At 64.6% G+C, this 111934-nt stretch carries 109 protein-coding genes, 2 tRNA genes and 1 pseudogene (2 of these 112 only partly in view); 57 read left to right on the top strand and 55 right to left on the bottom strand.

What is annotated here, in order from left to right; genetic code table 11:
* A protein-coding gene (locus ASD45_RS23915; RefSeq protein WP_056913102.1) for a hypothetical protein crosses the window boundary here: on the bottom strand, positions 1-28 show its 5' portion. Its footprint begins 191 nt before the window's first position; only the first 28 of its 219 coding nucleotides appear in the window; it begins with the start codon at positions 26-28; its stop codon lies off the left edge, out of view.
* A gap of 149 nt (positions 29-177) precedes the next feature.
* Positions 178-978: a molybdopterin-synthase adenylyltransferase MoeB gene (moeB, locus tag ASD45_RS18230; RefSeq protein ID WP_056913101.1), complete on the bottom strand. Its 801-nt coding sequence runs from the start codon at positions 976-978 to the stop codon at positions 178-180.
* Positions 979-1077: 99 nt separating this feature from the next.
* Between moeB and ASD45_RS18225 the strand changes: the two genes are divergently transcribed.
* On the top strand, positions 1078-2796 hold the full coding sequence (locus ASD45_RS18225; RefSeq protein WP_156380970.1) for a serine protease: 1719 nt from the start codon (positions 1078-1080) through the stop codon (positions 2794-2796).
* Positions 2797-2815: 19 nt separating this feature from the next.
* Here the strand turns inward: ASD45_RS18225 and ASD45_RS18220 are convergent, their stop codons facing one another.
* Positions 2816-3589, bottom strand: coding sequence for an enoyl-CoA hydratase (locus tag ASD45_RS18220; RefSeq protein ID WP_056913099.1), 774 nt, complete (start codon positions 3587-3589; stop codon positions 2816-2818).
* A 201-nt stretch (positions 3590-3790) separates the two neighbouring features.
* On the opposite strand from ASD45_RS18220, the gene ASD45_RS18215 reads away from it, so the two are divergent.
* The 3 genes from ASD45_RS18215 to ASD45_RS18205 all read left to right on the top strand — a co-directional run bounded on the left by ASD45_RS18215 (position 3791) and on the right by ASD45_RS18205 (position 6502).
* Positions 3791-4237 carry a DUF2141 domain-containing protein gene (locus ASD45_RS18215; RefSeq protein ID WP_056913098.1) on the top strand — a complete coding sequence of 149 codons (447 nt, stop codon included), beginning with the start codon at positions 3791-3793 and terminating at the stop codon, positions 4235-4237.
* Between the two features lie 29 nt (positions 4238-4266).
* Positions 4267-5688 (top strand): carotenoid oxygenase family protein, encoded by a 1422-nt coding sequence (locus ASD45_RS18210; protein WP_056913595.1) that lies wholly within the window; start codon positions 4267-4269, stop codon positions 5686-5688.
* 85 nt (positions 5689-5773) lie between these two features.
* Positions 5774-6502, top strand: a complete 729-nt coding sequence (locus tag ASD45_RS18205) for an outer membrane protein (RefSeq protein WP_056913097.1) — start codon at positions 5774-5776, stop codon at positions 6500-6502.
* A gap of 12 nt (positions 6503-6514) precedes the next feature.
* Here the strand turns inward: ASD45_RS18205 and mutM are convergent, their stop codons facing one another.
* The gene (mutM, locus tag ASD45_RS18200; RefSeq protein ID WP_056913096.1) at positions 6515-7378 is read right to left on the bottom strand and encodes a bifunctional DNA-formamidopyrimidine glycosylase/DNA-(apurinic or apyrimidinic site) lyase; all 864 of its coding nucleotides are present in this window, start codon (positions 7376-7378) and stop codon (positions 6515-6517) included.
* Between the two features lie 79 nt (positions 7379-7457).
* On the opposite strand from mutM, the gene ubiE reads away from it, so the two are divergent.
* Both ubiE and ubiB read left to right on the top strand, forming a co-directional pair.
* A complete protein-coding gene (gene ubiE / locus ASD45_RS18195) occupies positions 7458-8216 on the top strand; it encodes a bifunctional demethylmenaquinone methyltransferase/2-methoxy-6-polyprenyl-1,4-benzoquinol methylase UbiE (protein ID WP_056913594.1) in 759 nt (252 codons plus the stop codon).
* Positions 8213-9787 (top strand): 2-polyprenylphenol 6-hydroxylase, encoded by a 1575-nt coding sequence (ubiB, locus tag ASD45_RS18190; protein WP_056913095.1) that lies wholly within the window; start codon positions 8213-8215, stop codon positions 9785-9787. The genes ubiE and ubiB overlap by 4 nt, the downstream gene beginning before the upstream one ends.
* On the opposite strand, the gene ASD45_RS18185 is transcribed toward ubiB, so the two are convergent.
* From ASD45_RS18185 to ASD45_RS18160, 6 genes are all read right to left on the bottom strand, one after another.
* Positions 9788-10327 carry an SRPBCC family protein gene (locus ASD45_RS18185; RefSeq protein ID WP_056913094.1) on the bottom strand — a complete coding sequence of 180 codons (540 nt, stop codon included), beginning with the start codon at positions 10325-10327 and terminating at the stop codon, positions 9788-9790.
* A complete protein-coding gene (locus ASD45_RS18180; RefSeq protein ID WP_056913093.1) occupies positions 10321-10686 on the bottom strand; it encodes a DUF1428 domain-containing protein in 366 nt (121 codons plus the stop codon). Before ASD45_RS18180 ends, ASD45_RS18185 begins: the two co-directional genes overlap by 7 nt.
* A 28-nt stretch (positions 10687-10714) precedes the next feature.
* Positions 10715-11212 carry a VOC family protein gene (locus tag ASD45_RS18175; protein ID WP_056913593.1) on the bottom strand — a complete coding sequence of 166 codons (498 nt, stop codon included), beginning with the start codon at positions 11210-11212 and terminating at the stop codon, positions 10715-10717.
* 63 nt (positions 11213-11275) lie between these two features.
* Positions 11276-11920 carry a glutathione S-transferase family protein gene (locus tag ASD45_RS18170; protein WP_056913092.1) on the bottom strand — a complete coding sequence of 215 codons (645 nt, stop codon included), beginning with the start codon at positions 11918-11920 and terminating at the stop codon, positions 11276-11278.
* 70 nt (positions 11921-11990) lie between these two features.
* Positions 11991-12701 (bottom strand): DUF899 family protein, encoded by a 711-nt coding sequence (locus tag ASD45_RS18165; RefSeq protein ID WP_056913091.1) that lies wholly within the window; start codon positions 12699-12701, stop codon positions 11991-11993.
* A 57-nt stretch (positions 12702-12758) separates the two neighbouring features.
* Positions 12759-13184: a VOC family protein gene (locus ASD45_RS18160; protein ID WP_056913090.1), complete on the bottom strand. Its 426-nt coding sequence runs from the start codon at positions 13182-13184 to the stop codon at positions 12759-12761.
* A gap of 121 nt (positions 13185-13305) precedes the next feature.
* Here ASD45_RS18160 and ASD45_RS18155 point away from each other — a divergent pair, with 121 nt between their 5' ends.
* Positions 13306-13788 (top strand): MarR family winged helix-turn-helix transcriptional regulator, encoded by a 483-nt coding sequence (locus tag ASD45_RS18155; protein WP_244485525.1) that lies wholly within the window; start codon positions 13306-13308, stop codon positions 13786-13788.
* A gap of 2 nt (positions 13789-13790) precedes the next feature.
* Here the strand turns inward: ASD45_RS18155 and ASD45_RS18150 are convergent, their stop codons facing one another.
* Genes ASD45_RS18150 through ASD45_RS18140 form a run of 3 tightly spaced genes read right to left on the bottom strand, consistent with a single transcriptional unit; the run spans position 13791 to position 15348 of the window.
* A complete protein-coding gene (locus ASD45_RS18150) occupies positions 13791-14477 on the bottom strand; it encodes a glutathione S-transferase family protein (RefSeq protein ID WP_056913089.1) in 687 nt (228 codons plus the stop codon).
* A gap of 3 nt (positions 14478-14480) precedes the next feature.
* Positions 14481-14966, bottom strand: coding sequence for an SRPBCC family protein (locus ASD45_RS18145; protein ID WP_056913088.1), 486 nt, complete (start codon positions 14964-14966; stop codon positions 14481-14483).
* Positions 14950-15348: a metalloregulator ArsR/SmtB family transcription factor gene (locus ASD45_RS18140; protein WP_056913087.1), complete on the bottom strand. Its 399-nt coding sequence runs from the start codon at positions 15346-15348 to the stop codon at positions 14950-14952. The genes ASD45_RS18145 and ASD45_RS18140 overlap by 17 nt, the downstream gene beginning before the upstream one ends.
* A 145-nt stretch (positions 15349-15493) precedes the next feature.
* Here ASD45_RS18140 and coaBC point away from each other — a divergent pair, with 145 nt between their 5' ends.
* From coaBC to ASD45_RS18120, 4 genes are all read left to right on the top strand, one after another.
* Complete coding sequence (gene coaBC / locus ASD45_RS18135) at positions 15494-16894, top strand: bifunctional phosphopantothenoylcysteine decarboxylase/phosphopantothenate--cysteine ligase CoaBC (RefSeq protein ID WP_056913086.1); 1401 nt, start codon at positions 15494-15496, stop codon at positions 16892-16894.
* Positions 16894-17346: a dUTP diphosphatase gene (gene dut, locus ASD45_RS18130; RefSeq protein ID WP_056913591.1), complete on the top strand. Its 453-nt coding sequence runs from the start codon at positions 16894-16896 to the stop codon at positions 17344-17346. The genes coaBC and dut overlap by 1 nt, the downstream gene beginning before the upstream one ends.
* A gap of 80 nt (positions 17347-17426) precedes the next feature.
* Positions 17427-17837 (top strand): Rrf2 family transcriptional regulator, encoded by a 411-nt coding sequence (locus ASD45_RS18125; protein WP_056913085.1) that lies wholly within the window; start codon positions 17427-17429, stop codon positions 17835-17837.
* A gap of 197 nt (positions 17838-18034) precedes the next feature.
* Complete coding sequence (locus tag ASD45_RS18120; RefSeq protein ID WP_162249461.1) at positions 18035-20533, top strand: PAS-domain containing protein; 2499 nt, start codon at positions 18035-18037, stop codon at positions 20531-20533.
* Between the two features lie 201 nt (positions 20534-20734).
* Here the strand turns inward: ASD45_RS18120 and ASD45_RS18115 are convergent, their stop codons facing one another.
* Positions 20735-21136: a hypothetical protein gene (locus ASD45_RS18115; protein WP_156380968.1), complete on the bottom strand. Its 402-nt coding sequence runs from the start codon at positions 21134-21136 to the stop codon at positions 20735-20737.
* 230 nt (positions 21137-21366) lie between these two features.
* On the opposite strand from ASD45_RS18115, the gene tsaE reads away from it, so the two are divergent.
* The 6 genes from tsaE to ASD45_RS18085 all read left to right on the top strand — a co-directional run bounded on the left by tsaE (position 21367) and on the right by ASD45_RS18085 (position 31917).
* Complete coding sequence (gene tsaE, locus ASD45_RS18110; protein WP_056913082.1) at positions 21367-22908, top strand: tRNA (adenosine(37)-N6)-threonylcarbamoyltransferase complex ATPase subunit type 1 TsaE; 1542 nt, start codon at positions 21367-21369, stop codon at positions 22906-22908.
* Positions 22905-23630: a nucleotidyltransferase family protein gene (locus ASD45_RS18105; protein WP_056913081.1), complete on the top strand. Its 726-nt coding sequence runs from the start codon at positions 22905-22907 to the stop codon at positions 23628-23630. The genes tsaE and ASD45_RS18105 overlap by 4 nt, the downstream gene beginning before the upstream one ends.
* Before the next feature lie 179 nt (positions 23631-23809).
* Positions 23810-26917 (top strand): double-strand break repair protein AddB, encoded by a 3108-nt coding sequence (gene addB, locus ASD45_RS18100; protein WP_056913080.1) that lies wholly within the window; start codon positions 23810-23812, stop codon positions 26915-26917.
* Complete coding sequence (addA, locus tag ASD45_RS18095) at positions 26914-30351, top strand: double-strand break repair helicase AddA (protein ID WP_056913079.1); 3438 nt, start codon at positions 26914-26916, stop codon at positions 30349-30351. Before addB ends, addA begins: the two co-directional genes overlap by 4 nt.
* An 86-nt stretch (positions 30352-30437) precedes the next feature.
* A complete protein-coding gene (trxA, locus tag ASD45_RS18090) occupies positions 30438-30758 on the top strand; it encodes a thioredoxin (RefSeq protein ID WP_056913078.1) in 321 nt (106 codons plus the stop codon).
* A gap of 124 nt (positions 30759-30882) precedes the next feature.
* A complete protein-coding gene (locus tag ASD45_RS18085) occupies positions 30883-31917 on the top strand; it encodes an ATP-dependent DNA ligase (protein ID WP_082541017.1) in 1035 nt (344 codons plus the stop codon).
* A 63-nt stretch (positions 31918-31980) separates the two neighbouring features.
* Here ASD45_RS18085 and ASD45_RS18080 read toward each other — a convergent pair whose 3' ends face one another.
* The 9 genes from ASD45_RS18080 to rpsA form a co-directional block, all read right to left on the bottom strand.
* Positions 31981-33318, bottom strand: a complete 1338-nt coding sequence (locus ASD45_RS18080) for a folylpolyglutamate synthase/dihydrofolate synthase family protein (RefSeq protein ID WP_056913076.1) — start codon at positions 33316-33318, stop codon at positions 31981-31983.
* A 157-nt stretch (positions 33319-33475) separates the two neighbouring features.
* Entirely contained in the window at positions 33476-34357 is an 882-nt protein-coding gene (gene accD, locus ASD45_RS18075) for an acetyl-CoA carboxylase, carboxyltransferase subunit beta (protein ID WP_056913075.1), read from the bottom strand.
* A gap of 155 nt (positions 34358-34512) precedes the next feature.
* On the bottom strand, positions 34513-35352 hold the full coding sequence (trpA, locus tag ASD45_RS18070) for a tryptophan synthase subunit alpha (protein WP_056913074.1): 840 nt from the start codon (positions 35350-35352) through the stop codon (positions 34513-34515).
* Complete coding sequence (gene trpB / locus ASD45_RS18065) at positions 35352-36569, bottom strand: tryptophan synthase subunit beta (RefSeq protein ID WP_056913073.1); 1218 nt, start codon at positions 36567-36569, stop codon at positions 35352-35354. The genes trpA and trpB overlap by 1 nt, the downstream gene beginning before the upstream one ends.
* On the bottom strand, positions 36566-37237 hold the full coding sequence (locus ASD45_RS18060; protein WP_056913072.1) for a phosphoribosylanthranilate isomerase: 672 nt from the start codon (positions 37235-37237) through the stop codon (positions 36566-36568). The genes trpB and ASD45_RS18060 overlap by 4 nt, the downstream gene beginning before the upstream one ends.
* 123 nt (positions 37238-37360) lie before the next feature.
* On the bottom strand, positions 37361-37774 hold the full coding sequence (locus ASD45_RS18055) for a lipopolysaccharide assembly protein LapA domain-containing protein (RefSeq protein WP_056913071.1): 414 nt from the start codon (positions 37772-37774) through the stop codon (positions 37361-37363).
* Between the two features lie 133 nt (positions 37775-37907).
* Positions 37908-38234, bottom strand: coding sequence for an integration host factor subunit beta (locus ASD45_RS18050; protein ID WP_056913070.1), 327 nt, complete (start codon positions 38232-38234; stop codon positions 37908-37910).
* Positions 38235-38259: 25 nt separating this feature from the next.
* A complete protein-coding gene (gene sppA / locus ASD45_RS18045) occupies positions 38260-39234 on the bottom strand; it encodes a signal peptide peptidase SppA (RefSeq protein WP_056913069.1) in 975 nt (324 codons plus the stop codon).
* A 144-nt stretch (positions 39235-39378) separates the two neighbouring features.
* Positions 39379-41100: a 30S ribosomal protein S1 gene (rpsA, locus tag ASD45_RS18040; RefSeq protein WP_056913068.1), complete on the bottom strand. Its 1722-nt coding sequence runs from the start codon at positions 41098-41100 to the stop codon at positions 39379-39381.
* A 524-nt stretch (positions 41101-41624) separates the two neighbouring features.
* Here rpsA and ASD45_RS18035 point away from each other — a divergent pair.
* Genes ASD45_RS18035 through ASD45_RS18025 form a run of 3 tightly spaced genes read left to right on the top strand, consistent with a single transcriptional unit; the run spans position 41625 to position 44946 of the window.
* Positions 41625-42425, top strand: coding sequence for a phosphoadenylyl-sulfate reductase (locus ASD45_RS18035; protein ID WP_082541015.1), 801 nt, complete (start codon positions 41625-41627; stop codon positions 42423-42425).
* On the top strand, positions 42422-43351 hold the full coding sequence (cysD, locus tag ASD45_RS18030) for a sulfate adenylyltransferase subunit CysD (RefSeq protein ID WP_056913067.1): 930 nt from the start codon (positions 42422-42424) through the stop codon (positions 43349-43351). The genes ASD45_RS18035 and cysD overlap by 4 nt, the downstream gene beginning before the upstream one ends.
* A complete protein-coding gene (locus ASD45_RS18025; protein WP_056913066.1) occupies positions 43351-44946 on the top strand; it encodes a GTP-binding protein in 1596 nt (531 codons plus the stop codon). The genes cysD and ASD45_RS18025 overlap by 1 nt, the downstream gene beginning before the upstream one ends.
* 103 nt (positions 44947-45049) lie before the next feature.
* Here ASD45_RS18025 and cmk read toward each other — a convergent pair whose 3' ends face one another.
* Both cmk and aroA read right to left on the bottom strand, forming a co-directional pair.
* A complete protein-coding gene (gene cmk, locus ASD45_RS18020; protein WP_056913065.1) occupies positions 45050-45676 on the bottom strand; it encodes a (d)CMP kinase in 627 nt (208 codons plus the stop codon).
* The gene (gene aroA, locus ASD45_RS18015; protein WP_056913064.1) at positions 45673-46977 is read right to left on the bottom strand and encodes a 3-phosphoshikimate 1-carboxyvinyltransferase; all 1305 of its coding nucleotides are present in this window, start codon (positions 46975-46977) and stop codon (positions 45673-45675) included. Before aroA ends, cmk begins: the two co-directional genes overlap by 4 nt.
* Before the next feature lie 252 nt (positions 46978-47229).
* Here aroA and ASD45_RS18010 point away from each other — a divergent pair, with 252 nt between their 5' ends.
* The 7 genes from ASD45_RS18010 to ASD45_RS17980 all read left to right on the top strand — a co-directional run bounded on the left by ASD45_RS18010 (position 47230) and on the right by ASD45_RS17980 (position 53530).
* Positions 47230-47637: a TIGR02300 family protein gene (locus ASD45_RS18010; protein WP_056913063.1), complete on the top strand. Its 408-nt coding sequence runs from the start codon at positions 47230-47232 to the stop codon at positions 47635-47637.
* 81 nt (positions 47638-47718) lie between these two features.
* Positions 47719-47794: transfer RNA gene (locus ASD45_RS18005), tRNA-Ala, on the top strand.
* Between the two features lie 186 nt (positions 47795-47980).
* Complete coding sequence (locus tag ASD45_RS18000; protein ID WP_056913062.1) at positions 47981-49573, top strand: ABC transporter substrate-binding protein; 1593 nt, start codon at positions 47981-47983, stop codon at positions 49571-49573.
* A 48-nt stretch (positions 49574-49621) separates the two neighbouring features.
* The gene (locus ASD45_RS17995; RefSeq protein WP_056913061.1) at positions 49622-50632 is read left to right on the top strand and encodes an ABC transporter permease subunit; all 1011 of its coding nucleotides are present in this window, start codon (positions 49622-49624) and stop codon (positions 50630-50632) included.
* Positions 50629-51540: an ABC transporter permease subunit gene (locus ASD45_RS17990; protein WP_056913060.1), complete on the top strand. Its 912-nt coding sequence runs from the start codon at positions 50629-50631 to the stop codon at positions 51538-51540. Before ASD45_RS17995 ends, ASD45_RS17990 begins: the two co-directional genes overlap by 4 nt.
* A gap of 5 nt (positions 51541-51545) precedes the next feature.
* Positions 51546-52562 (top strand): ABC transporter ATP-binding protein, encoded by a 1017-nt coding sequence (locus tag ASD45_RS17985; RefSeq protein ID WP_056913589.1) that lies wholly within the window; start codon positions 51546-51548, stop codon positions 52560-52562.
* Positions 52559-53530 carry a dipeptide ABC transporter ATP-binding protein gene (locus ASD45_RS17980; RefSeq protein WP_056913059.1) on the top strand — a complete coding sequence of 324 codons (972 nt, stop codon included), beginning with the start codon at positions 52559-52561 and terminating at the stop codon, positions 53528-53530. Before ASD45_RS17985 ends, ASD45_RS17980 begins: the two co-directional genes overlap by 4 nt.
* 12 nt (positions 53531-53542) lie before the next feature.
* Here the strand turns inward: ASD45_RS17980 and ASD45_RS24090 are convergent, their stop codons facing one another.
* Positions 53543-54874, bottom strand: a complete 1332-nt coding sequence (locus ASD45_RS24090; protein WP_056913058.1) for a cell wall hydrolase — start codon at positions 54872-54874, stop codon at positions 53543-53545.
* Positions 54875-55573: 699 nt separating this feature from the next.
* Between ASD45_RS24090 and ASD45_RS17970 the strand changes: the two genes are divergently transcribed.
* On the top strand, positions 55574-55999 hold the full coding sequence (locus ASD45_RS17970; RefSeq protein ID WP_056913057.1) for an Hsp20 family protein: 426 nt from the start codon (positions 55574-55576) through the stop codon (positions 55997-55999).
* A 94-nt stretch (positions 56000-56093) separates the two neighbouring features.
* Complete coding sequence (locus tag ASD45_RS17965; protein WP_056913056.1) at positions 56094-56372, top strand: DUF1150 domain-containing protein; 279 nt, start codon at positions 56094-56096, stop codon at positions 56370-56372.
* Positions 56373-56467: 95 nt separating this feature from the next.
* Here ASD45_RS17965 and ASD45_RS17960 read toward each other — a convergent pair whose 3' ends face one another.
* From ASD45_RS17960 to ASD45_RS17920, 9 genes and pseudogenes are all read right to left on the bottom strand, one after another.
* Complete coding sequence (locus tag ASD45_RS17960) at positions 56468-56743, bottom strand: DUF559 domain-containing protein (protein WP_348271240.1); 276 nt, start codon at positions 56741-56743, stop codon at positions 56468-56470.
* 141 nt (positions 56744-56884) lie between these two features.
* Positions 56885-57346 (bottom strand): PTS IIA-like nitrogen regulatory protein PtsN, encoded by a 462-nt coding sequence (gene ptsN / locus ASD45_RS17955; RefSeq protein ID WP_056913054.1) that lies wholly within the window; start codon positions 57344-57346, stop codon positions 56885-56887.
* A 147-nt stretch (positions 57347-57493) separates the two neighbouring features.
* Positions 57494-57796, bottom strand: a pseudogene (gene raiA, locus ASD45_RS17950) (ribosome-associated translation inhibitor RaiA); the annotation flags it as partial.
* 169 nt (positions 57797-57965) lie between these two features.
* Entirely contained in the window at positions 57966-59510 is a 1545-nt protein-coding gene (gene rpoN, locus ASD45_RS17945) for an RNA polymerase factor sigma-54 (protein WP_056913052.1), read from the bottom strand.
* 171 nt (positions 59511-59681) lie between these two features.
* Positions 59682-60608, bottom strand: coding sequence for an LPS export ABC transporter ATP-binding protein (gene lptB / locus ASD45_RS17940; RefSeq protein ID WP_244485523.1), 927 nt, complete (start codon positions 60606-60608; stop codon positions 59682-59684).
* A 130-nt stretch (positions 60609-60738) separates the two neighbouring features.
* A complete protein-coding gene (locus ASD45_RS17935; RefSeq protein WP_244485521.1) occupies positions 60739-61392 on the bottom strand; it encodes an LptA/OstA family protein in 654 nt (217 codons plus the stop codon).
* 35 nt (positions 61393-61427) lie between these two features.
* On the bottom strand, positions 61428-61940 hold the full coding sequence (gene lptC, locus ASD45_RS17930) for an LPS export ABC transporter periplasmic protein LptC (RefSeq protein WP_162249460.1): 513 nt from the start codon (positions 61938-61940) through the stop codon (positions 61428-61430).
* A gap of 340 nt (positions 61941-62280) precedes the next feature.
* Positions 62281-62907 (bottom strand): ribonuclease D, encoded by a 627-nt coding sequence (locus tag ASD45_RS17925; protein ID WP_056913048.1) that lies wholly within the window; start codon positions 62905-62907, stop codon positions 62281-62283.
* Positions 62908-63063: 156 nt separating this feature from the next.
* Positions 63064-63150 (bottom strand) — tRNA-Leu (locus ASD45_RS17920).
* A gap of 175 nt (positions 63151-63325) precedes the next feature.
* On the opposite strand from ASD45_RS17920, the gene ASD45_RS17915 reads away from it, so the two are divergent.
* The gene (locus tag ASD45_RS17915) at positions 63326-64300 is read left to right on the top strand and encodes a complex I NDUFA9 subunit family protein (protein ID WP_056913047.1); all 975 of its coding nucleotides are present in this window, start codon (positions 63326-63328) and stop codon (positions 64298-64300) included.
* Between the two features lie 76 nt (positions 64301-64376).
* The gene (locus ASD45_RS17910; RefSeq protein WP_056913046.1) at positions 64377-65540 is read left to right on the top strand and encodes an alpha-hydroxy acid oxidase; all 1164 of its coding nucleotides are present in this window, start codon (positions 64377-64379) and stop codon (positions 65538-65540) included.
* A 3-nt stretch (positions 65541-65543) separates the two neighbouring features.
* On the opposite strand, the gene ASD45_RS17905 is transcribed toward ASD45_RS17910, so the two are convergent.
* On the bottom strand, positions 65544-66383 hold the full coding sequence (locus ASD45_RS17905; RefSeq protein ID WP_056913045.1) for an undecaprenyl-diphosphate phosphatase: 840 nt from the start codon (positions 66381-66383) through the stop codon (positions 65544-65546).
* A 228-nt stretch (positions 66384-66611) separates the two neighbouring features.
* Here ASD45_RS17905 and ASD45_RS17900 point away from each other — a divergent pair, with 228 nt between their 5' ends.
* Both ASD45_RS17900 and queG read left to right on the top strand, forming a co-directional pair.
* On the top strand, positions 66612-67304 hold the full coding sequence (locus ASD45_RS17900; protein ID WP_056913044.1) for a glutathione S-transferase family protein: 693 nt from the start codon (positions 66612-66614) through the stop codon (positions 67302-67304).
* A gap of 14 nt (positions 67305-67318) precedes the next feature.
* Complete coding sequence (queG, locus tag ASD45_RS17895) at positions 67319-68416, top strand: tRNA epoxyqueuosine(34) reductase QueG (protein ID WP_056913588.1); 1098 nt, start codon at positions 67319-67321, stop codon at positions 68414-68416.
* 10 nt (positions 68417-68426) lie between these two features.
* Here queG and ASD45_RS17890 read toward each other — a convergent pair whose 3' ends face one another.
* Positions 68427-69221, bottom strand: coding sequence for an alpha/beta hydrolase (locus ASD45_RS17890; protein ID WP_056913043.1), 795 nt, complete (start codon positions 69219-69221; stop codon positions 68427-68429).
* A 114-nt stretch (positions 69222-69335) separates the two neighbouring features.
* Between ASD45_RS17890 and ASD45_RS17885 the strand changes: the two genes are divergently transcribed.
* The 3 genes from ASD45_RS17885 to infC all read left to right on the top strand — a co-directional run bounded on the left by ASD45_RS17885 (position 69336) and on the right by infC (position 72574).
* Positions 69336-70538: a glycosyltransferase gene (locus ASD45_RS17885; protein ID WP_156380967.1), complete on the top strand. Its 1203-nt coding sequence runs from the start codon at positions 69336-69338 to the stop codon at positions 70536-70538.
* Between the two features lie 15 nt (positions 70539-70553).
* The gene (locus ASD45_RS17880) at positions 70554-71831 is read left to right on the top strand and encodes a glycosyltransferase (RefSeq protein ID WP_244485519.1); all 1278 of its coding nucleotides are present in this window, start codon (positions 70554-70556) and stop codon (positions 71829-71831) included.
* Positions 71832-72034: 203 nt separating this feature from the next.
* Positions 72035-72574, top strand: coding sequence for a translation initiation factor IF-3 (gene infC / locus ASD45_RS17875; protein ID WP_200949753.1), 540 nt, complete (start codon positions 72035-72037; stop codon positions 72572-72574).
* Between the two features lie 101 nt (positions 72575-72675).
* Here the strand turns inward: infC and ASD45_RS17870 are convergent, their stop codons facing one another.
* Positions 72676-73638: a class I SAM-dependent methyltransferase gene (locus ASD45_RS17870; protein ID WP_162249459.1), complete on the bottom strand. Its 963-nt coding sequence runs from the start codon at positions 73636-73638 to the stop codon at positions 72676-72678.
* 396 nt (positions 73639-74034) lie between these two features.
* Here ASD45_RS17870 and rpmI point away from each other — a divergent pair, with 396 nt between their 5' ends.
* From rpmI to pheT, 4 genes are all read left to right on the top strand, one after another.
* Positions 74035-74235, top strand: coding sequence for a 50S ribosomal protein L35 (gene rpmI / locus ASD45_RS17865; protein ID WP_056913039.1), 201 nt, complete (start codon positions 74035-74037; stop codon positions 74233-74235).
* Positions 74236-74293: 58 nt separating this feature from the next.
* On the top strand, positions 74294-74674 hold the full coding sequence (rplT, locus tag ASD45_RS17860) for a 50S ribosomal protein L20 (protein ID WP_056913038.1): 381 nt from the start codon (positions 74294-74296) through the stop codon (positions 74672-74674).
* A gap of 162 nt (positions 74675-74836) precedes the next feature.
* Positions 74837-75919, top strand: coding sequence for a phenylalanine--tRNA ligase subunit alpha (gene pheS / locus ASD45_RS17855; protein ID WP_056913037.1), 1083 nt, complete (start codon positions 74837-74839; stop codon positions 75917-75919).
* Positions 75916-78324, top strand: coding sequence for a phenylalanine--tRNA ligase subunit beta (gene pheT, locus ASD45_RS17850; protein ID WP_056913036.1), 2409 nt, complete (start codon positions 75916-75918; stop codon positions 78322-78324). The genes pheS and pheT overlap by 4 nt, the downstream gene beginning before the upstream one ends.
* Positions 78325-78429: 105 nt before the next feature.
* Here the strand turns inward: pheT and ASD45_RS17845 are convergent, their stop codons facing one another.
* Positions 78430-79113 (bottom strand): ATP-binding protein, encoded by a 684-nt coding sequence (locus tag ASD45_RS17845; RefSeq protein WP_056913035.1) that lies wholly within the window; start codon positions 79111-79113, stop codon positions 78430-78432.
* Positions 79114-79361: 248 nt separating this feature from the next.
* On the opposite strand from ASD45_RS17845, the gene ASD45_RS17840 reads away from it, so the two are divergent.
* Together ASD45_RS17840 and ASD45_RS17835 are read left to right on the top strand one after the other, a co-directional pair.
* Complete coding sequence (locus tag ASD45_RS17840) at positions 79362-80162, top strand: YiiX/YebB-like N1pC/P60 family cysteine hydrolase (protein WP_056913034.1); 801 nt, start codon at positions 79362-79364, stop codon at positions 80160-80162.
* 47 nt (positions 80163-80209) lie between these two features.
* On the top strand, positions 80210-80941 hold the full coding sequence (locus ASD45_RS17835) for a sulfate transporter family protein (protein ID WP_056913033.1): 732 nt from the start codon (positions 80210-80212) through the stop codon (positions 80939-80941).
* Positions 80942-80966: 25 nt separating this feature from the next.
* Here the strand turns inward: ASD45_RS17835 and nth are convergent, their stop codons facing one another.
* Positions 80967-81797, bottom strand: a complete 831-nt coding sequence (nth, locus tag ASD45_RS17830) for an endonuclease III (protein ID WP_200949752.1) — start codon at positions 81795-81797, stop codon at positions 80967-80969.
* Here nth and ASD45_RS17825 point away from each other — a divergent pair.
* From ASD45_RS17825 to ASD45_RS17815, 3 genes are all read left to right on the top strand, one after another.
* The gene (locus ASD45_RS17825) at positions 81796-82299 is read left to right on the top strand and encodes a DUF2244 domain-containing protein (RefSeq protein ID WP_056913031.1); all 504 of its coding nucleotides are present in this window, start codon (positions 81796-81798) and stop codon (positions 82297-82299) included. The two genes, nth and ASD45_RS17825, sit on opposite strands and share 2 nt — an antisense overlap.
* Positions 82300-82348: 49 nt before the next feature.
* Complete coding sequence (locus tag ASD45_RS17820) at positions 82349-83263, top strand: bifunctional helix-turn-helix domain-containing protein/methylated-DNA--[protein]-cysteine S-methyltransferase (RefSeq protein WP_082541013.1); 915 nt, start codon at positions 82349-82351, stop codon at positions 83261-83263.
* Positions 83264-83416: 153 nt separating this feature from the next.
* Positions 83417-83806: a DUF1236 domain-containing protein gene (locus ASD45_RS17815; RefSeq protein WP_056913030.1), complete on the top strand. Its 390-nt coding sequence runs from the start codon at positions 83417-83419 to the stop codon at positions 83804-83806.
* Between the two features lie 65 nt (positions 83807-83871).
* On the opposite strand, the gene ASD45_RS17810 is transcribed toward ASD45_RS17815, so the two are convergent.
* Entirely contained in the window at positions 83872-85260 is a 1389-nt protein-coding gene (locus ASD45_RS17810) for a CoA transferase (protein ID WP_056913029.1), read from the bottom strand.
* A 113-nt stretch (positions 85261-85373) separates the two neighbouring features.
* On the opposite strand from ASD45_RS17810, the gene gpmI reads away from it, so the two are divergent.
* On the top strand, positions 85374-86897 hold the full coding sequence (gpmI, locus tag ASD45_RS17805; protein WP_056913028.1) for a 2,3-bisphosphoglycerate-independent phosphoglycerate mutase: 1524 nt from the start codon (positions 85374-85376) through the stop codon (positions 86895-86897).
* A 77-nt stretch (positions 86898-86974) separates the two neighbouring features.
* Here the strand turns inward: gpmI and dapB are convergent, their stop codons facing one another.
* The 7 genes from dapB to dnaK all read right to left on the bottom strand — a co-directional run bounded on the left by dapB (position 86975) and on the right by dnaK (position 93456).
* Entirely contained in the window at positions 86975-87793 is an 819-nt protein-coding gene (dapB, locus tag ASD45_RS17800) for a 4-hydroxy-tetrahydrodipicolinate reductase (protein WP_056913027.1), read from the bottom strand.
* Positions 87794-87852: 59 nt separating this feature from the next.
* Positions 87853-88155 (bottom strand): DUF1330 domain-containing protein, encoded by a 303-nt coding sequence (locus tag ASD45_RS17795; protein ID WP_056913026.1) that lies wholly within the window; start codon positions 88153-88155, stop codon positions 87853-87855.
* Between the two features lie 20 nt (positions 88156-88175).
* Positions 88176-88904, bottom strand: coding sequence for an orotidine-5'-phosphate decarboxylase (gene pyrF, locus ASD45_RS17790; RefSeq protein ID WP_200949751.1), 729 nt, complete (start codon positions 88902-88904; stop codon positions 88176-88178).
* A gap of 20 nt (positions 88905-88924) precedes the next feature.
* A complete protein-coding gene (locus ASD45_RS17785) occupies positions 88925-89506 on the bottom strand; it encodes an NAD(P)H-dependent oxidoreductase (protein WP_056913025.1) in 582 nt (193 codons plus the stop codon).
* A gap of 97 nt (positions 89507-89603) precedes the next feature.
* On the bottom strand, positions 89604-90206 hold the full coding sequence (locus ASD45_RS17780; protein WP_056913024.1) for an rRNA adenine N-6-methyltransferase family protein: 603 nt from the start codon (positions 90204-90206) through the stop codon (positions 89604-89606).
* A 93-nt stretch (positions 90207-90299) separates the two neighbouring features.
* Entirely contained in the window at positions 90300-91451 is a 1152-nt protein-coding gene (gene dnaJ / locus ASD45_RS17775) for a molecular chaperone DnaJ (protein WP_082541081.1), read from the bottom strand.
* A gap of 97 nt (positions 91452-91548) precedes the next feature.
* Positions 91549-93456: a molecular chaperone DnaK gene (dnaK, locus tag ASD45_RS17770; protein ID WP_056913584.1), complete on the bottom strand. Its 1908-nt coding sequence runs from the start codon at positions 93454-93456 to the stop codon at positions 91549-91551.
* A gap of 330 nt (positions 93457-93786) precedes the next feature.
* Between dnaK and ASD45_RS17765 the strand changes: the two genes are divergently transcribed.
* Entirely contained in the window at positions 93787-94731 is a 945-nt protein-coding gene (locus ASD45_RS17765; RefSeq protein ID WP_156380966.1) for a hypothetical protein, read from the top strand.
* 115 nt (positions 94732-94846) lie between these two features.
* Here ASD45_RS17765 and ASD45_RS17760 read toward each other — a convergent pair whose 3' ends face one another.
* From ASD45_RS17760 to hrcA, 5 genes are all read right to left on the bottom strand, one after another.
* A complete protein-coding gene (locus ASD45_RS17760) occupies positions 94847-96205 on the bottom strand; it encodes a carbohydrate porin (protein ID WP_244485517.1) in 1359 nt (452 codons plus the stop codon).
* 116 nt (positions 96206-96321) lie between these two features.
* Positions 96322-97689 carry a cytochrome c peroxidase gene (locus tag ASD45_RS17755; RefSeq protein ID WP_056913020.1) on the bottom strand — a complete coding sequence of 456 codons (1368 nt, stop codon included), beginning with the start codon at positions 97687-97689 and terminating at the stop codon, positions 96322-96324.
* Between the two features lie 68 nt (positions 97690-97757).
* Positions 97758-98606, bottom strand: coding sequence for an EfeM/EfeO family lipoprotein (locus ASD45_RS17750; RefSeq protein ID WP_056913019.1), 849 nt, complete (start codon positions 98604-98606; stop codon positions 97758-97760).
* A 272-nt stretch (positions 98607-98878) separates the two neighbouring features.
* On the bottom strand, positions 98879-99508 hold the full coding sequence (grpE, locus tag ASD45_RS17745; RefSeq protein ID WP_056913018.1) for a nucleotide exchange factor GrpE: 630 nt from the start codon (positions 99506-99508) through the stop codon (positions 98879-98881).
* Between the two features lie 113 nt (positions 99509-99621).
* Positions 99622-100716 carry a heat-inducible transcriptional repressor HrcA gene (gene hrcA, locus ASD45_RS17740; protein WP_056913017.1) on the bottom strand — a complete coding sequence of 365 codons (1095 nt, stop codon included), beginning with the start codon at positions 100714-100716 and terminating at the stop codon, positions 99622-99624.
* 133 nt (positions 100717-100849) lie between these two features.
* On the opposite strand from hrcA, the gene ASD45_RS17735 reads away from it, so the two are divergent.
* The 8 genes from ASD45_RS17735 (at position 100850) to hemW (ending at position 107677) form a co-directional block, all read left to right on the top strand.
* Entirely contained in the window at positions 100850-101251 is a 402-nt protein-coding gene (locus tag ASD45_RS17735; RefSeq protein ID WP_056913016.1) for a hypothetical protein, read from the top strand.
* A 203-nt stretch (positions 101252-101454) separates the two neighbouring features.
* Positions 101455-102792 (top strand): TolC family protein, encoded by a 1338-nt coding sequence (locus ASD45_RS17730; protein ID WP_162249458.1) that lies wholly within the window; start codon positions 101455-101457, stop codon positions 102790-102792.
* A 13-nt stretch (positions 102793-102805) separates the two neighbouring features.
* Complete coding sequence (locus ASD45_RS17725; protein ID WP_056913015.1) at positions 102806-104185, top strand: copper oxidase; 1380 nt, start codon at positions 102806-102808, stop codon at positions 104183-104185.
* A 21-nt stretch (positions 104186-104206) separates the two neighbouring features.
* A complete protein-coding gene (locus ASD45_RS17720) occupies positions 104207-104659 on the top strand; it encodes a cupredoxin family protein (RefSeq protein WP_056913014.1) in 453 nt (150 codons plus the stop codon).
* Between the two features lie 22 nt (positions 104660-104681).
* Complete coding sequence (locus tag ASD45_RS17715; RefSeq protein WP_056913013.1) at positions 104682-104984, top strand: copper-binding protein; 303 nt, start codon at positions 104682-104684, stop codon at positions 104982-104984.
* Positions 104985-105065: 81 nt separating this feature from the next.
* Positions 105066-105785, top strand: coding sequence for a ribonuclease PH (gene rph, locus ASD45_RS17710; protein WP_056913012.1), 720 nt, complete (start codon positions 105066-105068; stop codon positions 105783-105785).
* 3 nt (positions 105786-105788) lie between these two features.
* Positions 105789-106424 carry an RdgB/HAM1 family non-canonical purine NTP pyrophosphatase gene (gene rdgB, locus ASD45_RS17705; RefSeq protein WP_056913011.1) on the top strand — a complete coding sequence of 212 codons (636 nt, stop codon included), beginning with the start codon at positions 105789-105791 and terminating at the stop codon, positions 106422-106424.
* 83 nt (positions 106425-106507) lie between these two features.
* On the top strand, positions 106508-107677 hold the full coding sequence (gene hemW / locus ASD45_RS17700; protein ID WP_056913010.1) for a radical SAM family heme chaperone HemW: 1170 nt from the start codon (positions 106508-106510) through the stop codon (positions 107675-107677).
* On the opposite strand, the gene ASD45_RS17695 is transcribed toward hemW, so the two are convergent.
* The gene (locus ASD45_RS17695; RefSeq protein ID WP_156381005.1) at positions 107678-108874 is read right to left on the bottom strand and encodes a penicillin-binding protein activator; all 1197 of its coding nucleotides are present in this window, start codon (positions 108872-108874) and stop codon (positions 107678-107680) included.
* Between the two features lie 255 nt (positions 108875-109129).
* On the opposite strand from ASD45_RS17695, the gene rsmI reads away from it, so the two are divergent.
* Positions 109130-109996 carry a 16S rRNA (cytidine(1402)-2'-O)-methyltransferase gene (gene rsmI, locus ASD45_RS17690; protein ID WP_244485564.1) on the top strand — a complete coding sequence of 289 codons (867 nt, stop codon included), beginning with the start codon at positions 109130-109132 and terminating at the stop codon, positions 109994-109996.
* A gap of 2 nt (positions 109997-109998) precedes the next feature.
* Positions 109999-110442 carry a YraN family protein gene (locus ASD45_RS17685; protein ID WP_082541010.1) on the top strand — a complete coding sequence of 148 codons (444 nt, stop codon included), beginning with the start codon at positions 109999-110001 and terminating at the stop codon, positions 110440-110442.
* A gap of 12 nt (positions 110443-110454) precedes the next feature.
* Here the strand turns inward: ASD45_RS17685 and ASD45_RS17680 are convergent, their stop codons facing one another.
* Positions 110455-111934 carry the 3' portion of a methyl-accepting chemotaxis protein gene (locus ASD45_RS17680; RefSeq protein ID WP_162249457.1) on the bottom strand. The gene runs 191 nt beyond the window's last position, so only the last 1480 of its 1671 coding nucleotides appear in the window; its start codon lies beyond the right edge, outside the window; its stop codon occupies positions 110455-110457.

Here is a 111934-nt window from a genome sequence, read left to right as displayed (position 1 = left end):
CACTCTGGCCAAACTGCGCTGCCGACATGGCAATATCCAATCGAACTCTGTCTCACGTTTGAGTCCATTTTGACCAAAAAAAACTGTGGTGCTGTTAAGGACATCGCAAGCAAGACGTAAACGCGTATTAGCCCTAAAGCTTATCAAGCCGATGACGGCGAGCCGCGTTAAATCACGTCAATAATTGCCGGAGAGATCGACAATGGTCGCACTCTCGCCGCTCAATGGATTGTCGCTGTCCCAAGCGTAATCGAGCGTTTCGAACCGCATCGACCGTGCGTCGATCATGAGCAGGCGGCCGATCAGGCCTTCGCCGAAACCGACGATCTCGCGGATCACTTCCAGCGCCATCATCGATCCGAGTATACCGGGCAGCGCGCCGAGAATGCCGGCTTCCGAACAGGCGGGCACCGTGCCTGCCGGCGGCGGCTCTGGAAACAAACAACGATAGGTCGGATTGGGCGTGCCGTCGGCCCGTTTTTCGTGCGCGCGAATGGTGGTGAGCGATCCGTCGAAGACGCCGAGCGCGGCGGTCACCAGCGGCTTCTTCGCCAAGTAGCAGGCATCCGCCACCAGATAGCGCGTTGCGAAATTGTCGGAGCCATCGGCGACAACATCATAGCTTCCGATCAGCGGCATCGCATTGCCGGCATTGAGACGCTCATTGTGCACCTCGAACTTCACGTGCGGGTTCAGCCGCGCGATCGCCTGCGCCGCGCGTTCCGCTTTCGAGGCGCCGACATCCTCGGTGCTGAAGATGACCTGGCGCTGCAGGTTGGAGAGCGCGACCTGGTCGTCATCGACGACGCCGATCGTGCCGACCCCGGCCGCGGCGAGGTACAGGAGGAGCGGCGCGCCGAGGCCGCCGGCGCCGATCACCAGAACCCGCGCTGCCTTGAGCTTGCCCTGGCCCGGGCCACCCACCTCGCGCATGACGATGTGGCGGGCATAGCGTTCGAGTTCTTCCGGCGTCAGCATTTGCGGCCAATCTAACACCCGGACGCGACAAAACGAGGCGGTTAATGCAATTTCGCAAGGCCGGTTGCACGCTCTCTTCGTTCGGCTAAGGTGCCGGCCATGGTTAGCGTAGGGTTAACGGCAAGGCGTTTCGGCCGCTTTTTCGCGGTTTCGGCAGCCATCCTGGCCTTGGGCGCCGTTCCGGCGTTGGCCCAGGCGCCCGGCGCTGCCGCCGATGCTGCCCCGTATCCGATGGATGCCGCAGAGACGCCGCCCAGCGCCGCCAAGCCTGCGCCTCATGTGCCCGCCCACGCCGCACCGGCCAACACCGGAGCAGCGAAGCCGGCCGACAGAGCGACGGCGCCTCAGCCCAAGGCCGCGATGCCGCTGCCGGCGGCACGGCCCGACGCGCTGAAGAAGCTCGACACCTCGGCGGCAGCACAGATCGCCAAATCAGCGCCCGCGCCGGCGATCGCCAACTCCCCCGACAAAGCATCCAAGGAAACCGTCAAGGAGGCCGCGAAAGAACCGCCGAAGGAAGCGACCAAGGAAGCCGCAAAAGACACTCCGAAGGACGCGCCGAAGCCCGATCCGCTCAATACGCCGCTGACCGCCACCAAGGAAGGCGACACGCTTTATGGTAGCGCCGCTGACGAGCGCCTGCTGCTGCAGGCGGCGTTGCTTTGGGCCGGCGATTACACCGGTGCCGCCGAGGATGGCGACGATCCGCTTTCGACCGCGGTGAAAAATTTCCAGAAGCGTAAAAATTACAAAGTCACTGGCGCGCTCAGCGACAATGAGCGCAAGGAGCTGCTCACCGCCGCGCGCAATTATCAGGATGAGTTCGGTTGGAACGTCGTTGTCGATCCGGCGACCGGCATCCGCATCGGCTTGCCGGCGAAGATGGTGCCGATCGCGCATGATGCGCCACGCGGCACGCGCTGGTCGTCGCGCCACGGCGACGTTCAGGTCGAAACCTTCCGCTATGCCGATCCGAGCCTGAAGCTGGCTGCCTTGTTCGAGCGCGAAAAGCAGGAGCCATCGACCCGCCGCGTCGAATACAGCGTGCTGCGCGACGACAGTTTTTTCGTCAGCGGCATTCAGGGCCTGCGCAAGTTCGCGGTGCGGGCCTCGATCCGCAACGGCGAGATCCGCGGCTTCACCATGACCTTCGACCAGATGATGGAAGGCATTGTCGCGCCGGTGATGGTGGCGATGGCGTCGGCCTTCTCGCCGTTCCCGGCGCGTGCCGCGCCCTTCGCCGCGCTGTCGAAATCGGTCGAGTACGGCAACGGGCTGGTCGTATCGGCGAAGGGCTACCTCGTCACCGATGCGCGGCTGGCGCGCGGCTGTCAGGTGCTGGTGGCTGCAGGGCTCGGCGATGCCGAGCGCGTTGCTGATGATGCGGACAAGGGCTTGGCGTTGCTGCGCGTCTATGGGGCGCGTCAGTTGTCGCCGGTGGCGCTGCCGCGCGGCGCGGCAACTGCGAAAGGCGACGTAACGCTGGCCGGCATTCCGGATCCGAAGGAACGCGACGGCGCCGCCCGGCTTATGGAGATCAAGGCGCGACTGACATCCGGCAGCGCCATCGAATTGCGCGATCCGGTGCCGATGGCCGGCTTCACCGGCGCCGCCGCGATCGATGGAGAAGGCCGTTTCATCGGCATGACCGCAATGGGGCCCGCGGTGCTGGCGAGCCTTCAGCTCGCGGCGCCGCCAGTTCGCCTGGTACGCGCGGACAGCATCCGCGCTTTCCTCGACGCGCACCACCTGCAGCCGGCGGCAGCGGCCGGCAACCCGCGCGACGCCGTGGTGCGAATCATTTGTGTGAGGAAGTAGCTAGTGTCGTCCCCGCGAGCTATCTGTTCTTCCACTGCGGCTTGCGCTTTTCGATGAAGGCTTTCATGCCTTCCTTCTGATCCTCGGTGGCGAACAACGCGTGGAAGACGCGGCGCTCAAAGCGCAGGCCTTCGTTCAGCGTCGACTCGAAAGCGACATCGACCGACTCCTTGGCCGCCAGCACCGATGGCAACGACAGGCCGGCGATGGTTTCGGCCGCTTTCATCGCCTCTTCCATCAATTGCGCTGCCGGAACAACGCGGGCGACGAGACCAGAGCGTTCGGCCTCCGCGGCATCCATCATCCGCCCGGTGAGCACGAGGTCCATGGCCTTGGCCTTGCCGATCGCCCGAGTCAGGCGCTGCGTGCCGCCGAGACCGGGAATGACACCGAGCTTGATTTCGGGCTGGCCGAACTTCGCCGTATCGGCGGCGATGATGAAATCGCACTGCATGGCGAGTTCGCAGCCGCCGCCCAGCGCAAAGCCCGCCACCGCGGCGATGACCGGCTTGCGCGTCCGGTGCGCCACGGTCCAGTCGGCGGTGAAGTTGCCGAGATAGGCCTCGATGAAGGTTTTGTCCGCCATCTCCTTGATGTCGGCGCCGGCGGCGAAGGCCTTGTCACTGCCGGTGATGAGCAGGCAGCCAATGGCATCGTTGTTCTGGAAATCGGTCACCGCTTGCGACAAATCGGCGATCAGTGCGCGGTTGAGCGCGTTGAGCGCGTTCGGCCGGTTCAGCGTGATGACGCCGACGCGACCCTTGGTGTCGACGATGATGTTTTCGTAGGTCATGGGGTGACTCGCATTGGCCGGATAAGGCGCGGATAACAGATAGATAGGGAAACTAGACCAGTTTGACGGAAATACGTTGTTTTCATTGTAGCCCGCGAAAGGCAAGACCTAGCTCGCCCAGCGCGCAAATATTAACGGAACACGGCTAGGTTTTTCAGGTCCGGCTCGAAGCAAGTCACGGCATCACCTGGAGAAGCGACCATGCGAAGCATTCTCTTTTGCGCCGCGCTTTTTGCCTGCACCATGTCGCTCGCCAATGCGCAGACCGCCGGCCGGCCGGCTTCCGGCAAATTGAGCGTATCCGTGTCCGGCATGCGCAGCGACAGCGGCGTTGTGCGTTGCGGCCTGTACGCATCGGCCGACGGCTTCCGTCAGCCCGGGCGCGAGCAGAGTGGCGTAACGGCGAAGCCGAACGGCGGACAAGCCACCTGCGTCTTCAGCGGTCTCGCCGCGGGCACTTATGCAATTGCGGTATTCCACGCGGAGCAGAACGAAACCCAGATCGAATACGGCATGTTCGGCAAGCCCAAGCAGGGCTTCGGCTTCTCGCGCAATCCTGCGACGACTTTCGGGCCGCCTAGCTTCGAGGCGGCATCGTTCAGCTATTCCGGCGGCAACGAGACCGTGCGGGTGACGCTGCACTACTGACGGCCCTGACCGGGTATATGGCGAACGCCATGCACGACCTGTCGGATTCCAGCATTCAGCCATGGAGCGCGGGCTTTGCGTCGCTTGAACAGGAATTCGACTACCGGGTCGCCGACATTGACGGACAAGTGCCTCCATCGTTGCGCGGCACGCTGTTTCGCAACGGTGCAGGCCGCAACGACCTGAACGGAAAGTGGTTTCCGCACTGGTTCGACGGCGACGGCATGATCTCGGCCATCGCCTTTGACGACGGCGGCATTCGCTATCTCAACCGCTTTGTTCGCACCGACAATTACATCAACGAAACGCGCGAAGGCCGCGTGCTTTATCGCGGCTTCGGCAAGTCGCGGCCGGGCGGCATTCTCGCCAACGCTTTCCGCATGTCGGGCAACGTCTCGAATACGTCGGTCGTTATGCAAGGCGAACGGCTTTTGTCGCTGTGGGAAGGCGGCGCGCCTTACGCACTCAACCCCAAAACGCTCGAGACCCTGGGCATCGACGATTTCGGCGGCCGCGTGCGCGCCTTCTCGGCGCATCCCAAGGTCGATCCGGTCAGCGGCGAACTCTATAACTTCGGCATCGACTACGGCGCGAAGACGACACTGACGCCGTACCGGATCGACAGCGACGGCGCGCTGACCGCGTATCCGGCGATACCGCTGCCTTATCCGGTCATGAACCACGACTTCGTGCTGACCGAGAACTATCTGGTCTTCTGTCTCGGCCCCATTCTGGTCCATCCGATTAAATTCATCCTGGGGCTTTCGAGCTTCGACGGCGCGTTGCACTGGGACGGCACAAGGCCGACACTCATCCTGCTGCTGCGGCGTGACGGAACGGCGCCGCCACGCTGGATCGAGGCCGACGCATTCTTCCAGTTTCATTTCGCCAATGGCTTCGAGCGCGACGGCGCACTGTTCCTCGACCTGACGCGCTATCCGGATTATCTCGCCATTGGCCGGTCGCTGCGGACCTATGAGCATTCCGAATGGGCCGCCGACGGGATGGCGTCGCTGACACGGCTTCAAATCGATCTCGCCAGCGGCGCGGTCGGCGTGAGGAGTTTCGATACGGGCCGCAGCAACGAATTTCCGCGCATCAATCCGGCCCGTACCGGACGGCCCTACCGCTATGCCTACATCGCCAATAACCCCAACGGCGATGATATCGGGTTGCAGCATTGCGTGACCCGCATCGACACGGAGACGGGCCGCGTCCAGTCGCACGATGTCGGCAACGGCCGTTATGCCGGCGAGCCCGTGTTTATTCCGACCGGCGCCGGCGAGGATGACGGTGTCGTCGTGACGCTGGTGTACGACGCGGCCGCGAATCGCACCGACATCCTCGGCCTTGACGCGCGGGATCTGGCGGCCCGGCCGCTGTTCACGGCCCGGCTGCGGCATCATGTGCCCTATTCGCTGCACGGTTATTTCACGCCGCGGCTGTTCTGATGGGCTTTGTCATCGGCAAAGTAACAGATCCTTAGGCGAGACTTTCTAAGATTCTCGATCCGATCAAGGCACGAGGACTGCCTCCATGCGCGCGATCGTTGCTCTTCCGTTCATCCTGATCGCTTCGGCCGCCGCGGCGGCGGATTTCCCGCGGCAGCCCGCCTATGTCGCACCGCTGACGGTGCAGACAACTCCAGTCTGGTCCGGCTTCTATCTCGGCGGCAATGTCGGCGGCGGATGGGCCAAAGCCAGCTCGGAATTCTCGACCACGGGTCCGGTGTTCGGCACGGCCAACAATCCCATGAGCGGCGTGACCGGCGGCGTGACGCTGGGCTACAACTGGCAAAGCGGGCCTTTCGTATTCGGCGGCGAGACCGACTTCCAGTATTCCGGCATCAACGGCAGTCTCTCGACCAGTTGCCCTGCGGCGACCTGCCTTGTGCCAGTGTCGGCAAGCTATGACCAGAAGGTGCACTGGTTCGGTACCGTGCGCGGCCGCGCCGGCTACGCGCAGGATGGCTGGCTAATCTATGCGACCGGCGGCTATGCCTATGCGCGGCTTGAGACGACAGCGACAGCGAGCGCCGGCGGCGCCTCGGCAAGTCTGAGCCAGAATGACAATCGCAACGGCTGGACCGTGGGCGGCGGCATCGAAGTCGCGCTGACGTCGCACTGGAGCGCCAAGGCCGAGTATCTTTACATGAACTTCGGTAGCCATACGACGACGTGGCCCGTGCCCGGACTGCCAAGCTTGACCGACAACACCAAGCTCGACATGAACGTCGTGCGCGCGGGCGTCAATTACCGCTTCTGATCCACGCGCGGGTTATTTCTGACACGCCGGGCAATAGAACGTCGAGCGGCCGTTCTGCACGATGCGTTTGACCGTGCCCTTGCAGTCGGGGCACTTTTGTCCTTCCCGGTCGTAGACGCTGAAGTTGTGCTGGAAATAGCCGAGCGAACCATCGGCTTGGCGGTGATCGCGTAAGGACGAGCCGCCGGCTTTGATGGCGTCATTCAATACCGCCTTGATGGCGGCGACCAGCGCGCGGGCGCGGTCGTTGGGCTGACCCTTGCGATCAGCGATGGTGGACGCGAGCCTCTTGGGTGACAGACGTGCCCGGTACAGCGCCTCGCAGACATAGATGTTGCCGAGGCCGGCAACGACCCGCTGGTCGAGCAGCGCAGCCTTGAGAGACGTCTTCTTTCCGGCGCAGGCCGCGGCCAGCATCGCCGCATCGAACTGGTTGCCCAGCGGCTCAGGACCGATGGACTTCAACAGCGGCTCCTCGTCGAGCCTGGCCCGCGCCACGATCTTCATCGAGCCAAAGCGGCGCGGATCGTTGAAGGTCACGGTGCGGCCGTTGTCCATGTGGAACACCACATGGTCGTGAGCGGCATCCTTGGATCGCTCGTGGTGAAAATCGCCGGGCATATCCTTGTCGATGCGGAACGAGCCGGACATACCGAGATGCATGACCAGCACGTCACCGGACGACAGGTCGGCGAGGATGTATTTGGCGCGGCGGCCGAGGCCATCGATGGTCTGGCCGTGGAGGCGCTTCTCGAAGTCCTTGGCGATCGGCCAGCGCAGGCCGCGATGTCGCACCTCGACTTTGGCAATGCGCGCGCCCTCCATCGCGGGGGCGAGGCCGCGGCGCACGGTTTCGACTTCGGGTAGCTCGGGCATGGTTTACCGCTCCGGGCGTGATAGATAGCGTCCCGCGGGCCGGCGCGCTATGGTCCTGCCCGCAAAGGATTATTGGCCGATGAGCAGCTCGCAAGAGACCCATTTTGGATACCGTGACGTGCCCCTCGAGGAAAAGCAGGGGCTGGTCGACGACGTGTTCCACTCCGTGGCCAAGCGCTACGACCTGATGAACGACCTGATGTCCGGCGGCCTGCACCGGCCGTGGAAAAACGCCCTCGTCACGGCGGTCAATCCGCCCAAGAACGATCATCCCTTCGCGCTGCTCGATCTCGCCGGCGGCACCGGTGACGTCGCCTTTCGCGTGGCGGAAGCCGGCGGCATCGGAACGCATGTCACCGTCTGCGACATCAATGCCGAGATGCTGGCGGTCGGCCGCGAGCGCGCCGAAAAGCGCGGCCTGGACGCCCAGGTGACATTCGAGCAGGGCAACGCCGAGGAGCTGCCTTACGCCGACCGCAGCTTCGACTGCGTCACCATCGCCTTCGGCATCCGCAACGTGCCGCGCATCGACAAGGCGCTGGCCGAAGCACATCGCGTGCTGAAATTCGGCGGCCGCTTTCTGTGCCTCGAATTCTCGTCGGTCGATGTGCCGGGCCTCGACAAGCTCTATGAACTCTACTCGTTCCAGGTGATCCCGCGCGTCGGCGAGCGCGTCACCGGCGATCGCGAGGCCTATCAGTATCTGGTCGAGTCGATCCGCAAATTCCCCAAGCCGAAGGCCTTCGCGGCGATGATCGAACGCGCGGGCTTCCGCCGCGTTTCCTTCACGCCCATGACCGGCGGCGTTGTAGCGATGCATTCGGGCTGGAAATTGTGATCTCCGGCATTTCTCACCTCATCCGTCTCTCGCGTGCGGGCTATGTGTTCGCACGTGAAGGCGTGTTCGCGCTGGTCGATACGCGGCCGCTGCCGATGCCGGCGCGCACGGCCATTGCGCTGGCGCGGCTGATCGAGCGGCGTTCCTCGCGCAACGGCGAGAGCCGGCTGGGCGCGGCACTGACGCGGCTGGGGCCGACCTACGTCAAGCTCGGCCAGTTCCTGGCGACGCGTCCCGACGTCGTCGGCACGGCGATCGCGCGCGACCTGGAAGCGCTGCAGGACAAGATGCCGGCTTTCGACCAGAAGGAAGCCGAGGCCGTGGTTGCGGCCGCGCTGGAGCGGCCGCTGAGTGATGTCTATGCCAGCTTCGGGCCGTCGATGGCGGCGGCCTCGATCGCCCAGGTCCACAAGGCTGAGATCGAAAAGAACGGTGAGCGCACGCCGGTCGCGGTCAAGATCATCCGCCCCGGCATCGAGCGGCGTTTCCGCGCCGATCTCGACGCCTTCTATTTCGCCGCGCGCCGCGCCGAGGCGATGTCGCCCGAGGCGCAGCGCCTGCGCTTCGTCGAGGTTGTGAATACGCTCGATCGTTCGGTGCGGCTGGAGATGGATTTCCGTCTCGAGGCCGCCGCGCTCTCCGAGATGGCGGAGAACACCAAAGACGATCCCGACTTCCGCGTGCCGGGCGTCGATTGGGACCGCACTGCCCGCGAAGTGCTGACGATGGAGTGGATCGACGGCACGCCGCTCAACAACCGCGCCGTATTGGAAGCCAAGGGCTACGACCTGCCGGCGCTCGGCCGCACGGTGATTCAGAGCTTCCTGCGCCACGCGCTGCGCGACGGCTTCTTCCATGCCGACATGCATCCGGGCAACCTGTTCGTCGATACCAGCGGCAAGTTGGTCGCAGTCGATTTCGGCATCATGGGACGCCTCGGACCGAAGGAGCGCCGCTTCCTCGCCGAGATCCTGTTCGGCTTCATCACCCGCGACTACATGCGCGTCGCGCAGGTGCATTTCGACGCCGGCTATGTGCCGCGGCATCATTCGGTCGAGGCTTTCGCGCAGGCGATCCGCGCCATCGGCGAGCCGATCCACAACCGCACTGCCGAAGATATCTCGATGGCGAAGCTCCTGACGCTTTTGTTCGAAGTCACTGGCATCTTCGAAATGCGCACGCGGCCGGAATTGATCCTGTTGCAGAAGACCATGGTCGTGGTCGAGGGCGTGGCGCGCTCGTTCGATCCAAGGCTCGACATGTGGAAGACGGCCGACCCCGTGGTGCGCGAGTGGATCGCGCGCAACCTCGGACCGATCGGCAAGATCGAGGACGCGGTCGCCGGCGCCGGCAAGCTCGGCAATTTCGCCGCGCAGGTGCCGTCGCTGCTGTTGCGCACCGGCACGTTGCTCGATCAGATCGACGACATCACACGCAACGGTCTGGTGCTGGCGCCGGAGACCGTCGAGGCCATCGGCAGGGCGGAAGCGCGACGCAGCCGCGCCACCGCCGCGGCGCTGTGGGCCATCGTCGCGCTGCTCACGGCGATGACATGGATGCTGTTGCGGTAGCTACTTCTCGGCCACCGATTTGAGCTTCGCCAGGCCCGTTTCGAAGTCGCCGCCGACCATCTTGTCCATATTGATAAAGACCTGCATGACTTTGCTGATGAAGGGCGCTGGGCCCTGCATGGCCCAGGTCAACTGCGTGGCGGGCCCCTGCGGCGCCAGGGCGAAAATCACGTCGTTGCTGGCCGAAATCGGCTTCACCATATTCAGCCTGATGGCTACACGCGAAGACGGCGTGCTTTCGGTGATGGTCATGTCCCCGGCGCCGACCTGGCCGTTGCCGTCCCACGCATAGGTGGCACCACGCCCTTTCGTCGTGGCGCCAAAAGTCCGCGTCATGGCGGGATCCTTGTCCTCATAAGGCGACCACCGTGACCACTGATGAAAATCATCGATCAATGGAAAGATTTTGTCGGCACCGGCATTGATGACGATGGTGCGCTGGACACGAAAGGTATCGGGCTTAGTCAACGCGAGGACGGCGATAACAACAATTGCGCCCACGATTACCGTAGCGCCGGTGAGCAGTATCATCTTCATGATCGCTTCTCGATCATCGTCTTGAAGCCGCCGTAGATCATACGCTTGCCGTCGAACGGCATCGCCTTGGCATTCATGTACTTGGCGAGCCGCTTGTCCTGCATCACCTTGCCCAGGATGGTGTCGCGCGACTTGCGTGACTTGTAGGTGATCCAGGAAAAGATCACGACCTCATCCTTCTTGAGCTTCACGCTCTGCGGGAAGGAGGTCCACTTGCCCGGCTTGACGTCGTCAGCGACGCACTCGGCGTAACTGAGCGCGCCGTGCTCCATCCACACCTTGCTGGCGAGACGCGCCATCTTCTTGTAGGTGCCCAAATTCTTCTTCGGCACCGGAACGATGAAACCGTCGACGTAAGTCATTTCGTCACCCCTTGCTTGCTCGAAAATCCTAGCCTCGCCTGGCCTTCTCGATCGTGGCGATATCGAACTTCTTCATCTTCATGAAGGCGTTCATGACCCGTGCGGCGACGGCGCGGTCCGAACCAGCGAGAATATCGCCCATGAAATCGGGGAACACCTGCCACGACAGGCCGTACTTGTCCTTGAGCCAACCGCACTGGCTTTCCGCGCCGCCGTCGGCCGTCAGCGCGCTCCAGTAGTAGTCGATTTCCTCCTGCGTCTTGCAGGGCACCTGGAGCGAGATCGCTTCGTTGAACTTGAACATCGGCCCGCCATTCAGCGCCGTGAACGGCATGCCCGCGAGTTCGAACTCGACCGTCAGCACCGAATTCTTCGGCTTGCCGTGGATGTCCTGTCCGGCGTCCGGGTAATAGGCCGTGCGCCCGATCTTCGAGTCCTTGAAGACCGAGCAGTAGAACCTGGCAGCCTCTTCGGCCTGATTCTCGAACCACAGGCAGGTCGTCAGTTTTGGTTTGGAAAGAGCCACTTCAGTCTCCATTCGGTTTGCTGTGAAACGATGCGGACGGGCGCCGCATGAAAGCTGGGCCGCTTACGCCGCGGCGCGGAAGTCGCCGAGCTGGGCGTCGAGCGCGCGCTTGAACGCCGGGCGCGCGAGGCAGCGCTCGAGATAGGCGGACAGGCGCGCATCGCTTTTGATGATGTCGGTGTAGTGCAGGATACGGAGCACCGCCGACATCATCAGATCGCCGGCGGTGAAACGCTCGCCGTCGAGATAGGGCTTGTCGCCGAGGTTCTTCGACAGTGCGGCGAGCCGGCGCCGCACGAAGGCCTCGGCGCCGGGGCGCCGCAGCTTGGCCCATTCCTCGTTGGTGTAGAAGAAATCGATGAGCGCGAGGTTCATGATGAACGGCTCGATCGAATTGAGCGCGGCTACAACCCACTGTGTCGCGCGGGCCCGGGCTTTCGGATCTTCCGGCAGCAGCGCTGTGCTACGTTCGCCGATGTGCAGGACGATGGCGCCGCTCTCGAACAGAGTAAATCCGTCTTCCTCGAAGATCGGCACCTGTCCGAATGGCTGCAGCGCGCGATAGTCATCCTTGTCCTGATCGCCCTGTTCAAGCAGGCGCGCTTGGTAGGGCAAGCCGGCCTCCTCAAGGGCCCAGCGGACGCGAAGGTCGCGGACCTGACCGCGGGCCAGGTCGGGAACCCAATGGAATGCGGATATGGTGATCATCGGCGTGCTCCTCCGGTGACGTAGCCGCCTGACGCGGCTCGTTCGATCAGCGCTTGAGTCTCGGACCGTTTCAGCGGCCGTAGTCGAGCTTGGGATACCAGTCGGGCTTGCGGCCTTCCGGCGTGCAATCGAGCACGGTCCAGATCGGCATCAGGTCCGGCGCGCCGCGCGGATCCTGGCCCGGATCGGCGGTCGAGAAATCCATCTCGCCACTCCAGAAGTGGCGGAGCGCGCCGTCACGGCGGGTGAAAACATGCAGACCGGCGTCGTCGCCGCCGTTTGCGCCGACAGCGTGGAAGTCGCGGCTGAATTCCTCGCTCGGATCCGAATAGAGCTTGAGCGCGCGCCAGCCGCGCTGCTGCTTGAAGGCGACGAGGCGCTCGATCGGCGAGCGCGCCGTCACCGCCAGCGCGACATTCTGCATGATGTCATTGGCCTCGCCGTCCCATGACGACAGCAGCGATGTGCACATCGGGCACGGCTTTTCGCGCTGCGGCCCGTACATGTAGGTGTAGATGACCAGCGTCTGCTTGTCGCCGAACATGGCCGCGAGGTCGGTCGGACCGTCCTCGCCGACGAAGCGATAATTTTTCACCTCGGCGCCGGGCGGCAATGCCCGGCGCATTTCGGCCACGCGCTCGATCTGGCGGCGAAGCTCGATTTCCTCAGCGAGCAGCGCGGTGCGTGCCTTGCGGTACGCCGCGCTCTCGCCGGGAATGCGAACCTTGCAGTTGCCGGCCAGCGCTTGGGCGGACGGCAGCGCTTTGTTGGTATCGAGCATCTTGGTCCTCCTGTTCGCTCCCAGTCGCGTCATCGTGCAGCGGCGAATTCCACCGCGCTAAGCCGCAGTGACCACCATCCAGTTGACGCCGAACTTATCGGCGACCATGCCGAAGCTGGACGCGAAGAAGGTCTTCATCAGCGGCTGGAGTACCGCGCCGCCCTCGCTCAGCGCCTTGAACTTCGTCTGCGCTTCGGCATCGTCCTTGGTGGTGAGCGCCAGCGAGATGCCTTTGAAATCCGGCTTGCCGCTCGCCATCCCGTCTGTCGCCATGATGACGGAGTCGCCGAGCCTGACGCTCGAATGCATGATCTTGTCGGCCGACGGCATCGGACCGGCGCAACCGTCACCGGACATGCCGGCATCGGCTGGCGCGTCCTTGAAACGCATCATCACGTCGACCTGGGCGCCGATCGCCTTCTTGTAGAATTCCAGCGCTTCTTCGCAGCGGCCTTCGAAACTCAGATACGGCTGGACTTGCATGATTTTCTCCCGTTCGAGGCCGGAATGGCCGTTTTCCCTGTGATTTCGCGACCCCACCGTAGCGGCCGCCCTTGACAATTACGTTGATATCAACATATTATTCGGTATGTCAATACGTCAGGTGGCAGAATTTTCGGACGCGTCGCAGGCGCTGCCTGAGGCGGCCGGCGAGGCGCTGCCCTTCGACAAGACGATCGAAGTGCGCGATGCGTGTTTGTGCCTGCATGTGCAGCGCGCGGCGCGGGCCCTGGCGCGGCGCTTCGACGTTGTTCTGAAGCCGCTCGATCTCACCAGCGGTCAATTCTCGCTACTGACATCGCTGAACCGCCCGGCGCCGCCGACCATCGGCAGCGTCGCCGACCTGCTGGCGATGGATCGCACCACGCTGACCGCAAATCTCAAGCCGCTGGAGCGGCGCGGCCTCATCGAGGTGGCGATCGACAAGGACGACAAACGCAGCCGGCGACTCATCATCACGCCGGCCGGCCGCGCCCTGCTCGCCAAGGCCTTTCCGATCTGGCGCGATGCCCATACCGCGCTCGAATTCAAGATCTCGCACGGCAGCGCCGACGACCTGCGGCGCATGCTCGGCGCGCTGCTGTAACATCAGCTCGCGCCTCGCGCTTCTTCCGGAAGCGTCGGCTTGGTGTCGAGCGGCACCCAGCTGAAAAACGGCTCCGCTTCCTTCAGCGCGCGCGCATAGGACGGACGTTTCACCAGGCGCTGGTAATAGGCCTTGAGGTTCGGCGTCGTATCGCTGAACGGCACCGCGAGGCTGGCGTAGAACAAGGCCGGCGAGGCCGCGCAATCGACCAGGCTGTAGTCATCGCCGAGCGCCCATGTCTTGCCGCCGAGCGTGGCATCGAAAATCGCGTAGGACTTCGCGAGCTTCGCCTTCGCCTCCGCAACGCCATGGGCATCGCCCGATCCTTCGGGCCGCAGGCGGTCGCCGACAATCTTCTGGATGTGATCGTGAATGTACAAGTCGAAGAAGCGATCCCACATGCGCGCCTGCCAGGCCGCGTCCGGGGACGCCGGCACCAGGCGTCGCGGCGCGTGGAAGCTCTCGAGATAGTCGATGATCACCGTTGCTTCGGCGACGGTCTGGCCGCGTTCTTCATCCCGCAACACCGGGAATTTGCCGACCGGCCACAGCGCATGAAGCGCGGCGGCGGCCGCTTCGTCGCCGAAATTCACGACGACCGGCTCGAACGTCACGTCGTGCTCATAGAGCGCGATCAGCGCCTTGTGGCAGTACGACGACAGCGGGTGATAGTAGAACTTCAGGGTCATGATTCAGCTCCGCATCATTGTGGTGACATAGCCGGCCAGTCGCGCCGTGGTCTCCTGAAGCCCCTCGGCAGCGCCGTGTTCGCGGATCACGAAATCGCGCGCCTCGGCGTTCGGGAACACACCGTGCCAGACGATGCGGGTGCGGCCCTGTCCAAGATCTTCGAACGTCACGGTCTGCGAGAATTTGATCGGCTCGCCGTTGCCGCCGCCGTGGTGATAGGCGATGCGCCGGTTCGGCACGATCTCGTCGAAGGTGATGCGGTTCTCGTAATCGCGGCCGTCCGGCCCGTGCATGACGAAGCGCCAGACGCCGCCGGGCTTGAACTCGAAATGCGAGGTCGTCGTGGTGAAGCCGTTCGGCCCCCACCATTGCGACAGATGTTTCACATCGGTGAAAGCGGTGAACACCAGATCGACCGGCGCATCGAACTCGCGCGTGCCTTTGATGGAAACGGGGTCGCCGAGATCGAGACTAGTCTTTGCGGGCATTGCCTTCTCCTTGACGCTTCACCGAACGGGATTTCTTTTTCGGCGCCGGGCGAACTGCCTGCTGCGCCTTCATGACTTCGAGATGGCTCTCGAGCTTGTCCATGCTCTGGCCCCAGAGCTTGCGATATTCCTCGAGCCAGTGCTCGACGCCGATAAAGCCTGCCGCGTCGATCTTGCAGGGCCGCATTTGCGCGTCGCGGCCGCGGGTGATCAGGCCAGCGTGCTCGAGCACCTTCAGGTGCTTCGAGATCGCCGGCAGGCTGATAGCGAACGGTTCGGCGAGTTTCTGCACCGAGGTCTCGCCAAGCGCGAGGCGCGCGAGAATCGCACGCCTCGTCGGATCGGCGAGCGCGGCGAAGGTGGTGCTGAGGCGATCGGACATCTATTTAGCCATCCGGTTAATTAACTCATGGGTTAAATACATCAGCGGCGTTTACTGTCAACCCGGCAGGGGGTAATTTTCGAATGATTGCATTGGCATCATTGCAATCATTCTTATTAAGCTTCTGTGATGGTGAGGTTTTTCGATGGCTTCCCTGACTGTCCGGCAGCTCGACGAGGCGCTGAAACAGCAGTTGCGGCTGCGTGCGGCGCGGAACGGCCGCTCCGTTGAAGATGAAGTGCGCGGCATCTTGCGCGAGGCGGCCGGAGAGACCGAAACACCGGCCCGACCGGCGGCACCGGACACGCCCGCCGGCGCGGCTTCCGCGGCCCACCCCCGGGTGCTGCTGATCATCGGCGGCGGCATCGCCGCCTACAAATCGCTCGACCTCATCCGCCGGCTGAAGGAGCGCGGCTTCGCCGTGCGCTGCGTTCTCACGCAGGCGGCGACGCAGTTCGTGACCCAGCTCGCCGCCGGCGCGCTGGTCGGCGGCCGCGTCTACACCGACCTGTTCAATCCCGAGCACGAGTTCGATATCGGCCATATCCGCCTGGCGCGCGAAGCCGATCTCGTCGTCGTCGCGCCGGCGACCGCCGATCTGATGGCGAAGATGGCGCAAGGCCACGCCAACGATCTCGCCACTGCCGTGCTACTGGCGACAACGGCTAAGATCTTGCTGGCGCCGGCAATGAACCCGGCGATGTGGGCGCACAAGGCGACGCAGCGCAATCTCAAGCAGCTCAAGGCCGACGGTGTCGCCTTGATCGGCCCGAATGCAGGCGAGATGGCGGAGCGCGGCGAACGCGGCCTTGGCCGCATGGCCGAGCCGCTGGAGATCGCCGGCGCCGTCGAGCGTTTGCTGAAAGCCGATGGCGCCGCGCTGCCGCTCAAGGGCAAACGCATCCTCATCACCGCCGGCCCGACGCATGAGCCGATCGATCCGGTGCGCTACATCGCCAACCGCTCCTCGGGCAAGCAGGGCTACGCCATCGCCGCCGCCGCCGCCGAAGCGGGCGCCGACGTCGTTCTGGTCAGCGGCCCGGTCAATCTGCCGAAGCCGGATAATGTCGAAGTCATCGACGTCGAAAGCGCACGCGACATGCTGGCCGCCGTCGAAAAAGCCCTGCCCGCCGACGTCGCAATCTTCGCTGCAGCGGTGGCCGACTGGCGCGTCGCCAATGCCGGCGATCAAAAGATCAAGAAGCAGCCGGGCGCGGCCACCCCGCAACTGGCGCTCGCCGAGAATCCCGACATTCTCTCGACCATTGCCCACCGCACCGCCGGCCGGCCGAGGCTGGTGATCGGCTTCGCCGCCGAGACCGAGCACGTCATCGCCAATGCCAAGGCCAAGCTCGCCCGCAAAGGCTGCGACTGGATTTTGGCCAACGACGTGTCACCATCGACCGGTATCATGGGCGGTGACAGCAACACCATTCACCTGGTGACAGCCGCCGGTGTCGATGACTGGCCGCCGCAAAGCAAAGAGGAGGCCGCAGCGATGCTGATCCAAAGGATCGCCGCGACTCTGACGGGAGACAAGAATTGATCAGTACCGAGATTCGGATCACGCGCCTGACGCACGCGCAGGATCTGCCGCTGCCGGCCTATCAGAGCGCGCTCGCCGCCGGCTTCGACTTCACCGCCGCGCTGCCCGCCGATGAGCCGTTGACCATCAAACCCGGCGCGCGCGCGCTGGTGCCGACCGGTCTGGCGATGGCATTGCCCGAGGGCTTCGAGGCGCAGGTACGTCCACGTTCGGGCCTGGCGATGAAGCAGGGACTGACCGTGCTCAACGCGCCGGGCACCATCGATGCCGATTATCGCGGCGAGGTGCAGGTGCTGCTGGTCAACCTCGGTAGCGAACCCGTTGTCGTCAGCCGGGGTATGCGAATCGCGCAATGCGTCATTGCAACCGTTGCGCGCGCCGTTTTTACCGAGGTAAATGTTCTCGATCAGACAACCCGCGGCACGGGCGGTTTCGGTTCCACCGGAAGTTGAGAAGCGCCGGCGTCTTTTGCGCTAGACGTTTTATCAACTGTAATCTATTACCTTTGCATTAGTTGCATGTGGTGCCGATTATGCCGCTCGTTTCCCGCAAGGGCGTCCTCGCCATTGCCGCCGTGATCGATGTCGCCGTGAACGCCAGTAATCGGCCGGTTTCGGCCAAGGCGTTGGCGGCGCGCCACCAGTTGCCGCCGCGCCATCTGGAGCCCGTGCTGCAAGCGCTGGTGCGCGACGGCATCCTGCGCGGCATTCGCGGCCCGCACGGCGGCTACGAACTGGCGCGCGAACATCACCAGATCACCGCCGAAGATATCCTGCGCGCCGCATCCAGCACCGAAGAGGCCGAAGATCCGCCGCTGCCGCCGTCCGGGCTGGTCAGCGATGTGGTGCGTCCGGCGCTGGCGGAAGCGGAGCGCAGCTTCTCGACCGCGCTCGCCGCGATCAGCGTCGAAGCCATGACGAAGCAGGTCCTCGATCAGGGCTAGCGCCCGCCGAATTGCCGGCGCCGCTGGAATGATTGCTGTGCCTTGCTCCGTTCCCCTTATGGACTCTATCGGCGGGAGTCGCCTGAGGGGTAAAGTCCAATGATTCGCGAGCGGTACGGCGGTGAGCGACCGCACTCCTTGACGCGTCCCGTGGGGCAATCTGAATGCCGGAAGGATTCCGGACGGCGAACGAGGCATTGCGTTCTCGTCCGATACGAGGCGGATTCTTCGCCGCCGTCATCCTGACAGGTCTGACCGTCGCGCAAGATGCGGCGGCGGCCGATGGATCGGCGCTCGATCGCGCGGTGGCCTCGTTCGGCCGCCAGGAAATTGCGACCTTCACGCTGCTCGCCGGCCTCGTTTGCTTCGCCGTGCTCGCCACCGCCGTGCTGATTCGCAGCCGCGGCGGCCGTCGCGATCACGTGTCGCGTGACGACGCCATGGCGATGCAGGCGGAGATCGACCGGCTCCGGCAACTGTTGCTGTCGCAGCCCCAGGTCATCATCACCTGGCCGGCGGCGGCGGACGAACCGGAAATTCTAGGCGATACCGCCATTGTCGCGCCCGGCGGCGCGCCGCAGCGCGTGCTCGCTTTCGGTGCCTGGCTCGAACCGGCGGCGGCGCAGCGCATGGAAGATGCGGTGACGCGGCTGCGGGGCGAAGGTCGCGGCTTCGTCATGACGCTGACCACCCAGGCCGGTCGGCCGCTCGAAGCCGAAGGGCGGGCGCTCGGCGGCCGCGCCGTGCTCCGCTTGCGTGATGTCAGTGGCATCGAAAGCGAACTGGTGGCGGTCTCGACCAAGCACGACCGTCTCGCCGGCGATCTCGAAACCCTGAAGACGATGCTCGAGGCGCTGCCGGCGCCGGTCTGGGCGCGCGATGCCGCCGGCCGTCTCATCTTCGTCAACTCCGCCTATGCCCACGCCGTCGAGGCGGACGACGCAACCGGCGCGGTCGAACGCAATCTCGAGCTGCTGGAAGGGACCGCCCGCGCCGAGATCATGCGGTTGCGCGCTGACGGTCAGTCGTTTGCCAAGCGCCTGCCCGCCGTGGTCGCCGGTGAACGGCGCATTTTCGACGTGCTCGACACCCCGACGGTGTTCGGTGCCGCAGGCATCGCCATCGATCGCACCGAGGCGGAAACCATGCGCACCGAATTGCGGCGCATGACCGAGGCGCATCGGCGCCTCCTCGACCAGCTCGCCACCGGCGTCGCCATCTTCAACGCCGACCGCAAGCTCACATTCTACAACACTGCATTTCGCGCGCTGTTCGATCTCGATCCCGTCATGCTCGACCAGACGCCGACCGACACCAGCGTTCTCGATACGCTGCGCAGCGCGCGCAAGCTGCCCGAGGAGCAGGACTTCCGGCAGTGGAAGCAGCAGCTCTATGAAGCTTACCGCGCCGTCGAGCCGAAGGAGCACATGTGGCATCTGCCGGACGGCCGCACCTTGCGCGTCGTCACCACGCCCAATCCCGAAGGCGGCGTGACGTACCTGTACGACGATGTTACCGAGCGGCTCGCGATGCGCCGCAACTACGAAGCGCTCAACAAGGTGCAGAGCGAGACGCTCGATAATCTCGCCGAAGCGGTTGCCGTGTTCGGCTCGGACGGGCGCGTCCGCCTGCACAATCCGGCGTTCCAGCGTCTGTGGAAGCTGACGCCCGAGGCGCTGAACACGCATCCGCACGTCGAGGCCGTCACCGCCTGGTCGCAGGCGCTGCACGACGACAGCGCACTGTGGCGAGGCCTGCGCGCCGGGGTGACCGGCATCGACAACCGCACGCCGCTCACCGCGCGCATCGAGCGCCGCGACGGCATGATGATCGACATGGCCACCATGCCGCTGCCGGATGGCGCGACGCTGGTCACGTTCCAGGACGTCACCGACACCGTCAATGTCGAGCGCGCGCTGCGCGAGCGCAACGAAGCGCTCGTCGCCGCCGACTCGATCAAGATCGAGTTCGTGCATCACGTCTCTTATGAATTGCGCTCGCCGCTGACGAACATCATCGGTTTCGCCAACCTGCTGGCCGATCCGGTGTTCGGCCCGCTGACGCCGAAGCAGCACGAATATCTCGGCTACATCACCACCTCGACCAACGCGCTGCTGGCGATCATCAACAACATCCTGGACCTCGCGACCATCGATGCCGGCGCGATGACGCTGAATCTGACGCAGGTGGATATTCGTTCGTCGATGGCGGAAGCCGCAGAGGGCGTGCAGGACCGGCTGATCAAGAACAATCTGCGGCTCGACATCGTCGCGGCTTCGGACATCGGCAGCTTTGCCGCCGACGCCAAGCGGCTGCGGCAGATCCTCTTCAATCTCTTGTCGAATGCGATCGGCTTCTCGCCGGCCAACGCGACAGTCACGCTCGCTGCCGAGCGCCGCAATGGCGACGTGATCTTCTCGGTGACCGACCACGGCCCCGGCATCGAGCCGGCACGGCAGGAGAAGGTTTTCGACATGTTCGAGACCGACTCCAAGGGTTCGCAGCATCGCGGCACGGGGCTTGGCCTGTCGCTTGTGCGCTCCTTCGTCGAACTGCACGGCGGCTCGGTGTCGATCGATTCCACCGTCGGCCGCGGAACTACCTTCACCTGCGTCTTCCCGGCCGAGCAGCATCGCCAGCCGGCTGAAACCGAGCCGGCCCGGATCGCCGCGCCGGCCAAGCGCAGCGCGGCTTAAACCGCCCTCGACAATCTCCGCTCGTCCCCGCGAAAGCGGGGACCCAGTTCTTCACTTCTGGATTCCCGCTTTCGCGGGAATGAACGGAGTTTTTTACTCCGCCGCCACCCCCAAAAGAAAACCCCCGCGGCGAACCGCGGGGGCCTTGGCTTACGCATCTACGCGCACAAGACGCTACGCTACACTTACCCCGGGAGAGGCTTAGCGATAGTAGCGCTGAGCACGCGGCGCGTAGCCGACGTACTGACCGTCGACGCAGGCTTCACGATTGGCGCCGAACAGCGCATGGAAGCCGCGGCACGGCTGCACAACGCCGTCGATCAGCGCGACAGTGCCGATACCGGCAACGCCGCCGACAGCGGCCGCACCGGCGGCGGTGGTGGGAAGCGCGGTGCCGGCAATGGCAGGCGCGGCGCCGTACCAGCCGTTAGCAAGACCGACGCCTACGGCCGTGCCGACAGCGGCACCAGCCAGCGGCGCGCCATAGCTGACGTACGGGCCTTCGCTGCGGCCGTAAGCCGGCTCGGCGCTCGCCAGGGTCGGCATCGCAATGGCAGCCGCGACGACTGCAGCGGCGGAAAGTCCGGTGATAAATCTACGCATGAGAATTCTCCATTTTCTTCGTTCGTCAAACCCCTCGGCACCGTCAACGTGCCCCCGACGGGAAGCGTTCCGAAAACAGGGGAAAATCGCGATGTTTCCTCAACCAAGGCGACGATGTGATGAAGCGCGGTCAAAACAAGGCACGATCGCGGCAGTTTGGAAGCCAACGCTCACTAGCGGCTCGCGCCACGTCTTGCTTATAAAGAAGCGTCTCAATTCAGGATGATTCGATGTCGGCCCCAAGTTCCGGCGCTTTCAGTTTCTCGACCGCGCTCGGCGACGAAGCGGCGACGCGTCGGCTCGCGGCCGACATCGCCAACCTGATCGAGCCCGGCGACGTCATCGCGCTGTCGGGCGATCTCGGCGCCGGCAAGTCGGCTTTCGCCCGCGCCTTCATCCGTCACCTCGCCGGCGACGATGAACTCGAAGTACCGAGCCCGACCTTCACGCTGATGCAGACTTACGATCTGCCGCGCTTTCATCTGGTCCATGCCGATCTCTACCGGTTGTCGGGCCCCGACGAACTCAGCGAACTGGGCTTCGATGACGAAGCCGCCTCGACCGTGATGCTGATCGAATGGCCGGACCGCGCCGCAGGGTATCTGCCGCCCGACCGCATCGATGTCGCGCTCGCGCTCGATGCCGCGCAGAGCGACAGCTATCGCCACTGCGAGGTTACCGGCCATGGCAGACTCGCCTCGCGCGTCGAACGCATTCAGGTCGTTCGCCGCTTCCTCAGCGACATGAGTTTTAGCGCCGCGCGCCGCACGCGCATGCAGGGCGACGCCTCGACCCGCATGTATGAGCGACTCGAGCGCGACGGCGCCAGCTACATTCTGATGAACGCGCCGCGCCGTCCCGATGGACCGCCGGTCGAGGACGGCAAGCCCTACAGCGCCATCGCCCATCTCGCCGAGGACGTGACGCCGTTCATCGCCATGGCGCGCGCGCTACGCGATGGCGGCTTCTCCGCGCCCGAACTGATCGCCAGCGATCGGGCCGCAGGTTTGATCGTTCTCGAAGACCTCGGCAGCGAAGCGGTCGTGGCCGGCGATCCGCCGGCGCCGCTCGAAGAGCGTTATGTCGCCGCGGTCGATCTGCTCGCGGCCTTGCACAGCGTGCCGAAGCCAGACGTGCTGCGGGTCGATGCCAGCACGATGTACCGGGTGCCGCGCTACGACATCGGCGCCATGCTGATCGAAGTATCGCTGCTGATCGACTGGTTCCTGCCGTTCCGCGACGTGACGCCGGGCGATGCCTTGCGCGCCGATTATCGCATGCTGTGGCGCGACGCGCTGCAGCCGGCGCTCGCGGCGCCCCCGACTTGGGTGCTGCGCGATTATCATTCGCCGAACCTGATCTGGCTGCCGCACCGCGATGGTATCAAGCGCGTCGGCGTTCTCGACTTCCAGGACGCGGTCATGGGCCCGGCGGCCTACGACGTCGCCTCGCTGCTGCAGGATGCGCGCGTCGATGTGCCGGAAGCACTCGAGATCGGCTTGCTTACGCGTTACACGCGGGCGCGGCTCAACGAGCCCGACTTTGACGCCAAGAGGTTCACACACCTCTATGCACTGATGGCGGCGCAGCGCGCGTCGAAAATTCTCGGCATCTTCGCCCGCCTCGACAAGCGCGACGGCAAGCCGCAATATTTGCGTCATCTGCCGCGCGTATGGACCTATCTGCAGCGTGCGCTGGCGCATCCCGCCTTGGCGCCGCTTTCCGCCTGGTACCGCGACAACATTCCCGCACCGGACACGAAAAATCCATGAGCATCGAAACGCCGCGCCGCGCCATGGTGCTTGCCGCCGGCTTCGGCCAGCGCATGCGGCCGCTGACCGATACGATGCCGAAGCCGCTGGTCAAGGTCGCCGGAAAGGCACTGCTCGATCATGTGCTCGACCGGCTCGCCAATGCCGGCGTTCAGAAGGCGATCGTGAACGTGCATTATCTCGGCGCGCAGATCATCGCGCATGTCGCGCAGCGCCGCCGGCCCGCGGTCGTCATATCGGACGAGCGCGACGCGCTGCTCGACACCGGGGGCGGCGTTGTCAAGGCGCTGCCGCTGATCGGCCCGGCGCCGTTCTATCACATCAATTCCGACACGATCTGGATCGACGGCGTGCAGCCGAACCTGACGCGGCTCGCCGAACGCTTCGACGCGGCGACGATGGATGCGCTGCTTCTATTGGCGCCGACGGCCGGCAGCATCGGCTATGCCGGGCGCGGCGATTTTCTGATGGCCGCGGACGGCCGCCTTCATCCGCGCGCTGAGCGCGACGTCGCGCCCTTCGTCTATGCCGGCGCCGCGATCCTGTCGCCGCAGATGTTCGACGGCGCGCCGCAGGGCGCTTTTTCGCTGACCAAGCTGTTCAACCGCGCCATCGAGAACGGCCGGCTCTACGGCCTGCGCCTTGACGGCCTGTGGATGCATGTCGGTACGCCCGACGCAATCGGCCAGGCGGAACGGGCGATCGCCGAGAGCGCGGGGTAGGTTTGCGCCATGCCCGGCGGTCATCACTCGGTGGCACGAGTGCAGCAGCGGGTTGCACGCTGCGGAGTCCAGCCAGGTTGACTAAGCTTGCTTCCGGATTCCAGGTTCGCTCGCTGAACGCCCGCGCTCGGAGCGACTGGCAATCCACCCATCCATCATTCTTCGTGTAAGCTCGCCGCATGAAGCCCAATGTCTTCACCATCCCCGCTTCGGCGCCATTCTTGCCGGCGCTGATCGATGCGTTGCTCGCTGGCCGGCTGGTGCAGGGCTTTCCGGCTTCGGACGATCCGCTCGAATTGTCCCGCGCCACGCTGTATCTGCCGACGCGGCGAGCCTGCCGGCTCGCGCGAGACGTCTTTCTCGATCGGCTCGGCACAGAGGCCGCGATCCTGCCCCGTATCGTGCCGCTCGGCGACATCGACGAGGACGAGATCGCTTTCGCCGAAGCCGCCACCGGAGCACTCGCCGAAGCCGCGCTGGCTCTGCCGCCGGCGATCGCGCCGCTGGAGCGTCGGCTGTTGCTCGCCGAGCTCATCCTGCAATGGGCCAACACGCCCGAGGTGCGCGGCGCTGCCGGCTCGCCGCTGATCGCCAACACCCCGCCGGCCGCACTCGGACTCGCCGACGACCTGGCGCGGCTGATGGACGACATGACGACGCGGCAGGTGGCGTGGAGCGAACTCGACGGCCTGGTGCCCGACGATCTCGATCACTACTGGCAGTTGTCGCTGCGCTTCCTCAAGATCGCGCGCGAAGCCTGGCCGGCGCTGCGCGCCGAACGCGGCGCCATCGAGGCAACCGAACGCCGCGACCAGCTCATCGAAGCCGAAGCCAGGCGTTTGGCCGGCAGCGACGCCCCGGTCATCGCCGCCGGTTCGACAGGCTCGATGCCGGCGACCGCTAAACTGCTGGCCACGATCGCGAAGTTGCCGCATGGCGCCGTGGTACTTCCGGGGCTCGATCTCGATCTCGACGCCGCGTCGTGGGATCAGATTTCCGGCCGCGACGACGACAAGACCCATGACGGCACACCGGCCGCCGGGCATGCGCAATTCGCCATGCAGGCGCTGCTCAAGACCATCGGCATCACGCGCGACGAGATCGAAACGCTCAGCCCGCCGGCGCCGTTCGGCCGCGAGGCGCTGGTGTCCGAGGCGTTACGTCCCGCCGCCACCACCGAACGCTGGCAGGCGCATCGCGACATGCCGGACTTCGCCGCGGCGACCGACCGGGCGCTCGCCGCGGTGACCGCGATTGAATCCGCGAATGCCGAGGAAGAGGCGCTCAGCATCGCCGTTACCTTGCGCGAGGCGCTCGACACGCCCGGCAAGACCGCGGCACTGGTCACGCCGGATCGCGCGCTGGCCCGCCGCGTGCGCGCCGCGCTCGACCGCTGGCATGTCGCAGTGGACGATTCCGGCGGCGATTCGCTCGCCGATACAAGCGCCGGCGTGTTCGCGCGGCTGGCCGGCGACGTCGCGCTCAATGGCTGCGAACCGGTGACGCTGCTGGCGCTGCTCAAGCACCCCTTGCTGCGGCTCGGTGCGACCGATGGCGGACTACGCAATGCCGTTGCGGCGTTGGAGCGCGCCCTGCTGCGTGGGCCGCGGCCACGCCCGGGCAGCGACGGCCTGCGCCAGGCGATCATGCATTTCCGCGCCAACCGCGACGAGATGCATCGCAGCGACCCGCGTTGGCTGATCACGCCGGAGGAAATCGATGCTGCCGCCGGTTTGATCGAAGGACTGGGCGAGGCGCTGGCCCCGCTCGAGCAGCTCAAGGGCGCCGATCACCGTCTCGCGGCGCTGACGTCCTGCCACAAGAATGTCGTCGCCGCGCTCAGCCGCAATAGTGACGAGGTTGCCGCTTTCGACAATAACGACGGCGAAGCGCTCTCGCGCGCTTACGTCGAGATCATTGAAAGCCCGACCGCCAACGGCCTGGCCATTTCGCGCGGCGATTACCTCGAGCTGTTTCACACCGCGATCGCCGACCGCGTGGTGCGGCGGCCGGAGATTCGCGACGTCCGCGTCCATATCTACGGTCCGCTCGAAGCCCGCTTGCAGAACTTCGATCTCGTCGTGCTCGGTGGCCTCAATGAAACCACCTGGCCGCCGGAGACGCGCAGCGATCCGTGGCTGTCGCGGCCGATGCGGCGCAAACTCGGCCTCGATGCGCCGGAGCGGCGCATCGGCCTGTCGGCGCACGATTTCGCGCAGATGATGGGTGCGCGCGAAGTGGTCCTGAGCCGCGCCGCCAAGGTCGCCGGTGCGCCGACCGTGAGTTCGCGCTTCGTGCAGCGCATTGCGGCGCTCGCCGGCGCAGCGCGCTGGCAGGAAGTGACCAGGCGCGGCGAGCGCATTCTCGCTTTTGCCCGCGCGCTGGATCAGCCGGCCGAAGTGAAGGCCATCGAACGTCCGGCACCAAAGCCGCCCATCGAGGCGCGGCCGTCGCGGCTGTCGGTCACAGCCATCGAAGACTGGCTGCGCGATCCCTACACGGTTTACGCCAAGCACATTCTGCGCCTGCAACCGCTCGATCCGGTCGATACACCGCCCGGTGCGCGCGACCGCGGCACCGTGATTCACGGCGCCATCGGCGACTTCACGGTGAAGTTCGCCGACAGTCTGCCGCTCGAGCCGCTCGGCGAATTGCTCAAACTCGGTGAAGCGCGGTTTGCCGCGCTCAGCGACTTTCCCGAAGCGCGCGCCTTCTGGTGGCCGCGCTTCAAGCGCATCGCCCAGTGGTTCGTGCAGTGGGAGCGCAACCGCCGCGCCACGGTGCAAACGCTGCATGCCGAGATCAAGGGCGAGTTCAAGTTTCCGATCGGGCAGCGCGAGTTCACGCTGTCGGCCATCGCCGACCGCATCGAATGGCGGCGCGACGGCTCTTACGCCATCGTCGATTACAAGACCGGCCAGGCCCGCACCGAAAAGCAGGTGCGCACCGGGCTGGCGCCGCAGCTCACTTTGGAAGGCGCCATCCTGCGCAAGGGCGGTTTCAAGCCGCTGCGGCCCGGCTCGGTTGCCGAGGTCGCCTATGTGACATTGCGCGGCGGCTATCAGCCCGGCAAGGATGAAACCATCGATTTCAAGGACGGCACGCCGGACACGCAGGCCGACCACGCGCTGACGCGGCTGATCGAGCTTGCCAACACCTTCGAGGATGCCGGCGTGCCCTATCTGTCGCTGGTGCATCCGATGTGGAGCAATCACTACGGCGACTACGATCATCTGGCGCGCGTCAAGGAATGGTCGCTCGGCGGACGGGATGAGGAGTTGCCATGAGTACCGGCAAGAGCGGCACCCGCGTCATTCCCGATCACGTTCGCAATGTGCAGATCGAGGCCGCCGATCCGGACATTTCGGCCTTCGTCTCCGCCAATGCCGGCTCCGGCAAGACCCATGTGCTGGCGCAGCGCGTCATCAATCTGCTGCTGCGCGGCACCGACCCGGCCAAGATCCTCTGTATCACCTTCACCAAGGCGGCCGCCGCCAACATGGCGACGCGCGTGTTCGACACGTTGGCGGCCTGGAGCACGCTGCCGGACGCCGAACTCGACGAGAAGATCCGGTTGTCCACCGGCAAGCTCGCCGGCCCGGCGCAGCGCGCGCGGGCCCGGCGGCTGTTCGCCTCGGCGCTGGAAACCCCCGGCGGACTGAAAGTGCAGACCATCCACGCTTTCTGCACGCGGCTGCTGCACCAGTTTCCGTTCGAGGCCAATGTCGGCGCACGCTTCTCGGTGCTCGACGACGCCACCACGGCGGAATTGCTCAATCGGCTGACGCTCGACGTGCTCCAGGAGGCCTCGGCCGACGCCAACACGGCGCTCGGCCGCGCGCTCGCCACCGCCATCGTCGTCGCCGCCGACCAGACTTTCATGGATGTGATCGGCGACGCCATCAAGAAGCGCGACACCATCGAGCACTGGATCAGGCAGGCCGGCTCGATCGACGCGGCGATGGACGCGCTGTCGCAAAGCTTCGGCATCGCGCCGGGCGACACTGCCGAATCGCTGGAGCGCGAATTCTTCTCGCATTCGGTCATCCCGGAAAGCGACTGGCCGGCGCTGATCGAGGTGCTGTCGCGCGGCGCCAAGACCGAACAGGGGCACATCGACGCGCTCGTCGCGGCGCAGGCCAGCATCGGCCGCGAGCGCATCAACAATTATCTGCGAATTTTCTGCACCGCCGAACTGGCGCCGCGCAAGAACATCGTCACCAAGGCGATCGCCGACGAGCATCCGGTCTGGCTCGACCTGCTGCGCCAGGAGCAGGGCCGCGTCTGCGCCCTGCTCGCCCGCGAACGCGCGGTGGCGGCGCGCGACCGCACCCGCGCGCTGGTCACCATTGCTGCCGAAGTGATCAAACGCTATCGCGCGGAGAAAGAGCGCCGCGCGCTGCTCGACTATGACGATCTGATCGACAAGACGCTGCAACTGTTCGGTCAGGCTTCCGCCGCCTGGGTGTTGTACAAGCTCGATCTCGGCATCGACCATGTGCTGATCGACGAGGCGCAGGATACGAGCCCCAAGCAGTGGCAGGTGATCAGCACCATCGTCGGCGAATTCGTGGCCGGCGGCGCGCGACCCGACCTCAAGCGCACCGTGTTCGCGGTCGGCGACGAGAAACAGTCGATCTTCTCGTTCCAGGGCGCCGCGCCGCACGAGTTCGACGAGATGCGGCGCATGTTCGAGCGGCAGTTCACCAGCCAGCAGCAGGGCTGGAAGTTTCTGCGCTTTCAGTATTCATTCCGCTCCGGCGAGACGGTGCTTGGCTCGGTCGATGAGGTGTTCAAGGCGCCCGACGTTTATGCCAGCGTCACCACCGATACGGTGGGCATGCCGGAGCATCACGCGCTGCCGGAAACCGCGCCCGGTCTGGTGGAAATCTGGCCGCTGATCGAGCCTTCCGAACGCCGCGACATGGAAGGCTGGGACGCGCCGTTCGACACCGAAAGCGAGGAAAGCCCGCGCGTGAGGCTGGCGCGGCGTATTGCCCGACAGGTCAAGATCTGGATCGATCACGGCCTCAAGGCCGGCCATGTTCTGGTGTTGGTGCGTCAGCGCGGGCCGCTGTTCGAGTCGATCATCCGCGCGCTCAAGAGCGCCGGCATTGCGGTGGCCGGCGCCGACCGTCTGGTGCTCACCGAGCATATCGCGGTGATGGACCTGATGGCACTGGCGGATTGCCTGCTGCTCGCCGACGACGATCTGGCGCTCGCCAGCGTGCTGAAGTCGCCGCTGTTCGGCCTGTCCGAAGAGCAACTGTTCGCACTGGCTTACGGCCGCAAGGGCTCGCTGCGCGCCAGCCTTCTTGCGAAAGCCGGTGACGACCTGTCCTTCGCCGCAGCGGCGCGGCGGCTCGACGAACTCGACGGCGCGGCACGGCACATGACGCCGTTCGCCTTCTTCGCTCATGTGCTCGGCCCGCTCCGCGGCCGCGCCGAAATCCTGCGGCGTCTCGGCCCGGAAGCCAACGATGCTCTCGACGAATTCCTCAACCTCGCGCTCGACTACGAGACGCGCGAAACACCGTCGCTGCAAGGCTTCCTCGCCTGGCTGCGTGCGGCGCAGAGCGAAGTGCGACGCGACATGGAATTGGCGCGTGACGAAGTGCGGGTGATGACCGTACACGGCGCCAAGGGTCTGGAAGCCAACACCGTAATCCTGGCCGACACCACCTCGAAGCCGACCGGCAAGCAGGACCCGCGCCTGTTCAATCTCGACCAGGGCGCGCTGGTCTGGGCCAAGGGGCAGAAGGAGGATGTCGAAGCATTGTCGGACGCGCGCGCGATGGCGCAGCGCGAGGCGCGCGACGAATATCGCCGCCTGCTCTACGTGGCCATGACGCGCGCCGCCGAACGGCTGGTGATCTGCGGCTCCAAGGGCACTCAGAAGATTCCGACCGGCTGCTGGTACGAACTCGTCAGCGACGCGCTGCGCGATCAGAGTCGCGAAGAGCCGGCCGATGACGGCGACGGCAATGTGTGGCGCTTCCGCAAGGGCGAGCCGATTGCGGCGCCGCCGCCGGCGAACGACAACAAAACCGGCAAGAAGGACGAGCCGATCGCTCTGCCCGGCTGGCTGACGCGCAACGCGCCGCGCGAGGACATCGCGGTGCGCACGGTAACGCCATCGGGCTTTGCCGACGACGAACAACGGCCGGTCTTCACCAGTGGTGATGGTACTGCGCTGCTGCGCGGTTCGCTGACGCATCGCCTGCTGCAATCGCTGCCCGGCATTCCTGCCGAGCGCAGGCTCAAGGCGGCCGAGGATTACCTCGCCCGCTCCGGCGAGGACTTATCCGCCGCCGATCGCGCCAGGCTGGCCGCCGACGTGTTGGGCGTGCTCGACGATGTCCGCTTTCGCGATTTGTTCGGTCCGGGCAGCCGCGCCGAGGTGCCGATCGTCGGCCGGCTGCGCATCGGCGGCGACGAGGTCCGCGTCAGCGGCCAGGTCGACCGCCTCGTCGTCACAGCGGACTGGGTGCTGATCGCCGACTACAAGACGAATCGGCCGGCGCCGCGCAGCCTTGGCGAGGTTCCGCCACTTTATGTCCGCCAGCTTGCATTGTACCGCGCCGTCCTCGCCAAATTATACCCCGGCCGGGCCATCCGCTGCGCCCTCATCTGGACCGAAGTACCTGATCTGATGGAGCTTTCCAGCGAAGCGCTGACCCATGCCCTGGCGACGGTCACGTCCCCGCGATCACTGTCTTGACGCTGTAGGGGCCCGTCCATACGTTCCGGGCCTCGCAATTCTGCGGCGCGATTCTCGAGCCGCCAGTCACAGTAAAGGGGCTCATCATGGCCGTCGGAAAGACTACGGATGCAAGTTTCGACACGGACGTTCTGAATTCGTCCGAGCCGGTTGTGGTGGACTTCTGGGCTGAGTGGTGCGGTCCGTGCCGCATGATCGCCCCGGCGCTCGAAGAGATTTCCGGCGCGCTCGGCGACAAGGTGAAGATCGTCAAGCTGAACGTCGACGAGAACCCGAACATCGCCGCCAAGTACGGCATCATGTCGATCCCGACCCTGCTGCTGTTCAAGGGTGGCGAGATCAAGGACCGTCAGGTCGGCGCCGCGCCGAAGCAGAAGCTGCAGCAGTGGATCACCGCCGCGGTCTGATGTCCGCACAGATTGAGGTTGCAACGGCCGGGCTTGCCCGGCCGTTTTTGTTTGTCTTCGCCTTCTCCTGGAGGGGGGTAGCCATTGTGTCTGAACCGGAACGGGCGCGCCGCGTTGTTGCGCGATGTGTGCCGCGTTCCACAGACCGTACCCGCCGATGGAAGCCTTGTCCGTGGACGAGATCCCGCAAGGCCGGCAATGGCAATACGAGCCCAAATGGGACGGCTTCCGCTGCCTGGCCTTTCGCGACGGCACGAAGATCGAGCTGCAATCGAAATCCGGCCAGTCGCTGACGCGCTATTTCCCGGATGTCGTCGCGACGCTCTCTGACCTGAAAGCCAAGCGCTTTGTGCTCGACGGCGAAATCGTCGTGCCGGACGGCCGCGTGTTCTCGTTCGACAATCTGCTCCAGCGCATCCACCCCGCCGCGAGCCGTGTCACCAGGCTGGCGAAGGAAACGCCGGCGCTGCTGATCGTATTCGACCTGCTGATGGATGCCGATGGCGACACCCTCATCAAGCAGCCGCTCAGCGAGCGTCGCAAGACACTCGAGAGCTTCATGAAAAAGCACGCGCGCGGCCGCAAGACGATCCGGCTGTCGCCGGCGACAATAAAGCTCGCCGATGCAAAGAAGTGGCTGACCCAAGTCGGCGCCACACTCGACGGCATCATCGCCAAGCGCCTCGACCTGCCCTATCAGTCCGGCAACCGTCTCGGCATGCAGAAGATCAAGAACTATCGCAGTGCCGACTGCGTGGTCGGCGGCTTCCGCTACAACGAAGGCACCAAGGTTGTCGGCTCGCTGCTGCTCGGGCTCTATGACGACGAAGGCCTGCTCGATCATGTCGGCTTCACCTCCTCGCTGAGGGCGGCCGAGAAGAAGGCGCTGACGGCAAAGCTGAAGAAATTCATCGGCGGCGAAGGCTTTTCCGGCGACAAGCCCGGCGGGCCGAGCCGCTGGTCAACCAAGCGTTCGTCGGAATGGCAGCCGCTCAAGCCCGAACTGGTGGTCGAAGTCTGTTACGACCATTTCAGCGGCGGGCGCTTCCGCCACGGCACACGGCTGCTGCGCTGGCGGCCCGACAAGGCGCCGAAGCAATGCACGATGAAACAGGTGACCGCGCAAAAGAAGGCGGATCTGTTGAAGCTATTGAAGTGACTCCGGTTGTCGGACACCGAGCGAAGCGAGGATGGGTTCCCTCCTTCGCGGGGACGGCAGAAATTACGTCGGCTCCGTGCCGTTCTCGCGCAACACCTCGCCGGCCAGATAGAGCGACCCCGTAATCAGGATACGCGGCGGCGGATCGAGATCGAGCTTGCGCACTGCATCCAGGGCCTCATCGATATTGCCTCGCGACACCGCCTGCACGCCGACCGCGGTCGCGGCGGCAGCGACATCTTCCGCGCTCAGACCCTTGTCGGCACCGGGCACCGGGATGGTGATCATGCGCCGCGCCAGCCCGGTGAAATTGCGCAGGAAGCCCGAGGCATCCTTGGTCGACAGCATGCCGACGATCATGACCAGCGGCCGCGACACGCGGTCCTCGAGGTCGGCGAGCGCTGCGGCCGCAGCCCGGCCGCCATCGGGATTATGTCCGCCGTCGAGCCACAACTCGGCGCCTTGCGGAACGAGATCGACCAGCCGGCCGCTGCTCAGGCGCTGCAGTCGCGCCGGCCAGTCGGCCTTGGTCATGCCGGCTTCGAACGCTGCCGGCGAGAGCTTCAGAGTCGGAATCGCGCGCAGCGCCGCGATGGCCAGACCGGCATTCTCGAACTGATGCCGGCCGAATAATTTCGGCGCCGGCAGATCGAGCAGGCCGTTGTCGTCCTGATAGACCAGCCTTCCGCGTTCTTCAGTCGCCGTCCAGTTCTCGCCGGCGACGCGGATCGGCGCCTTCATACGTCCCGCCTGCCGCTCGATCACCGCGAGCGCATCGCGCGGCTGCGCCGCGACGATCACCGGCGCGCCGGGCTTGATGATGCCGGCTTTTTCGAACGCGATCTTGTCCAGCGTGTCGCCCAGGAATTCGAGATGATCGAGCGATACCGGCGTAATGATCGAGGCCATCGGCTTGTCGATGACATTGGTGGCATCGAGCCGTCCGCCTAAACCGACCTCGAGCAGCAGAACGTCGGCCGGATGCCGCGAGAACAGCAGCATGCCGGCGGCGGTGGTGATCTCGAACACGGTGATCGGCGCATCGCCATTGGCACGTTCGCACTCCTCGAGCACAGCCGACAATTCGACGTCATCGACCAGCGCGCCCTCGCCGCCTTTCTGACCGAGACGGAACCGCTCGTTGAAATGCACCAGGTGTGGCGAGGTATAGACGTGGACTGCGAGCCCGGCCGCCTCGAGAATGGCCCTCAGAAACGCGACCGTCGAACCCTTGCCGTTGGTGCCGGCGACATGGATGACCGGCGGCAGCTTGCGTTCCGGGTGATCCAACGCGGCGAGCAGCCGCTCGATGCGATCGAGCGACAGATCGATCCGCTTGGGATGCAGCGCGGTCAGCCGCGCGAGGATTAAATCGACGGGATTCATGTCTCTATCTGTCATGCCCCGCGTCTCCTTCCCTGCGAACTCTTGCGAGTGGCGGGGACGGGTCGCGGGTCGGGAAATTTATACGATAAAGATGGGGCTGCCCCCCACCCCGATTTGCATCGCTGACGCCACGCAAATCGACCTCCCACCGCTCCGCGGGGGAGGGAAAAGATCACGCCGCCGGCAATTGCTTGCCGGGAACGTAAGCCGGCGCCTTGGTCAGCAGCCGGCACAAGTCGCCGAGCGTCGAGCGCAACTGATGGCGATGCACAACCATATCCACCATGCCATGCTCGGCAAGATATTCGGCGCGCTGGAAGCCAGCCGGCAGTTTCTCGCGGATGGTCTGTTCGATGACGCGCGGACCGGCGAAGCCGATCAATGCGCCCGGCTCGGCGATGTGGACGTCGCCCAGCATCGCATAGGACGCGGTAACGCCGCCGGTCGTCGGATTGGTGAGAACGACGATATAGGGCTTCTTCGCTTCGCGCAGCATCTGCACGCCGACGGTGGTGCGCGGCAGTTGCATCAGCGACAGAATACCTTCCTGCATGCGCGCGCCGCCCGAAGCGGCGAACATGATGAATGGCGTCTCGCGCTTCACCGCCGTTTCCAGGCCGGCGATGATCGCCTCGCCGGCGGCCATGCCGAGCGAACCGCCCATGAAGTCGAAATCCTGCACGCCGATGGTGACCATCTGGCCTTCGAGACGGCCGATGCCGAGCTTCACCGCATCCTGATAGCCGGTCTTGGTGCGCGCATCCTTGATACGGTCGGCGTAGCGGCGCTCGTCGCGGAATTTCAGCGGATCGACCTGCACCTCGGGCAGCGCAATGTCTTCGTATTCGCCGTTGTCGAACATGCTCGACAGCCGCTTCGGCGCCGAGATGCGCATGTGATAGCCCGACGACGGAATGACGAACTGGTTCTGCTCGACGTCCTTGTAGAACACGAGCTGGCCGGTCTCCGGACACTTGATCCAGAGGTTTTCCGGCGTGTCGCGGCGCAGAATGCTGCGGATCTTCGGCCGTACGACGTTGTTGATCCAGTTCATCGAAAAGCTCGCGTTTGCTCCGGCGTCATCATCCGCGTGGGCGGATGACCCAGTATCCGCCGGATGTAAGCCGTCTTTGTCTACTGCGCCACTATGAACGAATTGTGGTTACCGGATTACCCGATCCGGCGGGCAATGACGCGCCGCTGCCGACGCTACTCCGCCGCCACCTTGCGCGCCGCCTTGACGCCGCTGGCGATGTCCGCAACCAGGTCGGCCACCGCCTTCACGGTTGCCGGGCCGCCTTTACCATTGCCGTCGAGGGTCTTTTTCAGGGCATCGATCAGCGCCGAGCCGACCACGACGCCGTCGGCGCCGGCGGCAATGGCGCGGGCGCTGTCGGCATTCTTGACGCCGAAACCGACCGCCACCGGCAGCTTGGTATGCCTCTTGATGCGGGCAACCGCCGCCGAAACCTTGGCCGCGTCCGGCGCCGCCGAGCCGGTGATGCCGGTGATCGATACGTAATAAACAAAGCCCGAGGTGTTGTTCAGCACTGCCGGCAGACGCTTGTCGTCGGTCGTCGGCGTCGCCAGGCGGATGAAGTTGAGACCCGCCTTCAAGGCCGGCAGGCAGAGCTCCTCGTCTTCTTCCGGGGGCAGATCGACGACGATCAGACCGTCAACGCCGGCTTCCTTGGCATCGACCAGAAACTTGTCGACGCCGTAGATGTAGATCGGATTATAGTAGCCCATCAGCACGATCGGCGTATTGGCTTCGCCCTTGCGGAATTCGCGCACCATCTGCAGCGTTTTCTTCAGCGTCTGCCCGCCTTTCAGCGCGCGCACGCCGGCCGCCTGGATCGACGGACCGTCGGCCATCGGATCGGTGAACGGCATGCCGAGTTCGATGACGTCGGCGCCCGCTTTCGGCAGCGCCTTGATCACGGCGATCGACGTCTCGTAGTCCGGATCGCCGGACATCACGAAGGTGACGAGCGCGGCGCGGCCTTCGTCCTTGAGTTCAGCGAAGCGCTTTTCGATACGGGTGGTCATTACTTATGCGCCTCCAGCCAGGTCTGCACGCTGGCGAGATCCTTGTCGCCGCGGCCGGACAGGTTGACCACCATCAGGTGATCCTTCGGCATCTTCGGGGCGAGATCGAACACGCGGGCCAGCGCATGTGCCGGCTCCAGCGCCGGAATGATGCCTTCTAACTGGCTGCACAACTGGAAGGCCGCGACGGCTTCCTGATCGGTCGCCGACAGGAATTTGATGCGGCCCATGTCGCCCAGCCAGGAGTGCTCGGGACCGATGCCGGGATAATCGAGGCCCGCGGAAATCGAATGCGCCTCGATGATCTGGCCGTCGTCGTCCATCAGGAGATACGTGCGATTGCCATGCAAAACACCGGGACGGCCGCCGGTGACGGACGCCGCATGCTGGCCCGACGGAATGCCATGGCCGGCGGCTTCGACGCCGTAGATATCGACCGAACGGTCGTCGAGGAACGGATGGAAAAGCCCCATGGCGTTGGAGCCGCCGCCGATGCAGGCGACCAGCGAATCCGGCAGGCGGCCTTCGGCCTTCTGCATCTGCTCGCGGGTTTCGTTGCCGATGATGCACTGGAAGTCGCGCACCATCGCCGGATAAGGATGCGGGCCGGCCACCGTGCCGATGCAATAGAACGTATCGGTGACGTTGGTGACCCAGTCGCGCAGCGCTTCGTTCATCGCGTCCTTGAGCGTCTTCGAGCCGCTCTCGACCGCGCGCACCTCGGCGCCTAACATCTTCATGCGCAGCACGTTGGGCTGCTGCCGCTCGACGTCCACCGCGCCCATATAGACGATGCAGGGCAGGCCGAACTTGGCGCACAATGTCGCCGTCGCGACGCCATGCATGCCGGCACCGGTCTCGGCGATGATGCGCTTCTTGCCCATGCGCTGCGCCAGCATGATCTGGCCGGTGACGTTGTTCACCTTGTGCGCGCCGGTGTGGTTGAGATCCTCGCGCTTGAAGTAGATCTTCGCGCCGCCGAGTTTTTCGGTCAGGCGCTCGGCGAAATACAAAGGCGATGGCCGGCCGACATAGTGCGCCAGCGTGTGATCCATTTCTTTTTTGAAATTCGGATCGGCCTTGGCCTCGTTATAGGCCTTCTCCAGATCGAGGATCAGCGGCATCAGCGTTTCGGCGACGAAGCGGCCGCCGTAAATACCGAAATGCCCGCGCTCGTCCGGCCCGGTTCGGAAGGAGTTCAACGGCTGTACGCTCATGCACTCACCTTTTCGTCGAGCGCACTATCCGCCGCGCGCGCGGCGCGGATGAAGGCGCGGATCTTGTCGAGGTCTTTCTCGCCGGGCGCACGTTCGACACCGGACGATACGTCGACGCCGGGGGCGCGCGTGATGCGCAGCGCTTCGCCGACATTGGAGGCGTCGAGGCCGCCGGACAGCATGTAAGGTACGTCCGGCTTGATGCCGGCCAGCAGCGTCCAGTCGAACGGCACGCCGAGGCCGCCCGGGCGTGTCGCATCCTGCGGCGGTCGCGCGTCGAACAGCAGACGATCTGCGACCTTGTCGAATTCGCGGATCGGCGACAGGTCGGCGCGCGTCGCGATCGGCAGCGCCTTCATCACCGGCAGGCCGAAGCGCGAGCGCACGACGGCGACGCGGTCCGGCGTCTCGTCGCCGTGGAGCTGCAGCATGTCCGGCTTGAGCGCGGCGATGATGGCCGCCAGCATGTCGTTGTTGGCATTGACCGAGAGCGCGACCTTGACGGCGCGGCCCTGCGCCCGCTCGCCGAGCAGGCGGGCGGCCTCGAGGCCGAGATTGCGCGGGCTCGGCGGAAAAAACACGAAGCCGACCTGATCGGCGCCGGATTCAATCGCCACATCAAGAGCTTCCGAGGTGCGCAGGCCGCAGATTTTGACGGTCAATGCCATGGTCCAGCGGGTTCTATAGCGTTTTCCGGCCAAGTGGAAACCGGTTTCGCGCGAAGAAAGCGCGTCAAAAGGATCGTCCGACCCCGAGGCACCGGGCCGGGCGGACGCTTCGGAGGCGCCGGGTCAGGTCGTGGGCGGAGCGAGGGCCGGCGTTGCGGCAGTCTGTTCGCGGTCGCGGCTCGCGGCCACTTCACGGGCCGCCGCCTCGGCAGCCGAGGCGCGCTGCGTCTCGGCCACGAGCCGTTCCCGCACGGCCGAGAGTTCCTGCAGCAGGTGGCGATTGTCGCCGTCCAGTTTGCGCGCGGCGCGGCGCCAATGCGCCTGACGCAGCCAGGCGGCGGCGCCGCCGACGACGACGCCGAGGACCACCAGGATGAAGATCAGCACGAACAGCGGCACTGTCGCGGAGTAGGCCGGATTTGCCGACGAGAACGGGTCAAATGAGACGGTCACGCCATGCCTGTTCGCCACAGCGAAAGCGATGATGACCGCCGCCAGCGGCACCAGAATGACGAGCGTGACGATCTTGCGGAACATGGGATTCGACCTTGTCATGCCCGCGATCTCCCCGGGCATTTACGCCTTGCTTCATGTCGGACTCTAAAGACGTAGATGGCCGGGACAAGCCCGGCCATGACGGTAGTGTTCCGAACTGGTAGCGGAATAAGCCTCAATCGTCGCTGTCGTCGTCGCCAGCATCCGGCGCGGCGTGGCCGTCCAGCTTATTCAGGCGTTCGCGCATTTCCTTGCCGGTCTTGAAGAACGGCACCGACTTCTGCTCGACCGAGACATGGGCGCCGGTGCGCGGATTGCGCCCGGTGCGGGCCGGCCGGTGCTTGACCGAGAAGGCGCCGAAGCCACGCAGCTCGACGCGATCACCCTGCGACATCGCGCCGGTGATCTCGTTGAGGATGGCGTTGACGATATTCTCGACGTCCCTCTGGTAAAGGTGCGGATTCTGAGCCGCGATGCGTTGCACCAGCTCGGATTTGATCATTGGTCGCCGCCTCTACCCTTAGCCGTCAATTGGAAGCCGAAGGGTGCCAAAGCGCTAAGAGCCCGTCAAGATTGAGTCTTTCGACCGCCTCGGTGCCGGCCCAGGTATCGACCCGGCGCGCCAGCGTCGACCAGCCCGCCGCATCGAAGCCCCAGGCCGCGACATGGAGGAACGAGAGCTCCCTGAACCGGGGCTCGAGCGAATAATCGCGCACCCGGGTCGAGGCCGGAATCTTCTTTTCCTTCTCCAGCCAGGCGAGCGCCGTGCGCTCGTTGCCGAGTTCATCGACCAGGCGCAGCGGCACGCCCTGGCGGCCGGTGAAGACGCGCCCGTCGGCAACCTTGGCCAGTTCGGTATCGTCTAGTTTACGCCGCGTTTTCACGAGGTTTTTGAACCAGGCGTAGGAGTCCTGCACGATGGCGTCGATTGCCGCCCGCGCCTCGGGACTGGTCGGCTCGAAGCCGTTCGGCGCGGCCTTCAGGGGTGAGGATTTGATCTCCTCGACCTTGATCCCGATGGTCTTCAGCACCTCGCTGAAATTGGGAAACTGGAACAACACGCCGATCGAGCCGACCAGCGAGGTGTCGTGCGCGATGATGTGGTCGGAGGCGAGCGCGGCGATATAGGCGCCGGAGGCGGCCAGCCCGTCGACTACCACGACCATCGGCTTCTTGGACTGCAGATTGCGCAACGCGTCGTAAAGCTGCTCGGAACCGGCGGTGGTACCGCCCGGACTGTCGAGATGGACGATGACTGCCTTGGCGTTCGACCGGCCGAGTCGCTCGAGCGCCTCGACGCGCTCCTGATTGCCGCGAATCAGGCCCTGAATACGGATGCGCGCGATCGCCTCATCACCGGGCTTGATGCCGCTGCCGGGCGTCAGCATGGCGACGCCGAACCCGACGGCGACGAGCACGATAACCACCGCGGCGACGCGCCAGAAGGTGAGCTTGCGCCGCAGCCGGCGGCGATCGACGATGGCATCGGCATCGAGCGACATGCGCTTATCCTCGCATTCAGTCCCTGACCGGGTGCGGCTGTTGTAGCCGACCGATTGGGGCAGTGCCATGTCCAAAAAAGAAGCCCCGGGCAAGACCCGGGGCTCCATTGTCGTAAGCCAAACGATAATTCGGCCGGTAAAGACTTACGCCTTTTCCTCTTCGTCGGCGGCGCGCTGCTTGAGCGCGGCACCGAGAATGTCGCCGAGCGACGCACCCGAGTCGGCCGAGCCGTATTGCGCCATGGCTTCCTTCTCTTCGGCCACTTCGAGGGCCTTGATCGAGACGCCAACCTTGTGGGTTTTGCGGTCGAACTGGGTGACGCGGGCGTCAACCTTCTGACCGACCGAGAAGCGCTCCGGCCGCTGATCGGCGCGCTCGCGCGCGAGATCGGCACGACGGATGAAGGCGACGAGATCGGTATCGACGATCTTCACGTCGATGCCGCCGTCCTTCACCTCGATCACTTCACAGGTCACCACCGAGCCCTTCTTGAGCTCGCCGGCCGTACCCGACGACATCGGGTCGCCCGCCAGTTGCTTGATGCCGAGCGAGATACGCTCCTTCTCGACATCGACGTCGAGCACCTGGGCCTTGACCATGTCGCCCTTGTTGTACTCGTCGATCACCTGCTCGCCCGGACGCTTCCAGTCCAGATCCGAGAGATGGACCATGCCGTCGACGTCGCCGTCGAGGCCGAGGAACAGGCCGAATTCGGTCTTGTTCTTGACTTCGCCTTCGACGATCGAACCCGGCGGGTGCGCCTCGACGAACACTTCCCACGGATTGCGCATGGTCTGCTTGAGACCGAGCGAAATGCGGCGCTTGACCGGATCGACTTCGAGGATCTGCACTTCGACTTCCTGCGAGGTCGAGACGATCTTGCCGGGGTGAACGTTCTTCTTGGTCCACGACATTTCCGAGACGTGGATCAGGCCTTCGATGCCCGGCTCCAGTTCGACGAACGCGCCGTAGTCGGTGATGTTGGTGACGCGGCCCTTGAACCTGGCGTTCACCGGGTACTTGGCTTCGATGCCCTGCCACGGATCGTCGAGCAGTTGCTTCATGCCGAGCGAGATGCGGTGCGTCTCGTGGTTGATCTTGATGATCTTGACCTTCACCTGCTGGCCGATGTTGAGCACTTCGGTCGGGTGATTGACGCGGCGCCACGCGATATCGGTGACGTGCAGCAGGCCGTCGATGCCGCCGAGATCGACGAACGCACCGTAGTCGGTGATGTTCTTGACCACGCCGTCGATGACCTGACCCTCTTCGAGGTTCTGCACCAGCTCCTGGCGCTGTTCGGCGCGGGTTTCTTCGAGCACGGTGCGGCGCGACACGACGATGTTGCCGCGGCGGCGATCCATCTTGAGGATCTGGAACTGCTGCTGATTGTTCATCAGCGGCGTAACATCGCGGATCGGACGGATGTCGACTTGCGAGCGCGGCAGGAAGGCGACGGCGCCGTCGAGATCGACGGTGAAGCCGCCCTTGACCTGATTGAAGATGACGCCCGAGACCTTCTCGTTGTTATTGAAGCTCTTCTCGAGCTTGCCCCAGCTTTCCTCGCGGCGCGCCTTGTCGCGCGACAGCACGGCTTCACCCAGCGCGTTCTCGACGCGCTCGAGATAAACCTCGACTTCATCGCCGACCTTGAGTTCGGCGGTGCGGCCCGGCGCGGCGAACTCGCGCAGCGCAACGCGGCCTTCGGTCTTGGCGCCGACGTCGATGACGGCCATGTCCTTTTCGATGCCGACGATCTTGCCGGTGACGACGGTCCCTTCCTGGGGGCTGCCCTGGTTGAAGGACTCTTCGAGCATCGCGGCGAAATCTTCACGCGAGGGATTGCTAGCAGTAGCGGTGGCCATGAACTCTCCTGTTGCCTGCGCCGGTGGTTTGATAATGGCGTTCCGCCCGAACGGGCCGAATGTCTGGCACGACGTTCGGCGACTATCCGCGCGAAGACGGACAGCCGGCGCTCATGCCGTACGGTCGGAACGATGGATCGATGTTCGCGGCACGCTTGAACGTCAAAACACGAGCGGGGCTTTTGTCCTCCAACAGCGAGGGGCGGTTCGTATCGCACCCTCGGCCCGCTCGGGATGCCTCGACGACTAAAGAAGCGGCCCGAATGGGGGCGATATAGCGAAGGACGGTTGTGCCGGCAAGTAGCACGCCAGCCGCTAGTTCGACGCGGGCAAGCCAGCGCGTGCGCCGGATCGCCTCCGGCTCCGAGAAGGTGACGGTGCCGGTATTCCGCGGCGCAGCAGCCCCGTGAAACTTTTTCATTCCTATTGAAGGTTCTGGAGCAGAATATCACAAATTGTGCGGGTATTCTTGCGCAAAACGAATAAGTTATTCTATCTGGGGGTGAGATCATCGAGTTTCAGCCATGTCCCCCAGTGCTTCCGTTCTCAGGCTTGATCCGGCTCCCGATGCCGATCCGGCCGCCGTTGTCGCCCACCTCAACGCCATCGCCGGAACCCTCGACCTGTTCGGCCGTCTGAAAGCCGCCCGCGCGGCGCTTCCGGGCAAGCTGACCTTCACCACCAGCTTCGGCCTCGAGGATCAGGCCATCGCCCACGCCATTCTCAGCCAGCATCTCGACGTCGATCTCGTCACGCTCGACACCGGCCGCCTGTTCCAGGAAACCCACGACGTCTGGGCCGCGACCGAGCAGCGTTACGGCGTGCGCATCCGCGCCGTCGCCCCGGAAGCCAGCGCCGTTGCCGCGCTGCTCGCCGAGCAAGGCGCCAATGGTTTCCGCAACTCGGTCGCCGCGCGGCAGGCCTGCTGCCATGTCCGCAAAGTCCTGCCGCTGAAGGCAGCGCTCAACGGCGCGCAAGGCTGGGTCACCGGACTGCGCGCCGACCAATCGGCGCACCGCGCCGCCGTTGAGTTCGCCTCGATCGACAGCGAACGCGGCCTCATCAAGATCAATCCGCTCTATGACTGGACGCGCGACCACGCCGTCGCCTTCACGCGTGAGCACGCCGTGCCGGTCAACGAACTGCACGGCCGCGGCTTCCTTTCCATCGGCTGCGCGCCGTGCACGCGCGCCATCCAACCCGGTGAGCCGGAGCGCGCCGGCCGCTGGTGGTGGGAAGACGAAGGCAAGACCGAATGCGGTCTGCACGCCAATCCGCTGCATCTCGCCGCCCGCGCCAAACTCACAGAAACGCATAACGCATGAACGACATCACCTTCACCACCGCGCAGGCGCGCGCGAGCTATCTCGACCAGCTCGAGGCCGAGAGCATCCACATCATGCGCGAGACCGCCGCCGAAACCGACAAGCCGGTGATGCTGTATTCGATCGGCAAGGACTCCTCAGTGCTGCTGCATCTGGCGCAGAAGGCGTTCTATCCGGGCAAGCTGCCGTTCCCGGTGCTGCACGTCGATACGACGTGGAAATTCCGCGAAATGATCGAATTCCGCGACGCGCGCGCAAAGGAGCTCGGCCTCGATCTCATCGTCTATATCAACCAGGACGGCGTGAAGCGCGGTATCGGCCCGTTCACGCACGGTTCCGAACTGCATACCGACGTGATGAAGACGCAGGCGTTGCGCCAGGCGCTCGATCTCTACGGCTTCGATGCCGCGATCGGCGGCGCGCGCCGTGACGAGGACAAGTCGCGCGCCAAGGAGCGCATCTTCTCGTTCCGCAACGCGCATCACCGCTGGGATCCGAAGCGCCAGCGCCCCGAGCCGTGGCGGCTGTTCAACGCCGAGAAGCGCAAGGGCGAGAGCATCCGCGTCTTCCCGCTGTCGAACTGGACCGAGCTCGACGTCTGGCTCTACATCCTGCGCGAAAATATCCCCGTCGTGCCGCTCTACTTCGCCAAGCCGCGCCCGGTGGTGTCCCGCGGCGGCACGCTGATCATGGTCGATGACGAGCGCCTGCCGCTCGAACCCGGCGAACAGCCGGAGCTGCGCAATGTGCGCTTCCGCACGCTCGGCTGCTATCCGCTGACCGGCGCGATCGATTCAACCGCGACCACGCTTGACGACATCATCCGCGAGACCCTCGACAGCCGTTTCTCCGAACGGGCTGGGCGCGTCATCGACAAGGACGGCGCCGCCTCGATGGAACGCAAGAAGCAGGAAGGCTACTTCTGATGAACATTCTCGCCGATCCCATTGAGCTTGCGCGCGACGCCGTTCTCTACAGCCACGAAAACAAGAGCCTGCTGCGCTTCATCGCCTGCGGCTCGGTCGATCACGGCAAGTCGAGCCTGCTCGGCCGCCTGCTGTTCGACGCCAGACTGGTGCCGGACGACCAGATCGAGACCCTGCGCAAGGACACCGGGCAACTCACCGGCCCGGACAACGAACTCGATTTCTCGCTGCTGTTCGACGGACTGGCCGCCGAGCGCGAGCAGAAGATCACCATCGACCTTGCCTATCGCTTCTTTGCCACCGCGAAGCGCAAGTTCATCGTCGCCGACGCGCCCGGCCACGAGCAGTACACCCGCAATATGGCGACCGGCGCTTCCACCGCCGAACTGGCGCTCATCCTCATCAACGCGCAATCCGGGCTGACGCAGCAGACGCGGCGCCATGCGCTGATCGCGGCGACGCTCGGCGTGCGCCATCTGGTCATCGCCATCAACAAGATGGACATCGTCGGCTATGCGCAGGACGTGTTCGACGCGATCGAGCGCGACTTCCGCGCCTTCGCCACGCGACTTGGCGATGTCGAACTGATCTTCATTCCGGTGTCGGCGAAGAAGGGCGACAATGTCGTGCACCGCTCCCGCGCCATGGCCTGGTATCGCGGCCCGACGCTGCTGGAGAAGCTGGAAACCGTCGATGCGACGCCGCGCGCCGCAAAAGCCGCGTTCCGCATGGCGGTGCAATGGGTGAGCCGGCCGACGCCGGATTTCCGCGGCTATTGCGGGCTGATCGCCGGCGGCATCGTGACGCCGGGTCAGGAGATCGTGGTGCAGCCCTCCGGCCAGCGCACCCGCATCAAGGAAATCATCACCGCGGGCGGCGAACTGGCGCGCGCCACCATCGGCCAGTCGGTGACGCTGACGCTGACCGACGACGTCGATGTATCGCGCGGCGATATCCTTGCCGATGCGGCCGCGCCCGCGTCGGTGTCGGACCGCTTCAACGCCCGCATCTTCTGGATGGGCCAAAGTGGGGATACTGGCGCGCTGGCGCCCGGCGGCCGCTTCCACATCAAGCTCGGCACCGCCAAGGCCGCGGCGCGCATTGCCGGTCCGATCAAGCTCATCGATCTGGCGGAAGACGCCGCGATCAAACCCGCCGACAGCCTGCTCAGCAACGAGTTCGGCCTGTGCACGCTGGAGCTCGACCGCCCGCTCGCGGCCGACGCCTATGACGACAACCGCGACACCGGCAGCTTCGTCCTGATCGACGCCGAGAGCCACGACACCGTAGCGATGGGCCTGATCGAACGCGCTTCAGCGGAAGAGCAAGCCGCGCCAGTGCGCACCAGCCTGATCGGTCACGTCGCGCTACGCGTCGCCCGGCTGTTCGGCGCGCGCGAATCGCACAGCCGCTCCATCGCCAAGGCGCTGAGCTGGCGTTTCACCGGCAGCTTCGACACCTTCATCATCGGCTGGCTGATCACCGGCAATTCCAAGGTGGCCGGCTCCATCGCACTGACCGAGATCGTCACCAAGATCGCGCTCTATTACTTCCACGAGCGCGCCTGGGCGCTGGTGCCGTGGGGACGGCGCTAGAACAATGCCGTTCGTCCCCGCGCAAGCGGGGACCCGGAAGCCAAGACCTGAAGTCGCTCTGGATTCCCGCTTTCGCGGGAATGAACGGAGAATACAGTTCCGCTCAACGCAATCGCTTGCTTTCCACGATCGCGATCGCCGCCTTCACCGCGTCCTCGACACCCATCGTCGTGGTGTCGAGCAGCACCGCATCCGCCGCCTGCTTCAGCGGCGCGGCAGAGCGGGACGAGTCGCGCTCGTCGCGCTTGCGGATGTCGGCGAGCACGGTGGCGTCGTCGATCGTCTTGCCGCCGGCGCGATATTCGGCGGCGCGGCGTGCCGCGCGCGTTTCCGGGCTCGCGGTGACGAAGATCTTCACGTCGGCGTCGGGACAGATCACGGTGCCGATGTCGCGGCCGTCGAGCACGGCGCCGGGCGGCGTCACCGCGAAATTGCGCTGGAAGTCGACCAGCGCCGCGCGCACTTCCGGAATCGCCGAGACGTAAGAGGCCGCTTCGCCGACCTCGGCGCTCTTCAGCACCGCCTCGTTGAAGCGCGACAGGTCGAGCGCCTGCGCCGCGGCAATCGCGGCGATCCGGTCATCGGGTTTCTTCCCGGCATCGAGCACGGTCTTGCCGACCGCGCGGTACAGGAGACCGGTGTCGAGATGGCGCAGCCGGTAATGCGCGGCCAGCCGCTTGCCGATCGTACCCTTGCCGGACGCCGCCGGCCCGTCGATGGCGATGATCACGACAGGTCCGCGCCCAAATTAGCGCCTAAGCCCTTCATCAGATCGACGAAGCCCGGGAAGCTGGTGGCGATGAAGGCCGAGTCGTCGATGCGCACGGGCTGCTTCGCGGCAAGCCCCATCATCAGCGCCGACATGGCGATGCGGTGATCCATGTGGGTGGCGACCTCGCCGCCGCCGGGCACGCCGCCTGCCCCCATGCCGTGCACGATCATGTCGTCGCCTTCGATATCGACGGTGACGCCGTTGACGCGCAACATCGCCGCCGTCGCTTCGAGACGATCGCTTTCCTTGACGCGCAGCTCCTTGAGTCCGTGCATGTGCGTCTTGCCTTCGGCAAAGGCGGCGGCCACCGCGAGGACGAGATATTCGTCGATCATCGACGGCGCGCGCTCGGCCGGCACCGCGACGCCCTTCAGCGCGGAGAAGGTGACGCGCAGGTCGGCGACGTTCTCGCCGCCGTCATCGCGCTTGTTCTCTTCCGTGATCTTGGCGCCCATTTCGCGCAACGTGGTAAACAATCCGGTGCGCAGCGGATTGAGCATGACGCCGTCGAGAATGATCTCGGAGCCCGGCACGATCAGCGCGCCGACCATCGGAAACGCCGCCGAGGAAGGATCGGCCGGCACGGCGACGTGGCACGGCTCGAGCTCGGGCTGACCCTGCAGCACGATGCGGCGGCCGTGATCGCCATGCGGCTTGGTCACGATCTTGGCGCCGAAGTGCTTGAGCATCTTCTCGGTGTGATCGCGCGAGGCTTCGGTCTCGATGACGATGGTCTCGCCCGGCGCGGCGAGGCCGGCGAGCAGCACTGCCGACTTGATCTGCGCCGAGGCGACCGGCGTCTCGTATTCGATCGGCAGCGGATCGGTCGCGCCCTTCAGCGTCAGGGGCAACCGGCCGCCCTCGGCCTGGTCGATCACCCGGGCGCCCATTTTGGCGAGCGGGTCGAGGATGCGCCGCATCGGCCGGCTGCGCAGCGAGGCGTCGCCGTCGAAGGTCGCGGTGATCGGGCAGCCGGCCACGGCGCCCATGACCAGCCGGCAGCCGGTGCCGGAATTGCCGAAGTCGAGGACGGCGGCCGGTTCGGCGAAGCCGCCGACGCCGACGCCGTGGACCCGCCAGTTGCCGCCGCCGAGGTTCTCGACCTTGGCGCCCAGCGCCCGCATGGCGCCGGCGGTGTTGAGCACGTCGTCGCCTTCCAGCAACCCGGAAATCGTGGTTTCGCCGACCGTCAGCGCCCCCAGAATAAGGGCGCGGTGCGAAATCGATTTGTCCCCGGGCACCCGGATGCGCCCGGTCATGGCCCCGCCGGCGCGGGCGGAAAGGGGGGTGCGGGGGGCATCGCTCACGCTGGGGGTATCCTTTGGCGTCTGGCCGCGGCCAGGGAGACCGGCCGCTGCGAATGGGGGCCGTCTACCATGCGGGCCCGCGGGCCGTCATCCCGGCGCACCCGCCCAATTCCCGCCTGTTTCCCGCTATTGACAGGCGCGGCACAACTAGCCAAGTGAAGCGCCATCCTATTCAACGGCATTTCTTTTCAGGACACACAGATCGTGGCTAAACCCGAACTCGGCACCAAGCGCATTTGCCCGGATACCGGCCGCAAATTCTACGACATGGGCAAGTCGCCGGTTATTTCGCCCTATACGGGCAAGGTCGTGCCCATCGTCGCGCCGCCGCAGTCGCGCAGCCGGCCGGAAGCCGCGCGGGCCGCCCCGGTCGCGGAAGCGGAGTCGATTGTTCCGGAGACCGCGGACGCCGAATTCGTATCGCTCGAGGACGCCGACAGCGAGCAGCAGGGCAAGACCAAGAAGAAGGGCGAGGTCGTCGCCGAAGAGGAAGAGATCGAGGCCGACGACGAGAGCCTTGACGATGACGCCTTCATTCAGGAAGAGGAAGAAGGCGATGATGACGTCACCGATATCATCGGCGACGGCATCGAAAAGGAAGAGGAACAATAGGCCGCAAAAAAAGGCTTATTGCCGGGCTATCGGAACCTTTGCTTTTTCCGGCGTTTCCGACTAGTCATCTCATCCCGTTACGGGGCCATAGCTCAGCTGGGAGAGCGCCTGCATGGCATGCAGGAGGTCGGCGGTTCGATCCCGCCTGGCTCCACCAATTTCCCCGCGCACCCGACCTTTGCCGCCGTCTTTGGTGCGCCGCGACAGAGGCCTTCGCCTAAATCACGAGATCGTGGCCTCAGCTAGCACCGTGACGGCTCTGAAACCTTAGGCTAGCATTTCCCCTTCAGTAGACCGGGATTGAACGCTGAGGGGCGTTCCCCGGCTCTCATGTGAGGGGCTCATGTCATATAATCGTACGCTGCCGGCGCTCGCCATCGTGGCGGCGCTGTTTGCCACGCCGGTGTCCGCGAAAACGCTGGTCTTCTGTTCGGAAGGCAGCCCGGAGAACTTCTATCCCGGCATCAACACCACTGGCACGTCGTTCGACGTCAACAGTCAGATCTACAGCCGCATCGTCGATTTCGAACGCGGCACCACCAATGTGATCCCCGGCCTTGCCGAAAAGTGGGACATCTCCGCTGACGGCACCGTTTACACTTTCCATTTGCGCAAGGGCGTGAAGTGGCACTCGAATGCCAATTTCAAGCCGACGCGCGACATGAACGCCGACGACATCCTGTTCATGTTCGAGCGCCAGTGGAAGGAATCGAACCCGTACTTCAAGGTGACGAGTTCGAACCACTCCTACTTCAACGACATGGGCATGCCGAAGCTGCTCAAGTCCGTGGAGAAGGTCGATGACTACACCGTCAAGGTGACGCTGAACGCGCCGGAAGCGCCGTTCCTTTCCGACCTCGCCATGGAATATGCCGGCGTGCAGTCGAAGGAATATGCCGACGCCATGCTGAAGGCCGGCACGCCGGAGAAGATCGATCAAGAGCCGATCGGCTCGGGTCCGTTCTATCTCGTGCAATACCAGAAGGACGCCATCATCCGCTACAAGACGTTCCCGCAGTTCTGGGGCGGCAAAGCGGCGATCGACGACCTGATCTTCTCGATCACGCCGGATGCGTCGGTGCGCTGGGCCAAGGTGCAGAAGGGCGAATGCCATGTCATGCCCTATCCGAACCCGGCCGATCTCGATGCCATGCGCAAGGATCCGAATGTCACCGTGCTCGAGCAGCCCGGCCTGAATATCGGTTACCTCGCCTACAACACCACCAAGAAGCCGTTCGACGACGTGCGCGTGCGCAAGGCCGTCAACATGGCGATGAACAAGAAGGCGATCGTCGACGCGGTGTTCCTGTCGAGCGGCGTGCCGGCGACCAATCCGATCCCGCCGACGATGTGGTCGTACAACAAGTCGGTGAAGGACGATCCGTATGATCCGGCAGCGGCGAAGAAGCTGCTCGCCGAAGCGGGTTATCCGAACGGCTTCGAAACCGACCTGTGGGCCATGCCGGTGCAGCGCCCGTACAACCCGAATGCCAAGCGCATTGCCGAACTGATGCAGGCCGACCTCGCCAAGGTCGGTATCCAGGCCAAGATCGTGTCCTATGAGTGGGGCGAATATCGCAAGCGCGCCCAGGCCGGCGAACATCAGATGGCGCAGCTCGGCTGGACCGGTGACAACGGCGATCCGGACAACTTCCTCAACACCCTGCTCGGCTGCGCCTCGGCGAAGTCGAACGGCTCCAACATCGCCAAGTTCTGCTACCAGCCGTTCGAGGACCTGGTGCAGAAGGCGAAGACCACCAGCGACCAGGCCGAGCGCACCAAGCTCTACGAACAGGCGCAGGTGATCTTCAAGGAGCAGGCGCCGTGGTTCACCATCGCGCACTCGGTGCAACTCAAGCCCGTGCGTAAGGAAGTGGTCGGCTTCAAGCTGTCGCCGTTTGGCCGCCACACCTTCTACGGCGTCGACATCAAGTAAGCGGCACAAGCGGGGCGGTCCGAACAGGACCGCCCCGTTTCGCCAGACATGCTTCGCTTCCTGCTCACCCGCGTTTCCCTGGTGATTCCGACCTTCATCGGAATCACATTGCTGGTCTTTGTCCTGGTCCGGCTCATCCCCGGCGATCCGATCGAGACCATGGCCGGCGAACGTGGCATCGATCCGGCCGAACACGCGCGCCTGGTCCACGAATACGGCTTCGACCGCCCGGTCATCGTTCAATACGGGCTTTACATCTCGCGTCTCGTTCAGGGCGATCTCGGCCGCTCGATCGTCACCCACAAATCGGTGATCGAGGAATTTTCCAGCCTGTTTCCGGCGACGGTCGAATTGTCGCTATGCGCCCTCGCCTTTGCGCTGCTGCTCGGCATTCCCGCCGGCATCATCGCCGCGGTGCGCCGCAATTCCATCTTCGACCAGGGCATCATGGGCCTGTCGCTGACCGGCTATTCGATGCCGATCTTCTGGTGGGGCCTGCTGCTCATTCTGTTGTTCTCCGTGCAACTCGGCTGGACGCCGGTGTCCGGCCGGATCGCGGTCCTGTATTTCGTCGAGGCGAAGACCGGCTTCCTGCTGATCGATACGCTGCTGGCCGGCGACATCGACGCCTTCTGGTCGGCGGTGTCGCACCTCATCCTGCCGGCGATCGTGCTCGGCACCGTGCCGCTCGCGGTGATCGCGCGCATGACGCGTTCGGCCATGCTGGAGGTGCTCGGTGAAGATTACATTCGCACGGCGCGCGCCAAAGGCCTCTCTAGCTTCCGCGTCGTCGCGGTGCACGCCTTCCGCAACGCCCTGATTCCGATCGTCACCGTCATCGGCCTGCAGGTCGGCGTGCTGTTCACCGGCGCGATCCTGACCGAAACGATCTTCTCGTGGCCCGGCGTCGGCAAGTGGCTGATCGACGGCATCGCCCGGCGCGACTACCCGGTGCTGCAAGGCGGCACGCTGCTGATCGGTACGATCATCATGGCGATCAACCTGATCGTCGACATGACCTACGGCCTGATCAACCCGCGCATCAGGCACCAGCGATGACCATCGAAGCCACACCAGCATCCGCCGCTGCCAAGGCTCCGTCAGGCCCGACGCATCCCTTTGCCGAATTCCTGTCCTATTTCGCCGCCAATCGCGGTGCGATGATCGGCTTCGGCACCATCGTCGTGCTGGTTCTGCTCGGCGCCTTCGCCAACCTCTTCGCGCCATTCTCTCCGATCGACACCAATCCGCAGGCCTTCCTCAAGCCGCCGATATGGCAGGCCGGGAGCGTCGCCGGCCACTGGCTCGGCACCGACGCCATCGGCCGCGACATGCTCTCGCGGCTGATCTATGGCGCGCGGCTGTCACTGCTGATCGGCCTCGCCGTGGTCGCCCTGTCGGTGACCATCGGCACCATTCTCGGCCTGGTCGCCGGATTTTTCCGCGGCATCGTCGAGATCGCCATCATGCGCATGATGGATATCCTGCTGACGCTGCCGACACTGCTGCTGGCTATCATCATCGTCGCCATTCTCGGGCCGGGCATCGTCAATGCCCTGATCGCGGTCGCCACCGTGCTGCTGCCGCACTATGTGCGCATCGTACGCGCCACCGTGATCGCGGAGACGGCGAAAGACTACGTCACCGCGGCGCGGCTGACCGGCGCCGGCAGCCTGCGCATCATCGTCAAGGAGATCCTGCCGAACTGCGCCGCGCCGCTGATCGTGCAGGCGACGCTCGGTATCTCCACGGCCATCCTCGATGCCGCCGCGCTGGGCTTCATCGGCCTCGGAGCGCAGCCGCCGACGCCGGAATGGGGCACCATGCTCGCCGATGCGCGCGAATTCGTGCTGCGCGCCTGGTGGGTGGTGACCTTCCCCGGAATCATGATCCTGATCACCGTGCTGGCCTTCAATTTGCTCGGCGACGGCCTGCGCGATGCGCTCGATCCGAAGCTGAAGCGGTGACGATCATGGCCGTGATCGAAATCGACAATCTGGTCGTGGAGTTTCCGTCGTCGCAAGGCATGCTGCGCGCCGTCGACGGCGTGTCGCTGAAGGTCGACGAGGGCGAAGTGCTCGGCATCGTCGGCGAGTCGGGCTCGGGCAAGAGCGTCGCCATGCTCGCGGCCATGGGTCTTGTGCCCTATCCCGGCCGCGTCAGCGCCGAGCGCCTGATCTTCGGCGGCCAGGACCTCCTGACCCTGAGCGACCGCGAACGCCGCAAGATCGTCGGCAAAGACATGGCGATGATCTTCCAGGAGCCGGCGACCAGTCTCAATCCCTGCTACACCGTCGGCTTCCAGATCACCGAAACCTTGCGCCTGCACGAGAACATGGACCGCAAGGCGGCGCACCGCCGCGCCATCGAATTGTTCGAGCAGGTCGGCATCCCCGCGCCCGAAAGCCGGCTGTCCGCCTATCCGCATCAGATGTCCGGCGGCATGAACCAGCGCGTCATGATCGCCATGGCGATCGCCTGCAATCCGAAACTGCTGATCGCCGACGAGCCGACCACCGCGCTCGATGTCACCATCCAGGCGCAGATCCTCGACCTGCTGATGTCGCTGCAGCGCGAGCGCGGCATGGCGCTGGTGCTGATCACCCACAACATGGGCGTGATATCGGAGACCGCGCAGCGCGTCGCCGTGATGTATTCCGGCCAGGTGGTGGAGACGAACGCCACGTCCCGGCTGTTCGCCGAGCCGCAGCATCCCTACACCGCGGCGCTGCTCGCCGCCCGGCCGGAAAGCCGCATCGGCGACCGCCTCGCCACCATCCCCGGCAGCGTGCCGAGCCTCTACGAGCGGCCGGCGGGTTGCCTGTTCGCGCCGCGCTGCACCTATGCGACGCCGCGCTGCTTTGCCGACCGCCCCGAATTGCGCGACTGGCCGATCGGCGGCGGCGTGCGCTGCCATTACCCGCTCGGGGATCCTGACCGTGACGCGAAGATCGCCGCGGATCGGGCACAGGTCAGGGTGACGGCATGAGCGCGCTCGTCGTCGCCCGCGATCTGGTGCAGGTCTACAAGACGCGGACCGGCGCGTTCCAGCCGGTGCAGGAGTTGCGCGCCGTCGGCGGCGTGTCATTCACGATCGAGCCTGGCAAGACGCTGGCGGTGGTCGGCGAATCCGGCTGCGGAAAATCGACGCTGGCCCGCATGGTGACGCTGATCGAACCGCCGACCTCCGGCACGCTCGAGATCGACGGCCACGATGCGCTCAACCCGTCCACCGAGACCCGCCGCGCCTTGCGGCAGGCGGTGCAACTCGTATTCCAGAACCCCTATGGCTCGCTCAACCCGCGGCGCAAGATCGGCACCATTCTCGAAGAGCCGCTGATCATCAACACCAGGCTCGGCAAGCGCGAGCGCTACGAGCAGGTCCTGGCGATGTTGGCGCGCGTCGGCCTCGGGCCGGATCACGCGCGGCGCTATCCGCACATGTTCTCCGGCGGCCAGCGCCAGCGCATCGCCATCGCCCGCGCGCTGATGCTCAACCCGAAGATCGTCGTCGCCGACGAACCGGTCTCCGCGCTCGACGTCTCGGTGCAGGCGCAGGTGCTCAATCTGCTGATCGACCTGCAGAAGCAGTTCGGCCTCGCCTACATGTTCATCTCGCACGACCTCGCGGTGGTGCAGTTCATCGCTCACGATGTGCTGGTGATGTATCTCGGCATCGCCGTCGAGCACGGTCCGAAGGACGCGATCTTCGGGCAACCGCTGCATCCCTATACGCGGGCACTGCTGGCGGCGACGCCGGCGCTCGGCGGCAAGCGGCCCGAGCGCAAGATCGTCAAGGGCGAAGTGCCTTCGCCGCTCGACACGCCGAAAGGCTGCGTGTTCGCCGCGCGCTGTCCCTATGTCACCGATCTGTGCCGCGCCGAGCGGCCGCCGCTGCGGCCGGTCGCCGGCCGCCTCGTCGCCTGCCACTACGCCGAGCAGTTCCTGGCGGCGTAGAAAAGCGCTCGGCTACTTCTTCTTCGTCTCGACCTTGGCCATCGCCGTCTTGCCCCAGACCGGCTCTTCGGCGCCATTGCCCCAGGCGTAGGGCCGGTAGAAGCTGTGCAGGCCGTAGCGCACCATCTTGCGCATCTCGCGCACCCAGTTCGGGTGCACGTAGGAGGCGTGATAGTGCGTCGATTTGGCGACCTCCGGCACGTAGATCTGGCCGTCGAGCGTCTGCTTGGCGATGCGGTTGGCCCGCGCCCAGTGGCCGCGCTCGGTGATCACCTTGCGCTTGCCGTCGCAGGCGAAGGTGAATTGGCAGGCGAGATGACGATTGGCGTTCTGGTACACGACGCCGCAGACATCGCTCGGATAAAATCCGGAGAACACCCGGTTCATCACCACCTGCGCCACGGCCATCTGGCCGCGCACCGGTTCGCTGCGCGCTTCCCAGTAGATCGCATTGGCGAGGCAGCGCTCGGCCTTGGCGTAGTCCTTGCCCTCGAGCTTGAGCCGCTGCGCCGGCGACGGCGGCGGCACGCCCGGCGCCGGGATCGGCATCGGCACCATGCTGAGCGGCGGCAGCGTGATCTGCAACGCCGCAGGTGATGCGGCGACGGACGACGGCAGCGAGCCGACGTCGAGGCTGGCAAGTTGCACCGGCGCCGCGTGCGCGTCGGTCACAGGCGGCACCGCCGCTGCAGCCGCCGACACTGTCCGGGCCTCCTTCGCCACCGCCGGCGTCGGCGTGATGTCCATCGACACCGGCAGGGATGCCAGCGCGAACACCCCGGGGCGCTGGCTGTCGGCCGGCGGCAGCATGGCCATCTCGACCGCATCCCCGTGGCGCGCGGCCGCCAGTTCGGCGACGATCGGATTGTTCTTGATCAACTGAGCGGTCGGCTTGGTCGCCGGGCTCGGCGCCGGTCTGGCCACCGCCAGCTTCGACTCCTCACGCTTGGGCAGCGCCGGGGGCAACGCCGCCGCCGACTGCGCGACGGCTGGCGCCGGCTTTGCCGGTTCGTAAAGCGTCGCCGCCGGACGCGACAGCGAAGCGACCTTCGGCAGGCTCGCGATGCTGTCGCGCGGAATAGCGACCACCACCGTGCTGCGATCCGGATAGATCGAGATGTCGTGGATGCCGGCGAGCAACCGGTTCGGCAATTCGTCGTAGTGCATCCGGCCCTCGCGCAACGCGGCGGCGACGGTGGTCACGGCGCTCGCATTGACGAGATCGAGCGCGGCGATGGAGACGGCGGCGATGGCGGATACGATGCAGATCCGCTTGCCAACGACGAAGATTTTTTCGTCGAAGGTCGGGCCGAAAGCTTCGGGGTCGATGCTACGGGCTAACACGGGTACGCTCCGCTGACGGGTTCGGTCGAACGAAGCGATCTTAGCTTTGGAAAACGCAACCGCGCGGATGTTAGGAAAATTTTAGCCAAACAAGGCAAACAGGCGTGATTAATTTCGCGCGTTTCGCCGGCGGTATTTAACGAATAATCGTTAAACCGCAGCGTTAATCGCGGCGCGCCGTCGTCGCGGAATTACAAACAAACAAGTCGAATAAACAAACAAGCCGCTGATTTAATAAACAATCGGCGCGACGCGAGGACTGCGCTCGGGCGATCCCGGCAAGCCGGACGAAGCCGTTGCAGAGCCGCCGCGGGACGACGGCGTGCACCGCCTCGCGCCAGTGGGTGGGGGCGCGGACGGTGATCTTTCCGGTCGCAAAGTGACCTGGAGCATCCGGGCCGGGGCCGATTTGACGGAGGCGTCTCGACCGGCGTGGCGCTGGGCGCGGAGGACGAGGCGCGCCGTGGGCGGCGTTTGCGCCCGATTGACCCCTCACGCGGCATCCCGATCGCGGAAAAACGCGGATTCGGCCGGAAAATGTCTTGTTCTTGAACCTTTAACCGGCCCTGCCCATATTAACGACAGCCGGGCGGCAGTCGCCGACCGGCTTCGAAGCCGGATCCGGGGGGTTCCCAGGTCCGGGAGGGGTGCCCGCAAGGGGCCTCAACAAAGTCGCTTCACAGCGAGGACTTTGGGACTATGTCACGAGTGCCGTCACTATCCAGCCCGTTCCTGCTTGGGTTCGACGAAATCGAGCGTGTGCTCGATCGTGTCGCCAAGGGGGCCGATGGCTATCCGCCCTACAACATCGAGCGGCTGCCCCGCGATGACGACAAGCCGGAGCGCTTGCGCATCACGCTGGCGCTTGCCGGCTTCACGCGGGATCAACTCGACGTATCCGTCGAGGAGAACCAGCTCGTGATCCGCGGGCGGCAGCAGGACGACAAGACCCGGCATTACCTTCACCGCGGCATCGCCGCGCGCCAATTCCAGCGCACCTTCGTGCTGGCCGACGGCATGGAGGTGATGGGGGCCGACCTGAAGCACGGGTTGCTGTCGGTCGACCTAGTCCGGCCCCAGCCGGAACGGATCGTGCGATCGATCGCCATCAACGACCTGGAATAGGGTCGCCTGAAGCCGGGCGACAGAATGACGGAACTTTGAAGCAACGAAAAAGGACTCGACCGCGTTGAGCGTTCTAAGGAAAGGATCGAGGGCCATGACTGAATTCAAGCAGACTGGCATGAATGACACGGCTAATCCGGTAATCACGCAGGATGCGCTGGCGCATCTGGGCGACGGGCGTCTGGCGTATGTCAGACCGATCCGCTCGGAAGACGTCGCCAACATGTTCCCGCAGGCGCCGCAGATCGCGCCCGGATTGACGTTGTTTGCTCTGCACGCCGCGGACGGCACGCCGATCATGCTGACCGACACCCGCGAATCGGCGCTGGCCAGCGCCTGGAGCAATGAGCTCGAAGCCGTCAGCGTACACTGATCGGCCCTTCGCTCCTCTTTCCCTCTCCCCGTTCACGGGGAGAGGGTGGCTTGCGCAGCAAGCCGGGTGAGGGGCAACTCTGTTTGCTGACAAGTCTATTTGCTGAGCGCGTCCAAAATCGTTTCAAGGACGCCGTTCTTGTTCGCCAAGACATCATTGTTCCAGAAGCGCAGGATGCGATATCCGGCTTCGGCTAATCGCCGATCGCGCAGCACATCTTTTGGATTGTCGGCGTGCTGACCGCCGTCGACTTCGACGATAAGGCGTCTATCGCGGCAGGCGAAGTCCACGACAAACGAGTCGATGGCTTCCTGGCGGACAAATTTGAAGCCGGCCAGCCGACGATCTCTGAGTGAAAGCCAAAGCACCATTTCTGCGTCTGTCGAGTGACGACGCAGGCGCCTTTTAACCGCGACTTTCTGAGGCTCCGGTCCACGCACGAAAACCGCCCCTCACCCGGCCCGCACGACGTGCGGGCCACCCTCTCCCCGCTTCGCGGGGCGAGGGAAGAGCTACGCCGCGCTGCTTTGCGGCATCGCCAGTACGGCGTAGAGCGCGTCCGTATCGCTGGATTCGCGCAGCTTGCGCGCCACTTCCGGATCGCGCAGCATCCGCGCCACGCGCGCCAGTGCTTTCAGGTGATCGGCGCCGGCAGCTTCCGGTGCAAGCAGCAGGAAGATCAGATCGACCGGCTGGGAATCGAGAGCCTCGAAGTCGATCGGCCGCTCGAGCCGCGCAAACAATCCGAACAGACGGCCGAGCTTCGGCAGCTTTCCGTGCGGAATGGCGATGCCGTTGCCGACGGCTGTCGAGCCGAGCTTTTCACGCTGCAGCAGGATTTCGAGAATCGCGCGCTCGCTTTGCCCGGTGAGTTCGGCGGCGCGCGCGGCAAGTTCCTGAAGCGCCTGCTTCTTGCCGTTGACCTTCAGCGCCGGAATGATCGCGGCTGGCGCAATGAGATCGGTAAGCGTCATGGGCATGTCCGGGTAACGGAAATGGCGGCGGGCGGTTGTTTGAGGGGTGAAGGCCGCGGACCATAGGGACGGTCCAAGGCGCCGTCAATGGGTCCTAAAGGGCGGAAATTGCTGCATTTTATTGCAGCAACTGCCCATTCATCCGCCGCGACGGGCCTGATTGTCCTTGCGCCGGCGCTTATAGCGACGCAATCTTTTCTCGATATTGGTGGCCGCTTCATCCGCGCTGTCGTAGGCGTCGGTCGCCGATCCTTGCGCTTCGAGCAACGTGCCCGAGTCGAGATGCAGCACGCATTCGGTGCGAAATCCAAAACCGTCCCGGCCGATGGTCGCGTGCCCTGAATAGCCGCCGCGAAAGTATTTCGACGCCGCTTCTTCAACCCGGTCCGTTATGCGCTGTTGCAGCGAAGCGCCGATGCTGATGTTTTTCCCCGAGACGCGTAAAGGCATTTGGCAGCCTCCTTGTCAGTCTGTCGGACGGCGCCTGGCGGCGCCGTTTATCCCCCAGCAATCAATCATATCATGTGGAAATCGTTCCCCAGGTCAATGCCTGATCGCGCCATGCTGGGTGCGTAATTCCACTTAACCATTCCCCTTGCGCGCTGCCGTTCGGCCGCAATCAGGCATTGGCCGCCAGCTTTTCGCGCCGCCGCTGCACCGACGAAGGAATCCGCATTGCTTCCCGGTACTTGGCGACCGTGCGCCGTGCAATATCGATTCCCGCGCTGCGCAATTTGTCGACGATCGTGTCGTCGGACAAAACGTCGCTGGGACATTCTGCATCAATCAGCGAACGAATGCGATGACGCACCGCTTCCGCGGAATGCGCTTCACCGCCATCGGCCGATGCGATCGACGACGTGAAGAAATACTTCAGTTCGAATATGCCACGCGGCGTCGCCATGTATTTGTTGGCGGTGACGCGCGACACGGTCGACTCGTGCATGCCGATCGCATCGGCGACCGTCTTCAGATTGAGCGGCCGCAGATGCTGGACGCCCTTGGCGAAGAAGCCGTCCTGCTGACGCACGATCTCGCTCGACACTTTGAGGATCGTCTTGGCGCGTTGATCGAGCGCGCGCACCAGCCAGGTCGCGGTTTGCAGGCAATCGGCGAGATAGGTTTTGTCCTTGTCGCTGCGCGCGTTCTTCGACACCTGCGTGTGATATTTCTGGCTGATCAGCACCTTCGGCAGCGTGTCGGAATTGAGTTCGACTTGCCACGTGCCATCCGGCGCGGCGCGCACGAAGACGTCGGGCACGATCGGCTGCACCAGCGTCGAACCGAACGCCAGGCCGGGCTTCGGATTGAGATTCCGGATTTCGGCGATCATGTCGACGAGGTCTTCGTCATCGACTCCGCAGATCCGGCGCAGCGCGGCGAGATCGCGCTTGGCGAGCAGCGGCAGATTGGCGACGAGCGCCTGCATCGCCGGGTCGAAGCGATCGCGTTCCTTCAGTTGCAGCGCCAGACATTCGGTGAGGTTGCGGGCGCAGACGCCGGGAGGATCGAGCGTCTGCAGGACCGCGAGCACCGTTTCGACATCGGCCAGCGAGCAGCCGAGCTTCTCGGCCACCGATTCAAGATCGCCGGTCAGATAGCCGGTGTCGTCCACCATATCGATCAGGTATTGCGCGATCATGCGCTGCTTCTGATCGCCGAGGGCCAGCACCATCTGCTCGGAAAGATGCTCCGCCAGCGTGGTCTCGGCGGAAACGAAGGCTTCGAGATTGTAGTCGCCGTCGGCGCCGCCCGAGCCCGAGCCCGACCATTCCGAATAGGCCGGGGGCGGCGCCTCGGCCGGCGCGGACTTCGCGGCGCCATCGTCGGGGAAGACGTTTTCGAGTTCGGTGCCGAGGCCCTGCTCCATCGAGGAGCGGCTGGTTTCCATGTCGGCGCCGATCCAGTCCTGCGCGCCGTCGTCGCCCGCGCCGGCTTCGCCATCGATCTCGGCATTGCTGGCGGTGGAGCGCTCGGCGTCGGCATCGCCGGACGCGCCGTCATCGGCGCCGCGCTCGAGCAGCGGATTCTTTTCGAGTTCGGTCTCGACATAGGCCGCCAGATCGAGACTGGAGAGCTGCAGCAGCTTGATGGCTTGCATCAGCTGCGGCGTCATCACCAGCGCTTGGGTCTGGCGAAACTCTAGACGTTGAGACAGCGCCATTTATGGGGTTTCCCGGCGGAAACTGGTCCGATTCTTGCTTTCCACCGTATACGACTTCTGTGCCCGGGGAAAGCCGGGATTCCGCACTGCGGTATGCACAAATTTTAGGCTACCGGACCGGCTTGTTCGCCAGGTCGCTGCGGCCCAAGGCGAAGCGGGCCGCTGTGCGCGCTACATTCTGAATTCTTCGCCGAGGTAGAGCCGCCGGACGTCGGGGTTGTTCACGATATCCTCAGGCCGGCCCTCCATCAGGACCTCCCCGGAATAGATGATGTAGGCGCGGTCGGTGAGCCCGAGCGTCTCGCGGACGTTATGGTCGGTGATCAGCACGCCGATGCCGCGGTTGGTGAGATGACGCACCAGTTGCTGAATGTCGCCGACCGCGATCGGGTCGATGCCGGCGAAGGGCTCGTCGAGCAGCATGTAGCTCGGCCGCGTCGCCAAGGCGCGCGCGATCTCGACGCGGCGGCGCTCGCCGCCCGACAGGGCGATGGTCGGCGTCTTGCGCAAGCGCGTGATGTTGAATTCCTCGAGCAACGCCTTCAGGTCGGCGTCGCGGCGGCGGCGATCGGGCTCGACCACTTCGAGCACGGCGCGGATGTTTTCCTCGACGTTGAGGCCGCGAAAAATCGAGGCTTCCTGCGGCAGGTAGCCGATGCCGAGGCGGGCGCGCTGGTACATCGGCAGGCCGGTGACGTCGTAACCGTCGAGCTCGATGCGGCCGCGATCGGCCTTGATCAGGCCGGTGATCATGTAGAACACGGTGGTCTTGCCGGCGCCGTTGGGGCCGAGGAGGCCGACCGCCTCGCCGCGGCGCACGTAGAGCGTGACGCCCTTCACCACCATGCGGCTGCCGAAGCTCTTCTCGACGCTGTGGGCGGCAAGATAGTGCCGCGCCGCCTGGCGCTGCGGATCGCGCGGCTGCTGCTGCGGCTGTTGAGCCGGCGGCCGCTGCTGCGGCGGCTGCTGGCCCGGTTGCCGCTGCTGCTGTTGTTGCGGCGCCGGCTGGCCGGCCGGACGCATCACCGGCGCGGCCGCGCGTTGCGGCGCGCGAGGTTGGGTCGGCTGCCGGCGTCGAAACAGCGAGATGATATTCACCCGCAAACCCCGCGGTATGTGACGTGACGGAGCCGGATGGCCTCGGTCGGGAGGCGAATCCGCCCCGGGAACCCTAGCTGATTCCCGGCGCAGGCGGGCTTCATGACCGAGGGTCTGGTTTTAGGCTGCGTCAATTGCGCGGCCCCAGCTGCAACGGCCCTCGGGGAGCGGGTGGTGGGGCGGTCTGCGGCGCGCTTGCCGGCGCTCCGGGGCCGCCGCCGCTGGGCAGGAAGAGGCCCTGAACCCGGCCTTTGCCATTCTTGCCCGATTCGACACGCGAGACACCGGTGGTCAGATCGACGACCAATTTCTCGCCACGCAGCACGTTCTTGCCCTGCGTCATCACGACATTGCCGGTGAGCGTGACGGTGTTCGTCGGCATATCGAAAACGCCGATCTCACCGGTCGCGGTTTGATCCTTCTGCGTCACGACGACATCGCCCCGCGCCTCGAGGCGCTTGATCTTCTGCGACCCGTTGGGTCCCGGCGTCGCGGCTTGCATCGGTTTGCCGGTTTCCGCCGCGCCACCACCCTGGCCGTCCTGCACGTAGAACACCACGAGCTTCTGGCTGCGCATCGCGGTGTCGCCCTGCTTGACTCGGACGTCGCCGGAGAAGGTCGCGACCTTGTCCTTGTCGCGCACCTCAAGGGTGTTCGATTCGATGTTCACCGGCTCGTCGCGATTCTGCGAGAAGCCTTGCAACGCGTTGGGCGGGCCCTTGTTCTGCTGCTGCTGCTGCTGATTTTTCGGCTGAGCCTGCGCACCCACAGCCAGCGCCAGCAAGGCCGCAACGGAAATGATGGATCGGACAAACAACTTCATCGCGCCGGTATCTTGTCTTTACGCAACGGCTCGCCGTTGAGCATCACAGTCATGTTCACGCCGTTCTCGAAGCGAATGACATCGCCGGAATTGGTGATGTTCATCCGGTTGGCGTTGAGGATGCCTTGCAACATTTCGAGTTCCACCGGCTTCTCCGAGACCACGTCGCCGCTGCGAACATCGACAACCGCTTCGGTCAGACGGCCCTTGTAACCATTGTCCGACGACAAAAGGATCTGCTGCTCGAGCTTGAGTGATTCTTTCTTGGTGTCGTAGACGCCGCTGATCGCGGTCATTCGCATTATGCCTTTGTCTTCCATTTGAACTTTGGCGTTGATGTTCTGTAATTCCACCACGTCCGGCTTTTTAAGATCCTGCGCCGCCGCTTCGGCGGTGAATTCGTATGGCCGCTGGTCCTTGGTGAAACCGCTAAGGCGCGGCTTTTCCATGGTGATCTTGGTCCCGGACACGACCAGTTTGTCCAGATTGACCGGCAGCGCCTGCAGCATGCGGGCGGGATTGAAATAGGTAATCAGCGTGACCACCAGAAGACCGACGGCGACCCCGATCGGTATCCCGACGCGGAGCCACCGTACCCACCGGCTGTGCCGGCGCGCCGAGCGAAAGGCGCGCTCGCTTTGCGCCTGGCTCATGCTCCAGTGTGCCCGCGCCAACCCGGGGTCGATCTTCGCTGTGGTCACCCTGTTCATGTTCAGAACTGACCCGCGCTCCGTTTGGTCGGATTTTCGAGAACTCGCCTTGCCCCATGCGGCGGCAGACTGCCGATAGAATATGGCCCCTGCGCGGCGGAAAACAGCGCGCCGGACCGCTTGAACCGCCCAGAGAGCCTCAACCGGCCTTGACCGAATGCGAAAAGATGTCCTCGTCGGCCCATCCGGCGAGATCGAGTTTCACCCGTTCGGGCAGAAATCCGAAGCATGCAGCGGCAAGCGCTGTACGGCCTTCGCGCGCCAGCATTGCGTCGAGCTTATCCCGCAAAGCATGAAGATAAAGCACGTCGGACGCGGCGTAAGCGACCTGCGCCTCGCTCAGGTCCTTCGCGCCCCAGTCGGACGATTGCTGCTGCTTGGACAAATCGACACCGAGCAGTTCGCGCGCCAGATCCTTCAGGCCGTGGCGGTCGGTATACGTGCGGACCAGGCGAGAGGCGATTTTGGTACAATAGACCGGCTGCGCCATGACGCCGAACGCCTTGTACATGACGCCGATGTCGAAGCGACCGAAATGAAATATCTTGAGGATCGACGGATCGGTCAGCAGCTTCTGGATATTCGGCGCGGACATCTGACCGGGCACGATCTGGACCACGTCGGCGGATCCATCACCTGGAGACAACTGCACAACGCAGAGCCGGTCACGATTGACGTCGAGCCCGAGCGTCTCGGTATCGATCGCCACCGCGCCTTTGTAGGCGTCGAGATTGGGCAGGTCACCGCGGTGCAGTCGGACGGTCATTCAGGCTTCCGGTTTCCAGGGGCGCGATACTGCGGCACTTGCCGGGAGTGGCGTGCACCGATTCGGCATTCTACGCCGGAGAAACGACGATCGGGCCGCATTTTCAAGCGCCTCGAGGCGCGCCTCGACAGAAACAAGGCAGGAAAATGCGAAGAATGGTGCCCAGGAAAGGACTCGAACCTTCACGACCTTTCGGCCACTGGCACCTGAAGCCAGCGCGTCTACCAATTCCGCCACCTGGGCAGGGGCCGGGGTCTAGTAAGGACCATGGTCCGGCTTGTCAATTGAGCGCCTTCAAGAGTCTGCAAAAGGCTCCGGATGCTGGTGCACAGCACGCTTGAAGCGGCCCGCCGTCGGCCTATAAAGACCTCAAAGACCTCTCTTTGCCAAAGACTTTCCCAGCTAGGTGAGCGCGGACATGACCGCCCAGAGCAATTCCGACACCCTCGTCACGGTTTATGGCGGCTCCGGCTTTCTCGGTCGCCATTTGGTCCGGGCATTGGCCAAGCGGGACTACCGCATCCGCGTGGCCGTGCGGCGGCCGGAACTGGCGTTCCATCTCCAGCCGCTCGGCCGGGTCGGCCAGATCCACGCCGTCCAGACCAATATTCGCGACGCCCGCTCTGTCGAGGCCGCGGCCCGCGATGCCTCGGTGCTGATCAACCTGGTCGGCATCATGCAGGAAGGCGGCCGCCAGCGCTTTAACGCTGTCCATGCCTATGGCGCCGAGCAGGTGGCGCTGGCCGCCAACGCCCACGGCGCCCGCATGGTCCATGTCTCCGCCATCGGCGCCGACGAGACGTCGGACGTCGGCTACGCCCGCTCCAAGGGCACTGCGGAGCGCCTCGTGCTCGCCGCGCAGCCGAAGGCGGTTCTGATGCGGCCGTCGATCATGTTCGGCCCCGAGGATGACTTCTTCAATCGCTTCGCCACGCTCGCCCGCATATCTCCGTTCCTGCCGTTGATCGGTGGCGGCCACACCAAATTCCAGCCGGTGTTTGTCGGCGATGTCGCCAGCGCGATCGCCGATGCAGTCGATGGAAGACTCCAGGGCGGCGCGACCTATGAACTTGGCGGGCCTAGCGTGCGCAGCTTCAAGGAGCTGATGCAGTACATTCTGACGACTATCGAGCGTAAGCGCCTGCTGGTGCCGATGCCGTTCTTCGCCGCACATATCGAGGCGCTGTTCCTGCAGTTCGCACCGCAGCCGTTCACGCTGACGCCCGGCCAGGTCGATCTCTTGCGAGCCGACAACGTCGTGTCCGACAAGGCAATCGCCGAGAACCGCACGCTGCCGGGCATTGGCATCGTGCCGGAGACGGTCGAGGCGATCGTTCCGTCCTACCTGTGGCGCTTCCGCAAGACCGGCCAGTTCAAAAGTCACGCTGCCTAGGAAGACACGCGGGCCGCGACAAGCCGGACAAAGAGCCGGCGGGGACCTGCGTGACGACAACAACACGGGGAGTGAAATGCCGGTCATCACGAATGTTGAAGACTTGCGCCAGCTTGCCAGACGCAAGGTGCCCAAGGCGATCTTCGAATATATCGACCACGGCTCTTACGATCAGCTTTCTCTCGCCGCCAACCGGAACGACATCAACGCCATCCGCTTTCGCCAGCGCGTCCTGATCGATGCCGAGACACGCGATCTGAAGACCAAGATGCTGGGTGAAGACGTCGCGATGCCGATCGCGATCGCGCCGACCGGCCTCACCGGCCTGATGCACGGCGATGGCGAGATGCTCGCGGCGCGCGCCGCAGAAGCAGCCGGCATCCGCTTCACCTTGTCCACCATGTCGATCTGCTCGATTGAGGACGTGCGCTCAGCCGTCAAGGGACCGTTCTGGTTCCAGCTTTACGTCTTCAAGGATCGCGGCTTCAGCGAGGAAGTGATCGAACGCGCAAATGTCGCGGGATGCACGGCCTTGTTCGTCACCGTCGATCTGCCGATGCGCGGCCAGCGCCACTGCGACATCAAGAACGGCCTGACGGTGCCGCCGCGTTTGACCACGCGCAACGTGTTCGACGTCATGACCAGACCCGCCTGGCTCTCCAGCGTGCTGATGGGCAAGCGCAAATCATTCGGCAATATCGACCATTACCTGCGCAAGAAGGGTGGGATCTGGGCCGCCGGCCGCTGGGGCGGCGATAACATGGATGCCACGCTGTCGTGGAAGGACATTGCCTGGATTCGCAAGCATTGGCCGGGCAAGCTCGTCATCAAGGGCATTCTCGATCCGGAAGACGCCAAGCTCGCAGCCAACGAAGGCGCCGACGGCATCGTCGTGTCCAACCATGGCGGCCGGCAGCTCGACGGCACGCCCGGCACCATTACGGTGCTGCCGCGCATCGCTGACGCCGTTGGCGATCGGCTCGAAGTGTTTCTCGATAGCGGCATCCGCGGCGGACAGGACGTCCTCAAGGCGCTGGCGCTCGGCGCCAAAGGCTGTTTCATCGGCCGCGCATACCTATACGGCCTCGCGGCGATGGGCGAAGCCGGCGTCGCCAAGGTGCTCAGCATCATGCGCGAGGAGCTGCGCGTGTCAATGTCACTGACCGGTGTCAAGTCGATCAGCGAGATCAGCCGCGATATTCTTTACGACCGTTACGACGACACGCGGCGGAACGTCTGAGGGTTACAGCAAATAGATCGCGACAACGCCGAGGGTGCCGAGCACGATGCGCCACCAGGCGAAAAGCGCGAAGGAATGGCGCTGCACGTAGCTCAGGAACGTCTTGACGACGATCCAGCCGAAGATGAACGAGAAGATGAAGCCGACGGCGATGGCGAGCATGTTGCCGTTGGCGAGTTCGTGCCGGCTCTTGAATGCTTCGTAGGCGAAAGCGCCGACCATGGTCGGCATCGCCAGCCAGAACGAAAATTCGGCGGCAGAGCGGCGATCGGCGCCGAACATCATGGCGCCGACGATGGTGGCGCCGGAGCGCGACACGCCCGGAATCATGGCGAAGCACTGACAGATGCCGATCAGGAAATACATCGGCAGCGAGAAGCCGGTCGATTCGAAATAACGCGGCTTGAGATTCATGCGATCGACCAACAGGAGCACGAAGCCGCCGATGATCAGCGTGATGCAGACGATGCGGACGTCGAACAGATAGGTCTTGATGTAACCGCCGGCGATGACGCCAATGACCGCAGCGGGCAGGAAGGCGAGCAGGATGCCGATCACGAAGCGCGTCGCTTCCCATCGGCTGAACATGTTCGTGGCCAGCGACCAGATTCGACCAAAATAGATCGTCAGCAGCGCCAGGATGGCGCCGAGCTGGATGAGAATGGCGAAGGACTTGCCGAATGCGCCATCGCCCCAGCCGAGGAACTGTTCCATCAGCAGGAGATGGCCGGTCGAGGAAACGGGCAGAAACTCCGTGAGCCCTTCGACGATGCCGAGAATGGCGGCTTTGATCAGATCGGCGAATGGGCCGGATAGAAGGCCGCTGGCAGCGTCCAGGGTCATGCGGGGAGGCTCCGGAGGGCAGGAATCGTCTGCCGCTTTTGGCGCAAAAGCCTCGGGCCTGGCAAATGGAAATAATCAGCAGTCGCCATTCTTTACGCGCAATTTGCGCTAACGAAGCGGGGACCTTATAGAGCCCGCCGTTCCCACCGGCTCTTGCATCCAGCTTTCCCGGCCGGCCGTCTCGGACCAGACTTCCTTAACCAGACTTCTTTAATGACACACGCCTGAATGCTTACGCTTCTGCACCAACCGCTGTGTCCTCTCTCGCGATTCGTCCGCCTCATGCTGGCCGAATACGACATCGACGCGCGCCTGCTGGAGGAGCGGTTCTGGGAGCGGCGCGAGGAATTCCTGGTGATCAATCCGGCGGGCACCATTCCCGTGCTGATCGCCGACGGCATCCCGCCTATTCCGAGCGCGCCGATTATCGCCGAATATATCGAGGAAACCCACGTGACCGCCGAAGGCGTGGATCGGCTGCTGCCGTCCGAGCCTCGGGATCGCGTCGAGGTGCGGCGGCTGGCGAGCTGGTTCAACGACAAATTCCATGCCGAGGTGTCAGGCCCGCTGGTGACCGAGCGGGTGTTCAAGCGCCATATGACGCTGGAGCAGGGCGGCGGCCCACCCGACACCGCGAGCCTGCGGGCCGCTCGCCACAATATCCGCTATCATCTGGCCTACATTGGCTGGCTGGCGCGGACGCGCAACTGGCTCGCCGGCGACCGCTTAAGCCTCGCCGATCTGGCGGCCGCCGCACATCTGTCGGCGGTGGACTATCTGGGCGACGTACCGTGGAACGAAGACGAAGCAGCGAGGGTCTGGTACGCGCGAGTGAAGTCGCGGCCGTCGTTCCGCGCGCTGCTGGCGGAAACGCTGGCGGGCATTCCGCCAGCCAAGCACTACGCCGACCTGGACTTCTAGCAGACAGCGCCGAGATCAAGGCCGCACTCGTCGCGCGCGCGCGCGAGCGCGGCTTCGACGTCGCCGGCATCACTCGTCCCGATGCGGTGCCCGAAGCCAAGGCGCGGCTCGAACGCTTTCTCGCCGACGGCGCGCATGGCGATATGACGTGGCTCGAAACCACCGCCGAACGTCGCGGCTCACCGCTGGCGCTGTGGCCCGATGTGCGCTCCGTCATCATGCTTGGCATGAATTACGGCCCCGATGAAGATCCGCGCGATATTCTGTCGAGCCGCGATCGTGCTGCGATCTCGGTTTATGCCAAGGGCGACGACTATCACGATCTGATCAAGGCGCGGTTGAAGGAGATCGCGCGTTGGCTGGTCGCCAATGCCGGCGGCGACGTGAAGGTCTTCGTCGATACAGCCGCGGTGATGGAGAAGCCGCTCGCCGCCAAAGCCGGTCTCGGCTGGCAGGGCAAGCACACGAACTTGGTGTCGCGCCAATTCGGATCGTGGTTGTTCCTTGGCGCGATTTTCACCACGCTCGATCTGCCGGCAGATGATGAGGTCGGTGATAGTTGCGGCTCTTGCCGCGCCTGCCTCGATGCCTGTCCAACCGCAGCATTTCCCGCACCGTATCGTCTCGATGCGCGGCGCTGCATCTCCTATCTCACCATCGAGCACAAAGGGCCGATCCCGCGCGAGTTGCGGCCCGCACTGGGCAACCGGATCTACGGCTGCGACGATTGCCTCGCCGCCTGCCCGTGGAACAAGTTCGCGCAGGCCGGCCGCGAGGCCAAGCTGGCCGCGCGCGATGTGTTGCGCGCGCCGCAGCTTGCCGAGCTGTCTCGGCTCGACGATGCGCAGTTTCGCGCGCTGTTCTCCAAGACATCGATCAAGCGCACCGGCCGCGATCGCTTCATCCGCAATGTTCTCTACGCCATCGGCAATTCCGGCGACGTCACATTGGCGCCCGAAACCGCACGATTGCTCGACGACCCGTCGCCTTTGGTGCGCGGCGCCGCGGTGTGGTCGCTGTCGCGGCTGAGAACGCGCGAAGCGCTGGCGACGATGAAGCGCGACGATGAGGATGGGCTCGTGCGCGACGAATGGGATGCGGCGCTCTCATGACCGCGCCGCACTAAAACTCCTTCACCGCGGCGATGAGGCGCTCCAGGTCCTCGGGCCGTGACAGGCGGTGATCGCCGTCCTTGATCAGGGTCAACACCACATCGTCACGCGCGATGCGCGACACCAGGTCGACGGCATGACGCCACGGCACGTCGGGATCCTGCACGCCCTGCAGGATGTGCACCGGACAGCCCGGCTCGATCATGCCGCCCATCATCAGGTGTTTGCGGCCGTCCTCGATCAGCTTGCGCGTGATCGGATAGCCGACCGGATCGTACTCCGACGGTCGCGTCCAGAAACCCTTGGTCTCGATTTCGCGCTTGATGTCGTCGGAGAACGCCTTCCACATCAGCGCTTCGGTGAAGTCCACCGCCGGCGCGATCAACACCATGCCGGTCAGCTTCGGCGCGTCCTTCAACTGCCGCAGCCGCGCCGCGAGCAAGAGCGCGATCCAACCACCCATTGAGGAACCGATCAGGATCTGCGGGCCCTTGGCGAAACGCGTGACCACGGCAAGGCTGTCCTCCAGCCACGAGCCGATGGTTCCGTCGGCGAAATCGCCGCCGGATTCGCCGTGACCCGAATAGTCGAAGCGCAGGCAGGCGCGGCCCTCCGCCTCGGCCCAGGCGTCCAATGCGACGGCCTTGGTGCCCTTCATGTCCGACTTGAAACCGCCGAGCCAGACCAGGCCCGGTTTGGCCTCGCCTTCCCCCTTGCCCAAATCCCCCTTGCTGTTGCGCGCGCGCACGGCAATGGTCCTGAGAGGTGATTCGAGCGTCAGATTCGTAACTGGGACTTCGCTCATGCGTGACCTTTCGGGTGACCGTGCAGACGACAGGACTGGTTGAGGGCTAGAGACCGCTTGGCCATTCAATTCTTTTCGCCGCAACCGGCCCAGCATGGCAAGGGGCCGCAACCCGTGACCCAGCCGCGGCGCGGCAAGCCGCGCTCGCTCGCCGGTGCCACAATTATGCAATTGGTCCCGTCGCTGAGCGACGATGCCGTCGGCCAGGCCGCGGTTGAGACCGCGCTGACGCTGCTCAAGGCCGGCGCCCGCGCCATCGTTGCCGGCGGCGACGGCCCGCTGGTCGGCGAATTGCGCGGTCTCGGCGGCGAATGGCTGTCGATGACCACCGATACCGTCAATCCTTTGCGCGTCGGCGGCAATACGCGGCATTTGCAGCGGCTGATCGCCGGCGAGCGCATCGACATCATTCACGCGCATTGTGCATCGGCGGCGCGCAGCGCGTTGGCGGCGACGTCGGGCCAGCCGGTCTATCTGGTCACATCGTTCCCCGACCGGCTGCAAAGCAATTCCACGCTGCAGACTTACCTGCAGCGGCCGCTGGCGCTCGGCGACCGCGTCATTGCGCCGTCGAGTTACATCTCACGCGCGATGATCGAGCGCTACGGAATCCCGGCCGATCGCATCACCGTCATTCCGCGCGCGGTCGACACGACGACATTCTCGCCGACCTTCACCAGTGCCGACCGCATCGCCGCGATGCGGCGTACCTGGGGCTTGTTACCCCACATGCGTATCGTCCTGGTGTCCGGGCGCGTCGCGCCGTGGAACGGGCAATTGAGCATGATCGACGCGGCGCGGCTGATGGTATCGGACGGCAAGCGCAATATCGCTTTCGTTTTCGTCGGCGACGACCGAGGCCACCCGGCCTATCGGCACACGCTGGTCAAGCGCGCGCGCGATCTCGGCGTTGATACGCTCGTCCGCATCGTCGGTCATTGCCCCGATATGCCGACCGCGCTGGCCGCCGCCGATGTCGTGGTGGTGCCATCGCTGCAGCCACCGCTGACCGGGCGCGCCGCGGCTGAAGGCCAGGCGCTCGGCCGTCCTGTCGTCACCACCGCCGTTGGCGCCTTGCCCGAAAATGTGCTGGCGCCGCCGCGCATGCGCGAGGAATTGCGCACCGGCTGGGTGGTGCGTCCCGGAAATGCCGCGGAGTTGGCACGGGCCACCATCGCGGCGCTGAAGCTCGACGCCACAACGCATGAAGCGCTCGGCGCGCGGGCGCGGCAATTCGCCGAATTCATGTTTTCCCCCTCGAGCGTTGCCGAGGCCATCCGCGGCGTTTATACCTCGCTGCTGGCGCGTGACGCCTGACGAGGTCGTGACGGCATGTCGAGTTTTCCGGCGTCCCAACCAGCCGATCCAGACCGCGTCGCCGAGCCGACCCCGATCGCCGCAAACTCCAACACCACCGCCGCCAGACCGATGACGGTGCTCATCGTGGTGCCGACGCTCGGCGCCGGCGCCGCCGAACACGGTGCCGTCGAGCTAGTCCGCTGCCTGAAAAACGCAGGACATCACGCCATCGTCGCGGCGCGCGCCGGCCGGCTGCTCGGCGATATCACGGCTTTGGGCGGCGAATTCGTCGCCCTCGACGTCGCCAGCAAGAACCCGATCGTCATGCTGCGTAACGCCGCCGCGCTGGTGCGGCTGGCGCGGCGGCGGAATTGCGACGTCATTCACGCGCTCGGCCGCGCGGGCGCATGGAGCGCTTCGCTGGCGGCACGGCGCTGCAAGATCGGCTTCGTCACCGGCTGGTACAAAGGCTTCCGCGAGCAGAACTGGTTCAAGCGGGTTTATAACGGCGTGATGGCGCGGGGCGATCGCGTGATCGCTACCAGCGAAGACATCGCGCAACTGATCCACGACCGCTACGGCACGCCGTGGGAGCGCCTTGCCGTGGTGCCGCTGAGCATCGATTTCGAGATGTTCGATCCGGCTAGGGTTGCGCGTCAGCGCGTGTCGGCGATCCGCAACGCCTGGGGCGTTGATCCGGACACCAAGGTCATCCTGGTCACCGGCCGCATTGTCCGCCGTAAAGGCCACCACGTGGTGGTGAAGGCGCTCAAGCGTCTCAAGGATGCGGGGGTCACTGACTTCCTCTGTGTGTTCGTCGGCGAAGACCACGGTCGCACCAACTACACCGGCGAATTGTGGGACCAGGTGCTGGCGAGCGGTGTCATGGACCATGTCCGCATGGCTGCTCCTGTCCACGACATGCCAGCCGCCTATGCCGCCGCGTCCGTAGTGGTGTCGGCCGCGGTGCAGCTCGAAGGCGTCCAGCGTGCCATTCTCGAGGCCCAGGCCATGGCCCGGCCTGTCATCGTGTCCGATCTCGCCGCCGGCTCCGATGTGGTGCTCACGGCGCCGGCGGTGCCCGACAACCGCGTCTCTGGCCTGCGGTTTGCCGCCGGCGACGGCGCGGCCTTGGCGGGCAGCTTGATGCGCCTGCTTTCAATGCCTGAATCCGGCCGCGGCGCCATGGGGCGGCGTGGCCGCGCCTGGGTGCTGGACCATTTCGACGCCGAAATGGCTGGGCAGCGGATGCTGGCGTTGTACGGCGACCTTGCCGGCAACCCGGCGAGCCATCCTCCGGCCGCCGTTTGAATGCAAATAATCGATATGTTTTAAGCCATTTTCGACGCAAGCTTGACCCGGAACCGCGTTGACAGATCGGGGGTTAATACCGATCTTTTAAGAAGGGCTGTTTTCGCGGCCCGCGGCGCTCCTTTTTGGATTCAGCCGCGTCAGATGCTATAAGCCGCAGGCTCTACGTCACTATCGTTGCAACAATAGAGGAGAGAAGTGCCATTCGTCGTCCGATGAAAGCAGCGCTGCCCGCCCAAAAGGACGGCCCGCGCATCAATGAGGAGATCCGCTCCCGCGAGGTTCAGCTGATCGATGCCACTGGCGATAACAAAGGTATTGTCGCCACGGAAACCGCCATCGGGCTTGCCCAGGCGGCCGGGCTTGACCTCGTCGAGATCGCCCCGAATTCCACCCCGCCCGTCGCCAAGATCCTGGATTACGGCAAGTACAAATTCCAGGCGCAGAAGAAAGCGGCGGAAGCTCGCAAGAAGCAGAAAGTCGTCGAGATCAAGGAGATCAAACTCCGGCCGATGATCGACGATCACGATTACCAGGTGAAGATGCGGTCCATGCAGCGCTTCTTCGAGGAAGGCGACAAGGTCAAGATCACCTTGCGATTCCGCGGACGCGAAATGGCCCACCAGGAACTCGGTTACAAGCTGCTGCAGCGGGTGAAGGAAGACACCGACAAGATTTCCAAGGTCGAGTCGGAACCGCGCTTTGAAGGTCGCCAGATGGTCATGCTGCTGGCGCCGCGTTAAGCGGTCCTTGATCTGAAGCTAATAAACGCGCCGGGAAACCGGCGCGTTTTGCGTTTCGGCTCGTCCTCGCCAACGCCCGTACCGAACGGTTCAGGCGAATTTTAACCCCGCCGCGCCCGCGCCGCCTGGCGCACTTCCTGGCCGTAGCTGCCGAGCACATTGGCGCCGACCGACCACAGCTTGTTGGCGCCGCTGATGACCGTCACCAGTTCCTGGATCGGGCGGCGTTCGATTTCCTCCAGCGGCCGCGAAACAAACAGGTTGGAGTGATAGAGCCCTTCGGTCTCGAGGCCATCGGTGTCGAGGCCGCGACCCTCCACCGCCATGACCGCCTTTTCCATTTCGTCGCGGTTGGCGAAGCGGCGCTGCACGAAAGTAGCGCCTTCATAGGGCTCGGTGACGAGGCCCTGGTCGGCCAGCGTTTTAGCGATGCCGTCAAAAGGAAACATGCGCAGCACAAAATTGGCGGCCCAAGCGGTGCGTCCCTTGCGCGCCACCTTGGCGATGCGCTGGAAGGTCTTCGAGGTCACGTAGCCGACGCAGCCGGTCGACACGATGATATCGACGTCGGCGAGGATGGCGGCTTCTTCCGGCGTGGGGTCGCGGCTTTCCAGATCGATGGCGAGACCGCGGCCGAGGATGCCGGCGTCCTCGGCATAGCGAACCGCGTTCTCCGAGACGTCGAGGCCGATGACATTGACGCCCTTGTTCTGCGGCCACGACCGGTAGAAGTGGCGGTCGAGTTCAAGCACCTCGGCGCTGTTCAGGGGCTGTAGCGAGGGTGCAGTGTAGCGCTGACGCAGCGCTTCGTAGTCGACGGCATATTTCATCAGGGCGCCGTTGATAGCGTAGGAACAGCCGACGTCGAGGACGGTAACGGGTTCGGTCTGGGTTTCCTGGCGAGCCTTGATCAGTTGGGCGAAAACAGGCTGAGCAAGATGAGGGATAATATAGTCAAGCTGACCAAGATACTTGAAGTAATTTCTAGGGTCTTTAGAAGTATAAAGATCAGTGAAATCCATCTTTGCTTGATTGATAGTAGCATAATTGACAGAAATATTCATGCCAATATTCTCCTCTTTCCGCGTAAGGCGGGTGCCATGCCCTCATTATGTTGGTTGCGGGAACAATATAACTGATTGGGCGTTCGGTCGCAACCCGCGAAGACTATGAATATCCTCCAGAATTGAGCAAAATCGATCGAGATGCCTGCCGTTTCGCCCAGTCGGGACCCGTCCTGAGGAGACCGGCAGTCGCCATCAACGGAGCCACCGGCTCTGTTGATAAATCGGCCGGCCTCTGGCATACACCGCGCTCTCGCCGACCGGCCGACAAGGGCTGCCGTGGCGGCGATACCCGCTCAATACCGAGCACCGCTTCGGGGACGTGTTGTCCCTCGAGCGCAGACTTGGCTGTGCAGCGCCTTCGGGTGCCTAGCGACGGCCGTATTGGAGAGCAAAATGCCCAAGCTGAAGACCAAATCGGGCGCCAAAAAGCGCTTCAAAATCACCGCGACCGGCAAGGTGAAATTCCAACAGTCCGGCAAACGTCACGGCATGATCAAGCGCACCACCAAGCAGATCCGCGAGCATCGCGGCACTGCTGTGCTGTTCAAGACCGACGGCGACAACGTCAAGAAATACTGGCTGCCGAACGGCTAAGCCCATTTCCTGATCGCCATCCCCAATCGTTTGCAAGATTAGCTGAAGGAGTTTTCCTATGGCCCGCGTTAAACGTGGCGTTACCGCCCACGCCAAGCACAAGAAAGTCTACAAGGCCGCCAAGGGCTATTATGGCCGCCGCAAGAACACCATCCGCGTCGCCAAGCAGGCGGTCGAAAAGGCCGGCCAGTACGCGTTCCGCGACCGCAAGCGCAAGAAGCGCACCTTCCGCGCTTTGTGGATCCAGCGCCTCAACGCCGCCGTGCGTCCGTTCGGCCTGAGCTACTCGAAGTTCATCGACGGCCTCAACAAGTCCGGCCTCGTCATCGACCGTAAGGTTCTCTCGGACCTCGCGATCAACGAGCCGGGTGCGTTTGCCGCGATCGTCGAGAAGGCCAAGGCCGCCATTCCGGCGCAGGCCGAAGCGGCGACAGCCTAACTCGCTTTACCCTCCCCTGCAGGGGGAGGGTCGCTCGCTGGAGCCTTTGCGACAGCGAGCGGGGTGGGGTGCTACTCACCTGACGAAAATCACCCCCACCCGATTGCGCTTCCGCGCAATCGACCTCCCCCCCTCCAGGGGGAGGTGGTCCCGGGGTTATTCATGTCCGACATCGCCAAACTCGAATCCGAACTCACCGCCGCCATCGGCGCCGCCAAGGATGAGGCCGCGCTGGAAGCGGTCCGCGTCGCTGCGCTCGGCAAGAGCGGCACGGTGTCGGCGCTGCTGAAGACGCTCGGCGCCATGACGCCGGACGAGCGCAAGGCCAAGGGCCCGGCGATCAACGGCCTCAAGGACAAGGTCGGCGCCGCGATTGCCGCGCGCAAGGAAGAGCTCGGCGCCGCTGCCCTCGATGCGCGCCTCGCGTCCGAAACCGTCGACGTCACGCTGCCGACCGCGGAGCCGCCGGCCGAAACCGGTCGCGTGCATCCGATCAGCCAGGTGATCGACGAGCTCACCGCGATCTTCGCCGACATGGGCTTCGCGGTCGCCGAAGGTCCGGATATCGAGACCGACGACTACAACTTCACCAAGCTGAATTTCCCCGAAGGCCATCCGGCCCGGGAGATGCACGACACGTTCTACTTCCCGCCGAAGTCGGACGGCTCGCGGCTGCTGCTGCGCACGCACACCTCGCCTGTCCAGGTGCGCACCATGCTCACCCAGAAGCCGCCGATCCGCGTCATCATTCCCGGCCGCACCTACCGCTCGGACTCGGACCAGACGCACACGCCGATGTTCCATCAGGTCGAAGGCCTGGTCATCGACAAGGGCTCGCATCTCGGCCACCTGAAATGGATTCTCGAAGAATTCTGCAAGGCATTCTTCGAAGTCGACAGCGTCAAGATGCGCTTCCGTCCCTCGTTCTTTCCGTTCACCGAGCCGTCGATGGAAGTCGACATCCAGTGCCGGCGCGACAAGGGCGAAATCCGCTTCGGCGAAGGCAATGACTGGCTGGAGATTCTCGGCTGCGGCATGGTGCATCCGAACGTGCTGAAGAACTGCGGCCTCGATCCGGCCGAGTACCAGGGCTTCGCCTGGGGCATGGGTATCGATCGCATCGCCATGCTGAAATACGGCATCAACGATCTGCGCGCCTTCTTCGAGGCGGACGTGCGCTGGCTCAACCACTACGGCTTCCGCCCGCTCGACTTCCCGACGCTCGCGGGAGGGCTCAGCTCATGAAATTCACTCTCTCCTGGCTGAAGGATCATCTCGACACCACGGCTTCGCTCGACGAGATCGTCGACAAGCTCACCATGATCGGGCTCGAGGTCGAGCACGTCGAGGACAAGGCCAAGGAATACGAGCCGTTCAAGGTCGTGCAGATCCTCGAGGCTGTGCAGCATCCGAACGCGGACCGCCTGCGCGTCTGCAAGGTCGACAATGGCAGCGGCACGCCACTGCAGATCGTCTGCGGCGCACCGAACGCGCGCGCCGGCCTCAAGACCGTGCTCGGCCTGCCCGGCACTTACATCCCGGCGAAGGACATCACACTGTCGGTCGGCAAGATCCGCGGCGTCGAATCGCAGGGCATGATGATTTCCGGCGCCGAGATCGGCTTCAACGCCGATCACGACGGCATCATCGAAATGCCGGCCGACGCGCCGATCGGCAAGCCGTTTGCCGACGTGCTCGGTCTCACCGAGCCGGTGGTCGAAATCAATCTGACGCCGAACCGCTCCGATTGCACATCGGTCAACGGTATCGCGCGCGATCTCGCCGCGACGCTGATCGGCGAGTACAAGGAGAACACGCCGAAGCGGGTTGAGGGCAAATTCCCCTGCCCGGTCGGCGTGACGATCGAAGACCCGATCCTGTGCCCGGCCTTCGGCCTGCGCCTGGTGCGCGGCGTGAAGAACGGCCCGTCGCCGGAATGGATGCAGAAGCGGCTCGCCGCCATCGGCTTGCGCCCGATCAACGCACTCGTCGATATCACCAACTACATGACCTTCGACCGGGGTCGGCCACTGCATGTGTTCGACGCCAGGAAGGTCACCGGCAATCTCACCGTGCGCCGCGCCAAGAACGGCGAGAAGCTGCTGGCGCTCGACGGCCGCACCTACGAACTCGACAGTGCCATGTGCGTCATCGCCGACGAACGTGCCGTTGAATCGCTCGCCGGCATCATGGGCGGCGAGGAGTCGGGCTGCGACGAGAATACCACCGACGTGCTGATCGAATCGGCGCTGTGGGATGCCTTCAACATCGCGCAGACCGGCCGCAAGCTCGGCATCAACACCGACGCGCGCTATCGCTTCGAGCGCGGCGTCGATACGAATTTCATGATCCCCGGCCTCGAGCTGGCGACGCAGATGGTGCTCGATCTCTGCGGCGGCGAGCCGTCGGAAATCGTCGTCGCCGGCGATCCGACGCCGAAGGATGTTGTCGTCGATTATCCGGCGTCGGAGCTCGAGCGGCTGGTCGGCATTAAACTGCCGCAGGTCGAGGCTCGGCGCACGCTCGAGCGGCTTGGCTTCTTTGTCGCCGGCCAGGGCGAACGCTGGAAGGTCGCGGTACCGTCATGGCGCCCGGACGTTCACGGCCGCGCCGACATCGTCGAGGAGCTGGTGCGCATTCACGGCGTCGACGCCGTGCCGTCGACGCCGTTCCCACGCGGCGAGAACGATCGCAAACCGGTCTTGACCCCGATCCAGTCGCGCACGCGCAAAGCCAAGCGCGGGCTCGCCGCGCGCGGCATGACCGAGGCGGTCACGTGGTCTTTCGTGTCGAAGCGCGAAGCCGAACTGTTCGGCGGCGGCAAACCGGAACTGGCGCTGGCCAATCCGATCGCGGCCGAGCTCTCCGATATGCGCCCGAGCCTGCTGCCCGGCCTCTTGGCCTCGGCGCAGAAGAACGCGGACCGCGGCTATCCCGACGTCGCGCTGTTCGAAGTCGGCCAGATTTTCAAGGGCGACCGGCCCGACGATCAGTTCATCGCTGCTTCCGGCCTGCGCCGCGCGCTGGCGAAGCCGGACGGCGCCGGCCGCCACTGGTCGCGCGCCGCCAAACCGGTCGATGTGTTTGATGCCAAGGCCGACGCGCTGGCGGCGTTGGCTGCGGCGGGTGCGTTGGTCGGATCGCTGCAGGTCGTGCCCGGGGGACCGGCCTGGTTTCACCCCGGCCGTTCCGGCACCATCCAGCTCGGCCCGCAGAACGTCATCGGCCATTTCGGCGAAATCCATCCGCGCATGCTCACCGCGCTGAAGCTCGACGGCCCGCTGGTCGGCTTCGAGGTTCTCCTCGACAATATTCCGGCCGCCAAGGCCCGTCCGACCCGCGCCAAGCCGCTGCTCGAACTGTCGGCATTCCAGCCGGTCGATCGCGACTTCGCCTTCGTCGTGGATGGCAAGGTCAAGGCCGGCGACATCATCCGTGCCGCGCAGAATGTCGACAAGAAGCTGATCACGGGCGTCACGGTATTCGACGTCTATGAAGGCACTGGCATCGAGCCCGGCAAGAAGTCGGTGGCGATCGCCGTCACCATCCAGCCGCGCGACAAGACCATGACCGATGCCGAGATCGACGCGCTCGGTCAGAAGATCGTCGCCGAAGTCGGCAAGCGCACCGGCGGCGTGCTGAGGGGCTAGTTATTGCATCGTCCCCGCGAAAGCGGGGACCCATATCCTCTGCCGTGCCGAATCTCGCCCGAGCCCGGGTCTCGCTGACGCTCGCCCGCGACGACTTCGATTGAGTCACCCCGCCAGCAAATCCGCAAACGCAAAGCCATCCCGCTGTACTGTCTCGCCGCGCTTGACGGCGATGCGCCGCGCGAACATCGGCCCGGCGGCGACGAAGGAATGAAACTCGCCGTTCTCGCCGCACGGATCGATGCCTTCGGGCAGATCGGTAAGTAAGGCCTCGTCGAACCGCCGTCCGGCGAAAGACGGTTGAAGCTTGGCCATGTCGACCACGGCCAGATGTGCTTCGAGGCCGCCCGCAATCATCTCGCGCGCGAGCGTATCGGTTGGCCGCAGCCACAGCGGAAACACCGCCGTCATGCCAATCGATTTCAGCTTCTCCTCGCGCCACGCGCGCAGGTCGGCAAGAAACAGGTCGCCGAAGATGACGTGCGTCACGCCGTCGGCCTTGGCGCGCTCCATCGCCTTGGCCATCTCGCGCTCATAGATTTCGTTCGGACACGGATAGGGAATGCGCACAGTGATCGACGGCAGGCCGGCCGCGGCGAGTTGCGCCGCCAGCAATTCCTCGCGAACGCCGTGCATCGACACGCGCGAGAAGCTGTCGGTCACCGTGGTCAGCGCGCCTACAATGTCGTAGTCGCCGCCCCGGCGCGCCTCATGCAACGCCCAGGCCGAGTCCTTGCCGCTCGACCACGCGATGAGAGCCTTGGGCCGCTTGCCGTTCTGCTGTGCCATGCGCAATTTCTACCATGCGAATTGACGCCGCGCATCAACATGGTATGCGAAAGCTTACAATCGGGCGGTCGGAAATGGCGGAAACGCCCATTTGACAAGCATTTTTGTGCCTAACGAAGTCTTGCTGCGACCGTCGCGACATGAACGGTTTTGCAAGCTGTCCTGCCTATGTTGCGCAATAACAAGACGCGAAAAGCGCGATCCGGGGAACGTCGCGGTAGCGAGGGCGCGGGACGGCGCCACACATCATGGGTCTGGTCGCCAATTCCATTGGGCATCTGATTGCCCGCTATCTCGGTAAACCCGAAACGGGCTACCACGAGTTCGTGCCAGGCCGCGCCGACGCGCTGGCCGCGGTGCTGCGGCCCGGCGATGTTGTTCTGATTGAAGGCAACAGCCACATTGCGGGCATCATCAAATATCTCACGCAATCAACCTGGTCCCATGCCGCGCTTTATGTCGGGCCGATCGGCGATCGCGTTTCGGCCTCAGGCGAGCCTCTGACCCTGGTCGAAGCCGAGCTCGGCAAGGGCGTCGTCGCCGTGCCGCTGTCGAAATACGGCAACGCCCATACCCGCATCTGCCGTCCGATCGGACTGTCCGACGACGACCGCGCAAGTGTTGTTAATTACGCGTGCGAGCGCATCGGCTTCGACTACGACGTCAAGAACATCCTCGATCTCGCCCGCTATCTGTTGCCGATGCCGGTGCCGCGCCGTTTCCGCCGCCACATGCTGGCGATGGGCTCCGGTCATCCCACCCGCATCATCTGTTCGGCGCTGATCGCCGAGGCGTTCCAGAACGTACGCTATCCGATACTGCCGAAGGCGACGCGCGCCGAAAGCGCCGCCGAGCGCGCCGAGATCATGGAGATCCGCCATTCGTCACTTTACGCGCCGCGCGACTTCGACATCTCGCCCTACTTCCAGGTGGTGAAGCCGACCATAGAGCGCGGCTTCAATTATAAATCGGTCGCCTGGGCGGACCTGCCGGATGCCGAACCGGTTACGCTGGTGCCGGAGGATATGGCCGAGAAGACGGCGGCGTGACGTCGGGCGGCCTTGCCAGCAAGCCCCCGGTTCCCTACCTCTTTCCCATGATCGACGCCGCCCTCAAAGCTTTCGCCCAGTTGTTCACCCCCGCGCTCCGTGGCGTGCTGCTGAAAGCCGTGGGCCTCGCCATCCTGCTGATCGTCATCATCGGCATCGCGCTGCAGCGTGTGCTGGCAAGCCTGGCCGACAGCGGCGCGACCTGGGCCGAGCAGACCTCCGGCCTTGCATCGCATTCGGCCTGGGCGGCGCTGGCCTGGATCCTGTCGATCCTGGCGGGTCTCGGTATCGTCACCGGCGCGCTGTTTTTGATGCCGGCGGTATCGGCTTTCGTCGGCTCATTCTTCGTTGACGAGGTCGCCGAAACGGTCGAACGCGAATACTACCCGGCCGATCCGGTGGGCACCGCGCTGCCGATGTTGCCGGCGGTGCTCGAGGGCCTTAAGATCGCGCTGTTGTCGCTCGTCGTTTATATCGTCGCGCTGCCGTTCTTGCTGTTCGCCGGCTTCGGCTTTCTGATCCTGTTTTTCGCCAGCGCCTATCTGCTTAGCCGCGAATATTTCGAACTCGCCGCGATGCGCTTTCGCCCGGCGCAGGAAGTGACGGCGATGCGCAAAGCCAACGTCGGTTACATCTTCACGGCCGGACTGGTGATCGCGGCATTCGTATCGATCCCGATCCTCAATTTCGCGACGCCGATCTTCGCCATGGCTTTCATGGTGCACATCCACAAGAAGCTCGCCGGCCGGCGTGTCACGTCCGTTGAGCCGGCGCGCTGACATCGGGACCTGCCCCGATTTTGGCTTACGCCGCGACCGTCTTCCCCGGCCAATGGCACAGATCAGCGATGACGCAACGCTCGCACAGCGGCTTGCGCGCGAGGCACGTATAGCGGCCGTGCAGGATCAGCCAGTGATGGGCATGGCGCTTGAACTCGGCCGGGATCACCTGCTCCAGTTTCATCTCGACATCGTAAGGCGTCTTGCCCGGCGCCATGCCGGTGCGGTTACCGACGCGGAAGATGTGCGTATCGACGGCGATCGTGTGTTCGCCGAATGCCGTATTGAGCACGACGTTCGCGGTCTTGCGACCGACGCCGGGCAGCGCTTCAAGCGCCTCGCGCGTGCGCGGCACCTCACCGCCGTGCTCGGTCACCAGCTTGTGCGCCAGCAGCGCAACGTTTTTCGCCTTGGTGCGGAACAGTCCGATGGTCTTGATCAGGTCGCGGATGCGGTCTTCGCCGAGCGCCGCCATCTTGGCCGGCCTATCGGCCAGCGCGAACAGCGCCGGCGTCGCCTTGTTGACGCCCGCGTCGGTCGCCTGCGCCGACAGCACCACCGCGACCAGCAGCGTGAACGGATTGGTGTAGGTCAGCTCCGTGGTCGGCTCGGGATTGGCGGCGGCGAGCCGGCGGAACGCTTCGGCAATCTCCGCCTTTGTCATCGGGGGCGAGACGCCCTGCGCGGCCTTGCTGTCGGCCTGCCGCCGCTTTGATGCCGGCTTCACTTTGGCCGCTTTGCCCTTTTTCGCCCTGGCCAATGCGTTTTGAACCGAGGGCTTGCGGGCAGAGGCCTTCTTGTGGCCCGACTTTTTCGCCAAACTTTTCACCATGAGTTCCGGTATAGTGCCGCCCATGACCGTCGACAATCACGACACCCTCGAACCCACGCTGTTTTCTGCGGTGATCACGCCCCACCGGTCGCTGAATAATATCGGCTTCCTGGTGCTGATGCTGGCGTTCGGTCTGGCGAGTTTCTTTTCCGGCATGGCTTTCCTGATGATGGGCGCCTGGCCGGTGTTCGGCTTTTTCGGCCTCGACGTTCTGCTGCTCTACATTGCCTTCCGCGTCAGCTACCGGCGCGCCGCCGCTTCCGAGCATGTGACGGTGACGCCGTCGACGCTGACGGTTCGCAAGATCAGCCACCGCGGCCAGGTGCGCGAATGGCAGCTCAATCCGCTGTGGGCCCGGCTGGAAAAGGAAGAATACGAGGAATATGGCATCGCCCGGCTATTCCTGGTGAGCCGCGGCAAACAGCTGACCATCGGCAGTTTCCTGGGGCCGGACGAAAAGGCCGGTTTCGCCGAGGCATTGAGCCGCGCTTTGGGGGAAGCCCGGCGCGGCCCCGCGCTTTCCTGAGTTTCAGAAAGCGGGTGGTTCGCCCCGCCGGACTGTTTAAATAGACGGCATGAACACAGACACCGCAACCCGCACTGCAAAGCCGGCGCTCCGCAGCCGCTTCGGCGGTTTCGCCGAACTGTCGACCGCCGCGGCGGATTACGACATCGTCCGCCGCGCCATCGCTCATATCCGCGGCAACTGGCGCGCCCAGCCCGAGGTCGAAGCCATCGCCGACGCCGCCGGCGTCACGCCGACGGAGCTGCATCATCTGTTTCGTCGCTGGTGCGGGCTGCCGCCGAAAGCGTTTCTCCAGGCGCTGACGCTCGACAGCGCGCGCGCTCTGTTGCGCGCCTCGACCAGCGTGCTCGACACTGCCTACGAAGTCGGGCTGTCGGGCCCCGGCCGTCTCCATGATCTTTTCGTCACCCACGAGTCGATGTCGCCCGGCGAATGGAAGGCCGGCGGCGAAAACCTGACGATGACCTACGGCTATCACCCCTCGCCTTTCGGCATGGCGCTCGTGATGCTGGCCCCGCGAGGTTTGGCCGGTCTGGCCTTCGCCGATCCGGGCGAGGAACGCGCTGCGCTCGACGATATGAAAGCCCGTTGGCCGCGTGCGAAATATATAGAGGACTACGCGGCGACGGCGCCGACGGCGCGCCGCATCTTCGACTCCGCGTTGTGGAAGGAAGACCAGCCGCTGCGCGTCGTCCTCATCGGCACCGACTTCGAAGTGCGGGTGTGGGAAAAATTGCTCAGCATCCCGCTCGGCAAGATTATGACTTACTCCGATCTCGCGGCGCGGGCCGGCGCGCCGAAAGCGCCGCGCGCGGTTGGTGCCGCCGTCGGCAAGAACCCGATCAGTTTCGTGGTGCCGTGTCACCGCGTCATCGGCAAGAGCGGCGAGCTCACCGGCTATCACTGGGGCATCACGCGCAAGCGCGCCATGCTCGGCTGGGAAGCCGGCATGGTCACAGCCTGAAGCACTTGTTTATTCACTATTCATGTTCGCGGCCGGAACTTCGGCCGTGGTGTGATGTTTGTCGTTATCGAGGAACGAGCCTCGGAGCAAAGCGTTGGCGACGCGACCCTGATTTGAGGGCGACGTGATTGTCACAGCTCTGAGGAGGAACTCATGAAACTTCATATGCTCGCTACGGCTGCCGTGCTTGTTCTGGCGCCGGCTGCTGCTTTTGCTCAGGCTTCGACGGTTGGCGGCGCGGCGACCGGTGCGGTCGTCGGCGGCGTCGTCGGCGGTCCGGTTGGCGCCGTAGTCGGCGCTGGCATCGGTGCCGGTGTCGGTTCGGCAGTCGAGCCGCCGCGCGAAGTCGTGACCTATGTGGAAGGCGAACAGATCCCGGCCGAAACAGTCGCGGTCCGTGAAGAGATCGTCGTCGGCAAGCCGGTGCCGCGCACCGTGCAGTTGCGTCCGGTGCCGAACCACACCGAATTCCGCTACGCCTTCGTCAACAAGGAACGCGTGATCGTTGACAGCAAGGGCAACGTCGTGAAGATCATCAACTAAGCCTCTCTGGCTTGGCTGATGTGAAGGCTCCGCCGTTCGCGGCGGAGCCTTTTGCATGTCCGTCGTCAGAGCCAGTGCGGAGGATGCGTGCCGAGCGGCACCGATGGCCGCGCCCAGCGCGGCGGCGTCTCCGACAAAGTCGCTGGATGGCGCACCGCCGACAGCTTGCCGAAGCCCGACGCGCTTTCTTCCAGACAGTCGCGCACATCGTCGAGCGCCGGGTCCTTGCAGCGCAAGCCATCCGCGACGCGGCCGAGCGAGCGCAGCCAATAACCCGTCTGCGCCAGCGAGACGCGCACCAGCCAGGAGCCGCCGTCGCGGCGCTGGCGGAGAAGCGCGGTCATCGCGCCATAGGCCAGCAGATAGCCGCTGGCGTGATCGAGCACCTGCGCCGGCAACGGCTTCGGACCATCCACGCCGGCGGCTTCGGCCTCGGCGGCATTGAAGCCGCTCGCGGTCTGCACCAGCGAGTCGAAGCCGCGGCGCCCGGCCCACGGACCTTCGTGCGAATAGGCGCACAGCGACACATAGACGATGCCGGGACGAATACGCGCGGCGTCCTCCGGGCCGAAGCCGAGCGCAGCGAGGCCGCCGGGCCGGTAGCCCTGCACGACGACATCCGCCTCGCGCAGCAGGGCTTCAAAGGCGGCGCGGTCCTTCGCCTCGGTCAGATCGAGCTGCGCCGACAACTTGCCGCGTCCGGTATCGATGACCAGCGGCTCGACCGCCGGCAGCTTCGGCGATGTCACCCGCATGACGTCGGCGCCATGCGCGGCCAGCGTCTGCGTACCGACCGGGCCGGCGATGATACGGGTGAGATCGAGGACCTTGATGCCGGCCAGCGGGCGGTCGCCTTGCAGCCACGCCCGCGCCGGCGCATCGCCAATGCGATCGACCGACATCAGCGGCAACCGTGCAATCGCCTGGCCTTGCGGGTGGGCGTCCCATTCGGTGAAACTGCGCATCGCGGTGACGACGAGTTTTGCATCCGCGGCGGCCTGCTCGAAATCGAAGGCTTTCCATCCCTTCAAGGCCTCGGCCACCGCGGCCTTGTCATAGGCGCAGCCGAGCAGCTTCAGAACGCCGTCGCGATGATGCGGGAAATTGGTGTGCAGCCGCACATAGCGGCCGTCGCCGCACTGATAGGTGCCGGCGATCTTGTCCCAGAGTTCCGGCGCCGGGCCGCCATCGACGGTGAGATACCGCTCGCTACGCGCAGCGATAGCCGCGCGCCGCATATCGACGCCGACGCGCTGCGCCGTGCCGGTGCGCGCCTTCCACACTTCGGCGGCGGCCAGCGCCGATGCGGCGACGCTGGCCTGCATCGCGGTGCCAACGGCGAAGGACGACGGCAACACCGGCTCGCGGCCGGTCAGCTCGACATGGTCGAGCGCGGATGCGTCGTGGCCGAGGTCGAACCAGAGGTTTTCGAGAACAACGCGCGGGTCGGTCATTCGGCAGCCTTTACGTCTGGCGGTACTCTTGCGCCAGCCTATTCCGGGGTTAGTTGACGATAGAACCGCGATCCTTCAAAACCCCCGAAATTGGCTAAAACCGGGATTTTCCAATGCAGAAGCGCCGTCCTGTCATGCTGGTTGTGCTCGACGGTTGGGGCTGGCGCGAGGACGTCGCCGCCAACGCCGTGCGCGAAGCGAAGACCCCCACCTTCGACCGGCTCTGGGCCACCTGCCCGCACGGCTTCCTGCGTACCTCCGGCAACGACGTCGGCCTGCCGACCGGACAGATGGGCAATTCGGAAGTCGGCCATCTCAATATCGGCGCGGGCCGCGTCGTGATGCAGGACCTGCCGCGCATCGACGACGCGATTGCCTCCGGCGAGATCGCGAAGGCGCCGGCCGTCACCGGTCTGATCGCGAAGCTGAAGGCCAGCGGCGGCACCTGTCATCTCATCGGCCTCGTCTCGCCGGGCGGCGTGCATTCGCACCAGAACCATGCCGTGGCACTCGCCAAAATCCTCACCGACGCGAAAATTCCGGTGGCCGTGCATGCGCTCACCGACGGACGCGATACGCCGCCGCAGGCCGCCGCCGACTACATGAGGGCCTTCACCGCCGCGCTGCCGGCGCCAGCAAAAATAGCGACGGTGATCGGCCGCTACTATGCCATGGACCGCGACAAGCGCTGGGAGCGCGTGTCGAAAGCCTATGACGCCATCGTCGCCGGCACGGGCCCGCGGTTCGCCGATGCGCAGGCCGCGATCGCCGATGCCTACGCCAGCAAGGTCACCGACGAGTTCATCGTGCCGGCCGCAATCGGCGACTACAGCGGCATGAAAGACGGCGACGGCGTCCTGTGCTTCAACTTCCGCGCCGACCGTGTGCGCGAGATCCTCGACGCGATGCTCGATCCGGCCTTCGACGGCTTTGCGCGCACGCGCACGGTGAAGGTCGCCGCCGCTGTCGGCATGGCGCAATACAGCGAAGACCTCGACAAACTGATGGCGGCGATCTTTCCGTCGCAGAGCTTTCCCAACATCCTCGGTGAGGTCGTCGCCGACGCGCACCGCACGCAGTTGCGCATGGCGGAAACCGAGAAGTATCCGCACGTCACCTATTTCCTCAACGGCGGGCGTGAAGAACCATTCGAAGGCGAAGACCGCATCATGGTGCCGTCGCCCAAGGTCGCGACTTACGATCTGCAGCCCGAGATGTCGGCGCCAGAGCTGACCGACAAGGCGGTCGCTGCGATCACGTCCGGCAAATACGACATGATTGTCTTGAACTTCGCCAACGCCGACATGGTCGGCCACACCGGCAGCATTCCGGCGGCGGTCAAGGCGGTCGAGACGGTTGATACGGGACTGGGCAAGATCGCCAATGCCATCGAAAAGATGGGCGGCGCGCTGCTCGTCACGGCCGATCACGGCAACGCCGAGATGATGGTCGACCCTGAAACCGGCGGCCCGCACACGGCGCACACGCTCAATCCGGTACCGCTGATCCTGGTGGGCGCCGGCAACCGCATGGTCGTCAAGGAAGGCCGCCTCGCCGATATCGCGCCGACGCTGCTTGAACTGATGGGCCTGCCCAAGCCGGCGGAGATGACGGGCAAGTCATTGCTGCAGGGCTAGGTTGCTTCTGGATTCCGGATCGCTGTCATAAGCGACGTACGCGCGTCTTCGACGCGCTACGGCGGCGCGCTGACGAGTCAAAAATCCTTCAGCCCCAGCACATCCATCATCGAATAGAGGCCGGGCTTCTGCTTCATCGCCCAGCGCGCGGCATGAAGCGCGCCATTGGCAAACAACATCCGGTCTTCGGCCTTGTGCGTCAGTTCGATACGCTCCGCCGGGCCGGCGAAGATCACGGTGTGCTCGCCGACCACAGTGCCGCCGCGCAGAGAGGCGAAGCCGATATCGCCCGGCTTGCGCGCACCGGTGTGACCGTCACGGCCCGCGTCCTTTTTCTCGTCGAGATCGACATTGCGGCCGGCGGCCGCAGCGCGGCCGAGCATCAGCGCGGTGCCGGACGGTGCATCGACTTTCTTGTTGTGATGCATTTCGACGATTTCGATATCGAACGTCGCATCGAGCGACTGCGCCACGCGCCGCGTCAAGGCGGTGAGCAGATTGACGCCGACGCTCATATTGCCGGATTTGACGATGACGGCACCGGCCTTGGCCGCTTGCGCGATCTTGGCATCGTCCTCGGCACTGGTGCCGGTCGTGCCGATGATGTGCACCTTGCCGGCGCTGGCAACGCGCGCCGCATATCCAAGCGTGGCTGCCGGGGCGGTGAAATCGACGATGCCGTCGGCCGTGGCCAGCAGTGGCGCCAATTCGCCGGTGAGCTTGATACCGTTATCGCCGACCCCGGCCAGTTGACCGGCGTCCCAGCCGATCAGCGGCGAGCGCGGGTCTTCCAGCGCGCCCGCCAGCACGAAATCCTTGCTCTCGGCGATCGCCTTGACCAGCGTGCGGCCCATGCGCCCGCCGGCGCCGGCGACGATCAAACGCATTTCAGCCATCGGTTACGCTCCCAGACCTGACGGGAGGGGTATAGCGGGGCGAGATGCCCCCTGTCACGTCACGGCTGCGGGCCGTCATAGCCCTCGATGATCACCAGCTCACCAGTAGACGTGGCCTGCCGGATCTTCAGGTTGGCCTGATATTCCGGGGAATCGTAGCAGGCCTTGGCGGTCGCAAGGTCGACGAATTCGATGACGACGTTTCGGCTGCGCGCCGGACCTTCGACTGCGTTGAAGGGCCCGCCGCGGACGAGAAATCGACCGCCGTACTTCGCAAAGATGGCGCCGTTCGCCGCCGAATACGGCTTGTAGCCTTCCTCGTCGTGCACATCGACGCGCGCGATCCAATACGCCTTGGGCATTCCGTTTACCTCACCACACGTTACTGCTGTTGTTGCTGCTGCTGCGCCGTGACCTGTGCGATCTCATCAACGATCGCCTGCGCTGCCCCTCGGGGGTCGGCGGCTTCAACGATCGGGCGGCCGACGACGAGATAGTCGGCACCGGCGGCGATCGCGCGTGCCGGCGTCATGATGCGCTTCTGATCCCCGGCGGCGCTGCCGGCGGGACGGATACCCGGCGTCACCAGCGCCATTTCGCGGCCGACGACACCGCGCAGGTTGGCGGCTTCTTCCGGTGAACAGACCAGACCGTCGATACCGATGTCGCGCGCCTGCGCGGCGCGCCTGGCGACCAGCGGCCCCACCGTCAATCCGTAACCGGCTTCGGCAAGATCGTTATCGTCGTAAGAGGTCAGCACCGTCACGGCCAGAATTCTCAGGTTCGAACCGCGTGCGCCTTCGACCGCCGCTTTCATCGTCTGCGGATACGCGTGCACCGTGAGAAACGTCGCGCCCATATTGGCGACGCTGGCGACGCCATGTTTGATCGTGTTGCCGATATCGTGAAGCTTGAAATCGAGAAACACCTGTTTGCCCGCCGCGATCAGGCCGGCGGCGAATGGCAGACCGCCGGCGAGACCGAGCTGATAGCCGATTTTGTAGAACGTCGCCGCCGAGTCGATGCGCGCGACCATGGCTTCGGCGTCGCTCACCGACGGCACATCGAGCGCGACGATCAGGCGGTCACGAGGATCAAGCGGCACGGCGATCCACTCCCTGCGAGTACTGCTTACGCCATCGCCCGGGCCGTCTCCACGAGACGCGCGAGCAAGGCGTGAAACTGGTTGGCGACACGGGTATCGGCGATATTGCCCAGTTCGTCAAAAATTTCGTCGGCGCCGGCGATGGCCAGCTGTTCCGGAACGACCGGCGCGCCGCAGCCGATCTCGAGAATTTGCCGCAGCGCCAGCAGCGCATACAAGCCGCCGGACGACTCCGGCGATACCGAGGCGATGGCGAAGATGCGGTTGCGGAAGGCGGCGCAGAGCGGATCGCCCCTCTCGCGCACGCGCGACACCCAATCGATCGCGTTTTTCAGCAGCGGCGTCACCGACCCGGTATATTCCGGGCTGGCGATGAATACGCCGTGGTGCGCCATCATCATCTGTTTGAGCTTGACGGCGCTCGCCGGCGGCCCGCTGCGCGCTTCGAGATCGGGGTCGTACAGCGGCAGCGGATAATCCTGCAGCGAAATGCGGGTGACGTCGACGTCGAGCAGCGTCAATTCCTTCACCGCCAGCGCCGCCAGCCTGACGTTGTTCGAGCCGGTGCGGGTTGATCCGGCGAGGATGAGGATTTTCGGCGCAGGCATTTTTCGTCATGGCCGGGCTTGACCCGGCTCATCTCGCTTGGGGACGCAAGGAGCCTGCCTAAGCGGGACCACCGGGACAAGCCCGGTGATGACAAATTCAAACGCCGCGATAGGTCCAGACCCGCGCCGGCGGAATATTGAGCCAGATCAGCTCGGACGGTTCACCCTTGATCGCACCGAGATCTTTCGGGATCGGCGAGCTCATCGCGTAGGTGAACTGCACGAAGGGTGCTCCCGGTTTCAGGAGCGCCATCGCATCGGAGATCAGGCGCAGCCGCGTGCGCGGCGGCTTGGTCATCAGCGGCAGACCCGAGACCACGGCCGCCGCCGGTTCGCGCACGATGGTGCCGAGCAGGCGGCGCAAACGATAGGCATCGCCCTGCACCACTGTCGCCTCCGGATAGCGCGTGCGCAGCAGGCGGCAGAAATCGGGATCGAACTCGACGAGGATCAGACGCTTCGGATCGATGCCACGCTGCACCAGCGCTTCGGTGACCGGCCCGGTTCCCGGACCAAGCTCGATCAGGGGGCCGGTTGAATTCGGGTCGACGCAGCGCGCCATGCGACGCGCGAGCGCCTTGCCCGATGGCATCACGGCCCCGGTGCGGATCGGCTTCTCAAACCATGTGCGAAAGAACTGCACCTCGTCGTCGAGACGAAGGGGCTTTTTGGCGACGCGGGCGACGGGTTGAGGCTGCATTGCTGAGGGTACCCGGCCGGGGCAGAAAACGCTGTGGATCCTGTCACCTAACCGTCAAACGGGTATAGGGCGGCGGCGAAAGGGTCAAGATGCTCAAGCTGAATAGCTGCCCCGATTTGCCAAGCCGTCGAGGAAGGTCCTCACCCGGCTCAGAAACCCGGCCGACTCCGGCTGGGTATGTTCCGAGGACAGCTTTTCGAACTCGGCCAACAGCTCTTTCTGACGTTTGGTTAACTTTTGTGGCGTTTCCACCGCGACCTGAACGTACAGGTCGCCGGTTTGTTTCGAGCGCAGCACCGGCATACCCTTACCAGCGAGACGGAAGCGCGACCCCGACTGGGTGCCGGCCGGGATTTTGACCTTGGCCTCGCTGGCATCGATGGCCGGTACTCCGATCTCGCCGCCGAGCGCCGCGGTCACCATCGAGATCGGGACCCGACAATAGAGATCGGCGCCGTCGCGCTGGTACAGTTCGTGCGGCTGCAGCGACAGGAAAATATAGAGGTCGCCCGGCGGGCCGCCGCGCACGCCGGCTTCGCCCTCGCCGGCGAGGCGAATGCGCGTGCCGTCTTCCACGCCCGCGGGAATGTTCACCGACAGCGTGCGCTCACGCGTCACGCGCCCCGCGCCCGAGCAAGCCGCGCACGGATCATCGATCACCTGGCCACGGCCCTGACAGGTCGGGCAGGTGCGCTCCAGCGTGAAGAAGCCCTGGGCATGGCGAACCTTGCCGGCGCCGTTGCAGGTGTAACAGGTCTTCGGCTTGGTGCCGGCCTTGGCGCCGGTCCCCGAGCAGATTTCGCAGGTCACCGACGTCGGAATATGGATCTGCGCGTTCTTGCCCTCGAACGCTTCCTCGAGCGTGATCTCCATGTTGTAGCGCAAGTCGGAGCCGCGCTCGCGGCCGGAGCCGCGTCCGCCGCGGCGGCCGCCGCTCATGCCGAAGAGATCTTCGAAAATATCGGAGAACGTCGAAGCGAAATCCGCGCCGAAGCCGTGCTGCGCGCCGGCGCCGCCCTGCTCGAACGCGGCATGGCCGAAGCGGTCATAGGCAGCGCGCTTGTCGCCGTCCTTGAGGACGTCGTAGGCCTCGTTCAGTTCCTTGAACTTGTGCTCGCAGTCCTTGTCGCCCGGATTGCGGTCCGGGTGATGCTGCATCGCGAGCTTGCGGAAGGCGGCCTTCAGCTCGACTTCTGTGCAGGTGCGCGAGACACCGAGCACCTCGTAATAGTCGCGCTTGGACACGTTGGGCAATCCTCGCCGGACATTTGAAAACCTCGTCCCGCGATCCGCATGATGCGCATCTCAGAACGAGGTCTTCGGGTTTCGTGTCAGGGACTCCTTAGGCCGACTTCTTGCCGCCCTTGTCGTCGTCGACTTCGGTGAACTCGGCGTCGACCACGTCGTCCTTCTTCTCAGCTTCCGCGCCGCCGGCAGCGCCGGCCTGCTGCTGCTGATAGATGGCTTCGCCGAGCTTCATCGAGGCCTGCGCCAGCGCATTGGTCTTCTGCTGGATCGCGTCGGCGTCGCTGCCCTTCAGGGCTTCCTTGAGGTCGGCGATCGCATCCTCGATCGCGGAGCGCTCAGTGTCGCCCAGCTTGGAGCCGTGCTCGGTGAGCGCCTTCTCGGTCGAGTGGACCAGAGCTTCGGCGTGGTTCTTGGCTTCGACCGCCGCCTTGCGCTTCTTGTCTTCCTCGGCGTGAGACTCCGCGTCCTTGACCATCTTCTCGATGTCGGCTTCGGACAAACCACCCGACGCCTGAATGCGGATCTGCTGCTCCTTGTTCGTCGCCTTGTCCTTGGCCGACACGTTGACGATGCCGTTGGCGTCGATGTCGAAGGTCACTTCGATCTGCGGCATGCCGCGCGGCGCCGGCGGAATGCCGACGAGATCGAACTGGCCGAGCATCTTGTTGTCGGCCGCCATCTCGCGCTCGCCCTGGAAGACGCGGATCGTCACCGCGTTCTGGCTGTCCTCGGCGGTCGAGAAAGTCTGCGACTTCTTGGTCGGGATCGTGGTGTTGCGGTCGATGATGCGGGTGAACACGCCGCCCAGCGTTTCGATGCCGAGCGAGAGCGGGGTCACGTCGAGCAGCAGCACGTCCTTGACGTCGCCTTGCAGAACGCCGGCCTGGATCGCCGCGCCGATGGCGACGACTTCATCCGGGTTGACGCCCTTGTGCGGCTCCTTGCCGAAGAACTGCTTCACGACTTCCTGCACCTTCGGCATGCGCGTCATGCCGCCGACGAGGACCACTTCGTTGATTTCGCCCGCGGTGACACCCGCGTCCTTGAGCGCCTTGCGGCACGGCTCGATCGTGCGCTGGATGAGTTCGTCGACCAGGGCCTCGAGCTTGGCGCGCGTCAGCTTGATCGTCAGATGCTTCGGACCGGAAGCGTCCGCCGTGATGAACGGCAGGTTGACTTCGGTCTGCGTCGTCGACGACAGCTCGATCTTGGCCTTTTCGGCGGCCTCTTTCAGACGCTGCAGCGCGAGCTTGTCCTTGCGCAGGTCGATGCCCTGCTCTTTCTGGAACTCGGCCGCGAGATAATTGACGAGCACCATGTCGAAGTCTTCGCCGCCCAGGAACGTGTCACCGTTCGTGGACTTCACTTCGAACACGCCGTCGCCGATTTCGAGCACCGAGATATCGAAGGTGCCGCCGCCGAGGTCGTACACGGCGATAATGCCCTGCTTGGCCTTGTCGAGGCCGTAAGCGAGCGCCGCCGCGGTCGGCTCGTTGATGATGCGGAGAACTTCAAGACCCGCGATCTTGCCGGCGTCCTTGGTCGCCTGGCGCTGCGCGTCGTTGAAGTAGGCGGGAACGGTGATGACGGCCTGATCGACCTTCTGGCCGAGATGCGCTTCGGCAGTTTCCTTCATCTTCTGCAGAATGAAGGCCGAGATCTGCGACGGCGAATACTGCTTGCCGTCGGCTTCGACCCAGGCGTCGCCGTTGCTGGCCTTTGTAATCTTGTAAGGGACGAGCTTCTTGTCCTTCTCGATGATCGGGTCATCGTAGCGGCGCCCGACGAGGCGCTTGACCGCGAAGATCGTTTTTTCCGGATTGGTGACCGCCTGGCGCTTGGCCGGCTGGCCGACCAGTCGCTCACCGTCGTCGGTAAAGGCGACGATCGATGGCGTGGTACGCATGCCCTCGGCGTTCTCGATGACCTTGGGCGCTTTGCCCTCCATCACGGCAACGCAGGAGTTGGTGGTGCCGAGGTCGATTCCGATGACCTTGCCCATGTTGAACACCTCTCAATTGCGGCAGACCGGACGGGCCCTCAAACCTCTGGGGTTAACCCCCTCGGATTATCTGGCGCCCGAAAATGGGTTCGCGGCTCTTCCGCGAATGCCCCTGATCCAGCCCCCTGGATAAGCGATAACCGCCGTTTCAGCGGCTCGAAGCTCATATAGGAGGGGGCATGGGGGCCGCAAGCGGGCGGATCACGAAATTGGGAGCTAACCGCCTTCTCGGCCGCGAAAAAGCCGGCCGGAACGGCTATCTATAGGTTGCTGCACCGGCCGGCCGGGCATCCTCCCTGACCCGGCTCAACCATGGAAATGACCGGATTCATGCTGCGTCGAACGCTCGCAATTTTGCTCACCATCGCCGCGCTGGTTTTGCAGGCGCCCCGGCCGGCCGCCGCCGAGACCGTGTTCCCGCCCGGCCTGCGCGTCGGCCTGACGGTGCCGGGCGATCTGAAGATTTCGACCCGTTTCCCCGGCTTCGAAGACGCCGACCGCAAGGTCGCCATCACCATCCTCGACATGCCGATCGCTGCGCTCGAAGGCCTCGAGCGTTCGGCTTTCGCCAAGACGCAGACCGAGGTGCAGGATCTCAAGCGCGAGGCGTTTCCGTTCGAGAACGGCGTCGGCGTTCTGGTCAGCGGCGTCGCGACCGAAAATGGCGCCAAGGTTCATAAATGGTTTCTGATCGCATCCTCCGCCACCGGCGCCGTGCCCGATCTGGCAGCCCTCGTCAGCGTGCAGGTGCCGGACGATGCCCTGAATGTTTACAGCGAGGCGGTTGTCCGCGCCGCCTTGCGTAGCGTTACGTTCCGGCCAACTCCGCTGACGGAGCAGCTCGGGCTGCTGCCGTTCAAGCTCAAGGACATGGCCGGCTTCCGTGTGCTGACGGTAATGCCCTCAGGCGGCGTCATCCTGATCGACGGCGACAGCGACGACATCACCAGCAATCCCTACGTGATCGTGTCCATCGGACGTGGCGCGCCGGAGAGCGGCGATCGCGGCCGCTTCGCCGCCGATCTGCTGTCGCAGGCGCCGCTGCGCAATTTGCAGATCCAGGGTTCTGAACCGCAGCGCATCTCGAACGGTCCCGGCCATGAAATCCGCGCCAAAGCCGAGAGCGTCAACGGCAAGCCGGTGAAGCTCGTGCAATGGGTGCGCTTCGGCGGCTCAGGTTTCGTCCGCATCGTCGGCGTCTCTTCGGAGGCCCGATGGGATGACTTGTTCAACCGCTTCCGCGCCGTGCGCGACGGTGTCGAGCCGCGGGGCTGAGCTGTCATCCGGAGTGCGGGCGCCAGCCCGCGAACCCGGAATCCAGAAACGAGAGCGCTGACGGGGCCGCTGGATTCCGGGTTCGCAGCTTCGCTGCGCCCCGGAATGACGAGGACTAAAACTTGATCGTTGAGCGCAGCCCGGCAACCAGCGCATTCTTGACGGCGCCGCCGTTCGGATCGTTCGGGTCGGCGACGTTGCCGCCCGGATGCACGATGTATTGCAGGTCCGGCTGCAAGATCCACCACGGCGCGATCTGCGCGGCATAGCTCACTTCGAACACGACCTCGTGGTCGCGCACGACTGTATTGCCGGCATCGATATCGGCGGCAGCCGCATCCTTGCTGACCTTGGCGTATGCCACGCCGAAGGTGAGGGTGTCGTCGGAACGGCCGGCGAACAGGCCTTTAATGCCGGCGCCGCCATCGATGTAATATGACAGCAGATTGCGATCCGACGGCGACAGGCCGCCGCGCACGAACAGGCTCAATGCGGTATCGCCCCGGCGCAGCACGGTCTGGTCGGCGACGCCGTAAATGCCCCAATTCCCATTATGGTTGAGCGGGCCGGTCATGCTCGGGTCGCTGAGCGGCACGGTCGCGCCGGCAGCGTTGACGCCGAAGCGTTGGTCGGCGAAGTCGGTCGTCGCATACCAACCGCCGAGTTTGTAAGTCGCAGGCAGGCCGGTGGCGTCCTTGCCCTGGTTCACCGCGTATTGCACTTCGCCGATGTACAGCGCGCCGCCGGTGAGGCCGAAGTTCAGGCCGTTTTCATTACACTCCTGCGCCGTCACGGTGCAGGTCGATTTGCCGGCGGGGTTGCCGGCGAAGGCCGCGGCCAGCACGGTGACATTGTCAGTCGCGTTGACCTTGAGCCGGGCGCCGGGCGTGGCGAGCGGATAGGCCGGGCCGCCATTGAACATGTCGGATGCGAGAATGCCGGCCCAGCCGAAGGTGCCGTTGATCAGGCCGGCAGCGGTCGGACTGGTAATGAATTCATCGTCGGCCGCGAGTTGGCCGACACGCAGCGAAAAGCGGTCGGCGAAGCTCTGTTCGTACCACAGCGTGAACAGCCGCGTCGTCGACAGCGCGTCGATGTTGGATGGATCGGCGATCGAACCGACATTCTGCGCTGGGTTCGAACCGCTGTTGTGAATCTGATAGATCGTGAAATGCGTCGTCGCGCCGTTGAGGCCGACGAGCTTGGACAGGTCGGTATCGACCGAGAACTCAAACCGTCCCTCGTAGCTCGTGCGCCGGTTCAGGCCGCCGGACAGGACGCCGAAGGTCTCGCCGATGTAGTTCAGCGTGATGTCGATGCCCTGGTTTTCCTTGAGTGCGGTGCGCCCGCCGCCCCAATCGCCGGTCAGCGTATCGCGCTCCCAGATCGACGGCGCCGGCTTGGGTTGATCCTTGGCGAGCGCAGTGCCGGCGGATCCGGCCCCAATGGTCGCGATCGTAATGGCTGCCGCCAAGCGACGACCGAACCGATCCATCCGAATTGCGCCTCGCATCAATGCCCCCGCTTCGTGTTCGTAGGAAATCGTGTTATGTTATAGTATAACACAAAGGTCAATCCGGTTCGTCGATTCTATTTGGCCAATTCGGCGAGCTGGCGCAGCGCCGCGAAATGCTTCTCGTGTACCCGCGGATTGTAAAGAGACCATTGTTCGGCGGTTTTCAGATACGGCGTGACGGTGGCCACGGCCTGCCGATACTCGCCGTATAGCCGCGCCGCCTCGGTGAAATCGTCGGCCTCCGCGGCCATCGCCACTTGCCGCAAGGTCAGCACCAGATCGCGCACGCCGGCGCGCGCCTTCAGCCGCTCGGTGAGCCCGCCCTCGACGCTGGTATCCTTGCGGTCAGGGAAATTCTCGCCGACCTCACGCCATTCCGCGCCCACCGAATCGACGGCAAGGCGAATGACTTCCTTGTCGCGCGATGGGATGGCGACATCGAGCACGCTGGCGAACTGCGACAGCTCGTCGACTTCGGCCTGCACCGTGTTCGGCGTGAACGGCGTGTCGGCATCGCCGATCGCATCGAGATAGGCGACCAGATCGGCGCGCTCGTCCTTGGTCAGGCCAAGGTCGTAGTGCTTGTCGAAGTAGCCCACCACCTCGTCGAAATTGTCGAAGCGGCCGTCGTGGAAGTACGGCGCGTTGAACTTGGCGTTGACCAGCGTTTTGGTCTTGAAGAAACCGCCGGTGCCGATGTCGTGCACCTTGTGATCGACGAAGGCGGCGTTGGCCTCGTGGCAGGTCGCGCAGCTCATCGACGCATTGCTCGGAAACGGCTTGTTGAAGACGACTTCACCGCGCCGCGCCGCATCGGATGCCTTGCCCGTCAGATGACCGTCCGACGTCATCTTGGCGTTGGGCAGGAAGCTGATCTCGTGGATGTAGGCGATCAGCGCGTCGAGCGTCTGGCCCGACGGCTCGGGGCCGGCGAACTCGTTGACGATCACGTTGCGGACGAAGTCGCGCAGCGAGGCGAAGCGGCCATCATGGCCATAGGGCGCGAGAAACTTGTCGCCGCGCAGGCTCGGCACCGTGACCGGGTCGAACACGCCATTGTCGGCCTTGGCGTTGAACAGCGCGCCGGTGGTGTCGAACGTGCCGGGCTTTTTCGACAGGCCGGGCACGAACAGTTTCGGGTTGCTGGCGCCCTGCTGGTGACAGCTGTTGCAGCTCATGCCGGCATCGGCCGCCTTGCCGCCGAAAATCGCCGACGAGGAAAACAGCATGTCGCCGAGGTTGAAAAGATGAGAGCGCTTGCCGCCAGCCTGCTCGGCCGCGAACAGCTCGGTCGGCTGGTCGAGCAGCTGCTCGTTCAACTCGCTGCCGACCGGCAACGTCGCGTCCTGGCTCACGACCGGCGTGGCGTGCGCCGCCGCGAGCGACATCGCCAGTCCGATAAAGCCGCCGACGGCCGTGGCCTGGGTGGGTCCGAAGCGCATGACTGATCCTCTGGGGCTCGCTGCCGCGACAAGGCCGCCGCCGGATGCCGGCGACGGCCTTTGTTCGATTACTTCGCCTTGTCGGCGCCTTCCTCGTCCTCGTCGCCGACCTTGAACGGCTTGAGGCCGAGCTTCGGCGCGGCCTGCAGCATCAGCGCCGCGAGCTCCTCGCCGCCGACATGGACCTTCTTGGCGTCCATGCTCTTGATGTCGGCGACACCGACGAGCTTCTTGAGGTTCTGCGTGCGCTCGTCGATCAGGCCGGCGAGCTTGGCATCCTTCTTCTTCAGCGTATCGGCAAAGATCGTGTTCCAGGCGAACTCGATGCCGGCGACGTTCTGCTGCATGTCGATGATCGAGGTCGCGGCATAGGGCGATTCACCGCCGCCGGACTTCTCCTCGCCGACCTCGTAAGCGAGGTTGGCGGTGCCCTCGAGCAGCTTCTGCGGGGCGAAGGCGAATTTCTTGTCGTTGAGACGCTTTTCGAACTTGTCCATGTTCGCCAGCATTTCGGCGATCGGCTGGTCGAGGTCGTCGGTCTTCTTGGCCGAGAACAGCACGGCCTCGATGGCGTGGTAGCCGCTCTTGGCGTTCGGCCACGGATCGACGGTCTTGTCGAACTCGCCGAAGTAGGTGCCGGTCACCGGCTCCATCACTTCCCAGCCCTTGCGCGACTTGATCCAGGCGTCCTGCGCCGCCTTGAGATCGCCGGCCTTGACCGCGGCCTGCATCTCCTTGGCGCCGGCGATGGCCTTGCCGATGTTCTCGGCGATGAACGGCTCGTAGGCCTTGGCACCGTCCTTCATCGACGCCGCCTGCGCCGTGCCTGACAGAGCAGCGAGTGCGAACAGCGCGGCCGCGCAGCCCAGTTGTTTGAAGCGCCAAGGCGAAGACGTGAGGGAAGATGATGTCGGCATATGCGGCCTCCTGTCGCAGGGAATTTCGCCGGACAGTGTTCGCCGTGGCCGTCGTCGTCAAGGAAAATATCAATGAAATCAGTAGTTTATAACGAATCAAAACTGGCGGGACGCGTGTCGCAAGGAGCTGGAATTATTCCAATCCGAAGAAGACCGCTAACGCCTTGCCTCAGCATCGAAACCGCACGCGGTGAATTTCGCGTCAGCGTCACGGCCAAAAACAAACGGCGCCCGCAAGGGGCGCCGCGTGTGCTCATCGATAACCGTTCGTCTTATTTGCCAGCATCGCCCGTGGGCGAATTTTCATTGGCGGACGGCTTGGCCGCCGGTTTCGCTTGCGGCTTCGACACGCCGACCAGCGCCGGACGCAGGACGCGATCGCCGATCATGTAGCCGGACTGAATGACCTGGGCGACGTGGCCCGCCGGCACATCGGCGTTCGGCACTTCGTACATCGCCTGGTGTATGTTGGGATCGAACTTCTCGCCCTCCGGCGAGAATTTCTTGACGCCGTTCTTTTCCAGCGTCTTCAGCAATTCACGCTCGGTGAGTTCGACGCCTTCGAGCACGCCCTTGATCGCCGCATCGGCGGCTTCGCGCGCTTCCGCCGACAAAGTCCCCAGCGCGCGGTGCATGTTGTCGGCGACGTTCAGCACATCGAGCGCAAACTTGCGGATGCCATAGAGCCGCGCATCGGCGACTTCGCGCTCGGTGCGCTTGCGCAGATTTTCCATCTCGGCCAGCGTGCGCAGCAGCTTGTCCTTGTATTCGAAGGCTTCGCGCTTGGCCTCGGCTACCGGATCGGGCTGCTCGGCGAATTCCGGACGCGGCGCCGGTTCGGCGGCCGTATTCTCGGTCTCGGCGCTCGCGTTCTCAGCATTACGCGCGGTCGGGTCCGTCATCGTCTCAATCCACTTCTTAAACCTGGGGGTATGCCCCGGATATCAGGGCTGGAGCCCGAAAAATCAAGCTTTTCCAATCCGATTCGTCGAAAAATCCTGTATTTCCAGCATCTTTAGTGGCCAGAACCGGACAAAAGCCGGCTCACCACCCGCGCCGTATAGTCCACCATGGGAATGATGCGGGCATAGTTGAGCCGCGTCGGGCCGATCACGCCGATGACGCCGACGATACGGCCGGCATTATCGTGGTAGGGCGCGACGATGGTCGAGGAGCCCGACAGCGAGAACAGCTTGTTCTCCGAGCCGATGAAAATGCGCACGCCATCGCCGCGCTCGGCCCGGCCCAGCAGATCGATGACGCCGCGTTGCGCCTCCAGCGCGTCAAACAGCGAGCGCACCCGCTCGAGATCCTCGAGCGCGTGCAGGTCTTCGAGCAGGTTGGCGTGACCGCGCACGATGAGCTGGCGCGCGCCGGTGTCGCCGCCGGACCAGCTCGCCAACCCCGCGGCGATGATCTTCTGCGTCAGCTGGTCGAGCTCGGCCTGACCCTGCGTCAGTGCCGCTTCGATTTCGGTGCGCAGTTCGGACAGGGTCTTGCCGCGAATATGGGCGTTGAGAAAGTTGCCTGCCTCGGTCAGCGCCGAGGCCGGCAGACCGGCCGGCACGTTGAGCACGCGGTTTTCAACCTGCCCGTCCTCGCCAACAAGCACCGCCAGCGCCCGCTCCGGCTCCAGCCGTACGAACTCGATGTGCTTCATTCGCGTATCGGCTTTCGCCGTCAGCACCACGCCGGCCGACCGCGTCAGCCCCGACAGCATCTGCGAAGCTTCGGTGAGCACCGTTTCGAGAGACTTGGCGGTGCCGGCGCCGGCGACCTGGGCTTCGATCGAGCGGCGGTTGTCTTCGGTGAGATCGCCGACCTGCATCAGCGCATCGACGAAGAAACGCAGGCCCAGTTCGGTCGGCAGGCGGCCCGCCGAAGTATGCGGCGCGAAGATAAGACCGAGGTGCTCGAGGTCCGACATCACGTTGCGAACCGAGGCCGGCGACAAGGTGATCGGCAGGATACGAGCCAAATTACGCGAGCCGACCGGTTCGCCGGTCGCCAGATAGCTCTCGACGATCGAGCGGAAAATCTCACGCGAGCGCTCATTCAGCGCCGCGAGGCTGACATGCGAGGAACCGATCGGAACGTCTTGGGACGCCACCTGTAAACCTCTCTGGTTACGGACTAAATTTGGACATCGTCGTGCGCTTGATCAAGTCGGGACTTGCGCGCCAACTGGCAACAGTGCCATTTTGTGCCGGTCGCCGGTGCGGCAAGGGATATTTGCGGGCGGTATGCTGGCTCTGTTTACCAAATCCTGGCGAAGAAAGGCGGCAATCGTCGCGCTCGTCTTCTATGCGCTGGGTGTCGCCGCGCCGGCCGCCGCGTTCGCCTTTACCGATGCCGCGGCCCATTGCCTGACGATCTCAGAGGCGGAACAAGCCGGGTCGCATCACGCCCACGACCAGATGGCGGCCGATCATGCCTCGCACCCGGCCCCGGCCGCCGCGGACGACCATGGCATGACGGGCAAATGCTGCGGCACCTTGTGCTTTACGGCGCTGACCCCGCACGTCGCCCCGATCGCCGAACCACTGATGCAGGTCTCTGCTTTGAGCCAGTTGCGCGTCGCGCACCTGCTCGGTCACAGTTCCGACCCGATCGATCGTCCTCCACGCAATCTCCTGTCGATCTGAGTACCGGCACGACTGCGGCCTGACGGCCGTGGCGCGCCCGTTATCAATTCGATGGACGAGGAGATGCGATGCCATCCCGACATTGTTCGCGGCCGGCTGCCTTTGGGCGGCAGGCGACGCGATGGCGCTTCACGAAAAGCGGCCTTCTGCTGACGAGTCTTCTGACGCTGCCGGCGTGTGCGACGCTGGCGCCCGACGGCGGCATGAGTCTGCCGACGGAAATCGCCGCACGCCATTTGGGCAAGGATATCGCCGTCACGCAAAGCGAAGGCGACGCGGCGGCTGTTCGCGCCCGTGTCGCTCGCCTGCTCGGCAAGCCGTTGTCCGCCGACGCCGCGGTTCAGATCGCGCTGGTCAACAATCGCGGTTTGCAGGCCGCCTATAACGCTCTGGGCGTTGCCGATGCCGTCCGCGTGCAACAATCCTTGCCGCCCCGGCCGTCCTTCGAACTGACCCGGCTTTCCGGCGCCCCGGAAATCGAACTGGAGCGGCAGATCGTCGGCAGTATCCTCGCACTGGCGACGCTGCCGGCGCGGACGGAGATCGCCAATATCCGCTTCCGTCAGGCGCAAATGACCGCCGCCCTGGAGACGCTGCGAACGGCCGCTGACGCACGGCGCGCCTATTATCGCGCGGTCGCCGCGCAACAGGTCGCGAAACTGTTCAAGGAAGCCAGTGGCGCTTCCACCACATCCGCCGAATTGTCGCGCCGCATGCGCGACAGCGGCGCGATGAGCAAGCTCGATCTGTCGCGTCAGCAGGTGCTGCACGCCGAACTGTCCGCCGATCTGACCCGCGCCGAGTTGCGCGCTTCATCGGAACGCGAACGGCTGATCCGCGTGCTCGGCCTCATGGACGATCATCTTGCGCTCAAGCTGCCGACCGCCCTGCCGGGCCTGCCGGCGCGGCCGCCGACATTGCAGGCAGCCGAACAGAAGGCGCTCGACGAGCGCGTCGATCTGCAAACAGCCCGCCTCGATGTCGAAGCGCTCGCCAAGTCCTACGGGCTGACCAATGCCACACGCTTCGTAAACGTGCTCGAAGCCGGCTACGCCGACAAGATCACGGACAACAGGGAGACCGGCGAACACTCGCACAGTCGCGGCTTCACCGTGAAATTCGAAGTGCCGCTGTTCGATTTCGGCGAAGCGCGAACGCGCGAGGCCGAGCAGAGCTACATGCAGGCGGTCAACCGGCTGGCGCAGAAGGCGGTGGATGTCCGCTCGCAGACGCGCGAGGCCTATCGCGCCTATCGCCTCAACTACGATCTGGCGCAACGCTATGCGCGTGACGTGCTGCCGCTGCGCAAGGCGATGTCGGACGAGCAGATGCTGCGTTACGGCGCCATGCAGATCGACGTCTTCACGCTGCTGTCCGACATCAGGCAGCAGATCGCGGCGCGCGTCACGGCAACCGAAGTCCAGCGCGACTTCTGGCTCGCCAGTACCGATCTGTCGGCCGCGATCATCGGCGGCAATTCGTCGAATACCGAAATCGCAGCAGCCGGCGCCCCCGCGGGCGCCGAGGGCGAAGAGCATTGAACGGAGAACGATCATGATCTCACGACGCAATCTGCTGGGCTCTTCGGTCATGCTCGTCGGCGCCGCGGCCGTCAGTGGCCGCGTGCAGGCCGCTGCCATTCCGGAAGCCGCGACGAGCAACTCACCGACCATGCAGCCGCCACCGCGGCCATCAAGCGGACCGGACTATCACCCGGTCGTCACGCTCAATGGCTGGTCTCTGCCGTGGCGCATGAACGGCGACTGGAAGGAGTTTCATCTCGTCGCCGAAAAGGTCGAGCGAGAATTCGCCCCGGGCATGACGGCGCGGCTGTGGGGCTATAACGGCCAGTCGCCCGGACCGACCATCGAATGCGTCGAGGGCGATCGGCTGCGAATCTTCGTCACCAACAAGCTGCCGGAGCACACCACCGTGCATTGGCACGGCATGCCGGTGCCGAACGGCATGGACGGCGTCGGCGGCCTGACGCAGCCGCACATCAAGCCGGGACAGACATTCGCTTATGAATTTGTCGCCAAACGAAGCGGCACGTTCATGTACCACCCGCATGCCGACGAGATGGTGCAGATGGCGATGGGCATGATGGGCTTCTTCGTCGTGCATCCGCGCGATCCGAACGAGCATCGCGTCGATCGCGATTTCGTCTTCCTGATGTCGAGCTACGATATCGAGCCCGGCACGGCGCTGCCGAAGGTCATGACCATGACCGACTTCAACCTGTGGACCTGGAACAGTCGCGTGTTTCCCGGAATCGATCCGCTGGCGGTGCGCCAGGGCGACCGCGTGCGCATCCGTGTCGGCAACCTGACCATGACCAATCACCCGATCCACATGCACGGGCCGCATTTCGAGGTCACCGGCACCGATGGCGGATGGGTGCGCGAAAGCGCGCGCTGGCCCGAGGTCACGACCGACATTCCGGTCGGCGGCATGCGTGCGATCGAATTCGTCGCCGACGACCCCGGCGACTGGGCCATTCATTGCCACAAATCGCATCACACCATGAATGCGATGGGCCACGAGGTGAAAACCTTCATCGGCACGCCGCAGAAGGATCTCACCAAGACGCTGCGCAAGCTCATGCCGGACTACATGCCGATGGGTTCGGAAGGCATGGCGGAAATGGGCTCGATGGAAATGCCGTTGCCCGACAACACGCTGCCGATGATGACCGGCTTTGGCCAATACGGGCCGCTGGAAATGGGCGGCATGTTCTCGGTGGTCAAGGTGCGCGAGGGGCTTGCCGCCGACGATTACAAGGATCCCGGACCCTACAAGCATCCGGCCGGCACCGTCGCCCATCAGGTGACCGATGCGCCGGCGCCGCAACGGCGCAGCGATGCGCCCTCATCCTCCACGCCTGCCGGCTTCACCGTCGTGAAGCCGGGCTCGAACAATCACAACTCGCACTGATCAATCGAAGGAGAACTGCAGATGAAACTGATATCCCTCGCCGCAGTCGCGCTCATGGCCGGCCTCGCCGCCGCGCATGCCCATGACGGAGAATATTCGGCGGGCAAGCCGGGTGACCCGAAGAAGCCGGCGCGCACCGTCACCGTCATTATTCAGGACGATGCCGACGGCATGCGCTACGTGCCCAATCGCATCGAGGTGAAGCGCGGCGAGCAGGTGCGCTTCGTCCTTCAGAACCAGGGCGCGCTGAAGCACGAGTTCACGCTCGCCACCATGCAGGACAACAAGAAGCACGGCGCATTGATGATGAAATTTCCGGACATGGAGCACGACGATCCGAACGCCAAAAGCATCGAGCCCGGCAAGAGCGCGGAAATCCTGTGGCGGTTCGACAAGACCGGCACGTTCGAATTCGCCTGCCTGATTCCCGGTCACTACGAAGCCGGCATGCACGGCACCGCCAGCGTCAAGTAATTCACAACGGAAGGTAACAGACATGAGACAGCATTTTCAGAACGCCGCCATCGCCGCTCTCGTCAGCGTGGTTCTCGCCACGTCGAGCTGGGCGCAAACCGCGCTGATCGACGGCACGGTGACCAAGGTCGATACCGCGGCGAGCAAGATCACCATCAAGCACGGGCCGATCAAAAAGTTCGATATGGACGAAGGCATGACCATGGTCTTCACCGCTAAGGACAAGAGCCTGCTCGACAAGGTGAAGGCCGGCGACAAGATCAAGTTCGACGCCGACAACGTCAACGGCCAGTTCATCGTCACGGCGATCGAAAAGGCCAAATAATCCGGGCTTGCCGTCGCCGCCGGGCACACTTACAAGGCTCGGCGGCGACGATTTTGTCGGATTATTGAGGAGTTTCGATCCATGCGACCCAGCCAGCGCCAGCCGGATGAAATGCGCGCCGTGTCGCTGGAACGAAGCGTCGTCAAATACGCCGAGGGTTCCTGCTTCGTGAAATTCGGCGAAACCCACGTGCTGGTGACCGCCAGCCTCGAGGAGCGTCTGCCGCCGTGGCTCAAGGGTCAGGGCAAGGGTTGGGTGACCGCCGAATACGGCATGCTGCCGCGCGCCACCCATAGCCGCACCCGCCGCGAAGCCGCGTCAGGCAAACAGGGCGGCCGCACCGTGGAAATCCAGCGCCTGATCGGCCGCTCGGTGCGCACCATCGTCGATCTTCAGGCGCTCGGCGAGCGTCAGATCACCATCGATTGCGACGTGATCCAGGCCGATGGCGGCACCCGCACCGCGTCGATCACCGGCGCCTGGGTGGCGCTGGCCGACTGCATCGCCTGGATGAAGACGCGCGACATGTTCAAGGGCGACGCCAAGGTGCTGCGCGATCACGTCGCCGCGGTGTCGTGTGGCGTGTTCCGCGGCACCGCCGTGCTCGACCTCGATTACGCCGAGGATTCGGAAGCCGATACCGACGCCAATTTCGTCATGACCGGCACCGGCAACATCATCGAGGTGCAGGGCACCGCGGAGAAGGAACCGTTCAGCGAAGAGCAGTTGCTCGCGCTCCTCGCCCTGGCCCGCAAGGGCACCGGCAAGCTCATCGAACTGCAGAAGATGGCCGTCGGCTAGTTCATGACCGAACGTCAGCTTTCCGGATCGGTTGTTATCGCCACGCACAACCCCGGCAAACTCGCCGAGATGCGCGACCTGCTCGCGCCGCATGGGATCGCCGCGACATCGGCCGCCGAACTCAATCTCCCGGAGCCGGAAGAGACCGGCACGACCTTCGCCGCCAATGCACGCATCAAGGCCATGGCGGCGGCTAAGGCGACCGGCCAAGCGGCCTTCGCCGACGACTCCGGTCTCTGCGTCGATGCACTCGGGGGCGATCCCGGCATCTACTCGGCGCGCTGGGCTGGTCCCGACAAGGATTTCCGCGGCGCGATGAATCAGATTCAGACGCTGCTCGTCGAGAAGGGCGCGACTGCGCCGGAACAACGCCGCGCGCATTTCATTGCCGCGCTTTGTCTCGCCTGGCCAGACGGCCACACGGAAGAATTCGAAGGCCGCGTCGACGGCGTCATCGTCTGGCCGCCGAAGGGGACGGCGGGGTTTGGTTATGATCCCCTATTCCTGCCCGACGGTCATGAACGCACCTTCGGCGAGATGACGGCGGACGAAAAACACGGATTGCCGCCCAAGGGCATGGGTTTGTCGCATCGCGCACGGGCTTTCGTGATGCTGGCGAAGGCGTGCCTGCGCGCGTGAATTCGTTACAATTTTAAATACTTGTCCGCAGCGAAGATACGTCTTTACTGGCGGGAACCGCGTTGCGCGCCTATAGTCTTAAGATGTCGTTAACCAATACCATCGCGCCTCATCAAGACTTCGCCGTTTACGTCCACTGGCCGTTCTGCCTGTCGAAGTGCCCGTACTGCGACTTCAACAGCCATGTCCGCCACGGCGGCTATGACGAGACGCGCTATCTGCGCGCCATCGAAAGCGAGATCGCGGCCACCGCGGCGCGCATCGGCACGCGCACGGTGTCGTCGGTTTTCTTCGGCGGCGGCACACCGTCGCTGATGCAGCCGTCCACCGTCGAAGGCATCATCAACGCCATCGGCAAGAACTGGACGCTCGCCGGCAGCGCGGAGATTTCGCTCGAAGCCAATCCGACCAGCGTCGAGGCGACGCGGTTCCGCGGCTATCGCGCCGCCGGCGTCAATCGCGTGTCACTCGGCGTGCAGGCGCTCGACGATCAGTCGCTGAAAGAACTCGGCCGCCTGCACAGCGCCGACGAAGCGCTCGCCGCCATCGCTGTGGCGCGCTCGATCTTCGATCGCTACTCGTTCGATCTCATCTACGCGCGGCCGCGGCAGACGATCGAGGGCTGGGCGCTCGAACTCAATCGAGCCATTGCCGAAGCTGCCGAGCATCTGTCGCTCTATCAGCTGACCATTGAGCCGGGCACGCCGTTCTTCGGCCTGCACAAGGCAGGCAAACTGGTGATACCGGCGGAAGGTCTTGCCCGCGATCTCTACGATCTGACGCAGCAGGTCTGCGCCGATGCCGGCCTGCCGGCTTACGAAGTTTCCAATCACGCCCGCCCCGGCGCCGAGTGCCGGCACAATCTCGTCTATTGGCGCGGTCACGAATATGCCGGCATCGGTCCCGGCGCACATGGCCGCTTGAATGTCGACGGCCGCCGCTACGCCACCGAGACCGAGCGCAAACCGGAAGCCTGGCTCGATCTGATCGACACCAACGGCATCGGACTCACCGTCGATGAAGCCTTGCAGCCCGGCGAAGTCGCCGATGAATTCCTGCTGATGGGGCTGCGTCTCACCGAAGGCATCGACCCCAAACGCTTCACCGCCTTGTCCGGCCGCTCACTCGATCCGCGCCGGCTGGCATTCCTGATGGATGGCGGCGCGGTCGAGACCATGGACAATGGCCGCCTGCGCGTGACGCCATCCGGCTTCCCGCTGCTCGACGCGGTGGTGGCTGATCTGGCGGCTTAACTAGAACGCTTTCGGCGCCGGGCTCACCACCTGGCCGCCGCCAGGCGCCACGCGAAGCACGGCAAGGCCGCGCTCGTTGGTGCCATCGGGCATGAAGCGGAATACACCGTCGATGCCGGCAAAACCCGACGACGTCGTGAGGATCTGCTCATTGAAGCGCTGCGTGCCCTGCGTCTTCACCAACGCGGCGACCAGCGCCACCGCATCGTAAGACAGCGTCGCGGTGCGCACCGGCTCCTGTCCGTAACGGCCGCGATAGCGCTGAGCGAAACTGCGGAAGCCCGCCGCGTCAGGCGCGGCGTACCAGCCGCCGGCGAGCGAGGCATTGCTGAAGATCCGCGGATCGTCCCACAGCCCGGTGCCCAGCAATTGCAGCCGTTTCAGGTTAACGCGATTGGTCTCGAGCTGCGCGACCACCTGCGGCACGGCGTCGGCGCCATCCGGAATAAACAACGCGTCGGCACGGCTTGCCGCTTGCGCCACGCGGCGTACCGCCTCGCCCATCCGCGCCGGATCAAGCGGATACTTCTCGAGAGCCACAACGCGGCCGCCACGGCGCGCCACTTCCTGCTGGAACGCAGCTTCAATCACCGTGCCGTAGGCATTGTCCGGCAACAGCGCAGCGAACGACCGCTTGCCGCGCGACACCGCAAAATCGACGATGCGCCTCACGTCCGATTCAGGCAGGAAGCTGAGCAGATAAACGCCGCGCGTCGCCACGCTGGCATCGGTCGAGAATGCGATGACCGGAATGTTGCGCCCGCGCGCCACGGCACCGACCGCGCTCACCGACTGCGCGAACAGCGGTCCGATGATAATCTCGGCGCCTTCGGCGAGTGCCTGCTGCGCCGCGGCCTGCGCGCCCTGCGGCGAGCCGCCATCGTCTTTAACCAGCAGTTGGATGTTCGGTTCTTTGAATTCGGCGAGGGCCATTTCGGCCGCGTTCTTCATCGACAACGCCGCGACACCGGCATTGCCCTGCGCTGACAACGGGAGGATCAGGCCGACGCGAATCTGCCCGCTGCCGATCTGCGACGGCTGGGCAGGCTCACCGGCCGGCTGCTGTGGCTGCGGCTGCGGGCTGTCGAGGCGATCGAGCGCGCCTCCGGTGCATCCGGCAAGCGCCAGCGATGCCGCGGCAAAGCCGCCCACAATTACGAGACGGCGGCGGGTGATGCCCTGCCTGTCAGATCGAATTCGCAATAACCCCGTTCCCTCGTCCCAGACCGACCCCCCTGTCAGTCCTAATGGCTAAACGCCATTTTGTCCCGCAAAAGTTAAGGCAATGAAAAGATAGAGGAATTCGAGCCTTTTGCCGCCTGCCCTGCCACGATACCAAGCGGGCGACTCATTCGTGCTGCGCAAAAAGCCGCACAAAACCACGCACCGGTGCGCCGACGGGCTAAAGTGCCGGGCATGGACGAACGAAAAGCCGCGCGCCACTACGCCCCGATGGGCACCATGATCGACGCCCCCGCGCTCGCGCCAGGGCTCTATCTGGTGGCGACGCCGATCGGCAATCTCGCGGATATCAGCCTGCGGGCTCTGGCGACGCTGGCAGCGGCCGACGTCATCGCCTGCGAAGACACCCGGGTCACCCGCAAGCTGACCGAGCGCTATGGCATCGCCGCGCCACTCACGGCGTATCACGAACACAATTCGGACGAGGCCTTGCCGAAGATCCTGTCGCGGCTCGCCGCGGGCCAGGCGGTGGCGCTGGTGTCGGACGCCGGGACGCCTCTGGTGTCGGACCCCGGTTACCGGCTGGTGCGCGCCGTGGTCGAGGCGGGTCACAATGTTACAGCGGTGCCCGGTGCGTCGTCGGTGCTGACGGCGTTGTCGCTCGCGGGTCTGCCGACCGACCGCTTTTTCTTCGAGGGCTTCCTGCCGCCGAAGCAGGCAGCACGGCAGAAGCGCATCGCCGAGCTTGCGATTATTCCGGCGACGCTCGTGCTGTTCGAAACCGGACCGCGCGTCGAGGCTTCACTGGCCGATCTTGCTGCGGGTCTGGGGCCGCGGCAGGCCTCGCTCTGCCGCGAACTCACAAAACTGCACGAGGAGATTCGCCGCGGCGATCTTGCAACGCTGGCGCACGACTATGCCGAAGGCGCAGAAACGCGCGGCGAGATCGTGATCGTCATCGCGCCGCCGGCGGAAGAGGAAACCGCCGATGCCGATATCGATGCGATGTTGCGCGACGCGCTCACACGCACATCCGTGAAGGATGCCGTCAGCGAAGTCGCCTCGGCGACCGGCCGGGCGCGCCGCGAGGTCTATCAGCGCGCGCTCGAACTCGCCAGAAACGGCGCCGAGGATTGATCATGGCGAAGGAAGATCGCCCGCTGCCGCCGCTTCCGCGCCATCCGCGCGTTCCCGGCTTGCGCGCCAAGGCGGCGAAGCCGGAAGCCGACCCCGAACGTCAGGCCGCATTCAACCGTGGCATCTCGGCGGAAAGCCTCGCCGCCGCCTGGCTGATCGGCAAAGGCTATCGCATCCTGTCGCGGCGTTTCCGCTGCGCGGCGGGCGAGATCGATATCGTCGCCGGACGGTGGCACACGATCGCGTTCATCGAAGTCAAGGCGCGCGCATCGCTCGATGACGCGGCGGAATCGGTGACCCCGCGACAGCGCGGCCGCATCGCTGCCGCGGCCGAGATCTGGCTCGCGCAACACCCGCATGTGACGTTCAAGGATTTGCGCTTCGACGCTATCCTGATTGCGCCGGGCAAGCTGCCGCAGCATATCCAGGCTGCGTTTGAAACGTAGCGCTTGGACCGTCTACGCGCTCAGCCGTTCGAAGAACTGATCGACCTGCCCGCGAATGCGCGAGGCGACGTGCCCGAGATCGTCGGCGACGCTTTTCACCGTGTTGGCGCTCGTGCGGGTATCGGCGGTGGCGTTGCCGACGAGGCCGACTTCCTTGGCCGTGTCGATGGTGCGCAACGCGGCGGTCTCGACGCTGCGGGCGATCTCGCTGGTAGCCGCGCCCTGCTCGGTGACGGCGGCCGCAATGGCGCCGGAAATATTGCCGATTTCGCGGATCGTGCGTTCGATCGCGTTGATGGCCTCGATCGAGGTCGCGGTCGCGCGCTGCATGCCGGCGATCTGCGCGCTGATTTCCTCGGTCGCGCGGCTGGTCTGGCCGGCCAGTGCCTTGACCTCGCCGGCGACGACGGCAAAGCCGCGGCCGGCTTCGCCCGCGCGCGCCGCCTCGATCGTGGCATTGAGCGCCAGCAGGTTGGTCTGCTCGGCGATGTCGGTGATCAGCTTGACGACGTCGCCGATGCGGGTTGCCGCCTCGCCAAGCTCCTTGACCGCACGATTGGTCTGACCGGCCTCGCTGACCGCCTTCGAGGCGATCGCGTTCGACTGCAGGACCTGGCGGTCGATTTCATTGACCGAGGCCGACAGCTCATCGGCCGCTGACGCGATGTCGCGCACATTAGCCGAGGCCTCGGACGACGCCTGCTCGGCGCGGGTCGTCTGCATTGATGCCACGTCAGCCGCTCCGGCAAGCTTTGTCGAGGCGGCCAGCATCTGATCGGAGATCTGCCCGAGCTCCGACAAGGTTGTTTCGACCTCGGCCGAAAAGCGTGCAATTTCGCCGCTGATCTCGCGCTGGCGCGCCGCACGCTGCTCCGCCTCTTCGACGACGGTCTGGTTGAGCTCGCGGTTATGCATCATGGCGCGATGGAAGACTTCGATCGAGCGCGCCATGGCGCCGATTTCGTCCTTGCGGCCGCTGTAAGGGATCGACGCCACCTGCGAGCCGCCGGCCACGGATTCCGTGACCCGCGTTATCGCGGTCAACGGTTTGACGATGCCGCGCGCGATGAACAGCAGCGCCGTCGTCGCCAGCGCCGCAAGCCCGGCAAAGATAGCAAGCCAGCGCACGCCCTGGTCGATATTGCCGTTGATCTCGGTGAAAGCGATGTCGGCTCGCCTGGCGTATTGATCGGTCAGGCTCTTGAGGTCGGCATTGAGCTCTTTGCGTTCGCCGCGGCTGGCCTCGCCCCATGTGCGCGCGGCGTCGGCACCTTTGTCGGCGGCAATGCGTGCGAGTTCGCGGCGATAGGCGACAAAGGAAGCGACGCGCTTCGAGAAGGCCTCGAACAGCGCCGCATCGTCCGTGTGGACAGTCTTTTTCCAGTCGCCCATCAACTCTTCGATACGATCGAGAAAGCCGTTGAGGCCGTCGATGAATTGCCGACGGTTGGCCTGGTCGTTCGGCAGGTAGGTTCCGCGCGATTCCGCCACC

This window comes from Pseudolabrys sp. Root1462 (genome assembly GCF_001426945.1).
Lineage (GTDB): Bacteria > Pseudomonadota > Alphaproteobacteria > Rhizobiales > Xanthobacteraceae > Pseudolabrys.
This window is presented reverse-complemented; position numbering and strand designations above follow the sequence as displayed.

Coding starts and splice junctions, on each gene's coding strand:
- ASD45_RS17910 (WP_056913046.1), top strand. CDS start 64,377: ATGCCGGTCATCACGAATGTTGAAGACTTGCGCCAGCTTGCCAGACGC.
- rpoN (WP_056913052.1), bottom strand. CDS start 59,510: ATGGCGCTGTCTCAACGTCTAGAGTTTCGCCAGACCCAAGCGCTGGTG.
- ptsN (WP_056913054.1), bottom strand. CDS start 57,346: ATGACGCTTACCGATCTCATTGCGCCAGCCGCGATCATTCCGGCGCTG.
- ASD45_RS18115 (WP_156380968.1), bottom strand. CDS start 21,136: ATGCGTAGATTTATCACCGGACTTTCCGCCGCTGCAGTCGTCGCGGCT.
- pheT (WP_056913036.1), top strand. CDS start 75,916: ATGAAATTCACTCTCTCCTGGCTGAAGGATCATCTCGACACCACGGCT.
- rsmI (WP_244485564.1), top strand. CDS start 109,130: ATGGGCACCATGATCGACGCCCCCGCGCTCGCGCCAGGGCTCTATCTG.
- ASD45_RS18210 (WP_056913595.1), top strand. CDS start 4,267: ATGCACGACCTGTCGGATTCCAGCATTCAGCCATGGAGCGCGGGCTTT.
- ASD45_RS17715 (WP_056913013.1), top strand. CDS start 104,682: ATGAGACAGCATTTTCAGAACGCCGCCATCGCCGCTCTCGTCAGCGTG.
- ASD45_RS18205 (WP_056913097.1), top strand. CDS start 5,774: ATGCGCGCGATCGTTGCTCTTCCGTTCATCCTGATCGCTTCGGCCGCC.
- ASD45_RS18125 (WP_056913085.1), top strand. CDS start 17,427: ATGCCGCTCGTTTCCCGCAAGGGCGTCCTCGCCATTGCCGCCGTGATC.
- ASD45_RS17840 (WP_056913034.1), top strand. CDS start 79,362: ATGGGTCTGGTCGCCAATTCCATTGGGCATCTGATTGCCCGCTATCTC.
- ASD45_RS18085 (WP_082541017.1), top strand. CDS start 30,883: ATGTGTGCCGCGTTCCACAGACCGTACCCGCCGATGGAAGCCTTGTCC.
- sppA (WP_056913069.1), bottom strand. CDS start 39,234: ATGTCGCTCGATGCCGATGCCATCGTCGATCGCCGCCGGCTGCGGCGC.
- ASD45_RS18150 (WP_056913089.1), bottom strand. CDS start 14,477: ATGACCCTGAAGTTCTACTATCACCCGCTGTCGTCGTACTGCCACAAG.
- ASD45_RS17780 (WP_056913024.1), bottom strand. CDS start 90,206: ATGCAGCCTCAACCCGTCGCCCGCGTCGCCAAAAAGCCCCTTCGTCTC.
- rplT (WP_056913038.1), top strand. CDS start 74,294: ATGGCCCGCGTTAAACGTGGCGTTACCGCCCACGCCAAGCACAAGAAA.
- ASD45_RS18000 (WP_056913062.1), top strand. CDS start 47,981: ATGTCATATAATCGTACGCTGCCGGCGCTCGCCATCGTGGCGGCGCTG.
- ASD45_RS17870 (WP_162249459.1), bottom strand. CDS start 73,638: ATGAATATTTCTGTCAATTATGCTACTATCAATCAAGCAAAGATGGAT.
- ASD45_RS17890 (WP_056913043.1), bottom strand. CDS start 69,221: ATGAGCGAAGTCCCAGTTACGAATCTGACGCTCGAATCACCTCTCAGG.
- ASD45_RS17985 (WP_056913589.1), top strand. CDS start 51,546: ATGGCCGTGATCGAAATCGACAATCTGGTCGTGGAGTTTCCGTCGTCG.
- ASD45_RS17750 (WP_056913019.1), bottom strand. CDS start 98,606: ATGCCGACATCATCTTCCCTCACGTCTTCGCCTTGGCGCTTCAAACAA.
- ASD45_RS18145 (WP_056913088.1), bottom strand. CDS start 14,966: ATGCCCGCAAAGACTAGTCTCGATCTCGGCGACCCCGTTTCCATCAAA.
- ASD45_RS17965 (WP_056913056.1), top strand. CDS start 56,094: ATGACTGAATTCAAGCAGACTGGCATGAATGACACGGCTAATCCGGTA.
- ASD45_RS18105 (WP_056913081.1), top strand. CDS start 22,905: ATGAGCATCGAAACGCCGCGCCGCGCCATGGTGCTTGCCGCCGGCTTC.
- grpE (WP_056913018.1), bottom strand. CDS start 99,508: ATGACGGACCCGACCGCGCGTAATGCTGAGAACGCGAGCGCCGAGACC.
- ASD45_RS18055 (WP_056913071.1), bottom strand. CDS start 37,774: ATGTTCCGCAAGATCGTCACGCTCGTCATTCTGGTGCCGCTGGCGGCG.
- ASD45_RS18225 (WP_156380970.1), top strand. CDS start 1,078: ATGGTTAGCGTAGGGTTAACGGCAAGGCGTTTCGGCCGCTTTTTCGCG.
- rpmI (WP_056913039.1), top strand. CDS start 74,035: ATGCCCAAGCTGAAGACCAAATCGGGCGCCAAAAAGCGCTTCAAAATC.
- trxA (WP_056913078.1), top strand. CDS start 30,438: ATGGCCGTCGGAAAGACTACGGATGCAAGTTTCGACACGGACGTTCTG.
- trpA (WP_056913074.1), bottom strand. CDS start 35,352: ATGACCACCCGTATCGAAAAGCGCTTCGCTGAACTCAAGGACGAAGGC.
- ASD45_RS17825 (WP_056913031.1), top strand. CDS start 81,796: ATGACCGTCGACAATCACGACACCCTCGAACCCACGCTGTTTTCTGCG.
- ASD45_RS18025 (WP_056913066.1), top strand. CDS start 43,351: ATGAACATTCTCGCCGATCCCATTGAGCTTGCGCGCGACGCCGTTCTC.
- ASD45_RS17925 (WP_056913048.1), bottom strand. CDS start 62,907: ATGACCGTCCGACTGCACCGCGGTGACCTGCCCAATCTCGACGCCTAC.
- ASD45_RS18220 (WP_056913099.1), bottom strand. CDS start 3,589: ATGACCTACGAAAACATCATCGTCGACACCAAGGGTCGCGTCGGCGTC.
- ASD45_RS18080 (WP_056913076.1), bottom strand. CDS start 33,318: ATGACAGATAGAGACATGAATCCCGTCGATTTAATCCTCGCGCGGCTG.
- rpsA (WP_056913068.1), bottom strand. CDS start 41,100: ATGGCCACCGCTACTGCTAGCAATCCCTCGCGTGAAGATTTCGCCGCG.
- aroA (WP_056913064.1), bottom strand. CDS start 46,977: ATGACCGGGCGCATCCGGGTGCCCGGGGACAAATCGATTTCGCACCGC.
- ASD45_RS18060 (WP_056913072.1), bottom strand. CDS start 37,237: ATGGCATTGACCGTCAAAATCTGCGGCCTGCGCACCTCGGAAGCTCTT.
- ASD45_RS17995 (WP_056913061.1), top strand. CDS start 49,622: ATGCTTCGCTTCCTGCTCACCCGCGTTTCCCTGGTGATTCCGACCTTC.
- ASD45_RS17815 (WP_056913030.1), top strand. CDS start 83,417: ATGAAACTTCATATGCTCGCTACGGCTGCCGTGCTTGTTCTGGCGCCG.
- ASD45_RS18140 (WP_056913087.1), bottom strand. CDS start 15,348: ATGTCCGATCGCCTCAGCACCACCTTCGCCGCGCTCGCCGATCCGACG.
- ASD45_RS18170 (WP_056913092.1), bottom strand. CDS start 11,920: ATGATCACCATATCCGCATTCCATTGGGTTCCCGACCTGGCCCGCGGT.
- ASD45_RS17990 (WP_056913060.1), top strand. CDS start 50,629: ATGACCATCGAAGCCACACCAGCATCCGCCGCTGCCAAGGCTCCGTCA.
- ASD45_RS17785 (WP_056913025.1), bottom strand. CDS start 89,506: ATGCCTGCGCCGAAAATCCTCATCCTCGCCGGATCAACCCGCACCGGC.
- ASD45_RS17810 (WP_056913029.1), bottom strand. CDS start 85,260: ATGACCGACCCGCGCGTTGTTCTCGAAAACCTCTGGTTCGACCTCGGC.
- ASD45_RS18050 (WP_056913070.1), bottom strand. CDS start 38,234: ATGATCAAATCCGAGCTGGTGCAACGCATCGCGGCTCAGAATCCGCAC.
- ASD45_RS17980 (WP_056913059.1), top strand. CDS start 52,559: ATGAGCGCGCTCGTCGTCGCCCGCGATCTGGTGCAGGTCTACAAGACG.
- pheS (WP_056913037.1), top strand. CDS start 74,837: ATGTCCGACATCGCCAAACTCGAATCCGAACTCACCGCCGCCATCGGC.
- ASD45_RS18160 (WP_056913090.1), bottom strand. CDS start 13,184: ATGCAAGTCCAGCCGTATCTGAGTTTCGAAGGCCGCTGCGAAGAAGCG.
- ubiE (WP_056913594.1), top strand. CDS start 7,458: ATGAGCAGCTCGCAAGAGACCCATTTTGGATACCGTGACGTGCCCCTC.
- addB (WP_056913080.1), top strand. CDS start 23,810: ATGAAGCCCAATGTCTTCACCATCCCCGCTTCGGCGCCATTCTTGCCG.
- coaBC (WP_056913086.1), top strand. CDS start 15,494: ATGGCTTCCCTGACTGTCCGGCAGCTCGACGAGGCGCTGAAACAGCAG.
- ASD45_RS17880 (WP_244485519.1), top strand. CDS start 70,554: ATGTCGAGTTTTCCGGCGTCCCAACCAGCCGATCCAGACCGCGTCGCC.
- moeB (WP_056913101.1), bottom strand. CDS start 978: ATGCTGACGCCGGAAGAACTCGAACGCTATGCCCGCCACATCGTCATG.
- ASD45_RS17905 (WP_056913045.1), bottom strand. CDS start 66,383: ATGACCCTGGACGCTGCCAGCGGCCTTCTATCCGGCCCATTCGCCGAT.
- ASD45_RS17755 (WP_056913020.1), bottom strand. CDS start 97,689: ATGCGCTTCGGACCCACCCAGGCCACGGCCGTCGGCGGCTTTATCGGA.
- ASD45_RS18180 (WP_056913093.1), bottom strand. CDS start 10,686: ATGACTTACGTCGACGGTTTCATCGTTCCGGTGCCGAAGAAGAATTTG.
- lptC (WP_162249460.1), bottom strand. CDS start 61,940: ATGCTGCAGGCGCTGCCGGTCAATCTGGACAAACTGGTCGTGTCCGGG.
- accD (WP_056913075.1), bottom strand. CDS start 34,357: ATGAACTGGATCAACAACGTCGTACGGCCGAAGATCCGCAGCATTCTG.
- ASD45_RS17720 (WP_056913014.1), top strand. CDS start 104,207: ATGAAACTGATATCCCTCGCCGCAGTCGCGCTCATGGCCGGCCTCGCC.
- ASD45_RS17845 (WP_056913035.1), bottom strand. CDS start 79,113: ATGGCACAGCAGAACGGCAAGCGGCCCAAGGCTCTCATCGCGTGGTCG.
- ASD45_RS17820 (WP_082541013.1), top strand. CDS start 82,349: ATGAACACAGACACCGCAACCCGCACTGCAAAGCCGGCGCTCCGCAGC.
- nth (WP_200949752.1), bottom strand. CDS start 81,797: ATGGGCGGCACTATACCGGAACTCATGGTGAAAAGTTTGGCGAAAAAG.
- ASD45_RS17725 (WP_056913015.1), top strand. CDS start 102,806: ATGATCTCACGACGCAATCTGCTGGGCTCTTCGGTCATGCTCGTCGGC.
- ASD45_RS17795 (WP_056913026.1), bottom strand. CDS start 88,155: ATGCCCAAGGCGTATTGGATCGCGCGCGTCGATGTGCACGACGAGGAA.
- ASD45_RS18215 (WP_056913098.1), top strand. CDS start 3,791: ATGCGAAGCATTCTCTTTTGCGCCGCGCTTTTTGCCTGCACCATGTCG.
- ASD45_RS17970 (WP_056913057.1), top strand. CDS start 55,574: ATGTCACGAGTGCCGTCACTATCCAGCCCGTTCCTGCTTGGGTTCGAC.
- cysD (WP_056913067.1), top strand. CDS start 42,422: ATGAACGACATCACCTTCACCACCGCGCAGGCGCGCGCGAGCTATCTC.
- tsaE (WP_056913082.1), top strand. CDS start 21,367: ATGTCGGCCCCAAGTTCCGGCGCTTTCAGTTTCTCGACCGCGCTCGGC.
- rph (WP_056913012.1), top strand. CDS start 105,066: ATGCGACCCAGCCAGCGCCAGCCGGATGAAATGCGCGCCGTGTCGCTG.
- trpB (WP_056913073.1), bottom strand. CDS start 36,569: ATGAGCGTACAGCCGTTGAACTCCTTCCGAACCGGGCCGGACGAGCGC.
- hemW (WP_056913010.1), top strand. CDS start 106,508: ATGTCGTTAACCAATACCATCGCGCCTCATCAAGACTTCGCCGTTTAC.
- ASD45_RS17900 (WP_056913044.1), top strand. CDS start 66,612: ATGCTTACGCTTCTGCACCAACCGCTGTGTCCTCTCTCGCGATTCGTC.
- ASD45_RS17960 (WP_348271240.1), bottom strand. CDS start 56,743: ATGGTGCTTTGGCTTTCACTCAGAGATCGTCGGCTGGCCGGCTTCAAA.
- ASD45_RS18035 (WP_082541015.1), top strand. CDS start 41,625: ATGTCCCCCAGTGCTTCCGTTCTCAGGCTTGATCCGGCTCCCGATGCC.
- ASD45_RS17735 (WP_056913016.1), top strand. CDS start 100,850: ATGCTGGCTCTGTTTACCAAATCCTGGCGAAGAAAGGCGGCAATCGTC.
- rdgB (WP_056913011.1), top strand. CDS start 105,789: ATGACCGAACGTCAGCTTTCCGGATCGGTTGTTATCGCCACGCACAAC.
- mutM (WP_056913096.1), bottom strand. CDS start 7,378: ATGCCCGAGCTACCCGAAGTCGAAACCGTGCGCCGCGGCCTCGCCCCC.
- addA (WP_056913079.1), top strand. CDS start 26,914: ATGAGTACCGGCAAGAGCGGCACCCGCGTCATTCCCGATCACGTTCGC.
- ASD45_RS17730 (WP_162249458.1), top strand. CDS start 101,455: ATGAGTCTGCCGACGGAAATCGCCGCACGCCATTTGGGCAAGGATATC.
- ASD45_RS17685 (WP_082541010.1), top strand. CDS start 109,999: ATGGCGAAGGAAGATCGCCCGCTGCCGCCGCTTCCGCGCCATCCGCGC.
- dnaK (WP_056913584.1), bottom strand. CDS start 93,456: ATGGGCAAGGTCATCGGAATCGACCTCGGCACCACCAACTCCTGCGTT.
- gpmI (WP_056913028.1), top strand. CDS start 85,374: ATGCAGAAGCGCCGTCCTGTCATGCTGGTTGTGCTCGACGGTTGGGGC.
- ASD45_RS17835 (WP_056913033.1), top strand. CDS start 80,210: ATGATCGACGCCGCCCTCAAAGCTTTCGCCCAGTTGTTCACCCCCGCG.
- dapB (WP_056913027.1), bottom strand. CDS start 87,793: ATGGCTGAAATGCGTTTGATCGTCGCCGGCGCCGGCGGGCGCATGGGC.
- ASD45_RS17915 (WP_056913047.1), top strand. CDS start 63,326: ATGACCGCCCAGAGCAATTCCGACACCCTCGTCACGGTTTATGGCGGC.
- ASD45_RS18165 (WP_056913091.1), bottom strand. CDS start 12,701: ATGCTCGATACCAACAAAGCGCTGCCGTCCGCCCAAGCGCTGGCCGGC.
- ASD45_RS17765 (WP_156380966.1), top strand. CDS start 93,787: ATGCTGCGTCGAACGCTCGCAATTTTGCTCACCATCGCCGCGCTGGTT.